At 60.4% G+C, this 110896-nt stretch carries 114 protein-coding genes and 3 pseudogenes (2 of these 117 only partly in view); 57 read left to right on the plus strand and 60 right to left on the minus strand.

Annotated elements, in window-relative coordinates:
- Positions 1–44, minus strand: partial view of an ArsR/SmtB family transcription factor gene (locus tag AC1UK9_RS16575; RefSeq protein ID WP_482578012.1) — the 5' end (the start) only. 715 nt of this gene lie to the left of the window's left edge; the window shows 44 of its 759 coding nt (coding positions 1–44); the start codon lies at positions 42–44; its stop codon lies beyond the left edge, outside the window.
- Between the two features lie 78 nt (positions 45–122).
- Between AC1UK9_RS16575 and AC1UK9_RS16580 the strand changes: the two genes are divergently transcribed.
- Both AC1UK9_RS16580 and AC1UK9_RS16585 read left to right on the plus strand, forming a co-directional pair.
- The gene (locus AC1UK9_RS16580; RefSeq protein ID WP_482578013.1) at positions 123–1226 is read left to right on the plus strand and encodes a cytochrome P450; all 1104 of its coding nucleotides are present in this window, start codon (positions 123–125) and stop codon (positions 1224–1226) included.
- Positions 1227–1557: 331 nt separating this feature from the next.
- The gene (locus AC1UK9_RS16585) at positions 1558–1830 is read left to right on the plus strand and encodes a hypothetical protein (protein ID WP_025111404.1); all 273 of its coding nucleotides are present in this window, start codon (positions 1558–1560) and stop codon (positions 1828–1830) included.
- Between the two features lie 49 nt (positions 1831–1879).
- Here AC1UK9_RS16585 and AC1UK9_RS16590 read toward each other — a convergent pair whose 3' ends face one another.
- The 3 genes from AC1UK9_RS16590 to AC1UK9_RS16600 all read right to left on the minus strand — a co-directional run bounded on the left by AC1UK9_RS16590 (position 1880) and on the right by AC1UK9_RS16600 (position 3098).
- Positions 1880–2023, minus strand: coding sequence for a hypothetical protein (locus AC1UK9_RS16590; RefSeq protein WP_177327347.1), 144 nt, complete (start codon positions 2021–2023; stop codon positions 1880–1882).
- Positions 2024–2088: 65 nt separating this feature from the next.
- Positions 2089–2400: an AzlD domain-containing protein gene (locus AC1UK9_RS16595; RefSeq protein ID WP_177327350.1), complete on the minus strand. Its 312-nt coding sequence runs from the start codon at positions 2398–2400 to the stop codon at positions 2089–2091.
- Positions 2400–3098: an AzlC family ABC transporter permease gene (locus AC1UK9_RS16600; RefSeq protein ID WP_025111402.1), complete on the minus strand. Its 699-nt coding sequence runs from the start codon at positions 3096–3098 to the stop codon at positions 2400–2402. The genes AC1UK9_RS16595 and AC1UK9_RS16600 overlap by 1 nt, the downstream gene beginning before the upstream one ends.
- Positions 3099–3250: 152 nt before the next feature.
- Here AC1UK9_RS16600 and AC1UK9_RS16605 point away from each other — a divergent pair, with 152 nt between their 5' ends.
- Positions 3251–3637 (plus strand): DUF2784 domain-containing protein, encoded by a 387-nt coding sequence (locus tag AC1UK9_RS16605; protein WP_482578015.1) that lies wholly within the window; start codon positions 3251–3253, stop codon positions 3635–3637.
- Here AC1UK9_RS16605 and AC1UK9_RS16610 read toward each other — a convergent pair.
- A complete protein-coding gene (locus AC1UK9_RS16610) occupies positions 3634–4161 on the minus strand; it encodes a DUF3087 domain-containing protein (RefSeq protein WP_025111400.1) in 528 nt (175 codons plus the stop codon). The two genes, AC1UK9_RS16605 and AC1UK9_RS16610, sit on opposite strands and share 4 nt — an antisense overlap.
- A 223-nt stretch (positions 4162–4384) precedes the next feature.
- On the opposite strand from AC1UK9_RS16610, the gene ppnN reads away from it, so the two are divergent.
- Positions 4385–5758: a nucleotide 5'-monophosphate nucleosidase PpnN gene (gene ppnN, locus AC1UK9_RS16615; RefSeq protein WP_025111399.1), complete on the plus strand. Its 1374-nt coding sequence runs from the start codon at positions 4385–4387 to the stop codon at positions 5756–5758.
- A gap of 263 nt (positions 5759–6021) precedes the next feature.
- Complete coding sequence (locus AC1UK9_RS16620; RefSeq protein WP_025111398.1) at positions 6022–6756, plus strand: substrate-binding periplasmic protein; 735 nt, start codon at positions 6022–6024, stop codon at positions 6754–6756.
- Between the two features lie 50 nt (positions 6757–6806).
- Here the strand turns inward: AC1UK9_RS16620 and AC1UK9_RS16625 are convergent, their stop codons facing one another.
- Positions 6807–8201 carry an FAD/NAD(P)-binding protein gene (locus AC1UK9_RS16625; RefSeq protein ID WP_482578016.1) on the minus strand — a complete coding sequence of 465 codons (1395 nt, stop codon included), beginning with the start codon at positions 8199–8201 and terminating at the stop codon, positions 6807–6809.
- Positions 8202–8765: a helix-turn-helix domain-containing protein gene (locus AC1UK9_RS16630; RefSeq protein ID WP_083368790.1), complete on the minus strand. Its 564-nt coding sequence runs from the start codon at positions 8763–8765 to the stop codon at positions 8202–8204.
- A gap of 85 nt (positions 8766–8850) precedes the next feature.
- Here AC1UK9_RS16630 and AC1UK9_RS16635 point away from each other — a divergent pair, with 85 nt between their 5' ends.
- From AC1UK9_RS16635 to AC1UK9_RS16665, 7 genes are all read left to right on the plus strand, one after another.
- Positions 8851–9786, plus strand: coding sequence for a DMT family transporter (locus tag AC1UK9_RS16635; RefSeq protein WP_025111395.1), 936 nt, complete (start codon positions 8851–8853; stop codon positions 9784–9786).
- Positions 9787–10033: 247 nt separating this feature from the next.
- Positions 10034–12952 (plus strand): monovalent cation/H+ antiporter subunit A, encoded by a 2919-nt coding sequence (locus tag AC1UK9_RS16640; RefSeq protein WP_482578018.1) that lies wholly within the window; start codon positions 10034–10036, stop codon positions 12950–12952.
- Entirely contained in the window at positions 12952–13296 is a 345-nt protein-coding gene (locus tag AC1UK9_RS16645) for a Na+/H+ antiporter subunit C (RefSeq protein ID WP_025111393.1), read from the plus strand. Before AC1UK9_RS16640 ends, AC1UK9_RS16645 begins: the two co-directional genes overlap by 1 nt.
- Positions 13293–14972: a monovalent cation/H+ antiporter subunit D gene (locus AC1UK9_RS16650; RefSeq protein WP_482578019.1), complete on the plus strand. Its 1680-nt coding sequence runs from the start codon at positions 13293–13295 to the stop codon at positions 14970–14972. The genes AC1UK9_RS16645 and AC1UK9_RS16650 overlap by 4 nt, the downstream gene beginning before the upstream one ends.
- Complete coding sequence (locus AC1UK9_RS16655; protein ID WP_025111391.1) at positions 14969–15457, plus strand: Na+/H+ antiporter subunit E; 489 nt, start codon at positions 14969–14971, stop codon at positions 15455–15457. Before AC1UK9_RS16650 ends, AC1UK9_RS16655 begins: the two co-directional genes overlap by 4 nt.
- Complete coding sequence (locus AC1UK9_RS16660) at positions 15454–15732, plus strand: K+/H+ antiporter subunit F (RefSeq protein WP_007910754.1); 279 nt, start codon at positions 15454–15456, stop codon at positions 15730–15732. The genes AC1UK9_RS16655 and AC1UK9_RS16660 overlap by 4 nt, the downstream gene beginning before the upstream one ends.
- The gene (locus tag AC1UK9_RS16665; protein ID WP_085711416.1) at positions 15729–16091 is read left to right on the plus strand and encodes a Na+/H+ antiporter subunit G; all 363 of its coding nucleotides are present in this window, start codon (positions 15729–15731) and stop codon (positions 16089–16091) included. Before AC1UK9_RS16660 ends, AC1UK9_RS16665 begins: the two co-directional genes overlap by 4 nt.
- Before the next feature lie 125 nt (positions 16092–16216).
- On the opposite strand, the gene AC1UK9_RS16670 is transcribed toward AC1UK9_RS16665, so the two are convergent.
- Positions 16217–16657, minus strand: coding sequence for a DUF3995 domain-containing protein (locus tag AC1UK9_RS16670; protein ID WP_473012855.1), 441 nt, complete (start codon positions 16655–16657; stop codon positions 16217–16219).
- A 93-nt stretch (positions 16658–16750) separates the two neighbouring features.
- Here AC1UK9_RS16670 and AC1UK9_RS16675 point away from each other — a divergent pair, with 93 nt between their 5' ends.
- Together AC1UK9_RS16675 and AC1UK9_RS16680 are read left to right on the plus strand one after the other, a co-directional pair.
- Positions 16751–17140, plus strand: a complete 390-nt coding sequence (locus AC1UK9_RS16675) for a DUF2946 domain-containing protein (protein ID WP_482578020.1) — start codon at positions 16751–16753, stop codon at positions 17138–17140.
- 92 nt (positions 17141–17232) lie between these two features.
- Complete coding sequence (locus AC1UK9_RS16680; protein ID WP_482578021.1) at positions 17233–19365, plus strand: TonB-dependent receptor; 2133 nt, start codon at positions 17233–17235, stop codon at positions 19363–19365.
- Between the two features lie 94 nt (positions 19366–19459).
- Here AC1UK9_RS16680 and AC1UK9_RS16685 read toward each other — a convergent pair whose 3' ends face one another.
- The 3 genes from AC1UK9_RS16685 to AC1UK9_RS16695 form a co-directional block, all read right to left on the minus strand.
- Positions 19460–20476 (minus strand): ABC transporter substrate-binding protein, encoded by a 1017-nt coding sequence (locus AC1UK9_RS16685; RefSeq protein WP_482578022.1) that lies wholly within the window; start codon positions 20474–20476, stop codon positions 19460–19462.
- A 129-nt stretch (positions 20477–20605) separates the two neighbouring features.
- Entirely contained in the window at positions 20606–20803 is a 198-nt protein-coding gene (locus tag AC1UK9_RS16690; RefSeq protein WP_025111385.1) for a hypothetical protein, read from the minus strand.
- An 8-nt stretch (positions 20804–20811) separates the two neighbouring features.
- Positions 20812–21282 (minus strand): hypothetical protein, encoded by a 471-nt coding sequence (locus AC1UK9_RS16695; protein WP_025111384.1) that lies wholly within the window; start codon positions 21280–21282, stop codon positions 20812–20814.
- Between the two features lie 403 nt (positions 21283–21685).
- Between AC1UK9_RS16695 and AC1UK9_RS16700 the strand changes: the two genes are divergently transcribed.
- Together AC1UK9_RS16700 and AC1UK9_RS16705 are read left to right on the plus strand one after the other, a co-directional pair.
- Positions 21686–21961, plus strand: a complete 276-nt coding sequence (locus AC1UK9_RS16700; RefSeq protein WP_081794893.1) for a hypothetical protein — start codon at positions 21686–21688, stop codon at positions 21959–21961.
- 46 nt (positions 21962–22007) lie between these two features.
- Positions 22008–22244 (plus strand): DUF2789 family protein, encoded by a 237-nt coding sequence (locus AC1UK9_RS16705; RefSeq protein ID WP_482578023.1) that lies wholly within the window; start codon positions 22008–22010, stop codon positions 22242–22244.
- A gap of 6 nt (positions 22245–22250) precedes the next feature.
- On the opposite strand, the gene AC1UK9_RS16710 is transcribed toward AC1UK9_RS16705, so the two are convergent.
- From AC1UK9_RS16710 to AC1UK9_RS16725, 4 genes and pseudogenes are all read right to left on the minus strand, one after another.
- Entirely contained in the window at positions 22251–22454 is a 204-nt protein-coding gene (locus tag AC1UK9_RS16710; protein ID WP_025111382.1) for a hypothetical protein, read from the minus strand.
- 112 nt (positions 22455–22566) lie between these two features.
- Positions 22567–23583, minus strand: a pseudogene (locus AC1UK9_RS16715) (methyl-accepting chemotaxis protein); the annotation flags it as partial.
- Positions 23528–24142 carry a hypothetical protein gene (locus AC1UK9_RS16720; RefSeq protein WP_482578025.1) on the minus strand — a complete coding sequence of 205 codons (615 nt, stop codon included), beginning with the start codon at positions 24140–24142 and terminating at the stop codon, positions 23528–23530. The gene AC1UK9_RS16720 and the pseudogene AC1UK9_RS16715, both read right to left, overlap by 56 nt.
- A 255-nt stretch (positions 24143–24397) precedes the next feature.
- Positions 24398–24802 carry a TraR/DksA family transcriptional regulator gene (locus AC1UK9_RS16725; RefSeq protein ID WP_003225981.1) on the minus strand — a complete coding sequence of 135 codons (405 nt, stop codon included), beginning with the start codon at positions 24800–24802 and terminating at the stop codon, positions 24398–24400.
- 439 nt (positions 24803–25241) lie between these two features.
- Here AC1UK9_RS16725 and AC1UK9_RS16730 point away from each other — a divergent pair, with 439 nt between their 5' ends.
- From AC1UK9_RS16730 to AC1UK9_RS16745, 4 genes are all read left to right on the plus strand, one after another.
- Positions 25242–26150, plus strand: coding sequence for a MurR/RpiR family transcriptional regulator (locus AC1UK9_RS16730; protein WP_482578027.1), 909 nt, complete (start codon positions 25242–25244; stop codon positions 26148–26150).
- A 61-nt stretch (positions 26151–26211) separates the two neighbouring features.
- On the plus strand, positions 26212–26817 hold the full coding sequence (locus AC1UK9_RS16735) for a glutathione S-transferase (RefSeq protein ID WP_482578029.1): 606 nt from the start codon (positions 26212–26214) through the stop codon (positions 26815–26817).
- Positions 26818–26819: 2 nt separating this feature from the next.
- Positions 26820–27926 (plus strand): DNA alkylation repair protein, encoded by a 1107-nt coding sequence (locus AC1UK9_RS16740; protein ID WP_482578030.1) that lies wholly within the window; start codon positions 26820–26822, stop codon positions 27924–27926.
- 244 nt (positions 27927–28170) lie between these two features.
- Positions 28171–28755, plus strand: coding sequence for a hypothetical protein (locus AC1UK9_RS16745; RefSeq protein ID WP_482578031.1), 585 nt, complete (start codon positions 28171–28173; stop codon positions 28753–28755).
- Positions 28756–28974: 219 nt separating this feature from the next.
- On the opposite strand, the gene AC1UK9_RS16750 is transcribed toward AC1UK9_RS16745, so the two are convergent.
- From AC1UK9_RS16750 to AC1UK9_RS16785, 8 genes and pseudogenes are all read right to left on the minus strand, one after another.
- Positions 28975–29367 (minus strand): hypothetical protein, encoded by a 393-nt coding sequence (locus AC1UK9_RS16750; RefSeq protein ID WP_482578032.1) that lies wholly within the window; start codon positions 29365–29367, stop codon positions 28975–28977.
- A gap of 176 nt (positions 29368–29543) precedes the next feature.
- Positions 29544–29828, minus strand: coding sequence for a hypothetical protein (locus tag AC1UK9_RS16755; protein WP_482578034.1), 285 nt, complete (start codon positions 29826–29828; stop codon positions 29544–29546).
- A gap of 245 nt (positions 29829–30073) precedes the next feature.
- A complete protein-coding gene (locus AC1UK9_RS16760) occupies positions 30074–30733 on the minus strand; it encodes a DUF2931 family protein (protein ID WP_482578035.1) in 660 nt (219 codons plus the stop codon).
- Between the two features lie 11 nt (positions 30734–30744).
- A pseudogene (locus AC1UK9_RS16765) lies at positions 30745–31400 on the minus strand (DUF2931 family protein).
- Positions 31401–31410: 10 nt separating this feature from the next.
- A complete protein-coding gene (locus tag AC1UK9_RS16770; RefSeq protein WP_482578036.1) occupies positions 31411–32067 on the minus strand; it encodes a DUF2931 family protein in 657 nt (218 codons plus the stop codon).
- Positions 32067–33608 (minus strand): DUF2235 domain-containing protein, encoded by a 1542-nt coding sequence (locus AC1UK9_RS16775; protein ID WP_482578037.1) that lies wholly within the window; start codon positions 33606–33608, stop codon positions 32067–32069. The genes AC1UK9_RS16770 and AC1UK9_RS16775 overlap by 1 nt, the downstream gene beginning before the upstream one ends.
- A gap of 139 nt (positions 33609–33747) precedes the next feature.
- Positions 33748–34109: pseudogene (locus AC1UK9_RS16780) on the minus strand (DUF6124 family protein).
- A gap of 561 nt (positions 34110–34670) precedes the next feature.
- Positions 34671–35192, minus strand: a complete 522-nt coding sequence (locus tag AC1UK9_RS16785) for a GNAT family N-acetyltransferase (protein ID WP_482578038.1) — start codon at positions 35190–35192, stop codon at positions 34671–34673.
- Between the two features lie 229 nt (positions 35193–35421).
- Between AC1UK9_RS16785 and AC1UK9_RS16790 the strand changes: the two genes are divergently transcribed.
- Positions 35422–35817: a carbohydrate-binding module family 20 domain-containing protein gene (locus AC1UK9_RS16790; RefSeq protein ID WP_473012869.1), complete on the plus strand. Its 396-nt coding sequence runs from the start codon at positions 35422–35424 to the stop codon at positions 35815–35817.
- Between the two features lie 22 nt (positions 35818–35839).
- On the opposite strand, the gene AC1UK9_RS16795 is transcribed toward AC1UK9_RS16790, so the two are convergent.
- From AC1UK9_RS16795 to AC1UK9_RS16830, 8 genes are all read right to left on the minus strand, one after another.
- Complete coding sequence (locus AC1UK9_RS16795) at positions 35840–36334, minus strand: GNAT family N-acetyltransferase (RefSeq protein ID WP_482578040.1); 495 nt, start codon at positions 36332–36334, stop codon at positions 35840–35842.
- 13 nt (positions 36335–36347) lie between these two features.
- The gene (locus tag AC1UK9_RS16800; protein WP_482578041.1) at positions 36348–36563 is read right to left on the minus strand and encodes a DUF4287 domain-containing protein; all 216 of its coding nucleotides are present in this window, start codon (positions 36561–36563) and stop codon (positions 36348–36350) included.
- A gap of 244 nt (positions 36564–36807) precedes the next feature.
- Positions 36808–37386, minus strand: a complete 579-nt coding sequence (locus tag AC1UK9_RS16805) for a LysE family translocator (RefSeq protein WP_482578043.1) — start codon at positions 37384–37386, stop codon at positions 36808–36810.
- A gap of 68 nt (positions 37387–37454) precedes the next feature.
- Positions 37455–38294 carry an AraC family transcriptional regulator gene (locus AC1UK9_RS16810; protein ID WP_025111367.1) on the minus strand — a complete coding sequence of 280 codons (840 nt, stop codon included), beginning with the start codon at positions 38292–38294 and terminating at the stop codon, positions 37455–37457.
- A 102-nt stretch (positions 38295–38396) separates the two neighbouring features.
- Entirely contained in the window at positions 38397–39092 is a 696-nt protein-coding gene (gene arsH, locus AC1UK9_RS16815) for an arsenical resistance protein ArsH (RefSeq protein WP_473012875.1), read from the minus strand.
- A 9-nt stretch (positions 39093–39101) separates the two neighbouring features.
- A complete protein-coding gene (locus AC1UK9_RS16820) occupies positions 39102–39572 on the minus strand; it encodes an arsenate reductase ArsC (RefSeq protein WP_482578044.1) in 471 nt (156 codons plus the stop codon).
- Positions 39573–39598: 26 nt separating this feature from the next.
- Complete coding sequence (locus AC1UK9_RS16825; protein ID WP_482578046.1) at positions 39599–39946, minus strand: metalloregulator ArsR/SmtB family transcription factor; 348 nt, start codon at positions 39944–39946, stop codon at positions 39599–39601.
- A gap of 196 nt (positions 39947–40142) precedes the next feature.
- Positions 40143–41027: a LysR family transcriptional regulator gene (locus AC1UK9_RS16830; RefSeq protein ID WP_473012878.1), complete on the minus strand. Its 885-nt coding sequence runs from the start codon at positions 41025–41027 to the stop codon at positions 40143–40145.
- A gap of 133 nt (positions 41028–41160) precedes the next feature.
- Between AC1UK9_RS16830 and AC1UK9_RS16835 the strand changes: the two genes are divergently transcribed.
- The 3 genes from AC1UK9_RS16835 to AC1UK9_RS16845 all read left to right on the plus strand — a co-directional run bounded on the left by AC1UK9_RS16835 (position 41161) and on the right by AC1UK9_RS16845 (position 45322).
- A complete protein-coding gene (locus AC1UK9_RS16835) occupies positions 41161–42810 on the plus strand; it encodes a GMC family oxidoreductase (protein ID WP_482578048.1) in 1650 nt (549 codons plus the stop codon).
- 146 nt (positions 42811–42956) lie between these two features.
- Positions 42957–44579, plus strand: coding sequence for an MFS transporter (locus AC1UK9_RS16840; RefSeq protein ID WP_482578050.1), 1623 nt, complete (start codon positions 42957–42959; stop codon positions 44577–44579).
- A gap of 134 nt (positions 44580–44713) precedes the next feature.
- On the plus strand, positions 44714–45322 hold the full coding sequence (locus tag AC1UK9_RS16845; RefSeq protein WP_473012881.1) for a hypothetical protein: 609 nt from the start codon (positions 44714–44716) through the stop codon (positions 45320–45322).
- A gap of 86 nt (positions 45323–45408) precedes the next feature.
- On the opposite strand, the gene AC1UK9_RS16850 is transcribed toward AC1UK9_RS16845, so the two are convergent.
- Together AC1UK9_RS16850 and AC1UK9_RS16855 are read right to left on the minus strand one after the other, a co-directional pair.
- A complete protein-coding gene (locus AC1UK9_RS16850) occupies positions 45409–45777 on the minus strand; it encodes a DUF427 domain-containing protein (protein WP_025111360.1) in 369 nt (122 codons plus the stop codon).
- Between the two features lie 125 nt (positions 45778–45902).
- Entirely contained in the window at positions 45903–47309 is a 1407-nt protein-coding gene (locus tag AC1UK9_RS16855; RefSeq protein ID WP_482578052.1) for a serralysin family metalloprotease, read from the minus strand.
- A gap of 280 nt (positions 47310–47589) precedes the next feature.
- Here AC1UK9_RS16855 and AC1UK9_RS16860 point away from each other — a divergent pair, with 280 nt between their 5' ends.
- The 3 genes from AC1UK9_RS16860 (at position 47590) to AC1UK9_RS16870 (ending at position 50928) form a co-directional block, all read left to right on the plus strand.
- The gene (locus AC1UK9_RS16860; protein WP_482578053.1) at positions 47590–49536 is read left to right on the plus strand and encodes a DNA topoisomerase III; all 1947 of its coding nucleotides are present in this window, start codon (positions 47590–47592) and stop codon (positions 49534–49536) included.
- Positions 49537–49583: 47 nt separating this feature from the next.
- Entirely contained in the window at positions 49584–50087 is a 504-nt protein-coding gene (locus tag AC1UK9_RS16865) for a GNAT family N-acetyltransferase (RefSeq protein ID WP_473012883.1), read from the plus strand.
- A gap of 511 nt (positions 50088–50598) precedes the next feature.
- Complete coding sequence (locus AC1UK9_RS16870; RefSeq protein ID WP_482578054.1) at positions 50599–50928, plus strand: hypothetical protein; 330 nt, start codon at positions 50599–50601, stop codon at positions 50926–50928.
- Positions 50929–51212: 284 nt separating this feature from the next.
- Here the strand turns inward: AC1UK9_RS16870 and cynR are convergent, their stop codons facing one another.
- On the minus strand, positions 51213–52103 hold the full coding sequence (gene cynR / locus AC1UK9_RS16875; RefSeq protein ID WP_482578056.1) for a transcriptional regulator CynR: 891 nt from the start codon (positions 52101–52103) through the stop codon (positions 51213–51215).
- A 120-nt stretch (positions 52104–52223) separates the two neighbouring features.
- Here cynR and cynS point away from each other — a divergent pair, with 120 nt between their 5' ends.
- The 3 genes from cynS to AC1UK9_RS16890 all read left to right on the plus strand — a co-directional run bounded on the left by cynS (position 52224) and on the right by AC1UK9_RS16890 (position 53681).
- Entirely contained in the window at positions 52224–52691 is a 468-nt protein-coding gene (gene cynS, locus AC1UK9_RS16880; protein WP_025111354.1) for a cyanase, read from the plus strand.
- Between the two features lie 81 nt (positions 52692–52772).
- Positions 52773–53009 carry a DUF2790 domain-containing protein gene (locus AC1UK9_RS16885; protein WP_025111353.1) on the plus strand — a complete coding sequence of 79 codons (237 nt, stop codon included), beginning with the start codon at positions 52773–52775 and terminating at the stop codon, positions 53007–53009.
- 12 nt (positions 53010–53021) lie between these two features.
- Positions 53022–53681, plus strand: a complete 660-nt coding sequence (locus tag AC1UK9_RS16890; protein WP_025111352.1) for a carbonic anhydrase — start codon at positions 53022–53024, stop codon at positions 53679–53681.
- 63 nt (positions 53682–53744) lie between these two features.
- On the opposite strand, the gene AC1UK9_RS16895 is transcribed toward AC1UK9_RS16890, so the two are convergent.
- From AC1UK9_RS16895 to AC1UK9_RS16905, 3 genes are all read right to left on the minus strand, one after another.
- Positions 53745–55247: an aldehyde dehydrogenase family protein gene (locus tag AC1UK9_RS16895; RefSeq protein WP_482578058.1), complete on the minus strand. Its 1503-nt coding sequence runs from the start codon at positions 55245–55247 to the stop codon at positions 53745–53747.
- Between the two features lie 201 nt (positions 55248–55448).
- Positions 55449–56357 carry a glutaminase B gene (gene glsB, locus AC1UK9_RS16900; protein WP_102357949.1) on the minus strand — a complete coding sequence of 303 codons (909 nt, stop codon included), beginning with the start codon at positions 56355–56357 and terminating at the stop codon, positions 55449–55451.
- 1250 nt (positions 56358–57607) lie between these two features.
- Positions 57608–59224: a L,D-transpeptidase family protein gene (locus tag AC1UK9_RS16905; protein WP_482578060.1), complete on the minus strand. Its 1617-nt coding sequence runs from the start codon at positions 59222–59224 to the stop codon at positions 57608–57610.
- 149 nt (positions 59225–59373) lie between these two features.
- On the opposite strand from AC1UK9_RS16905, the gene AC1UK9_RS16910 reads away from it, so the two are divergent.
- Positions 59374–60087: a murein L,D-transpeptidase catalytic domain family protein gene (locus tag AC1UK9_RS16910; RefSeq protein ID WP_025111348.1), complete on the plus strand. Its 714-nt coding sequence runs from the start codon at positions 59374–59376 to the stop codon at positions 60085–60087.
- A 52-nt stretch (positions 60088–60139) separates the two neighbouring features.
- Here the strand turns inward: AC1UK9_RS16910 and AC1UK9_RS16915 are convergent, their stop codons facing one another.
- Positions 60140–61552, minus strand: a complete 1413-nt coding sequence (locus tag AC1UK9_RS16915; RefSeq protein WP_482578062.1) for an MFS transporter — start codon at positions 61550–61552, stop codon at positions 60140–60142.
- Positions 61553–61655: 103 nt separating this feature from the next.
- Here AC1UK9_RS16915 and AC1UK9_RS16920 point away from each other — a divergent pair, with 103 nt between their 5' ends.
- A complete protein-coding gene (locus AC1UK9_RS16920) occupies positions 61656–62543 on the plus strand; it encodes a LysR family transcriptional regulator (RefSeq protein WP_482578063.1) in 888 nt (295 codons plus the stop codon).
- On the opposite strand, the gene AC1UK9_RS16925 is transcribed toward AC1UK9_RS16920, so the two are convergent.
- Complete coding sequence (locus tag AC1UK9_RS16925) at positions 62540–63160, minus strand: cell wall hydrolase (protein ID WP_025111345.1); 621 nt, start codon at positions 63158–63160, stop codon at positions 62540–62542. The genes AC1UK9_RS16920 and AC1UK9_RS16925 overlap by 4 nt on opposite strands.
- A gap of 199 nt (positions 63161–63359) precedes the next feature.
- Between AC1UK9_RS16925 and AC1UK9_RS16930 the strand changes: the two genes are divergently transcribed.
- Entirely contained in the window at positions 63360–64211 is an 852-nt protein-coding gene (locus AC1UK9_RS16930; RefSeq protein ID WP_482578064.1) for a CAP domain-containing protein, read from the plus strand.
- A gap of 484 nt (positions 64212–64695) precedes the next feature.
- On the opposite strand, the gene AC1UK9_RS16935 is transcribed toward AC1UK9_RS16930, so the two are convergent.
- The 5 genes from AC1UK9_RS16935 to AC1UK9_RS16955 all read right to left on the minus strand — a co-directional run bounded on the left by AC1UK9_RS16935 (position 64696) and on the right by AC1UK9_RS16955 (position 70463).
- Complete coding sequence (locus AC1UK9_RS16935) at positions 64696–65154, minus strand: REP-associated tyrosine transposase (RefSeq protein WP_482578065.1); 459 nt, start codon at positions 65152–65154, stop codon at positions 64696–64698.
- A gap of 312 nt (positions 65155–65466) precedes the next feature.
- On the minus strand, positions 65467–65622 hold the full coding sequence (locus AC1UK9_RS16940; protein ID WP_482578066.1) for a DUF2474 domain-containing protein: 156 nt from the start codon (positions 65620–65622) through the stop codon (positions 65467–65469).
- On the minus strand, positions 65609–66625 hold the full coding sequence (gene cydB, locus AC1UK9_RS16945; protein ID WP_482578067.1) for a cytochrome d ubiquinol oxidase subunit II: 1017 nt from the start codon (positions 66623–66625) through the stop codon (positions 65609–65611). Before cydB ends, AC1UK9_RS16940 begins: the two co-directional genes overlap by 14 nt.
- Before the next feature lie 3 nt (positions 66626–66628).
- Positions 66629–68032 (minus strand): cytochrome ubiquinol oxidase subunit I, encoded by a 1404-nt coding sequence (locus AC1UK9_RS16950; protein WP_482580483.1) that lies wholly within the window; start codon positions 68030–68032, stop codon positions 66629–66631.
- 106 nt (positions 68033–68138) lie between these two features.
- Complete coding sequence (locus tag AC1UK9_RS16955; RefSeq protein ID WP_482578068.1) at positions 68139–70463, minus strand: FdhF/YdeP family oxidoreductase; 2325 nt, start codon at positions 70461–70463, stop codon at positions 68139–68141.
- Between the two features lie 357 nt (positions 70464–70820).
- On the opposite strand from AC1UK9_RS16955, the gene moaA reads away from it, so the two are divergent.
- Positions 70821–71819 carry a GTP 3',8-cyclase MoaA gene (moaA, locus tag AC1UK9_RS16960; protein WP_025111338.1) on the plus strand — a complete coding sequence of 333 codons (999 nt, stop codon included), beginning with the start codon at positions 70821–70823 and terminating at the stop codon, positions 71817–71819.
- A gap of 36 nt (positions 71820–71855) precedes the next feature.
- Positions 71856–72755, plus strand: coding sequence for a bestrophin family protein (locus AC1UK9_RS16965; RefSeq protein WP_473012896.1), 900 nt, complete (start codon positions 71856–71858; stop codon positions 72753–72755).
- 343 nt (positions 72756–73098) lie between these two features.
- Here AC1UK9_RS16965 and AC1UK9_RS16970 read toward each other — a convergent pair whose 3' ends face one another.
- Together AC1UK9_RS16970 and moaB are read right to left on the minus strand one after the other, a co-directional pair.
- Positions 73099–74304, minus strand: a complete 1206-nt coding sequence (locus tag AC1UK9_RS16970) for a molybdopterin molybdotransferase MoeA (protein WP_025111336.1) — start codon at positions 74302–74304, stop codon at positions 73099–73101.
- The gene (gene moaB, locus AC1UK9_RS16975; protein WP_473012897.1) at positions 74301–74840 is read right to left on the minus strand and encodes a molybdenum cofactor biosynthesis protein B; all 540 of its coding nucleotides are present in this window, start codon (positions 74838–74840) and stop codon (positions 74301–74303) included. The genes AC1UK9_RS16970 and moaB overlap by 4 nt, the downstream gene beginning before the upstream one ends.
- Positions 74841–75125: 285 nt before the next feature.
- Here moaB and AC1UK9_RS16980 point away from each other — a divergent pair, with 285 nt between their 5' ends.
- From AC1UK9_RS16980 to AC1UK9_RS17015, 8 genes are all read left to right on the plus strand, one after another.
- Entirely contained in the window at positions 75126–76025 is a 900-nt protein-coding gene (locus AC1UK9_RS16980; protein WP_025111334.1) for a LysR family transcriptional regulator, read from the plus strand.
- A 244-nt stretch (positions 76026–76269) separates the two neighbouring features.
- Positions 76270–77112, plus strand: a complete 843-nt coding sequence (gene fdhD / locus AC1UK9_RS16985; RefSeq protein WP_482578069.1) for a formate dehydrogenase accessory sulfurtransferase FdhD — start codon at positions 76270–76272, stop codon at positions 77110–77112.
- Positions 77109–77594 carry a cyclic pyranopterin monophosphate synthase MoaC gene (moaC, locus tag AC1UK9_RS16990; RefSeq protein ID WP_025111332.1) on the plus strand — a complete coding sequence of 162 codons (486 nt, stop codon included), beginning with the start codon at positions 77109–77111 and terminating at the stop codon, positions 77592–77594. Before fdhD ends, moaC begins: the two co-directional genes overlap by 4 nt.
- Positions 77591–77842, plus strand: a complete 252-nt coding sequence (locus AC1UK9_RS16995; protein WP_025111331.1) for a MoaD/ThiS family protein — start codon at positions 77591–77593, stop codon at positions 77840–77842. Before moaC ends, AC1UK9_RS16995 begins: the two co-directional genes overlap by 4 nt.
- Before the next feature lie 2 nt (positions 77843–77844).
- Positions 77845–78306, plus strand: coding sequence for a molybdopterin synthase catalytic subunit MoaE (gene moaE, locus AC1UK9_RS17000; RefSeq protein WP_482578070.1), 462 nt, complete (start codon positions 77845–77847; stop codon positions 78304–78306).
- A gap of 238 nt (positions 78307–78544) precedes the next feature.
- Positions 78545–79888, plus strand: coding sequence for a chromate efflux transporter (chrA, locus tag AC1UK9_RS17005; protein WP_482578071.1), 1344 nt, complete (start codon positions 78545–78547; stop codon positions 79886–79888).
- Between the two features lie 420 nt (positions 79889–80308).
- The gene (locus AC1UK9_RS17010; protein ID WP_025111328.1) at positions 80309–81673 is read left to right on the plus strand and encodes a glutamine synthetase family protein; all 1365 of its coding nucleotides are present in this window, start codon (positions 80309–80311) and stop codon (positions 81671–81673) included.
- 150 nt (positions 81674–81823) lie between these two features.
- Positions 81824–83119, plus strand: coding sequence for an NAD(P)/FAD-dependent oxidoreductase (locus AC1UK9_RS17015; protein WP_482578072.1), 1296 nt, complete (start codon positions 81824–81826; stop codon positions 83117–83119).
- Positions 83120–83490: 371 nt separating this feature from the next.
- Here the strand turns inward: AC1UK9_RS17015 and AC1UK9_RS17020 are convergent, their stop codons facing one another.
- Positions 83491–84276, minus strand: a complete 786-nt coding sequence (locus AC1UK9_RS17020) for a DeoR/GlpR family DNA-binding transcription regulator (protein WP_482578073.1) — start codon at positions 84274–84276, stop codon at positions 83491–83493.
- A gap of 252 nt (positions 84277–84528) precedes the next feature.
- Positions 84529–85422 (minus strand): LysR family transcriptional regulator, encoded by an 894-nt coding sequence (locus tag AC1UK9_RS17025; RefSeq protein ID WP_482578074.1) that lies wholly within the window; start codon positions 85420–85422, stop codon positions 84529–84531.
- 84 nt (positions 85423–85506) lie between these two features.
- Between AC1UK9_RS17025 and AC1UK9_RS17030 the strand changes: the two genes are divergently transcribed.
- Positions 85507–86283 (plus strand): NAD(P)H-dependent oxidoreductase, encoded by a 777-nt coding sequence (locus AC1UK9_RS17030; protein ID WP_482578075.1) that lies wholly within the window; start codon positions 85507–85509, stop codon positions 86281–86283.
- A gap of 47 nt (positions 86284–86330) precedes the next feature.
- Here AC1UK9_RS17030 and AC1UK9_RS17035 read toward each other — a convergent pair whose 3' ends face one another.
- From AC1UK9_RS17035 to AC1UK9_RS17045, 3 genes are read right to left on the minus strand one after another with little or no spacing between them, the layout of a single operon-like run.
- Positions 86331–87350 carry an AbrB family transcriptional regulator gene (locus AC1UK9_RS17035; RefSeq protein WP_482578076.1) on the minus strand — a complete coding sequence of 340 codons (1020 nt, stop codon included), beginning with the start codon at positions 87348–87350 and terminating at the stop codon, positions 86331–86333.
- 27 nt (positions 87351–87377) lie between these two features.
- Positions 87378–87800, minus strand: coding sequence for an HD domain-containing protein (locus AC1UK9_RS17040; RefSeq protein ID WP_482578077.1), 423 nt, complete (start codon positions 87798–87800; stop codon positions 87378–87380).
- Between the two features lie 15 nt (positions 87801–87815).
- Positions 87816–88223, minus strand: coding sequence for a hypothetical protein (locus tag AC1UK9_RS17045; RefSeq protein ID WP_482578078.1), 408 nt, complete (start codon positions 88221–88223; stop codon positions 87816–87818).
- 466 nt (positions 88224–88689) lie between these two features.
- On the opposite strand from AC1UK9_RS17045, the gene AC1UK9_RS17050 reads away from it, so the two are divergent.
- Both AC1UK9_RS17050 and AC1UK9_RS17055 read left to right on the plus strand, forming a co-directional pair.
- A complete protein-coding gene (locus AC1UK9_RS17050) occupies positions 88690–89190 on the plus strand; it encodes an Hcp family type VI secretion system effector (RefSeq protein ID WP_025111320.1) in 501 nt (166 codons plus the stop codon).
- Complete coding sequence (locus tag AC1UK9_RS17055; protein WP_482578079.1) at positions 89183–89866, plus strand: DUF4225 domain-containing protein; 684 nt, start codon at positions 89183–89185, stop codon at positions 89864–89866. Before AC1UK9_RS17050 ends, AC1UK9_RS17055 begins: the two co-directional genes overlap by 8 nt.
- 16 nt (positions 89867–89882) lie before the next feature.
- On the opposite strand, the gene AC1UK9_RS17060 is transcribed toward AC1UK9_RS17055, so the two are convergent.
- From AC1UK9_RS17060 to AC1UK9_RS17080, 5 genes are all read right to left on the minus strand, one after another.
- The gene (locus AC1UK9_RS17060; RefSeq protein WP_482578080.1) at positions 89883–90245 is read right to left on the minus strand and encodes a hypothetical protein; all 363 of its coding nucleotides are present in this window, start codon (positions 90243–90245) and stop codon (positions 89883–89885) included.
- Positions 90246–90579: 334 nt separating this feature from the next.
- Positions 90580–91128, minus strand: coding sequence for a cupin domain-containing protein (locus AC1UK9_RS17065; protein WP_482578081.1), 549 nt, complete (start codon positions 91126–91128; stop codon positions 90580–90582).
- A 418-nt stretch (positions 91129–91546) separates the two neighbouring features.
- Positions 91547–92830, minus strand: a complete 1284-nt coding sequence (locus AC1UK9_RS17070) for an NAD(P)/FAD-dependent oxidoreductase (RefSeq protein WP_482578082.1) — start codon at positions 92828–92830, stop codon at positions 91547–91549.
- A 52-nt stretch (positions 92831–92882) separates the two neighbouring features.
- The gene (locus tag AC1UK9_RS17075) at positions 92883–94373 is read right to left on the minus strand and encodes an aldehyde dehydrogenase (RefSeq protein ID WP_482578083.1); all 1491 of its coding nucleotides are present in this window, start codon (positions 94371–94373) and stop codon (positions 92883–92885) included.
- A 183-nt stretch (positions 94374–94556) separates the two neighbouring features.
- Positions 94557–95933: a glutamine synthetase family protein gene (locus tag AC1UK9_RS17080; RefSeq protein WP_025111315.1), complete on the minus strand. Its 1377-nt coding sequence runs from the start codon at positions 95931–95933 to the stop codon at positions 94557–94559.
- 282 nt (positions 95934–96215) lie between these two features.
- Between AC1UK9_RS17080 and AC1UK9_RS17085 the strand changes: the two genes are divergently transcribed.
- From AC1UK9_RS17085 to AC1UK9_RS17105, 5 genes are all read left to right on the plus strand, one after another.
- Positions 96216–96977: a gamma-glutamyl-gamma-aminobutyrate hydrolase family protein gene (locus AC1UK9_RS17085; RefSeq protein WP_482578084.1), complete on the plus strand. Its 762-nt coding sequence runs from the start codon at positions 96216–96218 to the stop codon at positions 96975–96977.
- Positions 96978–97348: 371 nt separating this feature from the next.
- A complete protein-coding gene (locus AC1UK9_RS17090) occupies positions 97349–98491 on the plus strand; it encodes an ABC transporter ATP-binding protein (protein ID WP_025111313.1) in 1143 nt (380 codons plus the stop codon).
- A 29-nt stretch (positions 98492–98520) separates the two neighbouring features.
- The gene (locus AC1UK9_RS17095; RefSeq protein ID WP_177327349.1) at positions 98521–99402 is read left to right on the plus strand and encodes an ABC transporter permease subunit; all 882 of its coding nucleotides are present in this window, start codon (positions 98521–98523) and stop codon (positions 99400–99402) included.
- A complete protein-coding gene (locus AC1UK9_RS17100; protein ID WP_025111311.1) occupies positions 99399–100280 on the plus strand; it encodes an ABC transporter permease subunit in 882 nt (293 codons plus the stop codon). Before AC1UK9_RS17095 ends, AC1UK9_RS17100 begins: the two co-directional genes overlap by 4 nt.
- Positions 100281–100420: 140 nt before the next feature.
- Complete coding sequence (locus AC1UK9_RS17105) at positions 100421–101518, plus strand: polyamine ABC transporter substrate-binding protein (protein WP_473012912.1); 1098 nt, start codon at positions 100421–100423, stop codon at positions 101516–101518.
- 243 nt (positions 101519–101761) lie between these two features.
- Here AC1UK9_RS17105 and thpR read toward each other — a convergent pair whose 3' ends face one another.
- A complete protein-coding gene (thpR, locus tag AC1UK9_RS17110) occupies positions 101762–102301 on the minus strand; it encodes an RNA 2',3'-cyclic phosphodiesterase (protein WP_482578085.1) in 540 nt (179 codons plus the stop codon).
- A 105-nt stretch (positions 102302–102406) separates the two neighbouring features.
- Here thpR and AC1UK9_RS17115 point away from each other — a divergent pair, with 105 nt between their 5' ends.
- On the plus strand, positions 102407–102601 hold the full coding sequence (locus tag AC1UK9_RS17115; protein WP_025111308.1) for a hypothetical protein: 195 nt from the start codon (positions 102407–102409) through the stop codon (positions 102599–102601).
- 214 nt (positions 102602–102815) lie between these two features.
- Here the strand turns inward: AC1UK9_RS17115 and AC1UK9_RS17120 are convergent, their stop codons facing one another.
- Complete coding sequence (locus AC1UK9_RS17120) at positions 102816–103169, minus strand: DUF1428 domain-containing protein (RefSeq protein WP_482578086.1); 354 nt, start codon at positions 103167–103169, stop codon at positions 102816–102818.
- A gap of 2 nt (positions 103170–103171) precedes the next feature.
- Positions 103172–104251: a hypothetical protein gene (locus tag AC1UK9_RS17125; RefSeq protein WP_482578087.1), complete on the minus strand. Its 1080-nt coding sequence runs from the start codon at positions 104249–104251 to the stop codon at positions 103172–103174.
- A 248-nt stretch (positions 104252–104499) separates the two neighbouring features.
- Between AC1UK9_RS17125 and AC1UK9_RS17130 the strand changes: the two genes are divergently transcribed.
- The gene (locus tag AC1UK9_RS17130) at positions 104500–104772 is read left to right on the plus strand and encodes a hypothetical protein (RefSeq protein ID WP_473012916.1); all 273 of its coding nucleotides are present in this window, start codon (positions 104500–104502) and stop codon (positions 104770–104772) included.
- Between the two features lie 45 nt (positions 104773–104817).
- Here the strand turns inward: AC1UK9_RS17130 and AC1UK9_RS17135 are convergent, their stop codons facing one another.
- Positions 104818–105024: a hypothetical protein gene (locus AC1UK9_RS17135; protein ID WP_473012917.1), complete on the minus strand. Its 207-nt coding sequence runs from the start codon at positions 105022–105024 to the stop codon at positions 104818–104820.
- A gap of 242 nt (positions 105025–105266) precedes the next feature.
- Here AC1UK9_RS17135 and AC1UK9_RS17140 point away from each other — a divergent pair, with 242 nt between their 5' ends.
- From AC1UK9_RS17140 to paoC, 4 genes are all read left to right on the plus strand, one after another.
- On the plus strand, positions 105267–107021 hold the full coding sequence (locus tag AC1UK9_RS17140; protein ID WP_482578088.1) for an L-lactate permease: 1755 nt from the start codon (positions 105267–105269) through the stop codon (positions 107019–107021).
- A gap of 437 nt (positions 107022–107458) precedes the next feature.
- Positions 107459–108082 carry an aldehyde dehydrogenase iron-sulfur subunit PaoA gene (gene paoA, locus AC1UK9_RS17145; protein ID WP_482578089.1) on the plus strand — a complete coding sequence of 208 codons (624 nt, stop codon included), beginning with the start codon at positions 107459–107461 and terminating at the stop codon, positions 108080–108082.
- A complete protein-coding gene (locus AC1UK9_RS17150; RefSeq protein WP_482578090.1) occupies positions 108079–109035 on the plus strand; it encodes an FAD binding domain-containing protein in 957 nt (318 codons plus the stop codon). Before paoA ends, AC1UK9_RS17150 begins: the two co-directional genes overlap by 4 nt.
- Positions 109032–110896: the 5' portion of an aldehyde oxidoreductase molybdenum-binding subunit PaoC gene (gene paoC / locus AC1UK9_RS17155; RefSeq protein ID WP_482578091.1), read on the plus strand. Its footprint extends 334 nt past the window's final position; the window shows 1865 of its 2199 coding nt (coding positions 1–1865); its start codon is at positions 109032–109034; its stop codon lies beyond the right edge, outside the window. The genes AC1UK9_RS17150 and paoC overlap by 4 nt, the downstream gene beginning before the upstream one ends.

Consider the following 110896-nt stretch of genomic DNA (forward strand, 5'->3'; position numbering starts at 1 on the left):
GCGGCCACTTGCGAGACGCCGATGTCTTGATGTTCTGCGTGCATATTTCGCTCCCCGACGAATCGTCGTCGTTGCGAACTGAAGATACTCGCATCACTTTCCTGACGACAAGGCTGTGAACCGTGGACCCGATCATCGCTGCGACGCATGCCGATCCTTATCCCTACTACGCCGAATTGCGCGCTCAGGGCGGACTGACCTTTCATCACGAACTCAAACTATGGGTCGCCAGCAGCGCCCGCGCGGTGTGTGCGGTGTTGGCGCATGCCGATTGCCGGGTGCGACCGATGCAGGAGCCGGTGCCCAAGGCGATTGCCTCAGGCATGGCTGGCAAGGTGTTCGGTCAGTTGATGCGGATGAACGATGGCGAGCGCCAGCGCTGTCCACGCTCTGCGGTCGAACCTGCGCTGCAGTTGATCGATGACTATCAGGTGCGCACGCTGGTCGCGGCACGATTGATGACAGCCGATGCCGACGGCTTATATAAGGCGATGTTTTGTGGCCCGGTGTCCGTGGTTTCAACGCTGCTGGGCTTGAGCCCGACGCAAGGTCGAGCGATCAGTGAACTCACGGCCGATTTCGTCGCCTGCCTTTCGCCACTGAGCAATGATCTGCAACTGGCGGCGGCCCATATCGCCGCTGAGCAGTTACGCGGTTATTTCATCGAACTGCTGGCAGAACCGCACAGCGACTTGCTCAAGGCCATCGGCCAGCGCTTTGAGGGCGATGAAGATACGCTGATCGCCAACCTGATCGGCCTCTGTTCGCAGACGTTTGAAGCGACGGCCGGGCTGATCGGCAATGCCTTGATCGCACTGCGGCGTCAGCCTGGCTTGCGCGAAGCCTCGCTGGATGCGCTGCTGGCCGAGGTTCAGCGCTTTGATCCGCCGGTGCAGAACACCCGGCGATTTGTCGCGCAGTCGTGTGAGATTGATGGCGTGCGGGTCGAGGCCGGCGAGGTGATTCTGGTGCTGCTGGCTTCAGCCAACCGCGATCCCCTGTTGAATGAACAGCCTGACCAATTCCTGCTCGATCGCCCGAGTCGGCGCAGCTTCAGTTTCGGCAACGGCCGGCATCAGTGTCCGGGGCAAGCGCTGGCGCTGAGCATTGCCGCTGCGACGGTCAGAGAAATCCTTGATCAGGGTGTGAATCTGCAGCAACTGGCCTGGCATTACCGCCCATCGCTCAATGGACGGATTGCGCTGTTCAGCGCGGTACGGCTTTAAGCGCTGTGCAGCTCGATAGGGTTGTTGGCGAAGCCGGGCAAACGCGTAGGCCGAGAGGCCTAAAGATCCGCTCCTCTGAAGCGTTAACAGAGTACGCGCTGCAAAGTGATTCCCGGGCGTTACACCGGGTGTTTCAACGGCGATACAGACATCGACAAAACAGTCGTTTGAGCGAACTAACCGCCTGTCTGACATTTCAACCGTCATACATACATTTAGATGCACTACGGATAGCATGCGCGCCGCATTTCCAATTGGCATATCAGTTGACCAAAGAGTCAACAAAACCAGGAATCCCCTACAACTTTAACAAGCCTTGCAGAGAACTAAGTTGCGCGACGATTTTGCAATCAAACAGGCCAACGGCCTGGAGTGTATCTATCTGTCGATGACAGAACGCTTTCAACTCGACTGTTTTATCGGCCACTACATCAAGACCCGAAACCTGCGTTCAGTGCCGGACATCGAACGCATCCTGCGCACCACCCTCGAAAGCTACCCCGGCCACCCGCCGGTGATGGTCAACGAACTCAACGCGTGGATCGACAGGACCTTGGGCTATCGGGCGTCACACCCGGACTTCCCGTCGCTGGAAGACCTCTGATACAACGAAAAAGCCCCGCAATTGCGGGGCTTTTTTTTGCAAAATGGCTTCAGAACTTCACGTCGGGCCCCGTGAGTTCCTTGTCATCATCGTGCTTCCAGGTCTGTTCCTTGCGCTTCTCGCGCTCGATCTCTTCTTCCGTCGGCTCATCGACATCTTCGTCTTCATCCGCTCGCTCTTGCTCGGTTGTCATGTGCACCTCGCCTGAATAAAAAGAACCTGAATCCTTAAAGCGTAGAACAATTTTACCAGTGCAACTTACAACCACCAGCGCAACAAAAAGAAAAACGCCATGCTCAATAACATGCTGAGCAAAGTATTGCGCGTGTACAGCACCAGCCCGATCGCCACCAGCGAACTAAGCAGATACGGGTTATCCCACTGCAAATTCAGCTGTTTATCAGGCATGAACACGATCGGCCCGCAGATCGCCGTCAACATTCCCGGCACGGCAAAACCGAGAAACTGCCGTGCATTGCTGCTCAAACGCACCGGCAGGCGCGGTTCGAGAAACACGTAACGGTTGAGAAACACCAGGATCCCCATGCCGAAAATCACTGCCCAGATGATCATGTGCGCTCCCTGTACAACTTGTTGCAGACAAACCCTGCGGTCATCCCGGCCAGCCCCGACAGCACCAGCGCCGAGCCCCACTGCCAATAACTGAACAGCACCGAGCAGAACAACGACACTGCCACGCAAACCACGGTCGGCACATTGCGCACCACCGGCGTGATCAGCGCGATAAACGTCGCAGCAATCGAGAAGTCCAGGCCCAGATGCTCCAGCCCCGGAATGCTGCTGCCCAGCACGATGCCGGCGAGGGTAAAGAGGTTCCAGGCAACGTAGAACGTCAGGCCGACGCCCAACGCATACCAGCGATTGAACTGTTGGCGGTCATGCTGGCTGGTCAGGGCGAAGAGTTCATCGGTGAGCAAAAAACCCAGACCGATGCGCCAGCGTCCGGGCAGCGGCGAAATCACCGAGCGCATGCTCATGCCATACAACAAGTGCTGCGAGGTCAGCAGCAACGTGGTCAGCAGAATCGAGAAAATCCCGGCACCGCCCTTGAGCATGCCGATCGCTACCAGTTGCGCGGCGCCCGCGAACACGATGCTCGACAAGCCCTGCCCCTGCAATGGTGTGAGATTGGCTTCGATCGCCATGGAGCCGGCCAGCAGCCCCCACGGCGCTGTCGCCAGGGATAACGGCATGATTGCCGCCGCACCGCGAAGAAACGCACTGCGCGGCATAAGTGAGTCAGACATAACGCTCTTCAACCGAGGAAACGGTCGCAGACTCTGCCAGCAAATGCCCCTTCACGGCTTGAACAATCTTGCGCACTTGCACTAAATCGCAGCGCCCGAGCGCCGCTGTCGGCGTACCATGGAGGCCTTCACAATCGCGTCAGGGAGACGACATGCTGTACCGAATCGCAGCCGACGGGCTGGTGCTGTTTCATCTGTCATTCATTCTGTTCGTGCTGTTCGGCGGGCTGCTGGTGCTCAAGTGGCCACGCTTGATGTGGCTGCATCTGCCGGCAGCTGCGTGGGGTGTGGCGGTCGAGGTGTTGCACCTGACCTGTCCGCTGACCTATTGGGAAAACCTGATGCGCCACGCCGCCGGGCAAACCGAATACGCCGGCGGCTTCATCGAGCACTACGTCTGGCCAATCATCTACCCCGCCGGGCTGACGCCGCAGATCCAGCTGGTACTGGGCAGCCTGGTGCTGGTGATCAATCTGCTGGTCTATGGGCGTTTGATCCGCTCGTGGAAGCTGCGCCGCGCCAGCCGCATTCCGTTCTAACGCGCAGCCGGTTTCAAGGCCGCCAGCCAGGCCGGATCCAGGCGCTTCTGGTCAAGATCCAGACCCAGCGCCTGCATCCGCTCCCGGTGAGCTTCGACTTCCCGGTGCAATTGCGCGTGATCGCTGGAGTTGCCATCCAGTTCGTGCATCTGGGTCAGCCCCAGATGGTAGAAACGCAACACCTTCATCGCGGTTGGGTCGTTCTGTTCAACAGCCGCCGTCACCTGATGCATGACGTTGGTCACGCTCATCAGGCTGCGCTTGAGCCGCCAACTGTAGACCGCCGGCGCCATCCACGCCTGCTGCCAGAACTGCCCGCGCATCAGCGCTGCCGTCAGCAGAAACGCGACGAACACCCCGCCGACATTGAAGCGCAGATTATCCCCGCCGGGCTCGCCGAACAGCGCCACTGCCGCCGTGGAAAACCCCATCGCCAGCACCAGGAACAGCACGGCAATGATCAGCGTGCTGCGACGGGTCTGCTGGCGAAACGTTGCTGCGTCCATCGGCTGAATCTCGAACATCGGTGATGACTTCCTTGAGCGATAAAAAGGGCAACGGAAAAAACTCGCTGCGCATTATCGCCTCTCTCTGCGATTTAGCTATGCTGGGGGCCCTTTTCATCTTTTCAGCGTCCAACGGGGACATGGCGGTACAGCGCAGATCGTGCCATCTTCATTCATGGATACACACTATTCGGATGCCATCCGCCTGGTTTTGGGATGACATCGTTTTAAGGATCATTGCATGACCCAACGACACGTAATCAACGCCTCGGTCAGCCCAAAAGGCAGCCTGGAAACCCTTTCTCAACGTGAAGTCCAGCAACTGAGCGAAGCCGGATCCGGCAGCACCTACACCCTCTTCCGCCAGTGCGCCCTGGCCATCCTCAATACCGGCGCCCATGTCGATAACGCCAAGACCATTCTGGAAGCCTACAAGGACTTCGAAATCCGCATTCACCAGCAGGATCGCGGTGTGCGCCTCGAACTGCTGAACGCTCCGGCCGACGCCTTCGTCGACGGTGAAATGATCGCCAGCACCCGCGAGATGCTGTTCAGCGCCCTGCGCGACATCGTCTACACCGAAAACGAACTCGACAGCCAGCGCATCGACCTGAGCACCTCGCAAGGCATCAGCGACTACGTCTTCCACCTGCTGCGCAACGCCCGCACCCTGCGTCCGGGCGTCGAGCCGAAAATCGTCGTGTGCTGGGGCGGTCACTCGATCAACACCGAAGAGTACAAATACACCAAGAAAGTCGGCCACGAACTGGGCCTGCGCAGCCTCGACATCTGCACCGGCTGCGGTCCCGGCGTAATGAAAGGCCCGATGAAGGGCGCGACCATCGCCCACGCCAAGCAGCGTATTCACGGTGGACGCTACCTCGGCCTGACCGAGCCGGGCATCATTGCCGCCGAAGCGCCGAACCCGATCGTCAATGAACTGGTGATCCTGCCGGACATCGAGAAACGTCTGGAAGCGTTCGTCCGTGTCGGCCACGGCATCATCATCTTCCCGGGCGGCGCCGGCACCGCCGAAGAGTTTCTGTACCTGCTGGGCATCCTGATGCACCCGGACAACGAAGGACTGCCGTTCCCGGTGATCCTGACCGGGCCGAAACATGCCGCGCCGTATCTGGAACAACTCGATGCATTCGTTACCGCCACCCTCGGCGATGCGGCGAAGCAGCACTATCAGATCATCATCGACAACCCGGCCGAAGTCGCCCGGCAGATGACCGCCGGCCTCAAAGCGGTGAAGCAGTTCCGCCGCGAGCGCAACGATGCGTTCCACTTCAACTGGCTGCTGAAAATTGACGAAAGCTTCCAGCGTCCGTTCGATCCGACCCACGAAAACATGGCCAACCTCAAGTTGCACCGCGACCAGCCGGCCCACGAACTGGCGGCCAACCTGCGCCGCGCGTTCTCCGGGATCGTGGCCGGCAACGTCAAGGACAAGGGCATCCGCCTGATCGAAGAGCACGGGCCGTACCAGATCCGCGGTGACGCGGCGATCATGCAACCGCTCGATGCGCTGCTCAAAGCCTTCGTTGCCCAGCACCGGATGAAACTGCCGGGCGGCGCAGCGTACGTGCCGTGCTACCGCGTGGTGGCGTAACCAGCCACCACATGCCCCCTGTGGGAGGGGGCTTGCTCCGGGCGGCGATCCGACGAAGGCGGTGTGTCAGTCAGCCGATCTGTTGCCTGACACACCACCTTCGTCGAGTCGCCGCCCGGAGCAAGCCCCCTCCCACAATTGTTTTGGGTGAACCCGGCGCTGCCAATCAGCCTTTGTTTCTGACACAAAAGCCCCGTACATTCCTCACGACAGCCACCCTCGGCCCGTACTAAGCTTCGCGATCTATTTTTCAGGGACGATTCATGAAACGGATTGCCGCGTGTCTGCTGTCACTTCTCGCCCTGGCGGCCAATGCGGCGGATCTGCAACTGCTCACTGACAACCATCCGCCCCTGCATTTTCAGCAAGGCGATCAACTGGTGGGTTACGGCGTGGATGTGGTGCGCGCGCTGGCCGAACAGGCCGGCGACCGGATCAGCCTGCAACAAGTGCCATTACTGCGTGCGCTGCGCACTGCCAGCGAAACCCCGAACACCGGCGTGTTTACCGTCCTGCGCACCGACGAGCGTGATGAACGCTACCAATGGGTCGGGCCGCTGATTGAAGTCGAAACCGCCCTCTACGGCCACGCCTACAACCAGCCACCGGTACGCTCACTGCAGGAGGCGGATCAGGCAGGACGCATCAGCGTGCCGCGCAAATGGCTGATCTATAGCTACCTGCAACAGCAAAACCTGAAGAACCTCGACGGCGTCGAAACCCCGGAGCAGATGATGCGGCTGTTCAGCCTGGGCCGGACGGATTTCGTGGTGTCCGACACCCTGTCCACCGCTGCGCTGGCCCGCACCCAGGGCATGGAACCGCAGCGATTGCAGTATCAGATCCCGCTGACACATCAGGACACCTACATTGCCTTCTCGCTGCAGACCGATCCGCAGCAGGTTGCACGCTGGCAAAAGGCACTCGAAACCTTGCGCGCCGATGGTCGCCTTGAACAGATCCGCAAGCGCTGGCTGATGAATTCACTGCCGCGCTGACTGACCTGCCCCGCTCACTCCTGCAAGGATCTTTGCAAGGCGGCCTGCCTTCAACCCACCAGCCGCGCCGCCAGCGCCTTCGCCTGCAACGCCACATCCGTCACCGCGGTGCTCTCCCACCACATCCCGCGCAGCGGTGGCCCCACCGCGAACAGTCGGCTGCCGGCCTGCCCTTCAGCGTCCAGCACGGCACCGTCCACCGCCGCCGCAATTCCCAGCGCCAACGGCCCCGGCCGCACCAGTCCACGCGCGAGCAACTGCTGGGGCAACGCTCGCGCCACGCGGCGCCAGTCGTACTCGATGCCGCTGGAATTGATCAGCGCTGCGCCATGCACCACACCGGTAGCGGCTTCACCACGGCGACGAATTCGAATGCTCACGCCAGCGCCCGAGTGAGGCTCAAGCCCCTTGAACGACGCCGCCTGAATCCGCAAACGACCCTCGCTGTGCAAGCGTTCAACCAACGCCGCACTCAAGGGCGGAGAGCGGTGATGATGACTCTCCCACCACGGCCGCACATGCCGGACGAACTGTCGACGCTGCACATCGGAGGCCTGGCTCCACAACCGTGCGATATGTGCTCGAACCGTGTCCAGCGGCGCCTGCCAGTCAATGCCCTGGGCGATGGCGTCACGACACTGCCTGCGTAATTCACGCAGCAATTGGCGCGGCGTGCGGATACTGTGATCTTCAGCGAGAAAATCCGGCCACGCCGGTGGTTGCCGCCGCACATGGGGCAACAGTCCGTGACGGGAGAACACTTCAATCGGCCCGCGATGCCCGGCCTGTTCCAGTGAAACCACCGCATCGACCATGGTCAGACCGGAACCGATGATCAGCACGGTTGACTGCGGATCAAGCTGACGCATGGCCGCGACATCCCACGGATCGAGCGCAGCGGCATTGAGGCCACTGGACTCTTTCTGCGGCGTGCGGGCGGCGGGAAACATGCCCGTGGCGAGCACGGCGTAGGTGCTGCGTAACCGTCGCCCATCGTTCAAGCTCACTTGCACCGAATCGGCATCGCTTTGCAGATCGACGACTTCGGCGCAGATGTGCTCAACCGTCGAACCCTGCTGCGCGCCGGCCACCCGCGCCTCGGCCAGACGCTGCTGCACATATACGCCAAACAGCCCGCGCGGTGGGAACAGCTCGCTGATCGGCACAGCCTGCTCGGCCGACTCAGGCCAGCCACCGCCGGCAATGTGCGTGGTCAGCCATTGGGTCAGGTCATCGGGGTTGTCCGGATCGACACTCATCCGCGCCGCATTGCCGTTGAGCGTGTGGCCCAGTTCGACGGCGCTGTAGGCTTCGCCACGGCCGAGTTCGGCGCGTGGTTCGATGACGATAATCCTGCGCTGGCCGGGCAGCCGCAACAATTGCACCGCCAGCATCGTGCCGCTGAGGCCACCGCCGATAATCAGAATGTCTGCGCTCTCACTCATTCAAATCACCACATTACGCACAAACCGTGTCGCCACATCGCCGTCGTTGCGATAACTGTGCGGCTGGTTGCTGGCAAACATGAAAAATTCACCGGTCGCGATCTGCTGCCGCTGCTCACCGAGCATCAGCGTCAGGCAGCCTTCGAACACGTAGATCTGCTCGCTCCAGCCATCGGCGTCCGGTTGTGACGGGTAGACCTCCCCCGGTTGCAGACACCATTCCCACTGCTCGACCTCACGGGTGGCGGTGGCCTTGGACAGCAGCACCGCTTTGCTCCCGGGGATGGCGCCGGCCCAAGCCACTTCGTTGATGCGGCTCGGGTCGCGGGCGTCCGGGGCCTGGATCAGGTCGCTGAAGGCTACGTCGAGGGCTTCGGCGACACGGTCAAGGGTGGTCAGGCTGACGTTCTTTTCCCCGGCCTCGATCGCCACCAGCATGCGCCGACTGACGCCGGACTTTTCGGCCAGCGCGGTCTGGCTCATGTCGGCGGCGTGGCGCAGGCGCCGAACGTTCAGGCTGACGTGTTGCAGGACGGACGCCCGCTGGCTGGAATCTTTGTGCACTATATTGCTCACTTGGTGGAGTTGGGCAGTATACTGCGCAACGTTGGGCGCATTGTGCGTCCTGCCTTTTATAGTGCGCAAGGTCATGACGTCAGCAAACGGTTCCTCCACGCCTCTCCGCTTCTCCCGCTTCAGCAAGGCCGAGTGCGTGCTGGTGCTGATCACCATGGTCTGGGGCGGCACGTTCCTGCTGGTGCAACACGCCATGACCGTCAGCGGCCCGATGTTCTTCGTCGGCCTGCGCTTCGCCGCTGCGGCGAGCATCGTCGCGCTGTTCTCCTGGCGCCATCTGCGCGAACTCACCCTGTTCGAACTCAAGGCCGGCGCCTTTATCGGCGTGGCGATCATGCTCGGTTACGGCTTGCAGACGGTGGGCCTGCAAACGATCCCGAGCAGCCAGTCGGCGTTCATCACCGCGCTATACGTGCCTTTCGTGCCGTTGCTGCAATGGCTGGTGCTGGGCCGTCGACCCGGGTTGATGCCGAGCATCGGCATCATGCTGGCCTTTACCGGCTTGATGCTGCTGTCCGGGCCGTCTGGCGCGTCGCTGAATTTCAGCCCCGGTGAAATTGCCACGCTGATCAGTGCGATCGCGATTGCCGCCGAGATCATTCTGATCAGCACCTATGCCGGCCAGGTCGATGTGCGGCGGGTGACCGTGGTGCAACTGGCCACGACGTCGGTGTTGTCGTTCCTGCTGGTCGTGCCGACGGGCGAGACGATTCCAGACTTTTCCTCGACGCTGCTGGTGACCGCACTGGGCCTGGGCGCGGCGAGTGCGGCGATTCAGGTGGCAATGAACTGGGCGCAGAAAAGCGTTTCGCCGACTCGGGCGACCTTGATCTATGCCGGTGAACCGGTGTGGGCCGGGATCGTCGGGCGGATCGCCGGGGAGCGCTTGCCGGCGATTGCCCTGGTCGGCGCAGGATTGATCGTGGCGGCGGTGATTGTCAGCGAGTTGAAGACCAAGGGTAAGGCTGTCGAAGTCGACGCTGAACTGGAGCGGGAAACCCAAGGTTAATCCGCCATATCTTGAGTGCCTGAACCATAGCGATCGCGAGCAGGCGCACGCCTGTAATTGAAATGCGTTCCCCCTGTAGGAGTGCGCCTGCTCGCGATGAGGCCATCCCAAGTAACATCCATCCACCTGAAACAATGCCAAACAGAAAATTCCAGACTACTTTGTAGGATTCTGAGACATCCTGGCGTTTGGTAATCAGGGAGCTGGCACGTATGATGCTTCACAAACTTCCGCAGATTAGAAGCCTATGTCCCTGATAGTTCTACTGCTTCTGCCATTCATTGGCAGCTGTCTGGCAGCGGTGCTGCCACACAACGCGCGTAATACCGAATCCCTGCTGGCAGGTCTGGTCGCTCTGATCGGTACCGTGCAGGTCGCGCTGTTGTACCCGCAAATCGCCCACGGCGGCGTGATCCGCGAAGAATTCATGTGGCTGCCCAGCCTCGGCTTGAACTTCGTCCTGCGCATGGACGGTTTCGCCTGGCTGTTCTCGATGCTGGTGTTGGGCATTGGCACCCTGGTCTCTTTATACGCCCGCTACTACATGTCGCCGGACGACCCGGTGCCGCGTTTCTTCGCCTTCTTCCTGGCGTTCATGGGCGCCATGCTAGGCTTGGTGATCTCCGGCAACCTGATCCAGATCGTGTTCTTCTGGGAGCTGACCAGCCTCTTCTCGTTTCTGCTGATCGGCTACTGGCACCACCGCGCCGACGCGCGGCGTGGCGCCTACATGGCGCTGATGGTCACCGGCGCCGGGGGACTATGCCTGCTGGCGGGGGTCATGATCCTCGGCCATGTCGTCGGCAGCTATGACCTGGACAAGGTCCTGGCCGCCGGCGATCTGATTCGCGCACATGCCCTCTACCCTATCCTGCTTCCTCTCATCCTCATCGGCGCCCTCAGCAAAAGCGCCCAGTTCCCCTTTCATTTCTGGCTCCCGCACGCCATGGCGGCGCCCACCCCGGTTTCGGCTTACCTGCACTCGGCGACCATGGTCAAGGCGGGAGTGTTCCTGCTCGCACGCCTGTGGCCGTCGCTGTCCGGCAGTGAAGAATGGTTTTACATCGTCAGCGGCGCCGGCGCGTGTACGCTGCTGCTCGGCGCGTATTGCGCGATGTTCCAGAATGACCTCAAGGGCCTGCTGGCCTACTCGACCATCAGCCATCTGGGCCTGATCACTCTGCTGCTGGGCCTGAACAGCCCACTGGCGGCAGTCGCAGCGGTGTTCCACATCCTCAACCACGCCACCTTCAAGGCGTCGCTGTTCATGGCCGCCGGCATCATCGACCACGAAAGCGGCACCCGCGATATCCGCAAGCTCAGCGGCCTGATCAAGCTGATTCCGTTCACCGCGACACTGGCGATGGTGGCCAGTGCGTCGATGGCCGGGGTGCCGCTGCTCAACGGATTCCTCTCAAAAGAGATGTTCTTCGCCGAAACCGTGTTCATCAACGCGACCGCGTGGGTCGAAGCGGCGCTGCCGATTGTCGCGACCATCGCGGGTACGTTCAGCGTCGCTTACTCGCTGCGCTTCACCGTCGATGTGTTCTTTGGCCCGCCGGCCACCGACCTGCCGCACACCCCGCACGAGCCGCCGCGCTGGATGCGCGCGCCGGTTGAGCTGCTGGTGTTCACCTGCCTGGTCGTCGGGATCTTTCCGGCGCAAGTGGTCGGCCCGCTGCTCGCAGCCGCCGCGTTGCCGGTGGTGGGCGGCACCCTGCCGGAGTACAGCCTGGCGATCTGGCACGGCCTCAACGCCCCGATGATCATGAGCCTGATCGCCATGTCCGGCGGCATCGTGGTCTATCTGCTGCTGCGCAACCAGCTCAAGCGTGGACGCTTCAAATACCCGCCGCTGGTGGGCCGCTTCAATGGCAAGCGGCTGTTCGAACGCAGTCTGGTGGTGATGATGCGCATGGCTCGCCGGGTAGAACGCCGACTCGGCACCCGTCGCCTGCAGATGCAACTGTTCCTGATGGTCTTGGCGGCAGTGCTCGCCGGCCTGATCCCGATGCTGCACAGCAGCCTGAGCTGGGGCGACCGGCCGAAAATTCCGGGTTCCATCGTGTTCGTCACCCTGTGGCTGCTGGCAATTGCCTGCGCTCTCGGTGCGGCGTGGCAGGCCAAGTATCACCGTCTCGCCGCCCTGACCATGGTCAGCGTCTGCGGCCTGATGACCTGTGTGACCTTCGTCTGGTTCTCGGCGCCGGACCTGGCGCTGACGCAGTTGGCGGTCGAAGTCGTCACCACGGTACTGATCCTGCTGGGCCTGCGCTGGTTGCCACGGCGGATCGAAGAAGTCTCGCCATTGCCGAGCAGCCTGCGCAAGGCGCGCATCCGCCGTCTGCGCGACTTGCTGCTGTCGATTGCCGTCGGCGCCGGCATGGCGCTGCTGTCTTACGCGATGCTGACGCGGCAGACGCCCAACGACATCTCGTCGTTCTACCTCAGTCGCGCCATGCCCGAGGGCGGTGGCAGCAACGTGGTCAACGTGATGCTGGTGGACTTCCGCGGTTTCGACACCCTCGGTGAAATCACCGTACTGGTGGCCGTGGCCCTGACCGTGTTCGCCCTGCTGCGACGCTTCCGCCCGCCGAAAGAAAGCCTGCAACTGCCGGCCCAGCAACGCCTGCTCGCGCCGGACGTGGTCACCGATCTGGTCAATCCGCGTACCGCCAGCGACACCGCGCTCGGCTTCATGATGGTGCCGGCAGTGCTGGTGCGCCTGCTGCTGCCGATTGCGCTGGTGGTGTCGTTCTACCTGTTCATGCGTGGGCACAATCAGCCGGGCGGCGGTTTTGTCGCCGGGCTGGTGATGTCGGTGGCGTTCATCCTGCAATACATGGTCGCCGGGACGCAGTGGGTCGAGGCGCAAATGAGCCTGCGACCACTGCGCTGGATGGGCACCGGTCTGCTGTTCGCCACCGCTACCGGCCTCGGTGCGATGGCGGCCGGTTATCCGTTCCTGACCACTCACACCTGGCATTTCGAATTGCCGCTGCTGGGCGACATCCACATTGCCAGTGCGCTGTTCTTTGATATCGGCGTGTACGCCGTGGTGGTCGGCTCGACGCTGCTGATCCTCACCGCCCTCGCCCACCAATCGGTGCGTGGTCACAAGACCGCGTCCCTACCCAAGTCCGTCGCCAGCAAAGGAGCCGTCTGATGGAAGAAGTCATCGCAATCGCCATCGGCGTACTCGCTGCGTCCGGCGTCTGGCTGGTACTGCGACCACGGACGTTCCAGGTGGTCATGGGCCTGTGCCTGCTGTCCTACGCGGTCAACCTGTTCATCTTCAGCATGGGCAGTCTGTTCATCGGCAAGGAGCCGGTGATCAAGGACGGCGTGGTCCAGGATCTGCTGCATTACACCGACCCGCTGCCGCAGGCCCTGGTGCTGACCGCTATCGTCATCAGCTTCGCCATGACCGCGCTGTTCCTGGTGGTGCTGCTCGCATCGCGGGGCCTGACCGGTACCGACCACGTCGACGGCCGGGAGCCCAAGGAATGATGGCGATGACTCACCTGATCGCCGCACCGATCCTGCTGCCGCTGCTGACCGCCGCCATCATGTTGATGCTCGGCGAGAAGCACCGACCGCTGAAGGCGAAAATCAACCTGTTCTCCAGCCTCGTCGGGCTGTTCATTTCGGTGATGCTGCTACAGTGGACGCAAACCACTGGTGTTCCCGGTTCCATCGGCGTGTACCTGCCGGGCAACTGGCAAGCGCCGTTCGGCATCGTGCTGGTGGTCGATCGCCTGTCGGCACTGATGCTGGTGCTGACCGGCATCATTGGCGTCAGCGCCCTGCTCTTCGCCATGGCACGCTGGGATGGCGCAGGTTCGAGCTTCCACGCGCTGTTCCAGATTCAACTGATGGGCCTCTACGGTGCGTTCCTCACCGCCGACCTGTTCAACCTGTTCGTGTTCTTCGAAGTACTGCTCGCCGCCTCTTACGGTCTTTTGCTGCACGGCTCGGGTCGGGCGCGGGTCTCGTCGGGGCTGCATTATATTTCGATCAACCTGCTGGCCTCGTCGCTGTTCCTGATTGGCGCGGCACTGATCTACGGCGTCACCGGCACACTGAACATGGCCGATCTGGCGCTGAAGATTCCGCTGGTACCGGAAGCCGACCGTGGCTTGCTGCACGCCGGCGCAGGGATTCTCGCGGTGGCATTCCTGGCCAAGGCCGGCATGTGGCCGCTGAACTTCTGGCTGGTGCCGGCCTATTCCTCCGCCAGCGCGCCGGTCGCGGCAATGTTCGCGATCATGACCAAGGTCGGCGTCTACACCCTGCTGCGCCTGTGGACGCTGTTGTTCTCCGGGCAGGCCGGGGCTTCAGCCTTCTTCGGTGGCGACTGGCTGATCTACGGCGGTATGGCGACCATGGCCTGTGCGGCGCTGGCGATTCTTGCCGCACAGCGTCTGGAACGCATGGCCAGCCTGAGCATTCTGGTGTCGGCGGGGATCCTGCTGTCGGCCGTCGGTTTCGCCCAGCCGAACCTGATCGGCGCCGCACTATTCTATCTGGTCAGCTCGACCCTGGCGTTGAGCGCGCTGTTCTTGCTGGCCGAGTTGATCGAGCGTTCGCGCTCGGCCAACGAAATTCCGCTGGAAGACGAAAGCGAGTTGCTGCCGCGCCCACAAGAATCCCTGCAACCGCCCAAGGGCATCAACCTCGACGACGAACAGAAAGCCGTGGTCGGTCAGGTCATTCCGTGGACCATGGCGTTTCTCGGCCTCAGCTTCATCGCCTGTGCGTTGCTGATCATCGGCATGCCGCCGCTGTCCGGTTTCATCGGCAAGCTCAGCCTGATCGGCGCCTTGCTCAATCCTTTGGGACTGGGCACCGACGCGCCGATCTCCTACGCGGCCTGGGCCTTGCTGGCGCTGCTGATCCTGTCGGGGCTGGCCTCGCTGATGGCGTTTTCGCGACTGGGCATCCAACGCTTCTGGACGCCAGAAGAGCGGCCTTCGCCACTGTTGCGCAAACTCGAATGCGCGCCGATTTTCCTGCTGCTGGGGTTGAGCATCGCCCTGACCTTCAAGGCCGAGCCGCTGCTGCGCTATACCCAGGCGACCGCTGAGACCCTGAACAACCCGCAGCAATATGTCATGGCGGTGCTCGGCACCCGCGCCGTGCCAAGCCCTGAAGCCAAGGCAGCGATGCTGGAGGTGCAGCCATGAAGCGTGTCTTTCCTGCGCCATGGTTGTCGCTGGCACTGTGGGCTTTGTGGCTGACGCTGAACCTGTCGATCAGCCCGGGCAATCTGCTGCTCGGCGCGATACTGGGTTTCGCTGCCCCCTTGATGATGCGCAAGTTGCGCCCGAAACATGCACGCATTCGCCGGCCGGGGACGATTATCAAATTGTTCTTGCTCGTCGGGCGTGACGTAGTGATGTCCAATCTGATCGTTGCCTGGGGCGTGCTCAACGCCGGCCGCCGGCCTCCGCGCTCGCGCTTCGTCAAAGTACCGCTCGATCTGCGCGATGCGCATGGTCTGGCGACACTGGCAATGATCTGCACGGTGGTGCCGGGCACGGTATGGTCGGAGCTGGCGCTGGATCGCAGCATCCTGCTGCTGCACGTTTGGGATCTGGATGACGAAGCGCAATTCATCCACCACTTCAAGACTGCCTACGAGCGGCCGTTGATGGAGATTTTCGAATGAGCCCGTTGCTCTCGAACGCGATTCTGCTGACGCTGTTCCTGTTCTCGCTGGCGATGGTTCTGACCCTGGTTCGCCTGTTCAAGGGCCCATCGGCGCAGGATCGGGTACTCGCCCTGGATTATCTGTACATCGTCGCCATGCTGATGATGCTGACCCTGGGCATTCGTTATTCCAGTGACACTTATTTCGAGGCGGCGCTGCTGATCGCGCTGTTCGGCTTCGTCGGCTCGTTTGCCCTGGCGAAATTCCTGCTGCGTGGCGAGGTGATCGAATGAATGCTGAATTGTCGCTGTGGGTCGAGATTCCGGTGGCGATCCTGCTGGTGCTCAGCGGCGTATTCGCCCTGATCGGCGCGACCGGATTGCTGCGCATGAAGGACTACTTTCAGCGCATGCACCCACCGGCACTCGCCTCGACACTGGGCGCGTGGTGCGTGGCGCTGGCGTCGATCATTTGTTTTTCGGCATTGAAATCGGGGCCGGTGCTGCATGCCTGGCTGATCCCGATCCTGCTGGCGATTACCGTGCCGGTGACCACCCTGCTGCTGGCGCGGGCGGCGTTGTTCCGCAAGCGCATGGCGGGGGATGATGTGCCGGCTGAAGTGAGTAGCCGACGGACCGAAAGCGGTAGCTAGCTAGTTCCACAGCTATGGTGTCTGGACTGGCCCTTCCGCGAGCAGGCTCGCTCACACAGGGGAAATGCATTCCAAATGTGGGAGCGAGCCTGCTCGCGAAAGCGACCTCAAATTCACCTCAAAGCTCAAACCCAAGCCACCGCCAACAACCCCGCCCCCAACACCAGACACAACGGCGAATACACCCAGGTATCCAGCCGCGCAAACCGCGAGCCCTTCACTTCCTTGAAAAACCCCACCAGATTCGAATCGCCGATCGCCCGGGCAAACATCAACAACGCAATCGCACTGATCACCCATTGCAACGCCGGATGATGCACAGCCGGCATTCCCCAGCCGACCCGCATGCACACCAGAGCTGCAATCAGCAACAACGCTGCCGCCACCAGCAAAGTGATCCAGCCTGACGGTTTGAACGCCGGGCGCACCGTCGCCACCAAGCCTTGCACCGGCACTTGTGGCACTGCCGCGACCGCCGCCCATTGTCCACCCAACGCCCAATACACATGCACCAGGGCGATCATTGCAAAAATCGTCACCAGCCATTGAGCCATCACAAAGGTCATGGTTGAAATCCTTTCAAGGGATTTGAACAAATCATCCTAGTTGGCATTTTTTGAAGTGCACGACCGATCAGCGGTACGGTAAAGTGCCGCCCCATGAAATTCTCCCGTTCCGATCGTTCACTGCTGGCCTGGATGCTTTATTGCTGCGTCCTGTTCAACGTGTTCGCCTGCAGCATCGGTCACGGGCAAATGGTCGGGATGCAACTCAACGGCATCGGCGGCCAGTTCTGTACGGTCGACCCGGCCACTCAAGCGCCACTGACCAGCAATCCCGTCGAAGAAAAACTGCCGACCCTGTCCAAGGCGTTCGGCTGTCCGCTGTGTTCGGTCGGCGGCGGCATGGGGCCGGCGTTCAACTCCAGCCTGACCCTCGCGGTTCTGCCGGAACAACACAGCCCGCCGCTGGCGCCCATCGTCAGCGCCGATCTCCCTGCCCGCTTCACCTGGCCTTCGGCCAATCCTCGCGCCCCGCCGCTCGCCTGAGTGTCTTTGCCTTTTTGATTTTTCAGCCCACTGCGCCAACGCGCGGCGTTCGCCTGTGCGCTGATTCCTAGACAAGCATTCAGGATTCAACGATGAAACATATTCCTCTGCTGGCGAGCCTGTGCGGCTGCCTGTCCCTTAACGCCTGGGCGCAATCCACCGTGGATCTGGCGCCGATCACCATCGACGGCGAATCCACAACCGAGCCGGGGCTGAGCCTCGACCGATCCAGCGGCATGGCCTCGCGCCTCGGCCTCAGCGTGCGTGATACGCCTGCCTCGGTGGCCATCGCCGACCGCAATGACATAGAGCGCCACGGCGCGCAGAACTTCCAGGACGCCGCCAACACCCTGCCCGGGGTGAACGCCAGCGCACCGCCAGGCTTTGGCGGATTCGTCTCCTATCGCGGTTTCACCAGCAGCCAGATCACCCAGATGTTCAACGGCATCAATGTCTCCGGCGGACTCGCCCGGCCGGTGGACGCGTGGATCTATGATCGCGTCGAACTGGTTGGCGGCCCGTCGTCGCTGATCAACGGCGTAGGCTCGGTGGGCGGCTCGCTGAACTACGTGACCAAACTGGCGACCCGCGAAGAGCAAGCCGTCGAAGGTCGCGTCAGCTACGGCACCTACGACACAACCGAAACCGCGTTCGGCCTCAACCACGCCCTCACCGACCCGAGCGCCGACGTGCAGCACTACGCGCGCCTGGACGTCAGCCACAACACCAGCAATGGCTACATCGACCGCCAGGAGCGCGATGCCTGGAGCGTGGCGTTCTCGCTGCTCAGCGACCTCACGCCGGATCTGTCACACACCCTGGCCGTGGAATATCAGGACGAACACGAAGACAGCCCGTACTGGGGCACCCCGGTGCTCAATCCCAAGGCTGGCGAGTTGAAGATCGACAAACACAACCGCTTCAACAACTACAACGTCGAGGATGGACGCTACGAACAGCGCACGATCTGGCTGCGCTCGATCATCGACTACCGGATCAACGACAGCACCACCTTGCGCAACACGCTGTATCACCTCGACAGTCAGCGCGACTACCGCAACCTCGAGACCTATCAGTACAACGCCGACAACAGCGCGGTGAACCGCTCCACGGCCTATCAGGTGCGGCATCAAGGGGAGCAGAACGGCAACCAGTTCGAACTGCGCCACGACAACACCCTGTTCGGCCTCGACACCACCTGGTCCGGCGGCTTCGAATACAAGGTCAACCAGACCACCAATTCGCCACTCAATGTCAAAGGCGCGAGTACGGTCGATCCGAACAACTACCGGCCGGGGCATTTCTACGACATTCCCGGCACCAACCCGGCGCTGATCAGCGACAAGACCAACGAGGTCACGACCAAGGCACTGTTCATGGAAAACCGGCTGGCACTGACCGACAAACTGGCGCTGCTGACCGGACTGCGTTACGACGACATCGACCTCGACGTGACTAACCATCGCACGGTAACCGCCGCCAATCCCAAGCACCTCAAGCGCAGTTGGGAGCCCGTCACCGGGCGTGTCGGCCTGACTTACCAGTTCATCCCGTCGGCCAACGTCTACGTGCAATACAGCACCGCCGCCGAGCAACCGAACGGCACTCAGGACTTCGACGTTTCGACTGGCAAGCAATGGGAAATCGGCAGCAAGTTCGACTACCTGAACGGCCGTGGCTCGGCGACAGTTGCCGCCTACACCATCGAACGCAAGGATTTTGCCGTAACTGATCCGCTGGACCCGACCAGCAGCATTCCGGTGGGCCAGCAAACCTCCAAAGGCATCGAGATCGCCAGCTCCTTGCGCATCACTGACAAGCTGTTGGCCGAAGGCAACTTCGCCTGGGTCGATGCGCAATACGACGATTTCACCGAGAAGAATGCCGCCGGCGTGGTGGTGTCACGCAAGGGCAATACGCCAACCAACGTCCCGGATCGGGTGGGCAACCTGTGGCTGACTTATGACTTTTCACCGCAATGGCAAGGCGGCGTCGATGCGCGGTACGTGGCATCGGTGTATGCGGATACGGCGAACACCATGACCGTACCGTCGTACACGCTGTTCGGCAGCTTCCTCAGCTACAAGGTCGACTCGCACACCACCGTCACCGGCCGGGTGCGTAACCTGACCAATGAGGTGTATGCCGAGTTTGCGCATGTTTCGCCGGCTTACTATCTGGGTACGCCGCGCACTTTTGAATTGGCGGTACAAACCAGATTCTAAAACCTGAAAGCTTCGCGAGCAGGCTCGCTCCCACATAGGATGCATTCCCCTGTGGGAGCGAGCCTGCTCGCGAAGAGGCCAGCCGACTCACCGCCTACTTCAGATCAGCCGCCACCTTCTGCGCCACATCCTTCGGCACCCACGCCTGCCACACCTCCGGGTGCGCCTTCATGAACGCCTCCGCCGCCTCCCGTGGCGCGGTGTGCTTCTCACTCATCTCGGCCAGAGCCTTGTTCAGCGGTGCAATCGGAAAATCCACTTTGCTGAAGAACTCGGCAATCTGCGGGTACTGCTTCTGGAACGGCGCAGACACGCCAATCGACAGCTTCGAGGCCAGTGAGCGGGTCGGTTTCGGATCAGGATTGTCAGCATCAGTCAGCGTCTTCCACGCCTCGGCGTCAAATGGCGGTTCTTCCAGCTGCACCAGTTTGAATTTGCCCAGCAGCGGTGTCGGCGACCAGTAATAGAACAGCACCGGTTTGCCCCGGCGGATCGAAGAGCTGATCTCGGCATCCAGCGCTGCGCCGGAACCACTGCGGAAGTTGGTGTAGTCGTCCTGCAGGCCGTAGGCAGTCAGCTTCTGTTTGTTCACCACCTCCGAAGTCCAGCCGATCGGGCTGTTGAGGAACCGGCCCTTGCTCGGGTTTTCCGGGTCCTTGAACACATCCTTGTATTGCTTCAGGTCACTGACGCTGCGCAGATCCGGCGCCAGCGGCTTGATGCCCTTGGCCGGATCGCCCTTGATCACGTATTCCGGCACCCACCAGCCTTCAGTGGCGCCCTTGACCGTATCGCCGAGACTGGCGACCTTGCCTTCCGCTTCAGCCTTGACCCACACCGGACTGCGCCCGGCCCACTCCTCGCCAATGACCTGAATGTCATTGTTGGCCAGCGCGGTCTCAAGCGTAATGGTGGTGCCTGGCAACGTATCAGTCGGCAACCCGTAGCCCTTCTCGACGATGATCCGCAGGACATCAGTGATCAGGCTGCCGCTTTCCCAGTTCAGGTCGGCAAAATGGATCGGCGCCTGTGCCGCCGCTGCCGGTTGCGCGGACGTCAGTACACCGAGCGTGACTACGCTGGCGGCCAGTAACCGTCGAAATCCTTTCATGCTTTTGCACCTCGTGCTGTTCACAGCAATAGCAGGATGGCCTGGCAGAAGACCGCAAGCCTCTGAATACTCAGTCAACTGACTGTAGCCGAGGTTCCTGCTTTTTCAGGGAGTCCATCCCCGACGAGGTTATGTTTCAGACTTTTCCTGCAAGCTTTGCAGCTCGCGTCTGACCATGCTGGCGTATTCGGCAGGCCGCAAGGCATAGATCTGCGCCGCTACCCAGTTCAACCAGGCGCCTTGCAACCCGGCCTTGGCGTTGAACAGCCGCAAGGCCTCTTCACGCGCGCGGTCGGAGTTCTGCGAATGGAAGTCGGCGCGACTCAAGCCACCAATCACTCGCTGGCCTTGAATGTGACCAGTTCGCCCTTGCGCCACTTCGCCGCTTTGCCGGTGACGGCTTTCAGGGTCTTGGTCAGACCTTCCTGCAATTGCTGATGCGCGGCAAACACCGTCACCACGCTGTGGCCTTCCTTGAACAGGATCGCGTGACCATCGGCGGTCTCGACAAAGGCGTAATCACCCAGGCCATACACCGTCAGTTTGATCTCGCGAAAGCGGATGTCCATCTTGCCGCCTTCACGACTGGGCAGGACCGAGGCGCTGAAATGATCGCCGACCTTGAGCTTGAGCCCCGGTTTGTCATCGACCACCAACGCGCTTTCGGTGTCGATCTCGGCCACGTAAATGCCTTCGGCGTTCTGTTCGGTGATGTAAACAAAACGCGATTGAAACTGCTTGACCAGCTTTGCACGCAAATCACCCAGCACGAACAAAGCATGCATATCGAGATTACTGACTGCCAAAGAAACATCCCCACATCTGAAAAAATACCCTGCGCCAAAACGCGCACGGCAAAAAAAACGGCCAGGCCGATGCTGTTACCAGATGACTCCAGTCAACCTGAATCAAACAGAACGCTCATTCATCACGAGTTCGCAAGACTACTGGAAAGTCACGCGGGAAACTTGCTTCGACGTTCGCCAGGCCTTGAAGGAAAAGTCTTCATTGAAGCGCAACGAAGACGGACTACAAACTTTAGGGAAAAAGCTGACGAAAAAAAGCCCTTTTCCGACATATCGCCCGTAAAAAATTGCTTTAGATAGGCACCTGTCGCCAACAGGCACTGGCGATTCTAGAGCAGCGATGCTCCTTACGACTACCCGAACCGACCAGTAAACGTCGGCCAACTCATGAAAAGGACTTCATATGTGCACTCTGACTCACTTTGCCCGCCCCTCCAACGCCAGCATCGACGCCCCTTTCGTGTTGCACGGCAGCGCTATAGCAGAACTTGCGCAATACGCACAAAGCACCAGCGCCCCGCGTTTCCAGGTAGTTCCGGCGGGCAATGCGTTTTTTCATATCAAGGAATCATCTACCGGTCGTGTAAGAGGTTTCCGCGAAGATCACAACGCAGCGTGCGCCCTTGCCCGCTCGCTTGAATCAAGAATCGAACTCTTGCCCAACGGCTGCCTCAGATAAAGAGCGAGCGACAGCGCCATTCCGGCACACGCAAAAGGAGTACACGATGGAACTGCCTGCCTATGATCTGAAAACCCTGTTCGATCAACTTGGACTGCCATCGGAGGGCAGTGCAATCGACGACTTCATCGAAGCGCATCCGCTGGATGCCAGTACCAAACTGATCGATGCCGACTTCTGGACGCCGCAACAGGCGCAACTCTTGAAGGAATGGCTGCGCGCCGACGGTGAAGAAGCAGTAATGGTCGACGAGTTGAACGTACGTCTGCACGACGGCCGTTAATAAATGTCAGTGCAGGCTGTCGCCCGGCTCGGCTTGCAGCTGTGCGAGCCAGGCAGCCTTGCACTCCTCAGCCTCATCGCGACTGGCAAACGCGGTGCCGCGGCGCTCACCATTGAGCAACACCACCCAGCACACGCTCTGGCCCATCGCGCGCAATCCGGCGGGCACACCACTGCCAATCATCACCGCGACATCGACTCTGCTCTGCATGTTGACCTCCAGAACTCATTAGCTACCTAACTAGTAGGAATGTTAATGATTTATTCGTAGAGGAAACAGCAACGCCGGTGCACATATTCATTGCACCAGCGGTAATAATCGATCAGCGCGCAGCCTCGGGTTTATAGCCCAGCCGCAACCCGCCCCAGTGCCGGCCCTTGACCATGATCGGCACCGACAAGTCATGCATCAGCTCCCCAGTGTCGCGGGTGTAGGTCTGCAACAACACCGCCTGTTGATGACTGCCACAGCGAATGCCGGTGCGGTCAGCGAACTTGCGTTTGGTGCGGTTGCCCACGGCGTCGACCCGCTCGTCACCGGTCAACGGCTGGCTGAACGCCAGATTGTGCGTCGGCACATAGCCCTGCTGCGTGCAGGCGATGGCGAACACCAACCCTTCGTGGCGCGGCAGCAACGGCTCCTGAATCGCCGGCAGTACCTGATCGGTATAGCGGTCGAAACGGGTTTGAAACTTCGCCGGTTGCGTCCCGGGAATCGGCTGATATTGGCGATCGAACAAATCCTCAAGGCTGATCCGCCCCTGCTCGACATCGGCTTCGAACCGCGCCGCAATCTGGCCCGCGCCCTCTCGCGCCAGGTCATAGACCCGCTGGTGATAGTCATCCAGACCGACTTCGGCCAGCCGCTCGCTGATGGTTTCCGCCTGACCTTCCATCTGCACCGCAGCCTCGGCCAGGCGTCGAGTCTGTTGATCGCTGATCGCCAGATCGCTGCGCATTTGCTCGATGGCCTTGAACAGGCTGTCGAGTTGCTCACGATTGGTGTCCGCACCACGGGCAATTTCGCCGACCTGAGTTTCGACCCCGGCGGCCAACCGGGCGATGTTTTCCAGGTGCTGCCCGGTGTTTTCCACCTGTTCGACACCGGTCTGCAGATCGCTGGACAGCTCGCGGATCTGCTCCACCACTTGCGCCGTGCGCTGTTGAATGTCGGCGACCATCTCCCCGACCTCGCCAGTCGCCGACGCCGTGCGCGCCGCCAGACCGCGCACCTCATCCGCCACCACCGCAAAACCACGACCATGCTCGCCAGCCCGCGCCGCCTCAATCGCCGCGTTCAGAGCCAGCAGATTGGTCTGGCTGGCAATGGACTGAATCACCCAGCGTAACGCGCTGAATGTCATCGCTGCGCAGGCTCAGGGCTTCGATCAGCTCACGGCTCGCATTCGCGCGCTGACTGAGTTGGTGCATGCGCGCAATCGAGTCCACCAGCTCGGTGCGCCCTACCGCGCTGCTGTGATGCGCTTCACTGGCGGCGTCCAGCGCTTCGCGGCTGAGCTGCGAGGTGGCGTGTTCGGTGGCGATCATCACTTCGGCGTTGCTGACAATCTGCGCCGCCGCGTCGAGCTGCGATTCAAGTTTGCTCGCCAGTTGCTTGACGGAAAACGCCACGCCCGCGGCTGACAGCGCGTTATGACTGGTGGTGTAGGAAAGGTCGCGCGTGAGTTCGGACATGGCGCTGTCGGTATCGACAGGCGCGGCATCGGCGACGGCACGCGAGCGCAGACGTGGCAGCCAGACAATCAGCACCGCCAGCGGCAGGCCGATGTACAACGACCACTCACCCAGCGTCATGCCGACGAGCAACAGCATCAGGGCGATGCTTTGCAGGGTCGGAGCGATCCAGCGGTTTTTCGGCAACAGCACTGGTGCGGGCAAGGCCCCAACCAGAGATCCATCTCTCGTCATATCAACACCCCACGCTTGTTCTCATTGTTGTATCCGCATTAAACGCCACTACATGGCCATTATCCATGGTCCATTAGTCGTGGGCTTGCAGCAGGTCAATGGAACGGCGCGCGCAATATCGCAGACGAACAAATGCAAAGATCGCAGCCCCGTCAGCTCGTGTAGGAGCTGGCGAAGGCTGCGATCTTTTCGGGGCAACCCACATTCATGGGTTACCGCACAGAATCAGGCCTGACGCTGGTGCTTGTCGATCTGCTCGTGACGCTCTTGAGCTTCGATGCAGTACTTGGTGGTCGGGCTGATCAGCAGACGCTTCAGGCCGATGGCCTCGCCGCTGTCGTCGCACCAGCCAAAGCTGTCTTCCTTGATGCGCTCAAGGGCTTGTTCCAGTTGCGGCAGCATGCGCTGGTCGCGATCGATCGCGTTGACCAGCCAGGTGCGCTCTTCTTCAACCGAAGCCGCGTCCGCCGGGTCGGCCGGGGTGTCCAGGCTTTCGATGGCGATACGGTTTTGCTCAATGCGCTCGTGGGTTTCGACTTTCATGTTCTGCAGCAGCTCAGTGAAGAAAGCGTGCTGCTCGGCATTCATGTAGTCATCTGCCGGCATGGCCAGCAACTTGTCCTTTGTCATTGATATCTCTATAAAAAAACGTGCATTAAGGCGAATTAGGGAGCGTTCCGGCGAACCGTGTCCGGTCGACGAAAAGGCATCGTTTATTGCAAACGCCACCCGGCACTCAATTTACGAAGGGGCGGCAGTCTAAGGCCCGTTTGAGGCCTCAGCAACTGTAAATACTGGGAATTTGTCCGACAACACCCGTAAACAGCTCTGACACAGGCGTCATGGCGGTCATCGGAGTGCGTTTATAGCAAGAAATTCAGTCGAACGGCTGTATATAGAAGACAAACGGCTAACCCAGCGGCAGTTGGTCGCATTTTTTTCAGCCCAGTGGCCCGCGCAGTGCATCGTTTCAGCTGCGCAGACGCCGTAAATCTCGCCCGCAAACCCTCGCAGGCCCACCTATTATCAGCCCACCCACTGAGTGATCGTTCAGCCAAAAGGACTCCCCATGCCCCGCCCCGATCTGCCGGCCAACGACGAGCGCCCCCTCGCCAGCCCCCCGATCAATGCCGAGCGTCTGCTGCAACTGATCACCGACGAATACGACACCCTGCCGCGCCAACTCAAGCGCATCGCCAGTTACATGAGCCAGCAAAGCGACCGGATCATGGTCGATCGCATCAGCGACATCGCCCGGGAATGCGAGGTGCACCCCTCCGCCATCGTGCGCTTCTCGCAGCGCTTCGGTTTCAGCGGCTTCAGCGAAATGCAGGCGCTGTTCCGCGCCGCCTACACCCACAAAGCCTCACCGGTGCAGAACTACCAGCAACGCATCCGCAGCATGATCGCCAACCAGTCGCAACACGCCAGCGACGGCGACCTCGCCCGCGAATGCATCGACGCCACCCGCTCCGGCATCGAACGCCTGGGCCGCGAACTCGACGACGTCGCGTTCGAAAAAGCCGTCGACCTGATCGTCAACGCCGACAACATCTATGTGGTCGGCGTGCGCCGCTCCTTCGCCGTCGCCGATTACCTCGTTTACAACTTGCAACACACTCACAAGCGCATTCATTTGGTTTCAGGGTTGGGTGGCAGTTATCGCGAGCAGATGCGCAGCGTGCGTAGCGGTGATTTGGTGGTCGCCATCAGCTTCACTCCCTACGCCAAGGAAACCCAACACTGCCTGCGCTACGCCCGCCAGCAACAGACCAACACCCTGATCCTCACCGACAGCCACCTCTCGCCACTGGCGAGGAATGCCAACAGCCTGTTGCTGGTGAATGAGGGGAGCGCGCTGGCATTTCGTTCGTTGAGTGCAACGTTGTGTTTGTGTCAGGCGTTATTTGTGGCGGTGGCGTATCGGCTGGAATTGAATGTGGATGAGATTCACGAGCAAGCGGGGTTTGAGGACTGACATTTGCCGCTGGCTCGGCTAGGTTATGCCTTCCCACCGGTTCGACTTGAAGGAACGCGTCATGAAACTGATCGGCATGCTGGACTCCCCTTACGTGCGCCGCGTGGCGATCTCCGCCAAACGCTTGGGGATCGACCTCGAACACGAGTCGGTCTCGGTATTCCGCCACTTCGAGCAATTCCAGCAGATCAACCCTGTAGTCAAGGCGCCCACGCTGATCCTCGACGACGGCGTAGTCCTAATGGACTCCACCCTCATCCTCGACTACCTCGAAACCAGCGCCGGCCAAAGCCTGCTGCCCGCCGACCTCAAACAACGCGCCCACGCCCTGCGCCTGATCGGCCTCAGCCTCGCCGCCTGCGAAAAAGCCGTTCAGCTCTACTACGAACGCAACCTGCGCCCGGCCGACATTCAATACCAACCGTGGGTCGAGCGCGTCGAAGGCCAACTCGCCGCCGCCTTCAATGCCCTCGAACAGGAACTGGAAAAAACCGGCCTGCCCACCGACGGCACCCTCACGCAGGCCGGCATCAGCCTCGCCGTCGCCTGGAGCTTCACCGACCTCGTCGTCCCCGACCAGATCGACACCCGCCGCTATCCGCACATCGCCCAATACACCGCCTACGCCGAAACCCTCGAAGCGTTCGTCAGCACCCCGATGACCTGACCATGAGCACCACCGACACCGCCGCCCCGGCGCTAAAGGAAATCTTCAACGCCGAGCGCCTGCAACACATCGCCACCGAAATGAGCGCCGTGTACCCGGCGTTCAAGGTCAAGGCGTTTCTCAAACATGCCAGCAACGGGCTTGTCGAACTGTCGGTGATGCAACGCATGGCCCGCGTCAGCGAAAGCCTGCACGCCGTGCTGCCACTGGACTACGAAGATTCCCTCGATGTACTGCGCGAACTCGCCCCCCGCCTCAACAGCGGATTCGTCAGCATGTGCCTGCCGCACTACGTCGCCAGCTACGGCGGCCACGCGTTCGATACCTCGATGGCAGCCCTGAAATACTTCACCACCTTCGGCTCCTCCGAATTCGCCATCCGCCACTTCCTGCGCAGCGACCTCGAACGCTCGCTGGAACTCATGCACGACTGGACCCAAGACGAAAACCACCACGTCCGCCGCCTGGCCAGCGAAGGCACCCGCCCTCGCCTGCCGTGGTCTTTTCGTTTGGAAGCGGTGCAGGCCAATCCGCAACTGGCCGCCGGCATCCTCGACCGATTGAAAGCCGACGAGAGTTTGTACGTGCGCAAATCCGTGGCGAATCATCTGAATGACGTGACCAAGGAGCATCCGGAGTGGGTGCTGGACACGATTGAAGGGTGGGCGCTGGAGAACAAACACACAGCGTGGATTGCCAAGCATGCGTTGCGCAGCTTGATCAAACAGGGAGATCTGCGCGCGCTGACGGTGATTGGCGCGGGGGCGAAGGCTGAGGTTGAGTTGTTGGATGTGCGGGTTGAGCCGGCGGTGGTCAGGTTGGGCGAGACGATTACGTTATCGTTTACGGTGAAGTCGACGGTGGCGCATGAACAGCGGTTGGTGATTGATTATGCGATTGACTATGTGAAGGCAAATGGCGGGGTTTCGGGGAAGGTTTTCAAGTTGAAGACGGTGGTGTTGGCGGGATTTGGGGAGTTGATTTTGGGGAGGCGGCAGGTGATCAAGGACTTTACGACGCGGAAGCATTTTGTGGGGCGGCATGGGGTGAGGGTGATGGTTAATGGGGAGGTTTTGGGGAGTGCTGCGTTCGATATTGTTGTTGGATGAGGCTAAGGATGGATTTTTGATGGTCTGGCCGTTCTTGAACGGATGTGGAATTTCGGGATACGGCTGCTTTCGGCCATGAGCGGACATTCGACTAGGGGTGGCTTCTTCTAAGGAATGGGCAGTGAAATCGATAGTTAAATCATTCAGAACTTTCGGATTGGCTGATGACTCGTTCTCTTTCAGTCTCGACTACGCTTTCGTCTGAAGGTGTTCGCACCTCCTCAATGGTTTGCAAGGAGGGGTCATGACAGAAGTACGCATAGCTGGAATCTCAAAAGTTTGGGAAGAACATGTATCAAAGCGAATATTTGAAGCTAAACAACTAGGTCTGCTGGAAGCTGATGATAACGTTGATATGGGCCTGGCAATCGTTGTTTTCCCTGAGAACGTAGATGACTCGTCTATATCAGTGGCAACCCCTAGTACATCGGTCAACGATCTTTTAGCTGTTCAGAAAAATCACAATGGCAGGTGGCTCGAGCGCATCGATTGTCTAGATGTATCTGCCGAACTCATTCAAAAACTAAGTTTGGGGCTGAACGGCGTATTTATGTTCAGTGAAGCAGGCTTTAGAAGAAAAGGTGATAAATCCCTTAGCCGATTTAAATATCTCTTGATAGACGATGCTCCTATATTTTATTTAGAAGTACTTGAAAGTACTTCAATCGATATTGCTAGTGCCCTAAGGGCCGGGCGCTCGCTGAGAATGTTGGGCGTCGTGAAAAGTGAAGTTTTTAAAGCAGTGGAGTTTCGTGGAAATATTATGCTTTTTCTGTGTGACGCTTTGGATGGGGACTCATTAATTCTCTGCCCGGTATCACGAGCCTAGCTTGTTTACGAATGACTGCTGTTGGCTGAAAAGCGGACTTTGAGTAGTGAAGGGACTGATAGGCTTGCCCTGATCTTGCCAACAGTGAGATTTTCTACCACGGATGGCCACTATCAGCCCATTTTGAACTCGATCGTTTCGAATATGCCGATCCCCCGCGTCAAGCCAGCCTGTTCCGATTGGCAGAGTCACATCTTATAAATGGCGAAGCTAGAATCGTTAGGGGTTAATATTCATCTCAATAACAATAGGGAAGCCATTTAGCGGTACGACAACTGGAGGCGCTGGCACTGGTGCCTTAGATATTTTTTCAGCGAAACACTCTGCCACTTCAGTATGAGGTCGAATATCTATGTTCTTCAACGAATCTTTTGAAAACACGTCGGCTACTAAAACAAAATGTTGCACCGTAAGCTTTGAGCTTTTAGAAGTACATTTAACCATAGCCTTTTGCATATATTCACCAATAGCTTCGGAAAAAACCCTCTCATAAGCCAAGCCCTGCTCTGTGCTTTCGGTCGCCTTCGCACTTTCAACCCTCTGTTCAAATGACTCGGTCGCCGAAGCATTTACGAAGGCCAGCACAAGGCCTATACCATAAATTGATCTCATGTCGCGTCTCTCTGTTCGAGATAAAGTAATAGTCTCACTAAATTTTGGCTGCTATAGCGTAGGTATCACGTTTGATGATGGTCGACCTCGCCTAGGGTGGCAAGCCACTCGGATTGGCGGGGGCAGCGTCGCCCTGGTGGGGTTCTTATCCGAAGTGGTTTAGCGTTCTGATGAAATCAACAGGTAGGAACTCTTATCCTTAAGGGGGGTTGGCCAAACGGCGTCAAACCACTAAGCATGAACTCACGTGCGCAGAGGCCGACCAGGTAAAACTTGTCGAGAACGATACCCGCGCCAGGAACACTATAGGTGCCGGCCACACCTGGTGCACCCTCATATATGGCCTCCACATCATGCCCTTCCAAGGTCGCGACAGCGGTTAGTACCTCGCGAAAAGTATCTTTCATACTGTTACTGACCCAGAGGTCATAGCTGTTGCCGATAATGATGGGCGCGCCCATGAGTCTTACTCTGATTTCAATGTTGGAATGCTATGAAGAAGAGACGGATTCAGCCATCTAGCCAATTTTCAGACCGTCTCCACTCAGATCATTATCGTTTTGGACTGGAAAAGGACATGCGTGGACGGCAGCTTTTGGCCGAAAGCGGACCTTCGTTGAACCCAACATTGACCCGGTAACTGTCAAAGATGATTACTTAAAAGGACGCCACTGAAAGACAGGCAAGAGAAGTTTCTGCTACCTGTCTACTGCCAACTCCCATAAGGTATGCCGAATTTCTCAATATACCGCTTGGTCTTTTCACTGACAGGATACGCATAGCGCCCTTGGTTCTTACCTTGACTCGGCCCTAACGGTTCAACCTCTGCCTGTGTTCTAGCAACTTTCACTGGACGGTGGCACGAGTCCCGAACAAAGACTTGTACAACGCCCCCTGGAGCCAACCCCAGATAAATAGATGCGCTATAGCTGGCCTGTTCCTCCGGTGTTTCCGGGCAGCGCTGACTGACCGACTGCACCATCAGATGCCTCGCCTCTTCAGGCACATCCACCCAGACCTTATACGTCTGCGGCTCGACGATGGATTGCCAGCGCACGTAAATGCGTTTGGGCAAGCCAGCGCCAAACACTGGTTTCGCAGCCGCGCCTACCGCATGCCAACCGCGCGCGGACTCTTTGCCATTTTCTGGTTCCCCGCCAGCAGCCGTCCCTCCTCCCGTGCGCGTGAATAGCTTGCCGTTTATGTCTTCGACGGCACTGTCCTCAACCCAAACCTTCATGTAATAGGGTTCGGTGAACGCAAGCTCCCACGAATCGGATTTCGGGTCGTTTTTCCCGGATAGAGGATAGGCAGACTGGCAGCCGCTCAGGAACAACACGCATACCGCCACAATGCATTGCTTCATTGGTTTACCGTTTACCAACTCCCATAAGGGATACCGAATTTTTCGATATACCGCTTGGCCTTTTCACTGACGGGATAAGCGTACCTCCCTTGGGTTTTCCCCTGACTCGGCCCTAACGGTTCGATTTCAGCTTGAGCTTTGGCCACTTTGATTGGATGGTGGCAGGAGTCTCTAACCCACACTTGTACGACACCACCGGGAGCCAGGCCCAAATAGACCGAAGATATATAGGTGCCTTTTTGGTCTGGGGGTTTCGCACAGCGCTGGTTGACCGAGGTCAGCATCAATTGTCTGGCTTCTTCGGGTATGTCCACCCATGCGCGATAGGCCTGAGGCTCCACGATGGACTACCAGCGAACGTAAATTCGTTTTGGGAGGTCAGCGCCTACTACTGCTTTAGCGGAGCTCTCCACACCGTGCCAACCTCGAGCAGATTCTGTTCCGTCTTCCGGTTGGCCACCTGACGCCGATCCTTTACCGGTGCGCAGGAACGTTTTCCCTTTAATGTCTTCGACCGAAGTGTCCTCAACCCAGACTTTCATGTAGTTGGGCTCAGTGAAGCTAGTTCCCACCAAGGAGATTTGGGGTCGTTTTTGTCTGATAGCGGATCACTTGGCTGACAGCCGCTAATCAACAGAGCACAAAGCATCGTTGGAAATATTTTCATCAGGCGACGATTACCAACTCCCATACGGAATACCGTATTTGTCGATATAGCGCTTGGCCTTTTCACTCACAGGGTAGGCATAACGACCACCGTTTTTCCCCCGCTCCGGACCTAGCGGTTCGATTTCGCCTTGCGCTCTAGCAACCTTGATTGGTCGGTGGCATGAATCCCTCACCCACACCTGAACAACACCACCCGGAGCGAGCCCCAAGTAAACTGAAGCCATGTAACGCGCCGTTCTTTCCGGCCTTTCCGGGCAACGTTGATTTGTGGAGGTCACCATTATTTGTCTGGCCTTCTCCGGGATATCCACCCAGGCTTGCCAGGTTTTCTGCTCGACGATTGATTGCCATCGGACATAGATGCGAATGGGTAGGTCAGCACCCACCACTCTTTTTCCGCTGCCTCCCACTCCTGTCCAGCCGCGGGCAGACTCAGTACCGTCTTCAGGTTCTCCGCCAGCAGCAGTCCCTCCGCCGGTTCTGAAGAAGACTCTGCCGGTAATATCCTGAACCGAACTGTCCTCCACCCAAACCTTCATGTAATCAGGTTCAGTGAAAGCCAGTTCCCACCATTCGGATTTAGGATCATTTTTGGCCGAGAGCGGATCAGGAGACTGGCAACCGGTCATGAACAAAGTAAGAAGTAAGGTTACGATTAGTTTCATTACCAGAGAGTCCAGTCAGGTACATGGGGATGTTGCACACGAATCTTGTCTTCGGTGGGTGCGTTGATGTAGACAGCTCGGATACCACTGCCATCCCTTCTTCCAAGTGGATGATTCCAGTTAGCGGACATATGAATGTATTTCAACTTCAGCAATTTCTCCTCTTCCTGAGTCGTGCTGTAGTCACCCGCCACAAATCGATCACAAAGTGCCTGCAGTTCTGAGGGCACCGCCAGAGCGGATGTTCCAGGAATCTCGTTGAATCGAACGCCCTTTTCCTTTGCGAGGCTATACATCACTCGCAGGTACACCCTCGACAACAGGCCGCTCACACGACGTTTGAGTTGTACGGCGGCATAAACACGCTTCCTGCGAGGGCTGAGCCGATCTTGTTGATCTACAGATAGGAGAAGCGCCTCAGGAGTAACAATCTCCAGCATGTCTTCAGACCAGCCTTTGGAGACCCACTGATTTTTCAGAGCCACAGCATCCCGGTAGATGGACGTGGTAGATACATCGGTAAACTGCGAGACCTCAAGCGTTTGCATCGGACTGACGAGTACACACTCCTCAACCTCATCGCGGTAGCCACCACCAATATCGGAATGCACACCTGGAAGAGTGATTTCCAGGTGATCTGCTTTGACGCGACTCAATGCAAAGTTGGCCCGATACTCATCACGCGCGGACAACTGAACGACATCAGTAAAAAAACGACGGTCCAGGTAGAGTTTGATGCCCGTGGCGACTGGACTCTTTACATTCCCCAGATTGGACCAGCCAGCAATCGAAGGCACGGTGTCGAACAGACCAATGAATCCCATATTGATACTGCTTTTGTACTGGTCAATGAAGGTTCGACTGAAGTCACTCGCATTGCTGCGGAATATATTCCCTAAGGGGCCCTGCTTTCCGCGAACGACTTCATTTGCAAAGTGCCGTGCGGCCGCTGCGCCTCGACTGAAGCCGAACGTATCGAAAGTCAGAGACGTGATTTCACTGTTTGGATTGTTATCCAAAACATCTTCAATACGCGATTTGATCTCTTCAAAAGAGTGCTGGACACGTCCCGCGACACCCGTATCACCTCGACCTGTGCCAGCGCCGAATTTACTGTCCTCTTCGCCTGACCGGGTACCGATCCCCTCGACGTAAATCATGCGGAATGCTTGCTTGTGCGAACTATCCCCCTCCGCCTTCTGAGGTGCGAAATAGAGCTCACTCAGTTTTTGCACATTGCTGATGTCGTTGGCGTAGCTGCTATCCGGATCACTCATGTACGGCTTGCAACTGGCATCGATATCCTGCGGCGCAATCGGATGCTGCGCACCGCACAGCAACCCTGCTGCCGTGTTGTTCGCATTGTTGCCAGTACCATCAAAGAACACTCCAATCCTCAACGCAATGCCGATTTTCTCAGGCTCGCGCGCAGGTTCTTTCCCGTGTTTTTCGTACTCAGCCCAACGCCGGGCGTGAATGTCGACGGGTTTGGCTTCTTCGTAGCGGTGGTTTTTCGGGGGGGTGGGAACGTAGCCGCTCAATCCTTGATTTCCTTGTTCTGATCCTTGAAGAACGGGCCGAAGGGTGACAGCCGAGGCCTGGAGGCGCAAGGCGTTGCTCTGTGCCAGTGCGGTTGAAATTGCCGGGGGCGACGAGGGTTTGGTCTCGTCGCACGGGTGGTCAGTGGGAGATTTCGACGTTGTCGAGTGCCTGGTTTACCGCGAGTTCGCCGAGCATCACGACTTGGGCGATGCCCAGTGCGGTTTTGCGGTGGGAGGTGTCGAGCATGGCGGCGAAGTTGTTGAGCATTTCGCTGGCAGAGCCGAGGGTTTCGCTGGCGTTGGCGAGCAGGGATTCGGTATCGCACTTGGGGTTGGCGAGGTACATGGGTTCGGGTTGTGGGTGCTGTCCATGATTTGGCTGGCCGGGGTGAGGTAGTGGTCGAGGGCGCGTTCTGCGGCTTCGTGGAGTTTTTTGGAATCGAGGGATTCGTAGGGGGATGCGAGGTCGGTTTCTGGGGGGTTGGGTGTTGGTTTGATCATGGTAAAACTCCTGATTGTTCATTAGGAGCTACCAGCATCACTTGCAGATGATGGGTGGCAGCTGTGCGCGGGTCTGCAAGACCGGGAAACCAGGAACCCGGCAGACCCGAAAGTCTCCCGCACAAAGCTGCCATTGAGTGGGCGCGAACGAGCGTCCATTTGGCTTGGCTATGCGACTGGTTTCGGCGGGCTTGCAGACCCGATCACTGATGAGCAGTGACGGGAATCAAGTTACGGATGGCGTACCAGACGCACAAGCCGGCGGATTCTGGCTTAGTCGTAGCCGATGGCGCAAGGCGTTGCAGGGCGTAGGTGGTTACTGGAGGTTTCGTTTAAACAGTGGTGGTTTTACTGTTTATTTCGGTCTGGGGTTGATGGGGTGACTGGGTGGGCGTTTTCGCGAGCAAGCCCGCTCCCACAGGGGATTGTGGCTGGTTTGAGGTTTGTGCTGGTTTGGCTGGCGTCTTCGCTAGCAGGCTAGCTCCCACAGGGGATTGTGGCGGGTTTGGGCTGGCGTTATCGCGAGCAGGCTCACTCCTACAAGGGAAGGATGTGGTCGGATTAGCGGGCCTCTTGTTGGATTTTGAATACCAGGCTGGGGGCTTTGTTCGGGACGTCGTCCAGCAGGTCGAAACGACGCATGCCGATTTTCTCCAGGATGCGGATGGATGCGACATGATCGGGTCTGACCAGGCCGTATACCTCGAGCAATCCCAGGTGGTCGAAGGCATGGGTCAGCGCGGCTTGCGCGGCCTCTGTGGCGTAGCCCTGGCCCCATGCTTCAACGGCGAAGCGATAGCCGAGGTTGGTCACCGGTTTTCCCAGGTAGTCATGGGCGGCGATGCCGGCGAATCCGAGGATGTGTTCAGGATCTTGTGCGCTGCTGATCGCCCACCATCCGTAGCCGTGGGTCGCCCAGTGTTGCAGCCAGCGGTCCAGCAATGCTTCGGCCTGGGCGATGTCGGTCATGGGGCCGGCGGGGTTGAACAGGTTGGTTTGCGGGTCGCCGAAGATTGCGAAAACGGTGGGCAGGTCTGCAGGCTGTGGACGTCTGTAGGTCAGGCGTGAGGGTGTGTCCGACATGTTCAATACCTTGGATTTTTGGGTGACTCAGCCAGTAATGGGCTGGCGGGACTGACGTCTTCGAGCAAGCCTGCTCCCACAGAAATTGTGCATGGCTTGGGCGCCTGTGGGAATAAGGCGCAACTGACGGTATCGCAAAGGAGTCTGATGGACTGTCAGTTCTTACAGGTCTCTTTGGGTTTGCGCACGGCTAAGCTGGCTTGGCTGAAGCTGAACCAAGGAATTGATCATGAGCCGCATTCGTTACTTGTTGCCACTGAGTGCCCTGCTGCTGGCCTTGCCGCCTATATACGGTTATGCCGGCGCCACCTGGACGTACATTTCGCTCGAGGCGAATTTTCGTTGTGATAACGGCGTGACGACGCAGGGCTATAGCGTTTATGCAGTGGGCGATCGACCGGAATTAGGGAACTGGGACGCGGCAAAAGCGGTTCGCCTCACTGCTTCCTCCCCCTCTTGGTCCGGCTTGATAAAGTTCAGCAACGCGAAACCCGGTGATGTCGTGGAGTGGAAATGCATCGTCCGCAATGACAGCAACCCCAGCGACGCGACCTGGCAAACAGCCCCCAACAATCGCGTTACGCTGGCTTTCAGCCCAACGCCTCTGACGACTGGAAGCTTCTGATGCGACTGCATGAGCACCGCGGTTACAAGCGCGAACTCTTGCTTTGATGGCGCGTCATGTTGATCAGTGCCACACGCCTGCCACCCGGCGCCGGGCGCTCTTCAATGGAGAACGGCACGAAGCCCAGTTTCGGGTAGAGCAGCAACCCGGCGGTGTTTTCGTTGAAGCAGGAAAGCTGCACTTCCCTGGCCTGATACTTTTCGAAGCCGACGGCGGTCATGGTTTCGACAATGTATCGAGCGACACCCTGGCCACGGGCGTAAGGCGCAACGATGACGTTGCCGATGCAGCAGACGCCGTTGTTTTCAGCACGGTAGAAGTTGGCGAAACCGACGAACTCGCCGTTGGCCAGAAACGCCGTGGAGTCGAAGCGCTGGCTGATCGCGCTGTGCATCTGTTCTTCCGTCAGCGGGTACTGGGCTTTCGGGAACATGAAGTACAGCTCTTGAACGCCCTGCGGAAAGCCGCACAAGGTTTTGACATCGTCGGCCGTCACCGGCCGGTGGGAGAAATTCATCGCTGCTCCGCCCTCACTGTTTGCCATTGGCCAGGTGATGCGCGACCAGCGCGTTGGCATGGCCATGGCCCATGCCGTGTTCTTCCTTGAGCCACGCCACCAGTGCCATGTGTTTCTTGTCGGTGAGGCCGGCGAGCAGGTTCAGCCAGTGATCGATGGGCTGGCCGTACTTCTTTTCAATGGACGGGAAGTACGACGCCGGGCCTTTTACCTTGTTGTCTTCGCTCATGCTGCAAGCTCCCTTGGGTCACGACGGAGGGTCGGCGGACGCTCCTTGTCGGCATGCCATAGAGTGGACGCGAAGTGCGGTTCCGGCAACTGCCACCGTTCTGCCAGAAAACACAAAACCCTGTGGGAGCGGGCTTGCTCGCGAAGACGGTGTGTCAGTCAACATTTGTGTGAATGACACACCACCTTCGCGAGCAAGCCCGCTCCCACAAGGGGGCGTGTCTGGACTGGAAGTTTGCGCCCGCTCAGCGGTGCAGCAACGCAGCCGCCGATGAAATCACCAGCAGCACCGCCAGAATCCGGTTCAACCACTGCAACTGCGCCGGGTTACTCAGCCAGCGCGCCGCGCCTCGGCCGAGCAGCGCCCAGAGCGCCAGACACGGCAACGACACCAGAAAAAACGCCAGGCACAACGCATTCAACCCCTGCCCTTGCGCGGTAAACACACTGATCACGGCAATTGCCATCATCCACGACTTGGGATTGACCCACTGCAACAACGCAGCACCGACCAGCCCCAGTTCTGGTTTTTGCTCGTCGGCGGCGGGATCGATGGCCGTGGCCGGCGCGGTGAAGATCTGCCACGCCAGCCACAGCATCCAGCACATTCCAAGCGCACTGATCACCGGGCGCACGCCGGGCAGCATCAGCGTGCTGGCACCCGCACCGGCAACCCACACCAATGACGCCGCCCCCGCCCCCGCGCCGAGAATGATCGGCAGGCATGGCCGCCATCCACGTCGGGCACTGGTGCTGAGTACGATCAGGTTGGTCGGCCCCGGGGTGATCGAGGCAACGAAAGCAAAGAGGATGAATGCAAGCATGGCACGGCCCTGTAGAAAGTCAGGGCCTACTGTGGCGGTAGTGCAGGGTGGCGGTCTTGAACGTTTGTTCAGCGTCGACAGGTGCCGATGGCACGCTGTTGATAGGCACCCGGCGTGATGCCGTAGGCGCGCACGAACCAACGACCCAAGTGACTCTGATCGGCGAAACCGAGCCTGCTCGCCACTTCCACCGGTTGCACCCCTGCGGCGAGCAACTGCCGGCCACGGATCAGCCGCAACTGGATCAGCCACGCATGCGGCGCCAGGCCATAAGCCGCCTTGAAGGCGCGAGTCAGGCGAAAGCGATCGGTGCCGCAGACTTCGGCCAGGGTGTGCAGGCTGATGTCCTGCTCGTGATAGGCCATCAGGTAGTCCCGCGCCTGCCGGGCAATCAGCGGCGCACGCAGCGTGGCGGCTGGCTGCGGGCGTCGATAGAGGTGCAGCGCCAGACGTTCGAGCAGCGCATCCAGCGCCACTTCGCGGACCATGCGCACGTCCTGTTTATGCAGGGCGTTGAAGGCAAACAAGGTGGCTCGGGCCAACTCGGGATCATCGTTGAGCACCGTGCCAATGCCCGGCAAGCCGCCCGCGCAGCCGTCCAGTTGCAGGCCGTCCAGCGCCTGTTCCAGCCACGCCGGTTGCAGGTACAACATGCGATAGGTGAAGCCGTCCGGACTCGGCGCATCGCCGTCATGAATGTCCCCGGGTTCGAGCATGAAGACTTTGCCCGGGGTACTGTCATGCCGTGCCCGGCGGCTGTTGAAGCGCTGCACGCCTTGTTCGGTGAAGCCGATCAGGTAGGTCTCATGCCAGTGTGGATCGTAGGCGTGCGCGTGCCCGGCGAAATGCGCGTGCAGGGTTTCGATGCCGGTTTCCCGGTCGTGGGCAAGGTCGATCCAGTTGCTCATGGCTTGAATACGGTAATGGGCTGGCGCCAGTAATCCATAAATGCCGGTGAACGGCTAGAACGTTTGTGCACGGCCCGACCGACGAATGCGTGTCGCGGCGCTTCAGATCGAGCGCTGATTGACCCGGGCCATCAGTTGCTCGGCGCTCTCTTTGCGTTCGGAATAGCGGTCCACCAGAAAGTCCTGGCGGTCGCGCAGCAGCACGGTGAACTTGACCAGTTCTTCCATCACATCGACCACGCGATCATAGAACGGCGACGGTTTCATCCGTCCCGCCTCGTCGAATTCCATGTAAGCCTTGGGCACCGAAGACTGATTGGGGATGGTGAACATACGCATCCAGCGCCCCAACACGCGCAATTGGTTGACCACGTTGAATGATTGCGAACCGCCGCAGACCTGCATTACTGCGAGGGTTTTGCCCTGGGTCGGGCGGACCGCGCCGAGCTCCAGCGGAACCCAGTCGATCTGCGCCTTGAACACCGCCGACATCGCGCCGTGGCGTTCCGGCGAGCACCAGACCTGGCCTTCCGACCACAACACCAGATCACGCAGCTCCTGAACCTTGGGATGATCGACCGGTGCATCGTCCGGCAACGGCAAACCGGACGGATTGAACACCCGGATTTCAGCGCCGAAGTGCTCCAGCAAGCGCGCGGCCTCTTCCACCAGCAGACGACTGAAGGATCGTTCGCGGGTCGAGCCGTAGAGCAACAGGATGCGCGGTTTGTGCTGATCCGGCGCGGCTGTTCGACCTTCGAACAGGCTCAGGTCGAGGTTGGGCAGATGCTCTGACATAAATCCTCCTTACAGCGCGCCGATGCCATCAAGCGCGGCTTTCAATTGGTCGCGGCTGAGGCGATTGAATGGCAGGTCGAGGAAGGCTTTGCAGCGTCGCTCGATATGCGCCAGCGTGGCGCGGAACGCCGCGTCTATCGCCGCTTCGTCACCCTGCACATCGGATGGGTCCGCCAACCCCCAATGGGTTTTCAGCGCCGGGCCGAAGTACACCGGACAGCTCTCACCGGCCGCCTTGTCGCACACGGTGATGACGATGTCCGGCGGGCAACTTTCGAAGGCGTCGTTGCCTTTGCTGTACAAGCCGTCAATCGAAATCCCGGCCTGCTGCAAGGTGCTCAGGCTGCGTGGCAACACCTGGCCCCTGGGGAAACTGCCGGAGCTCAGCGCCTCGAAACCGGGCGGCGCGAGGTGATTGAACAGGGCTTCGGAAAGAATGCTGCGGCAACTGTTGGCCGAGCACATGAACAGGACTCGCATGGATGGCTCCGGAAAATGTCAGGGGTTCAGCAGCAGGCGGCTTCGCGGGCAGGCCGGCCATCCATGTTGTGCAGGCGGCAGGCGTTGTCCTTGAGCCAGTCGGCGTTGGCCTTTGCGGTGACTTGCAGGATCTGCTGCACCCAACCCGGCAGCTGCGGATTGAGCCGGTAATACACCCACTGACCCTGACGGCGATCAAGCAACAAACCGTTGCTGCGCAGTTGCGCCAGATGGCGGCTGATTTTCGGCTGGCTGTCGTCGAGCGCAAACATCAGCTCGCACACACACAGCTCACCCTGTTCAGCAATCAACAGAGTGGCGCGGACACGGGTTTCATCGGCCAGGCTTTTGAACAGTTCGGTGGGCGTGAGCATGGGGCGGACTCGAACATATGGAAGACCGAATATATGGATATCCACATATAAATCAATCCCGAATTTGACCGACACCGCAGAACCCTGTGGGAGCGGGCTTGCTCGCGAAGGCGTAGTGTCAGTCGATACCGATGTCACAGACATACCGCCTTCGCGAGCAAGCCCCCTCCCACAGGGGCATCTGTGCGGGGCCGGACTATCCGCGCAACAACCCCTGCTCCGCCTCGCACAACCCGACCACATAATCCCAGACCACCCGCAGCCGCACCGACTTGTGCAACTCGCGCCGGGTGCTGATCCAGTAACTGCGCTCGATGCTTTCATCCGGCAGCAATGGCACCAGATCCGGGTCGGACGCAGCCATGTAACAAGGCAACACTGCGATGCCCAATCCCGAACGCGCCGCCTCCTGCTGCGCAATCACGCTGGTGCTGTGGAACACAACGCGCGGGCTGCGGCAGAAGCTGTTGAGGAACATCAGCTCCTGGCTGAACAGCAGATCATCGACATAGCCAATCCACGCGTGCCGCCCGAGGTCTTCGCGGCTGCGCAAGGGTGGCGCGGTGTCGAGGTAGCGTTGGCTGGCATAGAGCGCGAGGCGGTAGTCGGTGAGTTTGCGGGTGACCAGCATGTCGGCGGCCGGGCGTTCGAGGTGGATGCTGATTTCCGCCTCGCGATTAAGGATGCTGACGAAGCGCGGCACGGCGACCAGTTCCACTTCCAGCCCCGGGTAGCGCTCGAACAGGCCGATCATGCGGCTGGCGAGAAATTTTATGCCCAGACCTTCGGTGACGCCGACACGGATCTTGCCCAGCGGCGCGGTGGACTGGGTGATTTCTTCCTGCGCCAGCAGCGCGACGTTTTCCATGGCCTCGGCGTGCTTGAGCAGTGCCTCCCCCGCCGGGGTCATTTCGTAGCCTTGGGCGTGCTGGACGAACAGCGCCGTGCCGAGGCTTTTTTCGATGGCCTCGATGTGCCGGGCGACGGTGGCGTGGGTAGTGTTCAGGCGCCGGGCGGCGGTGAGCAGGCGGCCGCTGCGTTGCAGTTCGAGAAAAAACCGCAGGTCGTTCCAGTCGAACATGGCGAGTCCTTGTCAGCTATGGTCAGTTGAGGCTGTTTGAAAACGCACAGCGGCTGCGCAAAAACTAACATTCTTTTGACGAAAGCTAACAACTAGAGTGTCCGACAATAAAAACAAAAAGCGAGGTCAGGGAATGCAGACTTCCCTTGAGGAATACGACTACATCGTGGTCGGCGCCGGTCCCGCCGGGTGCTTGCTGGCCAATCGACTGTCGGCGGATAAGCAACAGCGGGTGCTGCTGCTCGAAGCCGGTGGACGCGACAACTATGCGTGGATTCACATCCCCGTCGGTTACCTGTTCTGCATCGGCAACCCGCGCACCGACTGGTGCTTCAAGACCGAAGCGCAACCCGGCCTGCAGGGCCGCAGCCTGAGCTACCCGCGCGGCAAAGTGCTGGGTGGCTGCTCTTCCATCAACGGCATGATCTACATGCGCGGCCAGGCCGGCGACTATGACGGCTGGGCGGCCGAAGGCAATCCGGGCTGGGCCTGGAACGACGTGCTGCCCTTGTTCAAACAAAGCGAAAACCACTTTGCCGGCGCTGCCGAATTTCACGGTGCCCAAGGCGAATGGCGCGTCGAACAGCAGCGCCTGTCGTGGCCGATTCTTGATGCCTTCCGCAGCGCCGCCGAGCAGAGCGGCATCGCCAGCATCGACGACTTCAATCAGGGCGACAACGAGGGTTGCGGCTACTTCCAGGTCAACCAGAAGGCCGGGGTGCGCTGGAACGCAGCCAAGGCCTTTCTCAAACCGATTCGTGACCGGGCCAATCTGACAGTGCTGACCGGGGTGGAGGTGGATCGGGTGCTGCTGGAAAACGGCCGTGCGTCGAAGGTCAGTGCGCGTCATGACGGCCAGGTGCAAAGCTTCAAGGCGCGCAAGGAGATCATCCTCTGCGCCGGTGCTGTGGGGTCGCCGAGCATTCTGCAGCGCTCCGGAATCGGCCCGCGTCCATTGCTGGAGCGCCTCGGCATCGGCGTGATTCATGAGTTGCCGGGCGTCGGCGGCAACCTGCAGGATCACCTGCAACTGCGCCTGATCTACAAACTGCAAAACGCCCGCACGCTGAACCAGATCGCTGGCAGCGTGTGGGGCAAGATGGGCATGGGTCTGCGTTATCTGTATGACCGCAGCGGGCCGCTGTCGATGGCGCCGAGTCAACTCGGCGCGTTCGCCCGATCCGGGCCGGAGCAGACCTCGGCCAACCTCGAATACCACGTGCAGCCGCTGTCGCTGGAGCGCTTTGGTGAGCCGTTGCACAGTTTCCCGGCGTTCACCGCGTCGGTGTGCGATCTGCGCCCGCAGAGCCGTGGGCGGATCGAAATCCGCTCGACAGATCCGCAAGCCGCACCGCTGATCCAGCCCAATTACCTCAGCCATCCCGAAGATTTGCGCGTGGCTGCCGACGCGATCCGCCTGACCCGGCGCATCGTCAGCGCCCCGGCTCTGCAAGCGTTCAAACCGGTGGAGTACCTGCCCGGCGACAGCCTGCAAAGCGAAGCGCAACTGCACGAAGCCGCGGCGCGAATCGGCACGACGATTTTCCATCCGGTGGGCACCTGTCGCATGGGCAATGACGCTGAAGCGGTGGTCGATGCACAACTGCGCGTGCATGGCGTACCCGGCCTGCGCATTGCCGACGCATCGATCATGCCGCGCATCACCTCGGGCAACACCTGTTCGCCTACGCTGATGATTGCCGAGAAGGCCGCACAGCTGATCCTTGCTCCACCTGTAAACAGCGCCTCTGTGGGAGCGAGCATGCTCGCGATGACTGAATAACATTCAACATCTGCATTGGCGGATACACCGCTATCGCGAGCAGGCTCGCCACCACAAGGGGACCGCGTTCATTCAAGGCATCGCGCTTCATCCGGACACGCAACACCAGTGGAACAACAAAAACAATCACTGTGAGGGATATCGATATGTCGGAACACGCTCAGCCGCTGGACACCACGAGCGGTGCCAGCACCAGCAATGCCACGCAGAACGTCATCTTCGCCTCGTCCCTGGGGACGGTGTTCGAGTGGTATGACTTCTTCCTTTACGGCGCCCTCGCGGCGGTGATCAGCAAACAGTTCTTCGCCGGGGTCAACGACACCACAGCGTTCATCTTCGCGCTGATGGCGTTCGCCGCCGGGTTTATCGTGCGGCCGTTCGGGGCGTTGGTGTTCGGTCGGTTGGGGGACATGATCGGGCGCAAATACACCTTCCTCGCGACCATCATCCTGATGGGCATCGCGACCTTCTGCGTCGGCCTGCTGCCGACCTACGCCAGCATCGGCATCGCCGCTCCGATCATTCTGGTGGTGCTGCGCATGCTGCAGGGCCTGGCCTTGGGCGGTGAATATGGCGGCGCCGCGACCTACGTCGCCGAGCATGCGCCGATTGGCAAGCGCGGTTTCCACACCAGCTGGATTCAGTCCACTGCGACCCTCGGCCTGCTGCTGTCGCTGCTGGTGGTGCTCGGCTGCCGCTACTTCACCGGCGATCAGTTTGAAGTCTGGGGCTGGCGCATACCGTTCCTGCTGTCGATTGTGCTGCTGGGCATTTCCACCTGGATCCGCCTGAGCCTGCATGAATCGCCGGCCTACCTGAAGATGAAAGAGGAAGGCAAAGCGTCCAAGGCACCGATCCGTGAATCCTTCGGTAAATGGGAAAACCTCAAGGTCGTGCTGATCGCCCTGTTCAGCATCAACGCCGGGCAAGCGGTGACCTTTTACGCGGCGCAATTCTACGTGCTGTTCTTCCTCACCCAGTTCCTGAAAATGGACCCGGCAGTCGCCAACAGTCTGCTGATCATCAGCGTGGTGATCGGCGCACCGTTCTTCATCATTTTCGGCTGGCTGTCGGACAAGGTCGGGCGTAAACCGGTGCTGATGCTCGGCCTGCTGCTGGCCACGGCGCTGTACTTCCCGATTTTCAAATCCCTGGCCCACTACGCCAACCCGGCAATCGACCAGGCCAGCCGTCAGGCACCGATCACCGTGCTGGCGGACCCGGCAACCTGCACCTTCCAGTTCGACCCGGTGGGCAAAGCCAAATTCGACAGCCCGTGCGACAAGGTCAAAACCTTCCTGGTCAAACAGGGCCTGCCCTACTCCAGCGCCACCGCCCCGACCGGCAGCGGGGTGCAGGTGAGCATCGGCGACATGAAGATCGACGGCTACGACGAAGCCGCCCTGCGCGGCGCAGTCACCCTCGCCGGCTACCCGCAACAGGCGGATCTGCAGCAGATCAACAAACCGATGATCGTGGCCCTGATCGTCGCGCTGATCATCATCTCGGCCATGTGCTACGGCCCGCTGGCCGCGCTGATGGTCGAGTTGTTCCCGACGCGTATCCGCTACACCTCGATGTCCCTGCCGTACCACATCGGCAACGGCTGGTTTGGCGGATTTCTGCCGACGGTGTCGTTCGCGCTGGTGGTGTACACCGGGGATATTTTCTATGGGCTGTGGTACCCGGTGCTGATTACCGGGGTGAGCCTGATGATGGGAATGATCTGTCTGCGCGAGACCAAAAATATCGATCTGGACAAGAACTGAGTGCTGCATCCAATCCGCTTCAGGGCAATCTCTGAAGCGGATTTCTTGTGTCGTCAGCCGGCGTCGACAGAGTGATGGCTTTTAAATATCATTCGTGCCCGTTCAACGCCGTCAGATGACAAGGATCAGTCTCAATGAACGATCAATACGTGCGCATTTCCTGCCCTACTCTGCTGCCCCTGCAACCGGTCATGCAGAGCTGGATAGCCTGCACCGAACGCTATATCCGCGTCTGGGACGCCGATGACCTGCCCTACTGGTACAACGAACAGGCCAACGTCAGCATTTTGGCCGGCGCCGCGTGGAAAGCCGACTGGACCGCCATCGAGGAATACCAGATCAGCAAGATCGCGACCGAGGCCAGTGAAAAAACCACCTCGATCGGCCGCAACGACTTGTACATCGCCAACGATGAATGGGGTTACTGCATTGAGGCCAAGGTCAGCTATGTCGCCATCGATGACGTGCTGAATGCGCAAAAGCGCATTCTGGAAAAATGCGCGTTGGCCAGCGACGATGCCCGCAGGCTCGACTATCACGAACCCCGTTTGGGAGCAGTGTTTATTGCCCCGCATTCGTTGGGCGTTCAGGCAAGCAGTGAGCAGATCCAGGCCTTCAAGGAAATGCTGCACGCCTTGCCCAGTGACGCGCTAGCCTGGGTTACCCCGGACAATGCGCAGAAAACCCGCAGCCATGACAACAAGTTTTACCCGCTGGTGGCTCTGCTGTTGCTGAGGGCCTGAGCAGGCAACACATGGCCTGGCCGGTAAAAACGACAAGAGCAAAAGGGCACGGGCTTGTCGCTCAGGACGAGCCTGCGCCGATGACCTCAGATCTCCGGTTTGATCACCTCAAACTTCACCTGATCCGGATAAAACGCCACATAGTCCTTGATCTGCTGGACCGAGATTTTCGGCTTCTCGTACGTCCACACCGCGTTCGCCCCCTCATGCCCCGGCACTTGCAGGCTGAAATAATTGGCATCGCCCTTGTACGGGCAGTAACTGGTGTGGTCGGTGCGGGCGAAGTATTTCTCGTCGATGTCTTCGCGGGGGACGTAGTACACCGGCGGGTAATTGGCCTCGTTGAGGATCAGCACGTGGGAGGACGCAGCGACCTGAATGCCGTGGAATTTCACCAGCAGGCAACCGGGGAGTTCTTCGAGATTGATGACAGGGTTGAGGCCGGAGCTTTTCATTGGGGGTTCTCCTGAATACGGCGAAGAGACCGGTTCAGGTATAGCCCATAGGTTCAGGCCAGGGTGGTTTTGCAGCCGAACGGCCAACAGCCCTCTCCCCCGGGGAGAGGGCTGCTCTTCAGGCATCAGGCAACAATATCAGTCGCCACCGCCTGCCCTACCACACCCACGGCAAAATCAACCTGCCCCTGCCCTGTCAGATCGATCAGCAGCCCGGTCTGACCGTTTTGCGCGTAGTACGTCAGGATCGCATCGCCCGCATGGCCGGTGAAATTGCTGACGAAGTTCAGTGAAGCTGCGCCCGTGGCAAAAGCGGCGATGCCCGAGAGGTCAATCTTGTCCAGGCCGCTCTTGAAATCCATGATCCAGTCCGTCTGGTTGTCGGTCGAGTCGCTGGCCGCGCCGAACACGAAGGTGTCTGCACCCTCGCCGCCCCACAGCACATCCGCGCCACCGCCGCCGTAAAGGATGTCGTTGCCGGCACCACCGAACAGGTGGTTGATCGCCGAATTACCGATCAGCAAATCATTGCCCGAACCGCCAATGGCGTTTTCCACGGTCACGCCGTAAGCGATCGACACGTTGCCAACCAGCCCGCCCACGTCAGAGAACGACCCCTCATTGAGGTTGATCTTCTGGTTCTGGGTGAAACCGGAGAAGTTCAGGGTGTCATCGCCGCCACCGTCCCACACCGAGAACACCAGTTTGGACGACGCTGACGTCGCGCTGTAGTAATCACGGCCGGCGTTGGAGCCGAAACCGTAGGTGGTGTTATCGGCACGGGTCTCGTAGTTGGCGCCGTAGAGTTTCTGCACCGCAACGATATCGTCCAGCAGTGGCGCCGAGGCGTAGGCGCCGCTGCCGTCCTTGCTGAAGTTCTGGTCGGTGTTGGCTTCGCTCCAGTAGCTCATCAGGCTATAGCCGCGGGTGTCTTCGGCGTACTTGGCGTCGTTGTAGGTCGGGTTGCCGTTACCGGCGTTGTAGGCGCCCGGGTGCGACAGGCCGAGGGTATGGCCGATCTCGTGAGTCAGCGTCTGGCGCCCGTAGTTGTTGGTGTCCGGGGTCTTGTTGACCTGATACTGGTTGTTGATCAGGTACCACGACTGGCCGTCATAACTGCCGCCGCTCGGCAGGTAGGCGAACGCCGCACCGCCCGTGCTGACGTCGTAGTTGCCGAAGGTCATGTGGCCGTCGCCGCCCTTGCCCTCGGTGAAAGTCACCTTGGCCACGTCGGCCCAGGATTGCATGGAGAGCACGGCCTGGGCCTTCTGCTGCGCGCTGAACTGGCTGAAGTTGCCAAGGTTGGGGTTGTAGTTGGCCGGTTTTTCGGTCAGGAAGGTGTAGCTGAGGGAGATTTTGCCGTCGCCGTTCTTGTCGTGCCACGACAGGTTTTTGCGCAGGATTTCGTCCGCTGCCTGGTCGGCGGTGAACGACGGTTTGCCATTGACCAGACCGACACCGCGATCATACAAGTGGCTGAAGGCATTCACTTCGTCATAGGCGCTGCTGGTTTTTGCTTTGGCTTGAGCCATGGTGGGACTTCCTTGTTTCAGAGTGGTCAGTGCGTTCGGACCCTGGCGATCTTCTGGCGAGATCGTCCTGTCACTCGCGTTTCTTGAAAGGCCCGATGAACCTGCCATGCCTGGCAAGCGCCGCACCATTCGATTTCTCGATAGTGGTGCGCGGCGTCCCGGTAATACCGGTCATCCCCGGCAACGTTTTTATCTGTATATCCATACAGATAAAAGTTGCCCCTAACGCCAACTGCGGCCATTCTGTGCACCTCCAGTGAACTGATCGACGACGGTGGTTATGCGGCTTTACCTCTGTGAAAAACCTTCCCAGGCCAAAGACATTGCGGCCGTGCTCGGCGCAAAGCGTCGGGGCGACGGCTGCTGGCTGGGAACGGACGTCACGGTGACCTGGTGCATCGGCCACTTGCTGGAGACCGCTCCGCCGGATGCGTACGACGCCCGCTACAAGCGCTGGGTGCTGGCGGATCTGCCGATCATCCCGGCCACGTGGAAGATGACCGTCAAGCCGCGCACGGCCAGCCAGTACAAAGCGGTCAAGCGCCTGCTCGGCGAGGCCAGCGAACTGATCATCGCCACCGACGCCGACCGCGAGGGCGAGATGATTGCCCGGGAACTGGTCGAGCACTGCCGCTATCGCGGGCCGATCCGCCGCTTGTGGCTGTCGGCGCTGGACGAGGCCTCGATCCGCAAGGCCCTCGCCGCACTGAAGCCGGGGGCGGAAACCTTCAGCCTGTATCACTCGGCGCTGGGGCGCTCGCGGGCCGACTGGCTGATCGGCATGAACATGAGCCGCCTGTTCACCTTACTTGGCCGCCAGTCCGGCTATCAGGGCGTGCTGCCGGTCGGTCGGGTGCAGACACCGACGTTGCGACTGGTGGTCGACCGCGACCGTAGCATCGCCGATTTCGTGCCGGTGCCGTATTGGGCGATTGATGTGCAACTGCTGCACAACGGCACGCCATTCACCGCGCAATGGCGTGCGCCCAGCGACGTTTGCGACGATCAGGATCGCTGCCTGAACCAGACGCTGGCCCAACAGGCCGCCGCCGCCATCAACGGCGCCGCCAGTGCGCGGGTGGTCAAGCTGCGCACCGAACGCATGCGCGAAGTGGCGCCGCTGCCCTTCGACCTCGGCACCCTGCAGGAAGTCTGCTCGAAGAAACTCGGCCTCGGCGCCCAGGAAACCCTCGACATCGCCCAGGCGCTCTACGAAACCTACAAGGTCGTCACCTACCCGCGCAGCGACTGCGGCTTCCTGCCGCTGAGCCAGCACAGCGAGGCGCCGGGGATACTCGCGGCACTGCGTCAGGCCGATCCAGGCCTTGAAGCATTGAACGGCCACCTTGACCCTCAGCGCCGCTCTCGGGCATGGAACGACGCCAAGGTCAGCGCTCACCACGGCATCATTCCCACCGCTGCAGCGAAAAACCTTGAGCGCCTGAGCGGCAAACACCGGGCGGTGTACACCCTGATTCGCGCCCGCTACCTGGCGCAGTTTCTGCCCAACCATGAATACGATCGCACCCAGGCCGATTTCGATTGCGCCGGTGAAGCACTGCGCGCGGTTGGCAAGCAGATCATCGAACCAGGCTGGAAACGCGCCTTGCCCGAAGCCCTGGCGCCGGCCAAGGGCCGTGAAGCACCGGCACCGCAAACCCTGCCGACGCTAAGCCAGGGTGTCGATTGCGCCGTGGCGGGCGTGAACCTCAAGGACCTCTGGACCCAACCGCCCAAGCCCTACACCGAGGGCGATCTGATCAAGGCGATGAAGAACGTCGCCAGACTGGTGGAAGATCCGCTGCTCAAACAGAAACTCAAGGACACCACCGGCATCGGCACCGAAGCGACTCGCGCCTCGATCATTCAAGGCCTGCTGGACCGCGGTTATCTGGTAAAGAACGGGAAGGCACTGGCCGCGACACCGGCCGCCTTCAGCCTGATCGACGCTGTGCCCCGGGCGATTGCCGACCCCGGCACCACCGCCATCTGGGAACAGGCGCTGGACATGGTGCAAAGCGGTGAAATGAGCCTGGAAGAGTTCGTCACCAAACAAGCGGCGTGGATGAGCAAGCAGGTCACACGCTGTTCTGCGCTGAGCCTGACCATCAGCGGCCCGCCACCTGCGGGCAAAGCAGCGGCACCGTGGAAGAAGAAACGTAAATCGACGCGTAGTAAAACCGCCGGCCCAGCCAAACGCACGGCGAAACCTGCGGCCAAAAAATAAAACCCGCTAAGGTTCCTGAAAGGTGCCCCCTTTCAGGAACCCTGTGCATGCCCACCCTCGAACTGCTTGCTGCCCACCGTGACGAACTGCAGACCATCGAAAACCTGATGCAGTTCTACATGCATGACTTCAGTGAATGGCTGCCGCTGAAATTCGCCGAGCATGGCTTCTACAGCATCCACCTCAAAGAAGACTACTGGCGTAACCCTGCCACCCAGCCGTTCCTGATTCGTGTCGACGGTGAACTGGCCGGGTTCGTGATCGTCGACAACGACACCCTCATCGACGGTGCCGAATACAACATCAGCTACTTCTTCCTCGCCCGACGCTTCCGTGGCCAAGGCGTCGCGCAGTTTGTCGTCTCTGCCCTCTTGAGTCGGTTGCCTGGTCAATGGCAGATTTTCCACATCGACGCCAACCTGCCTGCGCAGCGCTTCTGGGCCAGGTTGATCCCCGAATTGACTGCGGGCCGATTCACCCGCCAACAGCGCCACGTGGACGGTTATCCCTGCACCTTCTACGTCCTGCGCGCGCCCGTGCCCGTTGCCTGAACGGAACTTTTCTCATTCCAAAACAGCTTTGTCCGACAATATGTAGTGAGAAAAAATAATCACTACAAAACCGTTGACGGCGTCGTTTTGCTTTTGCATGATGAAGACGTTCCCCGATCGGGAACATCGGTAACACGCTTGAGCAAACTCGTCTGACCGCCGAGTTGTTTTTTCCGGATACACGCTGCCCACAAGGCAGATTGAAGAAGCTGACCTGGCCTGAACGTCCAGTACAAGGACGAGAAGCGCTGGCGAAAATTCTCAAGACGCTTGTGGTCGACCCTGAGAACGTCGTCAAGGAGCCTCCCGGTTTTCGCTGCTTCTCCTCGTTGTGACGCTATTGCGTAGCAGTTATTCAACACGACTACATGCAACAGACGCATGACCCCGTACTTCTCACGGGCGACCGCTGACGTCCTGGTTTCGGTGCCAGGGATCAACTAACCGATGGGCTACCTGTATTAGCGAATCAACTTTGAAAGATCACCAGACTGGTCAAGGGGCAAACATCATGAATCTGAACAATCAACCTACTATCGAAGAACTGGCTCGTATGTTCGCTGCGCAAAAAGACAGCCACGACAGCCACATTCTCTGGATCAGCAAGTCGGGTCAGGTGCATATCGACTGCCTGTCGCCCCATGCTGGTGAAGAAGAATTCGACCGCAACAACCAGAACCTGCTGGCCCGCCTGAAGATGTACCGCCGCGGCCACGGTTATGTCGGCAAAAAAGCCGCGGCCGACAAAGACTTCATCGGCAATGTACTGCAGACGCTGAAACACGCGTGGGACTCGATGCAGAACAACAATGAAGTTCGGGTGATTGACCGCTTCTACTGATTTACAACTTCAATAATAAAAAGGGCCTGCTCTCTGCTGCTTAACAAGTAGCAAGAGCAGGCCCTTTTTTATATTCAGCATTGCGGTAGGTCATTCAATACTGATGTGTCTGAACCAACGCGGTCGCGAGCAGGCTCACTCCTACAGGGTCCAGTGGTGCGAACAAGATTTGCAGTCAACCCACAACCGTGTGGGAGCGGGCTTGCTCGCGAATGGGCCGTGTCAGTCACCATCACATCAACTGACACTCCGCTTTCGCGAGCAAGCCCGCTCCCACAGGGGGACTATGTCGTTGGTGCAGTTTTCGTTTGCAGCACCAACTCCACAAAGGCCAGCGCCGCTGCACTGTGATAATTGTTCCTGCGCCGCAACAACGCCGCCCCGCGCTGCGGTGCTTCGTTCGAGATTGGCAGCCGACGCAGCGCCCGGTCCTCGGTGGCAATCGCCTCCGGCAACATCGTCGCCATTGGCGAATGGCGCACCACTTCCAATAACGTACTCACCGAGTTCACCTCGATCCGCACCTGCGGGGTAATCCCCTGCTGACGGAAATACTCATCGATCGATAACCGCGTGATGAAGTCCGGCGCGAGCAAAGCGAAATCCAGTTGCGCAAGATCACTCGCAGTCAGCACCGAGGTACTGTCGTACAGCGGATGTTCGCGCCCGACCATGATCCCCAGAGTTTCGGTAAACGCCGGGATGCACTCGATGTCCGGGTTGCGCACCGGTGTAAAGGCAATGGCGATGTCCAGCGAGTCGTCCGCCAGCCCCGCTTCGATGTCGTCCATCGACAGCTCGAAAATCTGCAGATGAATCCCGGGAAACCGTGCCGCGTAATCACGCACCAAAGGCCCGACCAGATAGGCCATGAACGTCGGGGTCATGGCCAGGCGCACGTTGCCGCGCGACAAATCCCGCACGTCATGCAACGCCCGCTTGCCCGCCTCCAGCTCCACCAGCACCCGCCGCGCACATTCGATGTAGGCCTCGCCAGCATCGGTGGGCTTGACCGTGCGCGAAGTGCGGTCGAACAGGTTCACCCCCAGGGTTTCCTCCAGTTGGCGGATCTGTTGCGACAGGGTCGGCTGCGACACATGCAAGGCCTCCGCCGCCCGGGTGAAACCGCCGTGATCGGCCACGGCCAGCAGATAACGCAAATGTCGCAGCAACATGGAGCTCACCATCTATAGGCAGGACTTATGCGAAGCATTGTATATCGGTCTTGGACGCTATGGATAAATCGGCAGAAGATTACTCCCACACAGCAAGCCAACCTTGAAAGGAGTGACACCATGCAACAGTCCCACGCCTACAACGATGCCAGCCTGGCCCTGACCACCCGCATTCTTGACATCAAGGCACGCAAAGGCCTGTCGTGGCAGGATCTGGCCGACGACACCGGTCTGAGCCTGGCCTACGTCACCGCTGCCCTGCTCGGCCAGCACCCGTTGCCGCAAGACGCCGCGCAAGTGGTCGGCGATAAACTTGAACTGGACGCCGACGCCATCGCCGCCCTGCAGATCATCCCGCTGCGCGGCAGCCTCGCCGGCGTGCCAACCGACCCGACCATCTACCGCTTCCACGAGATGATCCAGATCTACGGCACCACCCTCAAAGCCCTGGTGCACGAGCAGTTCGGCGACGGCATCATCAGCGCCATCAACTTCAAGCTCGACATCAAGAAAGTCGAAGACCCGGAAGGTGGCTCCCGCGCCGTGGTCACCCTCGACGGCAAGTTCCTGCCGCTGCGTCCCTTCTGATCCATCCCGGCCCGCACCCTCGGTGCGGGCCACCCCACACTTTCATTGCAACCCTTCCCCAATTCGTCTGGAGGCTGCCCCATGCAAAAAATTCTGCTGGCCCTTGCTCTGCTTGCCGGCCTGTCCGCTCAGGCCCACGCCGATGAAGACGCCGTCGCCTACCGCTACGGCATGCAACTGGACATCGCCCAAGTACTGAGCATCACCCCGGTTGCCGACGTCTGTGGCGTGGTGCCGGTGGAGATGACGTATCTGGACAGCAACGGCGGCAAGCACATTCTTCAATACAGCGAATTCGGCAACGGTTGCTCCAACTAAGAGGACTGCACCATGAAAAGCCTGATCGACGGTTTCCTGAAGTTCCAGAACGAAGCCTTCCCGCAACGCACTGAACTGTTCAAACACTTGGCGACCACCCAACAACCCGGAACCTTGTTCATCACCTGCTCCGACAGCCGTGTGGTACCGGAACTGCTGACTCAGCAAGAACCCGGCGAGCTGTTCGTGATCCGCAACGCAGGCAATATCGTGCCGTCCTACAGCCCGCATCCGGGCGGGGTTTCGGCAACGGTGGAATACGCAGTGGCGGTGCTGGGTGTGACTGACATCGTGATCTGCGGCCACTCCGACTGCGGCGCGATGACCGCGATTGCCAAGTGCAAATGCATGGATCACCTGCCAGCGGTCAGCGGCTGGCTGCAACACGCCGAGTCGGCGAAAGTGGTGAACGAGGCGCGCCCGCATGCCAATGACGCGGCCAAATTAAGTTCGATGGTGCGCGAGAATGTGATCGCGCAACTGGCGAACATCCAGACCCACCCGAGTGTGCGCCTGGCACAGGAGAAAGGCCTGTTGAACCTGCATGGCTGGGTGTATGACATCGAGACAGGCTCGATCGATGCACTGTCGGCAGACCGCCGCACATTCGTACCGCTGGCTGAGCAGCCAGCGACTTGCGCGGTGCAGGCAAACACCACCGCAGCGGCGTGAAGGCGAACACTGCAACTCTGTGGCGAGGGAGCTTGCTCCTTCGCCACAGCCATGGTGTTCACATCAGCGTTTTACGCTCAGATCAACTTGAGTCATGCGGCTGCGAACCGTGAACACCCCATCCCCCGACAGAATCGCACTGCGCGCAAACAAGCGCCCGCTCTCCCAGTTCGAAAGCCCCAGTTCCGGCTTGTTCAGCGCGTATTGACCGTCCACCCAACGGGTAATCCCGTTACCCACAAACGGCGCATTCACCGCGTTGTAAAAACGCTCCTGAACAGCAGCCTCCTCGCTGATCAGCGACACCGTGAATTGCGGGCTGTAACGGTTGAACAGAGCAGTTGCCTGCTCCAGATCATCGACAATCATCAGGCTGACTTCCGGGGTTTCTTCCCATTCCCACTCGCGGCCCAGCTCGGACTCCGCCAGCGCTTCGGCCAGGGCTTCGGTCTGATAACCCTCGGCGCGATAGACCTCCACCGTCGCGTTCTGCCAGTCAGCCGGCAGATAACTTTCACTGCCGTCGACGATGTGCAATTTGCAGCCCTGCCCGCGCGCGGCACCGGCCTGTTGCAGGGCGTCGAGGAACAGCGGCAGCAGTTCGGCGGCACGATCACGTTGGATCAGGCAGACATTCAGCGTATTGCAGACTTTGCGATCCAGCGAGTTGCGCACCACGGCGGCGAAGCGGCTGGCGTCGGCGTCACGATCAGCAATCAGCCACGCGCCACCGGTGCCGTGCAGACTGACCGCCGTGCCCGCCTGCTGGGCGATGCTGCCCAACTGACTGACTGCACGGCCTGACCCCCGGGCCACCGCCAGCGACAAACGCCGGTCAGCGAACATCGCCCAACCGGCGGCGTGATTGACGCTTTCCACCAACGACACCGCACCGGCGGGCAAGCCAGCCTCTGCCAGCGCAGGGTTCAAAGCGTGAGTGACGATCGCTTGCGCCGTGCCCAACGCATCGCTGCCGATGCGCAACACCGCGGTATTGCCAGTGCGCAAGACTCCGGCGGCGTCGGCGAAGACGTTCGGCCGCCCTTCAAACACGAAGGCCACAATGCCCAGCGGCGACACCACTTGCTCGACCTTCCAGCCGTCGTGTTCGACGCTGCTGATGACCTTGCCGCGCGTGGCCGGCGCATCCCGCCAGGCACGCAGGCCGGCGATCATGTCGCGGCGCATGCGCTCGTCGGCGAGCAGTCGGGTGGTGGAGCGGCCACGGGCCTTGGCGCGCTCGATGTCGGCCAGGTTAGCCGCTTCGATCAAGGCCCAGCACGCCGGGGTTTGCAGGCGTTGCGCAAACAGATCGAAGAAGCGGCTGATGGCCTCGTCGGACACCGCTGACAATGCAGTGAAGGCCGCTTCTGCACGTTCGATCGCCACCGCAGCGGCCTGTTGATCGATGACCGGAATCAGCAACAGTTCGCCACTGACCTGCTCGACCAGCAGGTGGTCACCAGGCTGAAACCGCGCCGCCAGTTCGGGGCTGACCACGGTCACGCGGTTACCAGCGAAAGGGATCGGCGTGCCAGCGACTAGACGTTCGAGCGCAAGAGACATGAAGCGGATTCACCATAGGAGGGGCGGCCGGAAAATGTAGCGGATTCTTCGCTGAAACACACCTACCGGAAACACCACAAGACCTAATGGGAGCGGGCTTGCTCGCGAAGAGGCTGGTACATTCAATATTCATGTTGATTGTGCCGACGCCTTCGCGAGCAAGCCCGCTCCCACAGGGGTTTGTGGTATTTGGCGAATCGGTCAGAACACCGACCAGCCAATCCGCGAACTGAGCATCTCCAGCGCCGCCATCCCCGCCAGCGAATTGCCGGCGGCGTTAAGCTCCGGCGACCACACGCACACCGTGAACTGCCCCGGCACCACCGCGACAATCCCGCCGCCAACCCCGCTCTTGCCCGGCAGACCGACGCGGTAAGCAAAGTTGCCCGCCTCGTCGTACAAACCACTGGTGGCCATGATCGAGTTGACTTGCTGGGTCTGGCGCCGGGTGAGGATCTGTTCGCCGCTGTGTTTGCAGAAACCGTCGTTGGCGAGGAAGCAGAACGCCCGCGCCAGGTCGATGCAGTTCATGCGCAACGCGCAGTGGCTGAAGTAACTGCGCAGCACCGCTTCGACGTCGTTGTGAAAGTTGCCGAACGATTGCATCAGGTACGCCATTGCTGCGTTGCGGGCGCGATGCTGATACTCGGACTCGGCAACCTTGCCGTCGACGATCACCTGCGGATTGCCCGACAGGCGCCGCACGAAGTCACGCATCGACAAGGCCGGCGCGGCGAAGCGCGATTGGTTGATGTCGCAGATCACCAGTGCCCCGGCGTTGATGAACGGGTTGCGCGGGCGTCCGCGCTCGAACTCCAGTTGCACCAGCGAGTTGAACGGCTGGCCGGACGGCTCGTGACCCAGACGGTCCCAGATGGCCTCGCCGGAGTGCTCGATGGCCTGCACCAGGCTGAACACTTTGGAAATACTCTGCACCGAGAACGGCGTCTCGGCGTCGCCGGCGCAATACATTTCGCCGTCGTTGCCATACACCGCAATGCCCAGTTGATTGGCCGGCACAGTGCCGAGGGCAGGAATGTAATCAGCCACTTTGCCCTGCCCGATCAGGGGCCGGACTGCGTCAAGAATCTCGTTCAACAGCGCTTGCATGCCGGGTTCCGAAGTCTCGCCCCATGGGATTGCGGGGACACTGGGGCTAGACGCTGCGCAACTGCAACGAATCACACTGGCTGACACACTGAAAATCCAAATGCGCGAGTGATGGTGAAAGAAGGATTTGCGGCTGGACGAGATCAAGGGTGGGAGTGGGCTTGCTCACGAAGGGGCCGGCACAGCCAGCATCAATCTCGACTGACCTGACGCCTTCGCGAGCAAGCCCTCTCCCACAGGGAATTGTGGGTGGATGTAGGATTTGCGGCTGGCCGAGATCAAGAGTGGGAGTGGGCTTGCTCACGAAAGCGCCGGCACAGCCAGCATCGATGTCGCCTGACCTGACGCCTTCGCGAGCAAGCCCGCTCCCACAGGGGATTGTGGGTGGATGAAGGTTTTGCGGCTGGCCGAGATCGAAGGTGGGAGTGGGCTTGCTCACGAAAGCGCCGGCACAGCCAGCATCGATGTCGCCTGATCTGACGCCTTCGCGAGCAAGCCCTCTCCCACAGGGGATTGTGGGTGGATGAAGGTTTTGCGGCTGGCCGAGATCAAAGGTGGGAGTGGGCTTGCTCACGAAAGCGCCGGCACAGCCAGCATCGATGTCGCCTGACCTGACGCCTTCGCGAGCAAGCCCGCTCCCACAGGGGATTGGTGGTGGATGAAGGATTTGCGGCTGACCGAGATCAAGGGTGGGAGTGGGCTTGCTCACGAAGGGGACGGCACATTCGACATTGATGTCGCCTGATCTGACGCCTTCGCGAGCAAGCCCTCTCCCACAGGGGATTGTGGGTGGATGAAGGTTTTGCGGCTGGCCGAGATCAAAGGTGGGAGTGGGCTTGCTCACGAATGCGCCGGCACAGCCAGCATCGATGTCGCCTGATCTGACGCCTTCGCGAGCAAGCCCGCTCCCACAGGGGATTGTGGGTGGATGAAGGATTTGCGGCTGGCCGAGATCGAAGGTGGGAGTGGGCTTGCTCACGAAAGCGCCGGCACAGCCAGCATCGATGTCGCCTGACCTGACGCCTTCGCGAGCAAGCCCGCTCCCACAGGGGATTGTGGGTGGATGAAGGATTTGCGGCTGGCCGAGATCAAAGGTGGGAGTGGGCTTGCTCACGAAGGGGCCGGCATATTCGGCATTGATGTCGACTGATCTGACGCCTTCGCGAGCAAGCCCTCTCCCACAGGGGATTTTGGGTGGATGAAGGTTTTGCGGCTGGCCGCTCCCACGGGGTTTCGCGCGTTAGCTGAACTCAGTGTGCCCCGTCCAGCCCCGCCAGAAGCGCGCTGTCTCGGCTGTAGATGTCCGGCGCATAGCGCACCTGCCCGTCACTGCCGACCTGCGCCGTCCAGTAGGTCATCAGGATCGGGACGGGGGCCGACAGGCGGAATTCGTGGGTGCTGCCGGTCGCGAGCAAGGTGTCGGTACGAGTCCGTTCCGCCGGGGTCAGCAACAGGTCACGCAGTTGCATCGGGTGTTCGACCCGCACACACCCGGAGCTGAACGCGCGCGGGCCTTTGTCGAACAGAGCCTTGCTCGGCGTGTCATGCAGGTACACCGCAAACGGGTTGGGGAAGCGAATGACCATCTGCCCTAGCGGGTTACGCGGTCCGGCGTCCTGGCGCAGCATGATGTTGCCGGGGTTGTCCCAGTCGATGTCCGCCGCAGCCAACGGCTGGCCGTGGGCGTCGAGCACTTGCAGGTTCTGGCGACTGAGGAAGGTCTGGTCCTTGCGGATTGCCGGCAGCTTGTCTTCTTTCCAGATGGTCGGCGGCACGGTCCAGGTCGGGTTCAGGGTCAGGCGCGTGACCCGGGATTTGAGCAATGGGGTCTGCCGTTCGGCGCGACCGACCTGAGTGCGGGTCTGCCAGACCGGCCGACCACCCTGATACAGGGTCAGCTCGGCAGCGGCGACGTTGACCAGCAAGCCATTGGGCTCCATGTCCTGGGCCAGCCAGCGGAAGCGTTCGAGGTTGACCCGCAACTGTTCGCGGCGCGTCAGCGGACTGATGTTGAGCTCGGCGATCGTCCCCGGCCCGACTACCCCGTCGGCCTGCAACGAATGGTTGGCCTGGAAGCTTTTCACCGCCTCCACCAGCACACCGTCATAGGCATTGCCGGGGGTGCCGATGGCGTGGGTCAGGTAGCCTTCGTTGAACAGCCGCTGGGCCAGTTCCGGCACGCGCTTGTCTTCCATCGCCGGGCGCAGCAATGGGCCGTTGCCTACCGACTGCCAGTGCGGCAAGGCTTGTTGCCGCTGACTGGCGTAGAGATGACGCAGGCTTTGGTATTGCGCCAGACGCGGACGCGCCTGATCGAACGCGGCCTTGATGTCCTGCAGGCCAGGCACGGCGATGGCGAGCAGCTCGGCCTGACGATCGCGCGGGGTATCGTCGGCATGCCACAGCGGCTCGAAATGCGACTGCAGCAGACGACCGTAATGCAGGTCCTGCAAGGCTTGGAGGTAATAGCGGCTGATGTCGATATCGGCGCACAGCTCGCCGTCCTGCGGCGGATTCACCGCCACCGGGTAGCGTTTCGGATTGAGTCCATCATCGGCCAACAACTGCAATTGTCCGCGCAAGGCCGGCAAACGCCCTGACTCGCTGGCCCATACCGGCAGCCAGTCCTGTTGCTGGTAGAACGCCTGCAGTTGCGCCAGCGCCGGGCCGCTCAGGTGCGCGGCAATCGCCGGGCACGCCTGCGGTAAACCGATCAATACCGCTTGCAGCGGACTTTGCGGTTCGACCGGCATTTGCGCCGGTGGCGTCGGCAGCGTCTGCAACGGCAGCAGCGCCTCGTCGGCACAAGCGACAAACGGCGCAGCGAGCAAACAAATGCTCAAGTAGCATGCGTACTTTTTGAACAACTGCTTTACTCCAATCCGTGGCCGTCTTAATGACGGCAACCTTACATCAGGTGCGCTGAACAGTCAGGCCCGAAACCGGGGTCTGTTGGGTATGACTGGGAGTCAGGAGCCAAAGTGCCAAATAAGTAGCAAGTGAGGACACTTTATAAATGTTGACGTTTTTGCGCCGACTTCTGCTGACCACCGCGACCCTCGTCGTGGTGAGCAGCCCAGCTTTCGCCGCCGGCAAGCCATCGCCGGTTCTCTTTACCAGCCTCGCGCACGCCGCGCCGGAACTCAATCCCCAGGCGCTGAAAGGTGCCTTGAACGCCATGCAATGCGCGGTCAACAACGGTGCGAAACCGTCCCGTCACCTGGCGATCATCGATTATTCGCAGCCTTCCACCGCGCGCCGGCTGTGGATTTTCGATTTGAGCAGACAGAAACTGGTGCTGCGCGACCTGGTCGCCCACGGCTCCAACTCCGGGGAAAACTTCGCCACCCAGTTCTCCAACCGCGAAGGCAGTTACCAGTCCAGCCTTGGCCTGTTCCGCACGCAGGAAAGCTACAAGGGAACCCACGGTTATTCGCTGCGCATGGACGGTCTGGAGCCGGGTTTCAATGACATGGCCCGCGACCGGGCCATCGTGATCCACGCCGCCGATTATGTGAATCCGTTATGGAGCAAGCGTCAGGGCCGGATCGGTCGCAGCCAGGGTTGCCCGGCGGTGCGTCCGCAAGTGGCACGGCAGGTGATCGATAAACTCAAGGACGGCCAGTTCATGTTTTCCTGGTACCCGGACCAGCGCTGGCTGAAATCCTCGCCGTACCTCAACTGCCAGCCGCAACAGGTGGCAAGCATCTTGAGTACCCACGCCAGCTGACAAACACGCCTCATCCAATTGTGGGAGCGAGCCTGCTCGCGAAGAGGTCCTGTCAGTCGACCTTTGTGTTGACTGACACGGCACTTTCGCGAGCAGGCTCGCTCCCACAGCTGATCCGGGTTCGGCTGACGATCAGGGCCATGACCATCAGCGCCGCCGCTACACCGAACGTACTGTGCAAGCCGCTGCCGATGACCTCGGCCGGGGCTTGCGTCGGGTCTCCGGTAGCGAATGCGAACACCGCCCCCATGACCGCCGCGCCGGTGATCAAGCCCAGATTGCGCGCCAGCCCGAGCAGGGCCGAGACCACGCCGCGCTGAGCCTGACTGACCGTACTCATCAACCCGGTATTGTTCGCCGCCTGGAACATTGCGTAACTGCTGGCAATTACTGCCATCGGCAATAGATAAGCCGCCAGGCCGAAACGCGTCGGCAACGCCGCCAACAAACTGCAACCGCCAGCCAACCCGAGCAACGCGCCGGGCACCACCCGCCGCGCACCAAAGCGATCCACCAGACGCCCGGCCGGCACACCGCCGCACGCTGCCAGCAGCGGCCCGACCGACAACGCCAGGCCAACCACGGTGCTGCCCAGTCCCAAGCCCCGGCTCAGGTAAAACGGCCCGACCACCAGCGTGGTCATCATCACCGTCGTCACCAGGAACGTCAGCGCCAGGCTGCTGCTCAGTCGCGGATCGGCGAACAGTGACAATCGAATCAGCGGTGCCTTGGCTTTCATCTCGACCCCGACAAACACCCCGGCGCCGCACAGGCTGATCAGCAGCAACATCAGCGTGTAGCCGTCGAGCGTCATCGCCAGCGCATAGGCCGCCAACGTCAACACCAGCACCACGGTGCCGAGGCAGTCAAACGCGACAGCCGATTTCGCCGGCCGATCAGCCGGCAGATAGCGATAAACCAGCCACGCATTGAGCAGACCCAAGGGCACGTTGAGGACAAAGATCGACGGCCAGCCGACATTAGCAATCAGCAGCCCACCCAGCGATGGCCCGAGGCTGGTGCCGGTGGCCGACATGGTCGCCAGCAGGCCCATCGCACTACCCGCACGCGCCTTGGGCACCGCATCCGCTACCAGCGCGATCGTCAACGCAAACATGATCGCCGCGCCAAGGCCCTGCACCGCCCGGGCGCCGATCAACCAGCCCAGTCCCGGGGCCAGCGCGCAGCACAACGAAGCGCTGGTAAAAATACCGATCCCGATCAACAGCAGTCGCCGTCGACCGATCCCGTCCCCGAGCCGCCCGACGCTGACAATCAACGTAGTGACCGCCAGCAGGTACGCCAGCACGATCCACTGCACCTGTTGAAACGTCGCATCGAACGCTGCGGCCAGGGTCGGCAAGCCGGCATTGGCGATGCTGGTGTCCAGCGACGGCATCAACATCGACAACGCCAGACTGGTCAGCGCCCAGCGGGCTTGAGGGGGCAAGGCAGATTCGGACATCGGGCGCTCCTGATGCAAAGGTCAGACGGCATAGCCTGAGTCTCGACAACGCAAGGCGCAAGACGCATGCTTTGCACTTGATACCTGCATGGAACGCCACGTCATGAGCACACCGGATCTGAACCTGTTGATCACCCTCGACGTGTTGTTGCGCGAAGGCAGCGTCGCACGCGCCGCGCAAATTCTGCGGCTGAGCCCATCGGCCATGAGCCGCGCCCTCGCCCGCCTGCGCGAAACTACCGGTGATCCGTTGCTGGTCAGGGCTGGTCGTGGCCTGGTGCCGACCCCGCGTGCGTTGGAGTTGCGCGAGCGGGTCAGTGGCCTGGTGCAGGAAGCCGAGGCGGCTTTGCGCCCCGCCGAGATACTCGATCCCGGCCAGTTGCAGCGCACCTTCACCCTGCGCAACACCGACGGCTTTGTTGAAACGTTCGCCGCCGCCCTGCTCGCCCGCATCGCAGACGAAGCGCCCGGCGTGCGCCTGCGGTTCGTGCAGAAAGCCGACAAGGACAGCACGCTGCTGCGTGAAGGCCGGGTGGACCTGGAGACCGGTGTGGTCGACGACAGCACCGACCCGGCGCTGCACAGTCGCATCCTGTTTCAGGATCACTGGATCGGCGTGGTCCGTGAAGGTCATCCGTTGAGTGCGGGCAAGATCAGCAGCAAACGCTTTGCCGGCGGCCAGCACATTCTCATTTCACGCCGCGGACGCAGCAGTGGCCCGGTAGACGAAGCGTTGCTCGCCTCGGGACTGACGCGGGACATCGTCACCTCATTCGGCGGCTTCTCTGCAGCGCTCACGTTGGTCCGCGAATCGGACCTGATCGCCACCGTTCCCGAGCGTCACACCAGCAAACTGCGCACCGGCCTGCACAGTTTTTCCCTGCCCTTCAAAATGCCGCCGATCTGCGTGTCGATGCTCTGGCACCCGCGCGTGGACGCCGACCCGGCGCATCGCTGGTTGCGCAACTGTGTACGCGAAGTCTGCGTCTAGCGCGCATCACCGCCGACCGGTTTGTAGAACAGGAATTTGCCGACCTCGGCGGTCTTTTTGTATTCCTTGGCCCAGCTCGGATGCACGTTGCGATCATGAAAGTACAGCGCGCCATGCGTGCGATCCGGCAACTGGCGGTTGAGTGCCTTGCCGGCGATATCCTTGGCCAACGTATATTCGGTGTCTTCCTTGACCTGATCCGCCTTGCCATCGCACCACCAGGAAAACTGGCAACTCTTGGTTTCCGAACCCTGTTTGACCACTTCGCACACCGTACCGGGGAAGCCGTCGTGGCCCAGGCGGTTCATCACCACATTGGCCACTGCTTCCATTTCCGGCGTGTCGCGGCCCTTGGCTTCCCAGTAGATACTGCGCGCCAGGCAGGTGATCGGATCGTCCAGCGGCGCGGTGCCTGCCGGGTCTACGGCTTGCACTTCAGTCGGGGTGATCGCCTCGGATTTGGGTGCCGGCGCCGCGCTGACCTTGTCGGCGGCCTTCTCTTCCAGCACCTGAGCCTTCTCTTCGGCCTTCGCCTTGATGGGGGCCTGCTCGGTGGCGCCCACAACGCCGGTCAGCAGGATGAATGCAAAACAACCAGCCAACCCTTTCAATCGCATGGCAGTTCTTCCGGTAGCGCCCGATGCGGGCAAGGTGTTTCGTCGGTGAGACGCCCGGTTTCCGGGGGCCTCGGCTGAGTGTAGACGGCAAATACCTGCACGATGTTCCGCAGAAAAACCGCTCGATGAAGAAAAAGACATTGCACTGACCGGGGGCCTTTCGCGCATCATGAGCGCATTGCGCTCAAGGGAGATTTCCATGCGTTTCATGCCATCCGTCTTGCGTTTTGCCGCACTGTCCGTGGGCCTGGCCGTCGCCGCCTCAGCCATGGCCGCCGACGAGTCGCAACTGATCGAGTCAATCAATGCCTACCGCAGCCAACCGCAGCGTTGCGGCAGTCAGGCGTCCAACGAACTGCCACCGCTGTCGGCCGACCCACGACTGAGACTGCCGGCCACCGGTGCGGTCGATCTGCAACAAGCGATGGCCAGCGCCAGTTACCCGATGGTCAACGTACAGGCGATCACCCTCAACGGTCCGCGTGATGCGACGTCGGCGATGAAGGCGATTCAGGAGAGTTTCTGTCAGGTGGTGCTGGATCCGCAGTTCGTCGATGTCGGCGTCAGCCGCGCCGATCGCGACTGGCGCATTGTGCTGGCGCGACCGTTGCTGTCGGCGAAACTGGGCGATGCGCAGAGCGAAGGCCAGAAGTTGCTCGAACAGCTCAATGTTGCGCGCGCCCAGCCGCGTCAATGCGGTGGCCAGGCCTTTGCCGCCGCCGCACCGTTGGCCTGGAACACAAGCCTGGGCAGCATCTCTCAGGATCACAGCCGGGACATGGCCAACAACAATTACTTCGACCACAAGGACCGCGACGGCCGCACCCCGGGCGACCGCGCGGAACTGGCCGGCTACAGCGGCCAACTGGTCGGCGAAAACATCGCCGCCGGGCAAGACACCGTGCGCAAAGTCGTCGACGGCTGGCTCGCCAGCCCCGGCCATTGCGCCAACCTGATGAACCCGCAATACAGAGAACTCGGCGCCGCCTACGCAACCGATCCGAAAAGCAGTGCCGGGATCTACTGGACCGCGATGTTTGGTGCGCAATAACTCCCCCTCATAAAACACTGAAAACCCAATGTGGGATTGGTGGTGGATGGAGGATGCGGGGCTGGCCGAGATCCAAGGTGGGAGTGGGCTTGCTCACGAAAGCGCCGGCACATTCAGCATCAATATCGACTGACCTGACGCCTTCGCGAGCAAGCCCGCTCCCACTGGGGATTGGTGGTGGATGACGGATTTGCGGTTGGCCGAGATCAAAAGTGGGAGTGGGCTTGCTCACGAAAGCGCCGGCACAGCCAGCATCAATGTCGACTGACCTGACGCCTTCGCGAGCAAGCCCGCTCCCACTGGGGATTGTGGGTGGATGAAAGATTTGCGGCTGACCGAGATCAAAAGTGGGAGTGGGCTTGCTCACGAAAGCGCCGGCACAGCCAGCATCAATATCGACTGACCTGACGCCTTCGCGAGCAAGCCCGCTCCCACAGGGAATTGCATTTATTCTGTGGTAATCCGCTGGATGTGCATCCAGAGTTCAAACCCAGATTGCGTCCCATAATGGATAGTCACCGAGTTTTTTCACCAGTCCGGCCCGCAGTGGATTAGCGACTACATAGCGCGCCAGTTTCACCAGGTCCTCCTCTCGACGTAAAGCATGGTCATGAAAACTTTGCTGCCAGAGGCTTCCCGTTCTACCGGCCGCCTCGTTGATTGAACGAGCACTCAAGGATTTGACCTGGCACATCAATTGACCGAGTGTTCCTTTTTGCAACTGAATCAGCCAATGAAAATGATCCGGCATGACCACCCATGCCAATGTGTCGGCAAACCCTTCCTCCTGCGCAAGTCTGAACTGGTTCACGACCAACCGGCCTAGTCTGTAATCCGTGAACACAGGCTCGCGTCCCAGGGTATTGGCGGTTAGAAGGTAGATTCGATTTTCTTCGCAATGACGACCAGTTCGCAGGCGATGTGATGAGTAATGTTCGGGCATTCCTTTGCCTTGTTGATGGTTGAATTCAGAAAGACTAGATCAGCCAGCACCATGCGCCGCGCATGCTTATTGACGGGATGTGTCTGCGACCGAGATCAAGGGTGGGAGTGGGCTTGCTCACGAATGCGCCGGCACAGCCAGCATCAATATCGACTGACCTGACGCCTTCGCGAGCAAGCCCGCTCCCACTGGGGATTGGTGGTGGATGAAGGATTCGGGGGCTGACCGTGATCAAGGGTGGGAGTGGGCATCGGTGATGTTCAGTATTGCGGCCACAAAAAAACCGGAGCCAATGGCTCCGGTTTTTTATTGTCAGTGGGTTCTCATTCCCGCTGCATACATCGCCAGTTTCAGCAGGCTCGCGACCACCGCCAGCGATACCACGCTGCCCATCCAGATCAACAACAACCAGCCAAAGCGCTTGTACCAGCGGCTGGGTCCTGCCTCACGCGAATCAATGGTAGCCATCGCCAATCCTCACTTTGCCGCGGAATACGTAGTAGCTCCAGAAGGTGTACATCAGGATAACCGGCAAGATGAACAGTGCGCCGATCAGGGCGAACAACTGGCTCGATGGCGGTGACGCCGCGGCCCACAGGCTCACCGACGGCGGGATGATGTTCGGCCAGATGCTCAGCGCCAGGCCTATGTAACCCAGCAGCATCAACACCAAGGTGAACACGAACGGCCAGTGCGTGTGACGCTGACGCAAGGTGCGCAGCAGCCCGAACAACGCCAGCAGCGCCAGCACCACCAGCCCGGCGAACACCATCAAATGCCCATGGCTCGACCAGCGCATGGCCAGTTCCGGGTGCAGTTGCAGGGTCCACACGCCGATCACCACCACCATCGCCAGCAGCAACCACGCCAGTGGACGGGTAAACAGACGCATCCGCGATTCAAGCATGCCTTCGGTCTTGACCAGCAACCAGGTGCTGCCCAACAGCGCATAGGCCACCACCAGACCGACACCGCACACCAGCGGGAACGGCGCCAGCCAGTCGAGGCCACCACCGGCAAACTGCCGATCCACCACGGGAATGCCCGACACGTACGCGCCAATCACCACGCCTTGGGCGAACGTCGCCAGCAGCGAACCGCCGATGAACGCCTTGTCCCACCAATGGCGCTTCTGCGGCGAAGACTTGAAGCGAAACTCGAACGCCACGCCACGGAAAATCAGCCCGCAGAGCATCAGGATCAGCGGCAGGTACAGCGCCTCCAGAATCACCCCGTAGGCCAGCGGAAACGCGCCATACAACGCCGCGCCGCCGAGGATCAGCCAGGTTTCGTTGCCGTCCCACACCGGGGCGACGGTGTTCATCATCACGTCGCGCTCCTGCTCATCCGGGATCAGCGGAAACAGGATCCCCAGGCCCAGATCGAAGCCGTCCATGATCACGTACATCATCACCCCGAAGGCAATGATCACCCCCCAGATCAACGAGAGATCGATACCTTGAATACCCATGACTCAATGCTCCTTCATCGGGACGGTGGCCGCCGACAGTGGCCGGCGCGGGGTCTGCAACTCATCGCCCTGCGGTGGATGTTCGTGATGCGGCTGCGGCCCCTTGCGCACCAGTTTCATCATGTAGCCGATGCCCACGGTGAATACCGTGCAGTAGATCACCACGAACAGCAGCAGCGAGGTGCTCATCTGCGCCACCGAGTGGTGGGAGGCGGCGTCATGAGTGCGCATCAAACCGTAAACCACCCACGGCTGACGCCCGACTTCGGTAGTGATCCAGCCGGCCAGCAGCGCAATCAACCCACTCGGCCCCATCAGCATTACCAGGCGCTGAAAGCCGCGATGCTGATAGAGCTTGCCGCCACGGCGCAGCGCCAGCCCCAGCACACCGACAAGGATCATCAACATGCCCAGCCCGGCCATCACCCGAAAGCTCCAGAAGATAATGGACGAGTTCGGTCGGTCCTCTTTCGGGAAGCTCTTGAGCGCCGGGATCTGCTTGTCGAGGCTGTGGGTCAGGATCAGACTGCCCAGGTACGGGATTTCCAGCGCGTACTTGGTCTTCTCAGCCGCCATGTCCGGGATGCCGAACAGCACCAGCGGCGTCGGACCGTTGTCGGCGTTTTCCCAGTGGCCCTCGATGGCAGCGATTTTTGCCGGTTGATGCTCCAGGGTGTTCAAGCCATGGGCGTCACCGACCACCGCCTGAATCGGCGCAACAATCAGCGCCATCCACAACGCCATGGAAAACATCTTGCGCACCGGCGCCGTGTTGTTACCGCGCAGCAAATGCCAGGCCGCCGACGCGCCGACGAAGAACGACGTCGCGACAAACGCGGCAATCGCCATGTGCGCCAGACGGAACGGGAACGAGGGGTTGAACACGATCGCCAGCCAGTCCAGCGGCATCACCCGACCGTCGACGATTTCGAAGCCCTGCGGGGTCTGCATCCAGCTGTTGGAGGCGAGAATCCAGAAGGTCGAAATCAACGTGCCGATGGCGACCATCACCGTGGCGAAGAAGTGCAGGCCACGGCCGACGCGGTCCCAGCCGAACAGCATGACCCCGAGGAAGCCGGCCTCCAGGAAGAACGCCGTCAGCACTTCATAGGTCAGCAACGGCCCGGTGATGCTCCCGGCGAAGTCGGAAAACCCGCTCCAGTTGGTACCAAACTGATACGCCATGACCAGCCCCGAGACCACGCCCATGCCGAAGTTGACGGCAAAGATCTTCGACCAGAAGTGGTAGAGATCGCGGTAAGTGTCGTTACGGGTTTTCAGCCACAAGCCCTCGAGTACCGCAAGGAAACTCGCCAGGCCGATGGTGATCGCCGGGAAGATAATGTGGAACGAAACCGTGAACGCGAATTGAATTCGCGCCAGGTCCAGTGCCTCCATGTTGAGCATGATGATGTCCTCATCCAGGCTGAAAAGCGGCAGCACGTCGCCGGGCCACCGCCAGGCGCTAACGCCTGCAGCCAGTCAAATTGCCAGTGTTTTTATCAGTAGCGGGTCAGGCCACCGACGACGGGATCAGGTTGCTGACCTTGGCCGCTTCGAGACGAATCGCGACGAATTTCGAGGTCGGCGTGTAGGTCCGGTCGCCGTAGCTTTCCAGTGGTACCAGCGGATTGGTTTCCGGGTAGTACGCCGCCGCCTGGCCGGGCGGAATGTCGTAGGCGATCAGGGTAAAACCGCTGACCCGACGCTCGCGCTCGTCATCCCACAGCGCCACCAGATCGACCTTCTGCCCCGGTTCGAAACCGAGCCGCTGGATGTCCTGCTCGTTGGCAAAGATCACGTCGCGCATGCCGTAGACCCCGCGATAACGGTCGTCGAGGCCGTACAGCGTGGTGTTGTACTGATCGTGCGAACGCATGGTCTGCAGGATCAGGTGCGGCTTGACCGGCAGGTTGCGCACACCTTCGCTGATCAGGTGTTCCGGCAGCACGCACGGGGTGAACTGGGCTTTGCCGGACTCGGTGTTCCAGACCCGGTCCGAGGCGTCGTTGCCAAGGTGGAAGCCACCCGGGATCAACAGTTTCTCGTTGAAGTTCTCGAAGCCCGGAATCACGTCGGCGATCAGGTTGCGGATGCGCCCGTAATCGCCCACGGCCCACTCCCAGTCGATTGGATGTTTGCCCAACGTGGCGGCGGCAATCCCGGCAATGATCGCCGGCTCGGACTTCAAGTGCGCCGACTTCGGTTTCAGTTGACCGAACGACAGATGCACCATGCTGAAGGTGTCTTCCACGGTCACGCCTTGCGGACCTTCGGCCTGGATATCGATGTCGGTACGGCCCAGGCACGGCAAGATCAACGCGTCGCGACCGGTGACCAGATGGCTGCGGTTGAGCTTGGTCGAGATGTGCACGGTCAGGTCGAGTTTGCGCATCGCTTCGTGGGTGCGCGGGGTGTCCGGTGTAGCTTGGGCAAAGTTGCCGCCCAGACCGATGAACACCTTGGCTTCGCCACGCTCCATGGCACCGATCGCCATCACTGTGTTGTGGCCGTGCATGCGCGGCACTTTGAAGTTGAAGCGGTTTTCCAGCGCGTCCATCAACTCCTTGGGCGCCAGTTCGTTGATGCCCATGGTGCGGTCGCCCTGCACGTTGCTGTGACCGCGCACCGGCGACAGACCGGCACCCGGGCGACCAACGTTGCCGCGCAACAGTTGCAGGTTGATGACTTCCTGCAGGGTCGGCACCGAGTGCACGTGTTGGGTCAGGCCCATGGCCCAGCACATGATCACGCTCTTGGCGCGGCCATACATGCGCGCCGCCAGTTCGATGTCGTGCAACGGCACACCGGACTGCTCGACGATGTGCTCCCAGCTCGTGGCGTCGACTTCGGCCAGATAGCTGTCCAGACCTGAGGTGTGCTCAGCAATGAACGCGTGGTCGAACACCGGTTCGCCGCCGCTGGCCTGAGCCTCGCGCTCCCACTGCAGGAGGAATTTGGCCATGCCGCGAATCATCGCCATGTCGCCACCCAGCGCCGGCCGGAAGTACGCGGTGTTGGTCGCTTCCCAGCCGTTGCTGAGCATCTCGATCGGGTTCTGCGGGTTCTGGAAACGCTCCAGGCCACGCTCCTTCAACGGGTTGATGCACACCACTTGCGCGCCGCGCTTCACCGCTTCACGCAGCGGTTCGAGCATGCGCGGGTGGTTGGTGCCGGGGTTCTGGCCGATGACGAAAATCGCGTCGGCGTGGTGCAAATCCTCGTAGACCACGGTGCCTTTACCGACGCCGAGGGTCTCGCCCATGCTCACCGCACTGGCTTCGTGGCACATGTTCGAACAGTCGGGGAAGTTGTTGGTGCCAAAGGCGCGGACGAACAACTGGTAGAGAAACGCGGCTTCATTGCTGGCCCGGCCCGAGGTGTAGAACTCAGCCTCGTGCGGCGATTTCAGGCCCTTGAGGTGTTCGGCAATCAGCGCGAACGCGTCTTCCCAGGTGGTTTCCACATAGCGGTCAACCCGCGCGTCGTAGCGCATCGGATGAGTCAGGCGGCCCTGATACTCCAGCCAATAATCGCTCTGTTCAGCCAGGCTCGACACCGTGTACTTGTTGAAGAACGCCGGGTCGACCAGGCGGCCCGTGGCTTCCCAGTTCACCGCTTTGGCGCCGTTCTCGCAGAATTTGAGCATGCTCGCGCCGGGGGCTTCACCCCACGCACAGCCCGGGCAGTCGAAGCCGCCGTTCTGGTTGGTCTTGAGCATGGCGCGGATGTTTTTCAGGGCGTTTTCACTGCCCAGCCAGCTTTTGGTCAGGCTGATGACAGCCCCCCAACCGGCAGCGGCACCCTTGTAAGGTTTGTAACGGTCGACTTGTGACATGGGACATCTCCATGACGATGCACGCAGGCATGAACCTGATCTTGGTTAAACAGCGACGGCCGACTTTGCACAGCAATAAAGCGGTCGTTTCAGTTGCCGGAGCAAGGATATGAACCGATACAAAATATTGTCTAATCGCTATTTATGACCACACTATCGAAAGCGTCTATCACGGCTAAAAACCCTTTATTTACGGGGCCTTGCGAAACTAAAGCGACAACTTTAAATGAGAAATAATTCATCATCGATGCAATCAATCAGCCGTTCATTAACAGTGATTGGACGCCCTCTGAAGTTGCCCATAACCTGCGCCAACTTGTTCCGTTAATGCGGACTTCTCACTCCTGCGAGGCTGTCATGTCAGAGCGTGTCTTGATCGATGGTTACAACCGCCGCGTCGACTATCTGCGCATGTCGGTCACCGACCGCTGCGACTTCCGCTGCGTCTATTGCATGGCCGAAGACATGCAGTTTCTGCCGCGCCAGCAGGTACTGACGCTGGAAGAGATCTATCAGCTGGCGCAGAGCTTCGTGGCACTGGGCACCCGCAAAATTCGCCTGACTGGCGGCGAGCCGTTGATTCGCCCGGGCGTGGTCAAGCTGTGCGAGCAGATCGCCGCCCTGCCCGGCCTGCGTGAGCTGTGCATGACCACCAATGGCTCGCAACTGGGCAAACTCGCGGCGCCGCTGTTCGACGCCGGGGTCAAGCGCCTGAATATCAGCCTCGACAGCCTAGACCCCGAGCGCTTCAGGCAAATGACCCGCACCGGTGATCTGGCGCAGGTGATCAGCGGCATCGATGCCGCGCGCAAGGCCGGTTTCACCCGAACTAAACTCAACGTCGTGGTGATGCAGGGGCGCAACGACCAGGAGATCAACGATCTGGTGAGCTTCGCCATCGACCGCCAGCTCGACATCTCCTTCATCGAGGAAATGCCGTTGGGGATCATCAGCGAACACAGCCGGGCGGAGTCGTTTTACTCCAGTGCCCAGGTGCGCGAGAAAATCGCCGAACGCTACACCCTGATCGACTCCGCCGAGTCGACCCAAGGCCCGTCGCGCTACTGGCGCGTGGCCGAGGCGCCGGACATTCGCCTGGGCTTTATCTCGCCGCACAGCCACAATTTCTGCGGCACCTGCAACCGGGTGCGGCTGACGGTGGAGGGGCGCCTGCTACTGTGTCTGGGTAACGAGCATTCGGTGGACCTCAAAGCTGTGCTGCGCGCTCATCCGGGGCAACCGCAACGGCTGGAAAAGGCCATTATCGAGGCGATGAAACTCAAGCCGTACCGCCACAATTTCGAAGTGAACGACGACGTCCAGGTCGTGCGCTTCATGAACATGACCGGCGGTTGAAACCGCCCTCACCCTGCGTAACCGGGATCGCCCAGCATGATCATCAGACCCAAGGTCAACCAATTCGCCATCCTCTTCACCCTCAAGGGTTCGATCGCCAAGCGCATCGCCCTGCGCACCCTGATGGTCACCTTGCTGGCCTCGGCCATCGTGCTGATTGAAATCCTCCACCCGAGCAACTTCACCAAGGTCAATGCCACGCCGTTCACCTTGCTCGGGCTGTCGCTGTCGATCTTCATGAATTTTCGCAACAACGCCTGCTACGACCGCTGGTACGAAGCGCGCAAGGCCTGGGGGGATGTGCTGGTGCACATTCGCTCGGTGATCCGCGAAACCCATGTCATCCGCGAATCGGTACAGCGCAAGCCGTTGCTGCTCAATCTCTGCGGGTTTGCCCATGCGCTGAATGCGCGGTTGCGCCGGGAAAGCGAAGCGGCGGCCAGCCGTGCGTGGATCACGCCGCAACACGATACGCAGGTGCCGGATTACAGCGGGCGGATTCTGCAGCAGGTCGGCCAGCAGTGTTCCGACCTGCATCAGAGCGGTGAGTTGACCGAGTGGCGCTACATGCTCCTGGCCAATCACCTGACCAGCCTGACCCAGGCGCAAGCGGTGTGTGAACGGATCAAGAACACTCCGCTGCCCTTCCCCTACACCTTGCTGCTGCACCGCACGATCTACCTGTTCTGCATCCTGCTGCCGTTCGCCATGGCCGAGCCGCTGGGCTGGCTGACGCCGTTGTTCACGGCGATTGTCAGCTACACGTTCTTTGGTCTGGATGCGATTGCCGATGAACTGGAAGACCCATTCGGCCGCGACGAAAACGACCTGGCGACAGACTCGCTGGTGCGCACTATCGAGCGCGATATTCTCTCTGAGCTGGGTGTGGCAGATCTGCCGCCGATGCTGATGCCGGTCGACTACGTCCTGAGCTGAGCCTGCATCTGCGTTGACAGGACAACCGCGATCGCGAGCAGGCTCACTCCTACAGGTCTGAGGTACACCCGCAAAATGGTCGAACCCCCTAAATCAAAATGTGGGAGCGAGCCTGCTCGCGAAAGCAGTCATCCAGTCAACATTGATGTCGAATGTGCAAACGCTTTCGCGAGCAAGCCCGCTCCCACATGGGCCGGCGCTGCACCAGTGGCCCAGACACCACCCGATTAAAACGGTGGGAGCGGGCTTGCTCGCGAAGAGGCCATGTCAGCCACCGCACATGCTGACTAACACACCGCTTTCGCGAGCAGGCTCGCTCCCACAGGTTTGATTGGTGTCGGGGTCAGAACAGTTCGCTGAAGGGAATGAAGCGCAGCGGGTCGCCAATGCTGTGAGTGCTGTTTTCCGGCACTTCCACCAGACCATCGGCCCAGGTTGCACCGAGCAGGACGCCAGAGCTTTGATTCGGATACAGCACCGCATTCCCCGCCTCCAGCCGTACACGCAGGTATTCACGACGACTGCCTGGTTTGTGCCAGTCGAAACCGGCATTCACCGAAAAGCTCAGCGGCATGACGTCTTCCACGCCTTGGATACGCAGCAGATACGGCCGCGCCAGCAGCCCGAAGGTCACCAGTGCCGAGGTCGGATTGCCCGGCAGGCCGATCACCGGCACCGTGCCGAAATGCCCCACGGTCAACGGTTTGCCTGGCTTGATCGCCAGTTTCCACAGCAGCGGTTTGCCATCCTCGCGCAGCACCTGCCCGAGGCAATCGGCATCGCCGGCAGACACGCCGCCCGTGGTCAGGATCAGGTCGGCCGCCACTTGCAGTTGCTCAAGCTTGAGCCGCGTCTGGGCCGGGCGATCCGGGAGTATTCCGGCGTCGATCACTTCGCAGCCCAGCTCACGCAACCAGTGACCGAGCAACACACGATTGCTGTTGTAGATGCTGCCGGGGCGCAGTGGCTGGCCCGGTTCGACCAGTTCGTCACCGGTCGACAACAGTGCCACGCGCGGGCGACGCACCACGTGCAGTTGCGCCAGCCCTTGCCCGGCGGCGACCGCCAGTTCGAATGGCCCAAGGCGTTTGCCGGCACGCAGCAGGATGTCACCCACGCGATTTTCCTGACCTTGCGCGCGGATGTTCTGCCCCGCCTTCAGCGGCTGCAAGAAACGCACGCGGCCGTCCTCCAGCACCTCGACGTTCTCCTGCATCTCGACGCAGGTGGCGCCGGGCGGCAGCGGTGCACCGGTAAAAATCCGCGCGCAGGTGCCAGGCAACAGGGCGTCCGGCGCCAGCCCCGCGTAAACCTTTTGCGACACTTTCAGCGGCTGGCGATGCAGGTCGGCGAGATTGAGCGCGTAACCGTCCATGGCACTGTTCGGCCACGGTGGCAGATCGAGTGTCGCTACCAGATCACTGGCCAGTACCCGTGCGCGAGCAGCATCGAGCGACAACAACTCGCTGTCGGCCAGACGTTGCTCATCGGCCATGCCCAGCAACTGGTCGAGGGCGTCCTCGACCGGCATCAAGGGTGCCTTGCTCATCCGCGCGGCCCGCAGGCTTGCACTGCCTTGAGGTGTGGCACGAAGTTGCACGGGCGATGACGGTTATCCAGTTGCTCGGCGAGAATACCCTCCCATGCGGTACGACAGGCGCCGGTCGAGCCCGGCAGGCAGCACACCAGCGTGCCGTTGGACAGTCCGGCCAGCGCTCGGCTTTGCACGGTAGACGTGCCGATGTCGAGAATCGAAATCGCGCGGAACAACTCACCGAAACCATCAATCTGTTTGTCGAGCAAGCAGGCCACTGCTTCCGGTGTGCTGTCGCGACCGGTGAACCCGGTGCCGCCGGTGATCAGCACCACCTGAATATTGTCGTCGGCAATCCACTGAGCAACCTGGGCGCGAATCTTGTACAGATCATCCTTGAGCAGATTGCGCTCACTCAGGGTATGGCCGGCCTCCAACAGACGACTGACCAGCAACTGGCCGGAGGTATCGCTGGCGTAATCGCGGGTATCGCTGACCGTCAGCACGGCAATGTTCAGGGGGACAAACAGGGCATCCGCTTTCGCGCTCATGGGACTCTCCGGCAGTAGTTGATCACATTGCCCAGCAGCCTAAGTGCCACTTATGAGTACTGTCTAATCACTCTAACCAAACACATTATCGACCCGCTCTATCGGTCCCGTTGACCTCGACCAACGCCTTTGAAATCATGCGCGATAGAGCTGATCGATAAGCTTTTCAATTCTTCCGATTGGACGCCAACACAGTCAGGTGAGATCGTCTCGCCTCGCGTTTTCCGTGCGCTGCGCGCATCTGCGTCAATACTCATTCCAATTTCACAACGAGCAGGTGCCATCGTGGACATCAAACAACTCAAGTTCCTGATCGCACTGGACGAAACCCGCCACTTCGGCCAGGCCGCCGCCCGCTGCCACATCACCCAGCCGACCCTGTCGATGCGCCTGCGTAATCTGGAAGATGAACTGGATCTGGTGCTGGTCAATCGCGGTCAGCGCTTTGAAGGTTTCACTCAGGCCGGCGAACGAGTGCTGGCCTGGGCGCGCACGCTGCTGGCAGCCCACGACGGCCTGTTCGCCGAAGCGGCGGCGTGCCGCGGGCAACTGGTCGGTAGCCTGCGTCTGGGGCTGGTGCCGCTGAGCAGCTTCAATCCGGTCAATTACATTCAGGGCTTGTCCGCGACCTACCCCGAGCTGAAATTCAGTCTGTCTTCGCTCAGTTCCAACGAGATCATCGAGGGGCTGGGCAACAACCAGCTCGATCTGGGCGTGTGCTATCTGGACCACGTCAACCCGAACTACTTCGAGTTTTTCGAGATCGGCGAAACCCGTGTCGGGCTGCTTTACGACAATCGTCACTACCATTTCGAAGGCTCGGAAATGAGCTGGGAAGACGCCGCCGAACTGCCGCTGGGGATGATCACTACCGGCATGCATTACCGCAAATCCATCGACCTGAGTTTCCGCAGCCGCGGGCTCAATCCGCAGCCGATCCTGGAAAGTGATTCGACCTATCAGCTGTTGCAGGCGATTCACCAGGGCTTCTGCTGCTCGATCATGCCGCTGGACAGCGGGCTGGAAGAGCCGATCGAACATTTGTCGTTCATGCAGTTGCCGGACGCCAGCGTGCTGGCGCCGCTGGGGCTGGTGATGCGCAAGACCGAACCGCGGTCGGCGATTGCCGAGAAGTGTTTTGCCGAGGCACGCAAGCTGTTCGGGGTTGAAGCACCGGTTGTTTGAGTGGCCTGTCCAGACATTGATGTTGGATGTCAGGCCGTCTTCGCGAGCAAGCCCGCTCCCACAGCTGGAATGCATTTCAACTGTGGGAGCGGGCTTGCTCGCGAAGAGGCCAGCACAGCCACTACAAATTCCGGATAGGACCGTGGTGATCGACCAACCCAATCACCAGATCGGAACAAGCGATTGGACGCATTTTTAACACCCCCGTAGCCTGATCCCACTTCAGCGCTTCGGGACTTTCAAGATGCTGTGCCAAGTTGATCCAACTGCCGAACCGGGCGATGCCAACGCCCCCGCGCCGCAACCGTCACAGGTCGCGTTTCGCGAATACCTCACGGACGCCTCGCTCTCGCACGCCGCCCTGGCCTCGGAAATCGCCCTGTCGATCACCTTCAATGGCCTGAGCCAGGCGGTGATGATGGTCTCGCCCGGCAACCTCGAAGATTTCATCCGCGGCTTCAGCCTGAGCAACGCGATCATCGACAGCGTCGACGAGATCTACGACATCCGCCTGAGCCATTTCGATCAGGCCTGTCAGGCTGATGTGCAGATCAGCAGCCGTGCCTTCTGGGCACTGAAAGATCATCGTCGGCAGATGGCCGGCACCAGCGGTTGCGGCCTGTGTGGCGTCGAAGCGCTGGAGCAGGCACTGCCTCGACTGGACATCCTGCAACCCTGCGCACTGCCACCGGCCGCGCATTTCGACGGCATCCGCCAACGCATCGAGCAGGCCCAACAACTGGCTCGCAGCAGTGGCGCCCTGCACGCGGCGCTGTACTTCGATGCCAGCGGTGAAGCGCTGCTGTGCCGTGAAGACATCGGCCGGCACAACGCCCTCGACAAACTGATCGGCGCGATGCACCTCGCCGAAGTCGATGCGCGCCAGAGCTTCGTGGTGGTCACCAGCCGGTGCAGCCTGGAACTGATCCACAAAGCAGTGCGCGCCCGCCTCGGCACCCTCGTCAGCCTGTCCGCCCCCACGGCGTTGACCGTGCGCTGGGCGCTCAAGCACCGGCTCAATCTGATCCACGTCCCGCACCGCAACGCCCCCAGAATCTACAGCCCGATCCAGGAGCTTTCGCCATGAGCAACACCCTCACCCACCTCGACGATCAGGGTCGCGCCAACATGGTCGACGTCAGCGACAAGGCGCCGACCCGCCGCGAAGCCACCGCACAAGCCTGGGTGCAGATGCGCCCGGAAACGCTGCAGATGATCCAGGCCAACGGCCACCCCAAGGGCGACGTCTTCGCCGTGGCGCGGATCGCCGCAATTCAAGCTGCCAAACGTACCCACGAGCTGATTCCGCTGTGCCACGCACTGCTGCTCAGCTCGATTCACGTCGAGCTCAAGGCCTGCGAACCCGACCGCGTGCAGATCACCAGCACTTGTCGCCTCACCGGCCAGACCGGGGTCGAACTCGAAGCCCTGACCGCCGCCAGCGTCGCAGCATTGACTATCTACGACATGTGCAAGGCTGTGGACCGGGCGATGGTCATCGGCGACATCCGCCTGCTCAGCAAACAGGGCGGGCGCTCCGGGCACTTTCAATGGGAGAACGCGCAATGATCCTGATCAACTACTTCGCCAGCTACCGTGATCGCCTCAATCTGGGCGGCGAGAAAATCCCGCTGACCGACAATCTGCGCAGCATCGAGGACGTGCGGCAGATGCTCATGGCCCGTGGTGAGGAATGGCGCGAAGTGCTCGGTGCCGGCAACCTGATGTGTGCGTTGAATCAGGAGCTGTGCCAACCGAGCGCAGCCATCGAAGACTTCGACGAGATCGCGTTTTTTCCACCGGTCACCGGGGGCTGAACATGACGGTACGGGTACAGTACAAAAGTTTCGATGTCGGCCAGTTGACCGCCGACCTGCATGCACGCAATCCACGGGTGGGCGCGGTGGTGAATTTCATCGGGTATGTGCGTGATCTGCACATCGGCCAGAGCGTGAGCGAGTTGTTCCTCGAACACTATCCGGGCATGACCGAAAAGGCCCTCGAACAGATCGCCGAGGAAGCACGCGAGCGCTGGCCGCTACAGGGCGTGGAGATTGTGCATCGGGTCGGCGCACTGGCGATCAGCGAGCCGATCGTGTTCGTCGGCGTCAGCAGCAAACACCGGCACATGGCGTTCGAGGCCTGCGCGTTCATCATGGATGTGCTCAAGACTCGTGCGCCGTTATGGAAGCGCGAGAGCACGGCACAGGGTTCGCATTGGGTCGAGGCGCGGGAGAGCGACCAGAATGCGGCGCTGCGCTGGAGCCTGGCGCATGCCTGAAGATCAAGAGCCCCTCACCCTAACCCTCTCCCGGAGGGAGAGGGACTGATTGGGGGATATTGAAGAAATTCACCGAATCGAAAGATCGGCTCTGAATCCATAATCGACTCAATCTTCAGGTCGATGGATAACGCCAGACACCTCGGTCGGCCCCCTCTCCCTCAGGGAGAGGGCTGGGGTGAGGGTTGAAAGTCTGATTAGATAGCAACTCCGCCAGGATCAAACTCCGGAGTCTCGTTTGAGCACAGCGCCCAACAACCTGCCCCGCCCAGATCCCGTCACGCTGCGCCAGGCCTGGCGCTTCTGGCTCAAGCTCGGCTGCATCAGTTTCGGCGGCCCGGCCGGGCAGATCGCGATCATGCATCAGGAACTGGTCGAACGCCGGCGCTGGATCTCCGAGCGGCGGTTCCTGCATGCGCTCAACTACTGCATGTTGCTGCCCGGCCCCGAGGCCCAGCAACTGGCGACGTACATTGGCTGGTTGTTGCATCGCACCTGGGGCGGGGTGATCGCCGGGGCGCTGTTCGTATTGCCGTCGTTGTTCATCCTGATTGCACTGTCGTGGGTGTACATCGCGTTCGGCGACGTGCCGGTGGTGGCCGGGATCTTCTACGGGATCAAACCGGCGGTGACCGCCATTGTGTTGCACGCGGCGCATCGTATCGGCTCGCGAGCACTCAAAAACAGTTGGCTGTGGGCCATCGCCGGGGCGTCGTTCGTGGCGATTTTTGCCTTCAATCTGCCGTTCCCGCTGATCGTGCTCGGTGCGGCGCTGATCGGTTACGTCGGCGGGCGACTGGCGCCGCAACGCTTCGACAATGGCGGCCAACGCAGCAGTGGAAAATCCTTCGGCCCGGCGTTGATCGATGACGACACGCCGACACCCGAACATGCGCGATTCAGCCTGCCGAAGCTGTGGCGCTTGCTGTTGGTCGGCGCGGCGCTGTGGTGCTTGCCGATGTGGCTGCTGACCGCGCTGTTCGGCTGGGACGGCACGTTCACGCAAATGGGCTGGTTTTTCACCAAGGCCGCGTTGCTGACGTTTGGCGGCGCTTACGCGGTGTTGCCGTATGTCTATCAGGGCGCCGTCGGGCATTATGGCTGGCTGACGCCGACACAGATGATCGATGGCCTCGCGCTTGGCGAAACCACGCCCGGGCCGCTGATCATGGTGGTGGCGTTTGTCGGTTTCATCGGCGCTTACGTGCAACCGGCGTTTGGCGCGGAACACGCGTTCGCCGCGGGTGCACTGGCGGCGACGCTGGTGACCTGGTTCACCTTCCTGCCCTCGTTTCTGTTCATCCTCGCCGGCGGGCCGCTGGTGGAGTCGACCCACAACGCACTCAAGTTCACTGCACCGTTGACCGCCATCACCGCTGCGGTGGTCGGGGTGATTCTCAACCTGGCGTGTTTCTTCGCTTATCACGTGTTCTGGCCGACCGGTTTTGCCGGGCAAGCGGACGTGTTTTCGATTGTGCTGGCGTTGCTGGCCGCGTTGGCGCTGTTCATTTTCAAGCGCGGCGTGATTGCAGTGTTGATCGTTTGCGCCCTCGCCGGGCTGGGCTTGCACTTGCTGCGCTGAACGTTGGCCAACGGTACAAGGGCGCAATCACCGGTTTACACGCCCGCAGATTGCCCCTTACTATCCGGGCACACCGGTCGGCGGGTCTGCCCCGCCACCGACGTTTTCCGCCAACGGAAACACGCGTTATGAGTACGTCACCACAACAACCAGAAAGGTTGAACGTCTCCGCTGTGTGCGCCCTCTGTCACAGGGGCCGCGCATGAATCGCATCGTCAATCTCCCCATGGCCCTGCGCCGTTCCAAGCTGCGTCACTCCGCACGCCCGCCGGATATCGCCCTGCCTGTCTGATCGCGCCCGTTATAAACCGCGACAGCCCTCTATTACCTGATATCCCTGCCAGGACGCCCGCGCCTATTGCCGAACTGCGTCCGGCCCGAATCTGCGCGCCCGTGCGGCGCCATCGTGAGTGATTGACCATGAAATTCGCAGCCATCGAAGACGCACGCCTGTTCCTTGAACAGAACCCCGACATCGACATGATCGAGCTGTTCATCCTCGACGCCAACGGCGTGCCACGCGGCAAGCTGTTGCACCGCGAAGAACTGCTGGCGGTGTATGAAAGTGGTCGCCCGTTACCCAGCACCATCCTCGGGCTGACCGTGCAGGGCGAGGACGTGGAAAACTCAGGTCTGGTGTGGGACGTCGGCGACATCGACTGCCGCGCCTACCCGCTCGAAGGCAGTCTGGTGCGCCTGCCATGGCGGCAGATTCCGACCGCTGCGGTGCAGGTCAGCATGCACCCGACCGAAGGCATGCCAGCGAGCATCGCCGACCCGCGTCACTTGCTGATCAAGGTGATCGACGCCCTCAAGGCCGAGGGTTATCACCCGGTCATGGCCTGCGAGCTGGAGTTCTACCTGCTCGATGCCAAACGCGATCACAACGGGCGTCCGCAACCGGCGCTGGATGCCGACGGTGGCCGACCGCGACACACCCAGGTCTACGGTTTGCGCGAACTGGAACAGATCGAACCGTTCCTCGCCGACCTCTACAGCGCCTGCAAACTGCACGGTATTCCGGCGCGCACGGCGATCTCGGAATACGCCCCGGGCCAAGTGGAAATCACCCTTGAGCACGGCGATGCGCTGCAGGCGATGGATCAGGCAGTGCGCTACAAACGTCTGGTCAAAGCCGTGGCGCACAAGCACGGCATGCAGGCGACGTTCATGGCCAAGCCGTTCGATGATCTGGCCGGCACCGGCATGCACATGCACGTCAGCCTCGCCGATGGCGCGGGGCACAACCTGTTCGCCTCACAAGATCCGGCCGGCACTCCGCTGCTGCGTACCGCGATTGGCGGCATGCTCGCCTCGCTGCTCGATTCGCTGCTGCTGTTCTGCCCCAATGCCAACTCGTACCGCCGTTTCCAGGCCAACAGCTACGCGCCGTTGGCACCGACCTGGGGCGTCGACAACCGCACCGTCAGCCTGCGAGTCCCCGGCGGCCCGGCCAACACCCGGCACATCGAACACCGCATCTGCGGCGCCGACGCCAACCCGTATCTGGCGGCGGCAGCGATCCTCGCCGGCATCCATCGCGGCATTCGCGAAAACCTTGATCCGGGCGCGCCGGTCGAGGGCAATGGCTACGCGCAAGCCAAGGAATTGCTGCCAACCGACTGGCTGACTTCGCTGCAGGCGCTGGAGAATTCCGCATGGGCGCGGGATGCCTTGGGGCAGGAATTTCTCGGGGTGTATCTGGCGGTGAAACGGGCGGAGTACCGGCAGTTCATGGCCGAGGTGGGTGAGCAGGACTGGCGCTGGTACCTGACCGAAGCCTGAAGCCTCACACCATCCGCCCTGTGGGAGCGGGCTTGCTCGCGAAGGCGTCGTCACATTCAATATTTCAGTGACTGACCCACCGCATTCGCGAGCAAGCCCGCTCCCACAGGGGATTGCACTCCGACTTCCGAATTCTGTGTGGACACTGACATGACCGAACGCTGCAATTCCTACTACACCGCCACCCTCAACCAGGACACCGACTACCCGACCCTGCAAGGCCGGCATCAGGTTGATGTGGTGATCATCGGCGGTGGTTTCACCGGCGTTGCCACCGCTGTGGAACTCGCCGAAAAGGGCCTGAAAGTCGCTATCGTCGAGAGCCACAAGATCGGCTGGGGCGCCACCGGGCGCAATGGCGGACAAGTCACCGGCAGCCTTTCCGGCGACGGTGCGATGCGCAAACAGATGCGCCCGAAACTCGGCGATGAGGTCGACGATTTCATCTGGCACCTGCGCTGGCGTGGACACCAAATCATCCAGCAGCGGGTCGAAAAATATGGCATTCAGTGCGACCTCAAGCATGGCCATCTGCACGCCGCCTACAAGCCCAGCCACATGGACGGTTTGCGCCAGGACTACGACGAAGCCGTACGCCGCGGAATGGCCGACGAGGTCAGCCTGCTCGACCGCAGTCAGGTGCGTGATCTGCTGCAAAGCGACCTCTATCACGGCGCAATCAAGAACACCCGCAACATGCACCTGCACCCGCTCAACCTGTGCATTGGCGAGGCGCGGGCGGCGGAAAGTCTGGGGGCACTGATCTTTGAAAACAGTGAAGTGCTGGAGATCATTCACGGCACGGCTCCTCACAAAAGCCCGGGCGTGCGCACTGCTCACGGCCAGATCGATGCCAGGCAGGTGATGCTCGCCGGTGACGTCTATCACAAACTTGAGCCGGGCCAGCTCAAGGGCAAGATATTCCCGGCCATGGGCGGTATCGTCACCACCGCGCCGCTGGGTGATCTGGCGCGGCAGATCAACCCCGAAGACCTGGCGGTGTACGACTGCCGCTTCGTCCTCGATTACTACCGCCTTACCGCCGATGGCCGTCTGCTGTTCGGCGGCGGCGCCAACTACAGCGGCAAGGATTCGCGGGACATCGCCGCCGAGCTGCGCCCGTGCATCGAGCAGACCTTCCCGGCGCTCAAAGGGGTGCAGATCGACTACCAGTGGAGCTGCGCGATGGGCATCGTGATCAACCGTATCCCGCAACTGGGCAAGCTCTCGGACAATGTCTGGTATTGCCAGGGCTACTCGGGACACGGCATCGCCACCACCCACATCATGGGCGAAATCATGAGCCGGGCGATCACCGGGCAGATGGAGCAGTTCGACACGTTTGCTGCATGCCAACACATTCGCGTGCCGATGGGGGATTTGCTGGGCAACCCGTTGCTGGCGGCGGGGATGTGGTATTACCAGATGCTCGAAAAACTGCGCTGACTGGACTGCCCCCTTCGCGAGCAAGCCCGCTCCCACATTCGAATCCATTCCAAACGTGGGAGCGAGCCTGCTCGCGAAGACGCCAGCAGCCCCAATACAAACCTCAACCCGACAACTGCTCCCACATTCGAATGCATTCCAAATGTGGGAGCGGGCTTGCTCGCGAAGACGCCAGCAGCCCCAATACAAACCTCAACCCGACAACTGCTCCCACATTCGAATCCATTCCAAACGTGGGAGCGGGCTTGCTCGCGAAGACGCCAGCAGCCGCAATACACATCTCAACCAGACAACTGCTCCCACATTCGAATCCATTCCAAATGTGGGAGCGAGCCTGCTCGCGAAGACGCCATAAGCCTCAGTACAAAAGCTCAGTCCGGCAACTGCTCCACCACAATCCCCAACCGCCGATAATCCTCGACACTGCCCGACGCTACATGCCGCTCGGTAATCAGCGTATGCAGCCGCGTACACGATGCCACCACAAACGGCTCCACCGCCCCCAGCTTGTCCGCCGTGGTCACCGCTATCACCCGTGCGGCACTGTCGAGCAGCGCCTGTTTGACCGGCACTTCATCGAAGTGCAGCGAGGTAATGCCCACCTCCGGGTGAATCGCGCAGACCCCGGTAAGCGCCAGATCCGCCTTGATCGCGGCCAGCATCCGCACCGCCTCATGCCCGCCGGCCGACATTGTGCGGGGGTTCAGTTGCCCGCCGGCCAGAATCACCTTCACGCCCCTGTATTCGGACAAGGCAACCGCCGTCATCGGCGCCGCCGTTACCGCCGTGATCTGGATATCCGCACGCAACGAGCGCGCCACCTGCAACGTGGTCGAGCCGGAATCAAACAACACAATCTGCCCGTCCTCGACCTCTTGCGCCGCTCGCTGCGCCAGGCGCACCTTCACCTCGTCGCTTTCCTCCAGCCGGGTGAAGTAATCCTTGCCGGTGTCCTTGGGTCGCGGCAGCGCCCCGCCGTGTACGCGTTGCACCAAGCCGGCGTGATCCAGTTCGGCAAGGTCGCGGCGGATGGTGTCTTCGGACACGGCGAAGTGCTGGCTCAACTCCGAAGCCATGACCTTGCCGTCACGTTCGAGGATCAGGAGAATTTTCTGCCGGCGCAGGGACGGCAGTTCGGTGATCGAATGATCGCGCATGGTTGTGCCTGTTTATGCTTGTAGTTGCAGGTTTTGCCGAGACTAGCGAAAGCCTCGGGCAAACACAAACCGGCCGGTATCAATTGTTTCGATCATTGGAATCAACAAGCCGAATTTTTTCTTTGCCTGACGCCTGTTCAGAATGGCCTCACTTTAAAAAGGCTCAGGATGAATAGCTGATGAATCTCAATTTTGCGTTTGCGTGCATGATCGTCGTGTCTTTTGCGATAGCCCTGGGCCACGCCTGACGCGCTATACCGACGCCGCCAGATGTTCACGCAACCATTTGTGCGCCGGGTCGCGGTGCGAGCGTTCGCCCCAGAACATCGCCATTTCGTAGCCCGGCACCTGCAGCGGCGCGTCGACCACCTGCAACGCCGGGTTACCGCGCACCAGCCGTGACGGCAGCATCGCCACCAGATCGGTGCTGGTCAGCACCGACATCACCATCAGAAAGTGCGGCACCGACAGCACCACGTTGCGCGCCAGACCGACCTCGGCCAGCGCCTTGTCGGTCACCCCGAAAAAGCCCCCGCCCTCCCGTGACACCATCACGTGTTCCAGTGCGCAGAACTGTTCGCGGTTCGGCTTGCGCTTCAGGCGCGGATGGCCGACGCGACCGGCCAATACGTAGTGCTCGGTGAACAGCACCCGCTGATGCAGATCCAGCGGCGCGTCTTCGGTGATGTGCAACGCCAGGTCAATCATCCCCTGCTCCGCCTGCTTCACCAACTGCGCCGGCATCAGATCGAGCACCGCCAGACGCGTACCCGGCGCCTGAGTGCGCAAACCGCTGAGGGCCGGCAGCACCACCGTCGATTCACCGTAATCGGTCGCCGCGACTTTCCAGGTCTGGCTGGCCTGCGCCGGATCAAAGGCGCTGGCCGGCGCCACTGCCCGTTCCAGTGCTTGCAGCGCCTCGCGCAACGGCTCGCGCAATTCATCGGCCCGCGCGGTGGGGCGCATGCCCCGTGGTCCGGGCAGCAACAGCGGATCGGCAAAGATGTCGCGCAGCTTGGCCAGGTGCACGCTCACCGACGGCTGCGACAGGTTCAACCGCTCTGCGGCGCGGGTTACGTTGTGTTCTGCCAATAACACGTCTAGGGTCAACAGCAAGTTTATGTCCAGACGTCGTAAATTATTCATGGCTATACCTGACATATCAGACATTCATTTCCAATATACCGATCAAGGATTGATCCTGCCTGCATTCAACCAAGGAGCTGCAACATGAATGTGCTACTGGTCTACGCCCACCCTGAACCCACCTCACTCAACGGCTCGCTCAAGGACTTCACCGTCCAGCGCCTGCAAGCCGCCGGTCACACCGTGCAGGTCTCCGACCTCTATGCGATGAACTGGAAGACCACCCTCGACGCCGACGACGCCCCGGAACGCGACACCAGCCGCCCCTTCAACACCTCACGGGACTCGAAACTCGCCTACGCCCAAGGCACTCAGGCCGCCGATATCGCCGCCGAGCAAGCAAAACTGCTCTGGGCCGACGCACTGATCCTGCAATTTCCGCTGTGGTGGTTTTCCATGCCGGCAATCCTCAAGGGCTGGGTCGAGCGCGTGTACGCCTGCGGTTTTGCCTACGGCGTTGGCGAACACTCCGATTCGCGTTGGGGCGAGCGCTACGGCGAAGGCAAGATGAAAGGCAAACGGGCGATGCTGATGGTCACCACCGGCGGCTGGGACTCGCACTACAGCCCGCGCGGGATCAACGGCCCGATTGATGACGTGCTGTTTCCGATCAATCACGGCGTCCTCTACTACCCCGGTTTCGAGGTGGTACCGCCGTTCGTGGCCTATCGCGTCGGTCGAATGGACGAGGCGACATTTGCCGCGACTTGCAAAGAACTGGGCACGCGACTGGATGAATTGTGGAGCACGCGGCCGATTGCTTATCGGCAGCAGAATGGCGGGGATTACGAGATTCCGGCGTTGACGCTGAAGGATGGGATCGCACCGGGGATGGAAGGGTTCGACGCGCATATCCGCTGATCCAACCCTGTGCTGAGGGGATGAACCCCCTCAGCACAAAGGTACTTTCAGCTTTCTTCCCGCGCCCGTCGCACCTGCACCAGCAACGCCGGCGCGAAGTGCAGCAGCACCATCCGCGCCAGGTGGTGAGTGAGGATGAACACCACATTCAAGCCACCGGCAAACGCGACAATCGCAATCGTCTCGATCGCCCCCGGCATGTACGCCAGCCACAACGACAGCGGATCACTGCCCAGCCAGCGCGCCGCGACTTCGGCGAATGCCGCCGCGACCACGATCATCAAACCGACCGACACCAGCGCCGTCCGCCCATGCCGCCCCAACTCCGCGACGCCCAGCCCCTGAAAGCGTGAACCGATCCGCGCGCCGAGAATCAGCGCCGCCAGGTTCAGGCTCCAGTCCGGCATGTGGAAGCCGTGCAACCATCCCGATTTCACAAACACCGCAGTGAGCAGAATCGCCGTCAGCATGAACGGCGCCGGCACGCCGATCACCAGCAGCAATCGCCCGATGACGATGCTCAAGCCGATCAGCGCCAGCACCGTCAACGCCATGCCCGTGCTCAACGGATCGCTTTCAACCACCGCCACCGAAGCCTGCCCGGGAATCAAAAAACTCACCAACACCGTGATCAACAGCAGCCGCATCAGGTGCACGATGATGACCTTGCTCGAGGCCTTTTCCGACTCCAGCAAATCGAACACTGCCGCCAGTGCGCCGGGGTACACCGCCAGCAGCGCGTCGGTGCGATTCCACCCCGCGCCGCGGGTCAGCCACCATCCAGCGAGCGCGATCTGTACGGTCAGGCATATCAGCAGGACGCCGAGGCTGGGCAACATGGCCGAAGCCGTTGCACCGTCCCACGCCTCGAACATCAGCCCGGTGGCGATGCCCAGCGTGACCTGGATGTAGCCCAATCCATAAGGGGTTGCGGGGGCAAAACCGGTTCGCGTGGTGACCAGTGCGGTGACAAGAATCGCCCCCAGCAACAGGCCATGAGGAACACCGCTGACCTGCAACGCAGCGCCAACGGCGGCAGCGATCAAAAAACACAGAATCGATTTCATATTCGCCTTCCTGGCTATTCAACTGAATTAAGTGCGCAACCGTCCGATCGCCCGCCGATACTTCTCGACCCGCTCGAGATCCTCCCAACTGGGCGAGGCAATCCGCGACAGGTCGCTGTTCTCTTCCAGATCCGCCAGTTTCACCACCCGGCCAATCGGGTTCTGCGCCGCGCGCTCGACGAAATCCTCGTAGGACTCGCCCGGCACCTTGGTCACTGAGTCAATCGCCGTCAGCACCTCTTCGCTGAAACCTTCCTTGCGCAAGTCATCGAGGCTGATACCGCAATCCTCGACCACATCGTGCAGCACGGCGACGATGCGTTCTTCCAGCGAACTCATGCGCAACATGACTTTCAGCGGATGCAGAATGTACGGCGCGCCGCCCTTGTCCACTTGCCCGGCGTGCGCGGTGGCAGCGAGGGCGATGGCGCGTTCGAGTGTCTGGGGCATGGAGAATTCCTCGGATTAGATACCGTAACGGCCGCCGACGTGGATATTGCGCTTGAGCCAGGCGCCAATCGCCTGCAAACGGCTGAGGGGTTTGACAGGTTTAGCAGGTTTGGTGGATTCGGAATGTTTTTGCAGAATCAGCGCCACCAGCGTTGCCTGATCTGCACCGTTATTCGCATCGATCAGCTCTGCGACCCACGCACAATCGGCTTTCTGCAGATGCTCACGCCACTCGCCGGGCCAGGCGTCCAATTCATCCAGCGCCAACCACCGCGCACCGCCCTGATTGGCGTGCCCGCCGCCAATCGATTGCTCGAAGCAAAACGGCGTCGCCGGTCGGGACGGGTCGATGCTGAAAATGTAGATGTCTTGAGTGGGGTGCTGCGGCGTGGGGGCGTTGTTGCGGCTGCCGATTTCGATCATGCGCGGTTCCATCCGTGGGTCAGGCGTTACAACTTGTTTCGCAGTCTACGTCGTGGTGTCGTTCGGCGAAACCTTCAGTGATGTACTGCGGGCTGACAAATGAAAAAGCCGACCGCGTGGTCGGACAGGTATTTTCAGCGCCCAGATTTTGGAGTCTGAAAAGCTCTTAGGAAAACACCACTTGGGGTGAGGGGCTGTCGCTAACTAAATTAGCGATAGGAGCAGCTACGTTTGGACACGCTCGCCTCATAACCAACACATTACGAACGTGCCAACGTTGTAGGCGCTCGGTCATCCAACCGACGCTAACGTGGTTGGCACCTCAGAACCTTCACCTCCTGACTTCCGCTGACCCTGTAAGAAGCGTCTGAACGTCATCATCGGTGATTCGGCGCTTCAGCACCCCGGCTTTGTTGGACGGTTACTCTTCAAACGAGAGTTATCCATTCAATAAAGCAGAGCTTCCATGGCAAACCACAGTTACATGAGCATTACCGGAAACCGACAAGGACTGATCTCCGCCGGTTGCTCCGACACAAACTCAATCGGCAACAAATGCCAACTGGGGCACCTCGATGAAATCATGGTCCTGGCCTATTCCCACAACATGACCACCGGCAATAACGGCGGCGTTACCGCAGACCGCGGCCAACACTTGCCGATCATGATCACCAAGAACATCGATAAATCCTCTCCCCTCCTCTGCGCCGCACTTCACGAACGCGAAGTGCTGGACTGCACCCTCTTCTTCTACCGAACCTCCGCCGCGGGTACACAAGAGAAATATTTCAAAATCCACATAGCCGGCGCAAAAATCGCCCACATCAACCTTCAGGTCCCCCACGCCATCCATTTGAATGACGCACAGCCACAGGAGTTGGTCTCATTCACTTACCGCGAAATCAGTTGGACCCATATCCACGCGGGCACAAGCGGCTTCAGCCGTTGGGGAAATGACGATGAATGAGGATCCGTGTGACATCAACGACGTCACACGGGCTGCGTCCGAGCTGGTCGCATTCGGATGCCAGATTGGCGCGACTCAGTTGTATGACAGTTTCAGCCAGCTTCGATTTAGCGAGATCGTTTCTTCTTACGCTAATGAGATTATTCGGGCGGTGGATGAAGGTGTCATTAGTGCCAAGCAAGGATTGCAGGAACTCAGGGAAGAGTATTCAGAGCTTTCTGCCAAATCCATGTTTTATTTTCAGAATGGGGTGAGCATTGCTGCGGGAAGCATACAACTTCAGGCTGGCGCCCTAGCGATTGGAGCCACCCGAGGTAAAGCTGGCGTTACGGGCATTGCCTTAATCGGGCACGGCGTCAACAACATTTATGAGGGTGTGGGAAACATCTACAACGGCCCTGACAAACCAAGTGTTGTGGGTCCTATCAGGATGGGTTATCAGAGAGTTTTCGGCATCAGAAACGGTAATTTTACCTATTACACCGTAGATCTCTATCTGTCTATTCGAGGCATGATACATCTCGTCCGAAAGCCAGATTCAGTGCAACTTTTCAATAGAGACCCTATAAACTACGAACGGGCCCACAAGCAAATGGGAATACCAACCTTAGCATTCGAAGCTTTAACTGACAGCTTCACGCTAAACTCAATTAAAGAATCAAGCCCTGAAAAGTAATCACACAACCAGTCCACTAACGGCGAGAGCGAAACGAACGCTGAAAAAAGCTTAAATAGCAAAAAAAACCAAAAAATAATACGAACAGAAAAAACGCTATCACCCAGTACGAAACACCATTAAAAAAATCGAACCCCATCATAAACGGAACAAAAGCAATGGCCAATATCATAGACAAAAAGACCATTTCGATTAACACCCTTCGTAAATTATAGTGCTTTTCTTCGATCATTTTCCCATCGAGCATATTGCGAAGCGATGGAACAGGAACAGAAAAAGCAAAACCATACAAAGCAAATAGAACAAAAACAACCAAAATCACTACCCAGACCAAGTCTCCCTCAAGCTCTATAAACTGACCAATACAGTTTACGACCATTACACTCCAGAAAAATGAAGAAGCAAGAATTAGACAATAAACACGAAAAAAACACTGAAGACCATTTAATTGCACAGCCCGCCCCCTCACATAGCTATAACACCAAAAATCAAGCTCTACGGACAATCAAAAATGACTTCCGATCAACTACCACGCAATGTACACATACCAGAAGAGCCATAACATCCTTAACCTCGCATCATCACGCACCAACTCAGAGCCTTCCTACAAATAAAAGCCCTACACCCTACAAACATTTCATCCACAAAAAAAAACCGACACCCAATAAAAGATGTCGGATTTATTTACAACGTACGCCTAATCTAAACAGCGATCAGAAGTTAGCCGGCGTATTCGCACTAATAATCTCAGCCTCATCCGCCCCGATATTCCGAAATTTATGCGGCAACGTCGTAGGAAAGTAATACCCATCCCCGGCATTCAACACACTCACCGATCCATCCACGGTCAACTCCACCGTGCCACGCGTCACCAGCCCACACTCCTCGCCTTCCGCATGCACGATCGACTCTTCACCGGAGCTCGCGCCCGGCGCGTATTGCTCGCGCAGCAGGCGCATCTGGCGGCTTGGGACCGAGGCGCCGATGAGCAGCAGGCGCAGGCCGTGGCGGCCGAGGTCGGGTTGTTCGTTGGCGCGGAACACGTATTGGTGTTCGCGCGGGGGTTGGTCGAAGGTGAAGAAGTCGGCCAGGGACATCGGGATGCCTTCGAGCAGCTTTTTCAGGGAGCTGACGGAAGGACTGACGCGATTCTGTTCGATCAGGGAGATGGTGGCATTGGTCACGCCGCTACGCCGGGCCAGCTCGCGCTGGGAGAGTTTGTAGCTTTCGCGTACTAGTTTGAGTCGAGAACCCGTATCCATGACAGCCTTATGTGAGAACGACTTAAGGGCGATGGGGGTGGGTGGCGGGTGACGCGCCGAGGGCGCGGATCACGTTGCTCCCGTGTCCCGGAACCGTGAAAGGCGGCTATTAAATCACGTTTGGTGGTGTTGCTCAGCAGGTTCGATGGACGGTGGGATAAAAGTCCTTCTTGCCTTGGTAATACAGCAACTGTGGGAGCGGGCTTGCTCGCGAAAGCGGTGTGTCAGGCGACGGGGATGTTGGCTGATATGGCCCCTTCGCGAGCAAGCCCGCTCCCACAGTTTGATCTCTGGGTGCCAGCTCCATTGATGATGGTTGACGCGCCGCCACCGCTGGCAGGCCAGCTCGCACATTTGCAGCGTTAGTGTCTCAGGTAAAAAACCGGCGGGGTCTTGGGGCCGCCGCCGGGGAGGTAACTTAGATGCCGAAGCGGTCGCGCAGCGAGTAGTAGACGGCGCCGAGGGCGGTCAACGGGGCGGAGAAGGTGCGGCCGCCGATCATTGGCATGTGCGGTAACGAGGCGAAGGCGTCGAAGCGTTCGGCGTCGCCACGGATCATTTCCGAGATCAGTTTGCCGGCCAGGTGCGAGCAGGTGACGCCGTGGCCGCTGTAGCCTTGCATGTAGTAGGCGTTTTTCTCGATCCGGCCGAATTGCGGCATGCGTGACATGGTCAGCAGGAAGTTGCCGGTCCAGCGGTAGTCGATTTTCACGTCCTTGAGCTGCGGGAAGGTCTTGAGGATCTTCGGCCGGATCAGTTGCTCGATGTCGTCCGGTTCACGCGCGCCGTACACCACGCCGCCGCCGTACAGCAGGCGGTTGTCGGCCGTCAGACGGTAGTAATCGAGCAGATAGTTGCAGTCTTCGACGCAGTAGTTGTTGGTGATCAGGCTGCGCGCCTGCTTTTCGGTCAGCGGTTCAGTGACACAGATCTGCGAGCCGCACGGCATGCTTTTCGCGGTCACGCGGTTGTCCAGGCCTTGCGGCAGATACGCGTTGCCGGCGATCAGCAGGTACTTGGCGCGAACCTGGCCTTTGGCGGTACGCACGACGTTGGGCTCGCCGTATTTGATTTCGACGGCAGCCGATTGCTCGTAGATCTTGCCGCCCAGACGCACGATGGCTGCGGCTTCACCGAGGGCCAGGTTCAATGGGTGAACGTGGCCACCCTGCATGTCCAGCATGCCGCCAACGTAGGCGTCGGAGCCGACTTCGCGACGGATGTCAGCGGCGTCGAGCATCTTCAGGTTTTTGTTGCCGTAACGTTCCCAACTGCGCTTCTGCTCGGCCAGGCCGTTGAGTTGTTTCTTGTTCATCGCTGCGAAAATGCCGCCCGGGCGGTAGTCGCATTTGATGTCGTATTCCTTGATCCGCGAGCGGATGATGTCGGCGCCTTCAAAGATCATGCTGCCGAGGATTTCTGCGGTCCTGTCGCCGTAGCGCTCTTCGATCACATCGACGTCGCGGCTGTAGGAGTTGACCAGTTGACCGCCGTTGCGACCGCTGGCGCCGTAGCCGACTTTCGCCGCTTCGAGCACGGTCACTTTGTACCCGGCTTCAGTCAGGAACAGCGCCGAGGACAGGCCGGTGTAGCCGGCACCGATGATGCAGACATCGCACTCGACCGACTCTTCAAGAATCGGGAAGTCGATGACTTCGTTGCGGGTGGCGGCGTAGTAGCTGTTGACGTGTTGTTGTTTCATTTTATTGTTCTCCGAGGGTCGCCGGTTCAGGGCGACCACCGTTGTATAAAAGTTAGAGCTTGATCCAGGTCGCTTTCAGCTCGGTGTACTTGTCGAACGCATGCAGCGATTTGTCGCGACCGTTGCCCGATTGTTTGAAGCCACCGAACGGCGCGGTCATGTCGCCGCCGTCGTACTGGTTGACCCAGACGCTGCCGGCACGCAGGCCACGGGCGAAGGTGTGCGCCTTGCTCAGGTTGCTGGTCCACACGCCGGCGGCGAGGCCGAAGATGCTGTCGTTGGCGATCTGCAGCGCTTCTTCAACGGTGTCAAAGGTGATCAGCGACAGCACCGGGCCGAAGATTTCTTCGCGGGCGATGGTCATGGCATTGGTCACGCCGTCGAACAACGCCGGTTGCACGTAGAGGCCGCCGGTTTCTTCGAGGGTGCGCTGGCCGCCGGCAATCAGCTCGGCGCCCTGCTCGCGGCCGATGCTGATGTAGCGCAGCACGTTGTCGAGTTGGCGCTGATCGACCACGGCACCGACGGTGGTCGCCGGGTCAAGTGCATGCCCCGGCTTCCACGCTTGCAGCGCTTCGACCAGCAGCGGAATGAATTGCTCGCGGATCGAACGCTCGACCAGCAAGCGTGAACCGGCGGTGCACACTTCGCCCTGGTTGAAGGCAATGGCGCCGGCCGCCGCTTGTGCTGCCGCGCGCAAGTCCGGTGCGTCGGCAAACACCACGTTCGGACTCTTGCCCCCTGCTTCGAGCCAGACGCGTTTCATGTTGCTTTGGCCGGCATAAATCATCAGTTGCTTGGCAATTGCCGTGGAGCCGGTGAAGGCCAGCACGTCGACGTCCATGTGCAGCGCCAACGCCTTGCCGACGGTGTGACCGAAACCCGGCAGAACGTTGAACACGCCTTTCGGAATGCCCGCGTCCAACGCCAGCTGGGCGATGCGGATGGCGGTCAGAGGCGATTTTTCCGAAGGCTTGAGGATGAACGAGTTACCCGCTGCCAGGGCTGGCGCGAACTTCCAGCTGGCCATGATCAGCGGAAAATTCCACGGCACGATGGCCGCCACGACGCCGGATGGCTCGCGGGTGACGAGGCCGAGTTGATCGTGCGGAGTGGCGGCGACTTCGTCGTAGATCTTGTCGATGGCTTCAGCGCTCCAGCGGATCGCGTTAGCGGTCGCCGGGATGTCGATGCTCATCGAGTCGCTGATCGGTTTACCCATGTCGAGGGTTTCCAGCAGCGCCAGCTCTTCCTGGTGTTGCAGGATCAGATCAGCGAAACGAATCAGGATACGTTTACGCTCGGCCGGGGCCTTGTGCGCCCACACGCCGGAGTTGAACGATTGACGTGCGACGTCGACGGCGAGGTTGGCGTCGGCTTCATCGGTGCTGGCCACGGAGGCGAGGAAACGGCCATCGACGGGGCTCAGGCATTCGAAAGTGGCGCCGCTGATCGCCGGGCGATATTCGCCATTGATGAAGGCGCGCGATTCGATGGTCAGGGACTGGAAGCATTGTTCCCAGTCGTTGCGGGTCGTTGTCATTGTTGTGGCTCGACAAGGGGAGTGGATGACGGGCGAACACCCGTCAATCAAATTTGGTAACCGAATCCCCTGTGGGAGCGGGCTTGCTCGCGAAGGCGTCGGTACGTCCAGCATCTTCACTGCGAGACACATCGCTTTCGCGAGCAAGCCCGCTCCCACAGGGGGTCGGTGTTGGTCTGCGAATCAGACCGTATGCAGATACCAGTTGTACTCAAGGTCAGAGATCGAGTTTTCGAACTCGGCCAGCTCGCTTTCCTTGCACGCGACGAACACGTCGATGTACATCGGGTCGATGTAGCGGGCCATGACTTCGCTGTCGTCCAGCTCACGCAGGGCGTCGCGCAGGTTGTTCGGCAGGCTCTGTTCGTTCTGCTCGTAGCTGTTGCCTTCAACCGGCGCGCCCGGCTCGATCTGATTGGTCAGGCCGTGGTGAATACCGGCCAGCACCGAGGCCATCAGCAGGTACGGGTTGGCATCGGCACCCGCCACGCGGTGCTCGATGCGCACAGCGTCGGCCGAACCGGTCGGCACACGTACCGCCACGGTGCGGTTGTCGATGCCCCAGCTCGGCGAGTTCGGCACGTAGAACTGCGCGCCGAAGCGGCGGTACGAGTTGACGTTCGGGCAGAGGAAGGCCATTTGCGCAGGCAGGGTCTCCAGCACACCGCCGATCGCGTGTCGCAGCGCGGCGTTCTGCTCGGGATCCTCGCTGGCGAAGATGTTGTTGCCCTCTTTGTCCAGAATCGAAATGTGCACGTGCAGACCGTTGCCCGCCTGGCCCGGATACGGCTTGGCCATGAAGGTGGTGTCCATCTCGTGGTCGTAGGCGATGTTCTTCACCAGACGCTTGAGCAGGACCGCGTAGTCGCAGGCCTTGATCGGGTCGGAGACGTGATGCAGGTTGACTTCGAACTGCGCCGGGGCGCTTTCCTTGACGATGGCGTCAGCCGGGATGCCCTGCTCTTTCGCGCCTTCGAGGATGTCTTGCAGGCAATCGACGTATTCGTCGAGGTCGTCGATCAGGTACACCTGAGTCGACACCGGGCGCTTGCCGGACACTGGCGAACGTGGCGACTGCGGACGGCCGTTCACGTTGTCCTGATCGATCAGGTAGAACTCGAGTTCGAACGCGGCGCAGATGGTCAGGCCCAGTTCGTCGAACTTGCGCACGACGTTGGCCAGCACTTCACGCGGGTCGGCGAAGAACGGCTCGCCTTCGATCTCGTGCATGGTCATCAACAGTTGCGCGGTAGGACGCTTCTGCCACGGCTCGATGCTCAGGGTGCCCGGGATCGGGTAGCAGATGCGGTCAGCGTCGCCGATGTCCAGACCCAGGCCGGTGCTTTCCACCGTGGAGCCATTGATGTCGAGAGCGAAGAGCGAGGCCGGCAGGTTGATGCCTTTCTCGTAAACCTTGTGAAGACTGGTGCGCTCGATGCGCTTGCCGCGCACCACACCGTTCATGTCTGCAATCAGAAGGTCGACGTACAAAACCTCAGGATGTTTCTTAAGGAATGCGTTTGCTTCGTTGAGTTGAACGGCACGCAGAGGGACCGACATGATGCACCTATTTAGCTGTTAATTATTATGTTCACTGCTCTTTCACGGAGCCAGTCAACCCGAACGGCAAAGTGAAGTCAATAGCGAACAGATGACCGCTCAGGGTTTATTTTTCGGGCTTTTTTTAACACTCACGTGCCAACACTGGCGCCAGATGCCCGAGAACCATGAAGATTTGATGAACGGCGTTTAGAATTTTTTACATGGCAGTTGTTAATTAAAATCAACGAGGCTAAGCTCCGGAAAAGCTCGTTCAAGTGTCAAACTTCGAGGTGAATAAAAATGGCATTCAAGCCATTGATCGGCGTTACTGCGTGCGTCAAACAGATTGGCCTGCACCCCTATCACATCAGCGGCGACAAATACGTTCGCGCTGTCAGCGTTGCGGCGCTGGGGTTGCCGGTGGTCATTCCTTCCCTTGGCAAACTGACTGAAGTCGAAGACCTGCTCGGTCAACTCGACGGTCTGTTGCTGACCGGCTCGCCGTCGAATGTGGAACCCTTCCACTATCAAGGCCCGGCCAGCTCCCCCGGTACGGATCACGATCCGGCGCGGGACGCCACCACCCTTCCTTTATTACGTGCAGCCATCGCGGCGGGCGTTCCGGTGCTCGGCATCTGCCGTGGCTTCCAGGAAATGAACGTAGCCTTCGGCGGCAGCCTGCACCAGAAGGTCCACGAGCTGCCGGGCATGCTCGATCACCGCGAAGCCGACAGCCCGGACGTGGCCGTGCAATACGCACCGGCGCATGCCGTCACGGTGCTGGCCGGTGGGGTGTTCGAAGCGCTGGAGTTGCCGGGCGAGTTTCAGGTCAACTCGATTCACAGTCAGGGCATCGACCGCCTCGCTCCCGGCCTGCGCGCCGAAGCTGTGGCGCCGGATGGCCTGATCGAGGCGATCTCGGTCGAGCACAGCCCGACCTTCGCCCTCGGCGTGCAATGGCACCCTGAATGGCAAGTGCTGGACAACCCGAACTACCTGAAGATTTTCCAGGCGTTCGGCGAGGCTTGCCGGCAACGTGCGGCGCGGCGCAACAAGCGCTGACCCCCCCCAGGATTTCATCACTGTTTACTGCCCCCACGGGGTCGGCGGCTGTGCGTGTGCGCATCCGTCATCCGTGAAAACAACAAACCGTAATAACAACAAGTACGACCCAGGCAGCCAGGACGGCGGCGCCGACCAAGCCGGATCGGTATGAGCAGTGCCCGTCAGGACAACGCAAAACCCTGTGGGAGCGGGCTTGCTCGCGAAAGCGGAGTGTCAGACAACAACGACGTCGACTGACACGGCGCATTCGCGAGCAAGCCCGCTCCCACAGGGGATGTGATCCGACAGGAAATGCGCATATCGCTCTGCAATCCACTTTTAAGCCAGGCCACGTTGGCCCGGCGAACGAAACCTGTTGGGAGTTTCACATGGCAAACGCCTCCAGCACTTACAGGAAGGCACTTGAAGGCCACCAGCAACCGAAAAAGGTTCTGGTGAAAGTCGACCGTGTCACCAAGAAGTTCGACGAAACCACCGCTGTGGACGATGTGTCCCTGGAGATCCATCAGGGCGAGATCTTCGCGCTGCTGGGCGGCTCCGGCTCGGGCAAATCGACCCTGCTGCGCATGCTCGCCGGTTTCGAGCGCCCGACTGAAGGGCGGATTCTGCTCGACGGCGTGGACATCACCGACATGCCGCCGTACGAACGGCCGATCAACATGATGTTCCAGTCGTACGCGCTGTTCCCGCACATGACCGTGGCACAGAACATTGCCTTCGGTTTGAAGCAGGACCGTTTGCCGGCCAGCGAAATCGACGCCCGCGTCGAAGAGATGCTGCGCCTGGTGCACATGACCCAATACGCCAAGCGCAAACCCCATCAGTTGTCCGGCGGTCAGCGTCAACGCGTCGCCCTCGCCCGCTCCCTGGCCAAACGTCCGAAGCTGTTGCTGCTCGACGAACCGATGGGCGCGCTGGATAAAAAGCTGCGCTCGCAAATGCAACTGGAGCTGGTGCAAATCATCGAGCGCGTCGGCGTGACCTGCGTGATGGTGACCCACGACCAGGAAGAGGCCATGACCATGGCCGAGCGCATCGCGATCATGCACCTGGGCTGGATCGCCCAGATCGGCAGCCCGGTCGACATCTATGAAGCACCGGTCAGCCGCATGGTCTGCGAATTCATCGGCAACGTGAACGCCTTCGACGGCACCGTGGTAGAAGACCTTGAAGGTCACGCGATCATCCACAGCCCGGACTTGCAGCAGAAGATCTACGTCGGCCACGGCGTCAGCACCTCGGTGCAGGACAAGTCGATCACCTACGCGATCCGCCCGGAAAAAATGCTCGTCAGCACCCTCAAGCCAGAGACCCGTTACAACTGGTCGGAAGGCAAGGTGCATGACATTGCCTACCTCGGCGGCCACTCGGTGTTCTACGTCGAACTGCCTGGCGGCAAGATCGTCCAGTCGTTCATGGCCAACGCCGAACGCCGTGGCGCGCGTCCGACCTGGGACGACAAGGTCTACGTCTGGTGGGAAGACGACAGCGGCGTGGTACTGCGCTCATGAGAACCTTCAATCAGCAATTCCTGCGCCTGGTGCCCAGCGGGCGAAAATGGGTCATTGGCATACCGTTCATCTGGCTGTTCCTGTTCTTCATGCTGCCGTTCTTCCTGGTGATGAAGATCAGTTTCTCGGAAGCCGCGCTGTCGATCCCGCCATACACGGAGATCTACACCTACGCCGAACAGAAATTCCAGCTGATGCTCAACATCGGCAACTACACCATGCTCGGCGAAGACGAGCTGTACCTGTCGGCCTACCTCGGTTCGCTGAAGGTCGCGGCGCTGAGCACGCTGATGTGCCTGGTAATCGGTTTCCCGATGGCCTACGCAATCACCAAGGCGAGCAAGGAAGCGCAAAACGTCCTGCTGCTGTTGATCATGATGCCGACCTGGACCGCGATCCTGATCCGCGTTTACGCATGGATGGGCATCCTCAGCAACAACGGTCTGCTCAATGCGTTTCTGATGTGGACGGGGCTGACCGATCACCCGATCGAGATCCTCAACACCAACACCGCTGTGTACATCGGTGTGGTCTACGCCTACCTGCCGTTCATGGTGCTGCCGCTGTACGCCAACCTGGTGAAGCACGATGGCAGCCTGCTGGAGGCCGCGTCTGACCTGGGTTCAAGCAACTTCAACAACTTCTGGAAAATCACCGTGCCGCTGGCCAAGAACGGGATAATCGCCGGCTGCATGCTGGTGTTCATTCCGGTGGTGGGTGAGTTCGTGATCCCGGAACTGCTGGGTGGCCCGGAGACGCTGATGATCGGTCGCGTGCTGTGGCAAGAGTTCTTCAATAACCGCGACTGGCCGGTGGCATCTGCACTGGCGGTAGTGATGCTGTTGATCCTGATTGTGCCGATTCTGCTGTTCAACCGCAGTCAGGCCAAAGAGATGGAGGCACGGGGATGAAACGCTTCGGTTTTTCCAAGTTCATGTTGATCTTCGGCCTGATGTTCATTTATCTGCCGATGCTGATCCTGGTGATCTACTCGTTCAACGCCTCGAAACTGGTGACGGTGTGGGGCGGCTGGTCGGTGAAGTGGTACGTCGGCCTGCTCGACAACACGCAACTGATGGGCTCGGTAGTGCGCTCGCTGGAAATCGCCTGCTACACCGCGATTGCTGCCGTTGCGCTGGGCACCCTCGCCGCGTTCGTTCTGACTCGCGTCACACGCTTCAAGGGTCGCACGCTGTTCGGTGGTCTGGTGACCGCGCCGTTGGTGATGCCAGAGGTGATCACCGGTCTGTCGCTGTTGTTGCTGTTCGTGGCCATGGCGCAGTTGATCGGCTGGCCACAGGAACGTGGCATCGTCACCATCTGGATCGCTCACACCACATTTTGTGCCGCTTATGTGGCAGTGGTAGTCTCCGCCCGCCTGCGTGAACTGGATCTGTCGATCGAAGAAGCCGCGATGGATCTGGGGGCCAAACCGTTCAAGGTGTTTTTCCTGATCACCATTCCGATGATCGCGCCGTCGCTGGCTGCGGGCGGCATGATGTCGTTCGCCCTGTCGCTGGATGACCTGGTGCTGGCGAGCTTCGTCTCCGGCCCGGGTTCGACGACGCTGCCGATGGAAGTGTTCTCGGCGGTGCGTCTGGGCGTGAAGCCTGAGATCAACGCCGTGGCCAGCCTGATTCTGCTGGCAGTGTCACTGGTGACCTTCCTGGTCTGGTACTTCGGCCGCAAGGCAGAGGCCAACCGCAAGCGGGCGATTCAGGAAGCGATGGATCAGACGGCGAATGAGTCGTGGCAACAGCCGCAACGCGCCGCCACTGCCGCAGCCTGACAATGTGATGAGGAGCCAGTGTGGTGAGGGGGTTTATCCCCTCGCCACACAAGCTCCCTCGCCACAGGTCAGGTGTGCAGCTGTTTGGGTTTTGTGCTTTTGCTTAAAAGCTTTTGAATAAGAAGAATGGAGTTGTACCGATGAAAATGTTTGGCAGGACTCTGCTGACACTGTCCTTAATGGGCGCAATGGTCATGGGCGCCCAGGCCAACGACAAGGTGCTGCGTGTTTACAACTGGTCCGATTACATCGCGCCGGACACCGTCAAGAAGTTCGAAGACGAGACCGGCATCCGCGTGACCTATGACGTGTTCGACAGCAACGAGACCCTTGAGGCGCGCTTGCTGGCGGGCAAATCCGGTTATGACCTGGTCGTACCGTCGAACAGTTTCCTGGCCAAGCAGATCAAGGCCGGTGTCTATCAGACGCTGGACAAATCGAAGCTGCCGAACTGGAAGAATCTCAACCCGGTGCTGTTGAAAAACGCCGCTGCCAGTGATCCGGACAACGCCCATGCGTTCCCGTACATGTGGGGCTCGATCGGCATCGGTTTCAACCCGGCCAAGGTCAAGGAAGTGCTCGGCGCCAACGCCCCGACCGACTCCTGGGACTTGCTGTTCAACCCGCAAAATGCTGAAAAACTGAAAGCCTGCGGCATCAGCTTCCTCGACTCGCCGACCGAAATGATCCCGGCCGCCCTGCACTACCTGGGCTATCCGGTGAACGACAAGGACACCGCGCACATCAAGGAAGCCGAGGCGCTGTTCATGAAGATCCGCCCGTACGTGGCGTACTTCCATTCTTCGAAGTACATCTCGGACCTGGCCAACGGCAATATTTGCGTGGCGGTCGGGTACTCCGGTGACGTGCTGCAGGCCAAGGCCCGCGCCGTGGAAGCCGGCAACAAGGTGAAGATCGACTACAGCATTCCGAAGGAAGGCGCCGGCAGTTTCTACGACATGGTCGCGATCCCGCGTGATGCCGCCAACGTCGACAACGCCTACCTGTTCATGAACTTCCTGATGCGTCCGGACATCATTGCCGAGATCACCAACAGCAACGGCTACAGCAACGCCAACGCGGCGGCCACGCCACTGGTGGACGAAGCGATCCGCAACGACCCGGGCTCGTACCCGTCGCAGGCGGTGATGGCGACGCTTTATGCGGTGCCGGATCAGCCGATTGCCACACAGCGAATCATGACCCGGGGCTGGACCCGGGTGAAACTCGGCAAGTAAAAACACCAGCGATCAAAAATGTGGGAGCGAGCCTGCTCGCGAAGCAATATTTCAGGTGATGAAGAGGCTGAAGGTGCCGACGCCTTCGCGAGCAGGCTCGCTCCCACAGTGAAGCAATGCAGTGCTGAAAAAGTTCCCGTTCACGCAGCGCCTTACCACCGCTGCACCCTGCATTGAACGGCCTCACCTGGCTCCCTCGGCTCAGGTGAATTCAGGCGCCCTCGGGCGCCTTTTTTTGTGCGCTCAATTCAGCGGCCATTCCTGCAGGATCCGGTAACGCCCCTTGTGCGATTCGAACAGGGCAAAGCGCTCGGCGCGCAGGAAGAAATCCGCCGGCGTGGCGGATTCCGGCTCCGCTGCACGGTAGTCACGGGCCAGGGTCAGGTGCGGGCGAAACTCGCGCGCAGACGCTTCGAAGCCAAACGGCAACATCGCCTGTTCCAGCGCATAGACCAGGCGCAACAATGCCGGTGGTGCCTGCTCGGGCGCCAACGACAGGATCCCGGCCCGATGCCAGACCTGCAGGCGATCCAGCGCAACCCTCAACGTTTCACCTGGCGTGCGCACCTTGCCGGCGGCCTCGCAGACTTCATTGATCTGCGCCAGCGGCACGGCACCGAGGAACAGCAGCGTCAGGTGAAAGTTATCCGCCGGCACCGGTTTGCCGGTGCGCAGCCCAAGATCGCCGCGCCATTGAGCAATGGCCTTGCGTTGTAATGGCGGACAGTCGAGGGCGAAAAACAGTCGCTTGGCGGGAAGATCCATTCGCACTTCATCGATCATGGCCCTGCTCCTTCGCTCGTCGATCAGGCGATTCTACACAGCCTTCTCTGACGACTCGCGACACCCGGCTATAGTTCAAGGATTGCCATCGAACCAGAGGCCGTCATGCGCGAGATTCTCAGCAAAGAGCCGTGGTGGGCCAGACCACCGAACCCCGGGCAGGATGAAGCCGAGCTGGAGTGGGGCTGGCTGGTGCATTACAGCGAAGGTGAACCGCGTTTCGAATTCGTTTGCGAACGGCCTACGGACGAAGAAATCCGCAACCGCAAAAGCTGCCGGATTACCCCCTCCTCTGAATGACCGCAAGCCCATGTGGGAGCGAGCCTCGTCGCGGGCAAGTCGAATCATCGCCGCGCCGCTCCCACAGGGATGTGTGGCGCACGGATAATCGTGGCATTTCAGCAGAACCTGTGGGAGCGGGCTTGCTCGCGAAGCGGTCGGCACAGCCAGCATCTTCAGCGACTGAACCGCCGCCATCGCGAGCAGGCTCACTCCTGCACGGAACAGGTGAATTTCAGGATTCAAGAATGTTCTTGAAACCGCCAAAAATCATGCGCTGACCATCAAACCCCATCGGGTTGACGTCCGGTTGCATGCGCGGGTCCTCCATCATTTTGGCCATGCCGGCGTCGCGGGTGGCTTTGTCCGGCCAGATCAGCCAGCCGGACGAAACCGTCTCGCCGTCCTTGAGTTTTACCGCCATCGGGAATGACGTGACTTTGCCCTCCGGCACGTCATCGCCCCAGCACTGAACGACATCCTTTGCGCCGTATTCCTTGAACAGTTTCGCGGCGATCTCACAGTGTTTTTTGTACTGCTCGCGATTGGCATTCGGTACAGGTGCTACGAAAATATCGATGTAAGCCATGATCACTCTCCTTGCACGTTGGGTTCGATCTGCTGAGTAGTCGATTCCGGCGGCCGCCATTCGACACGATTCACACCCAGCCCGACCGACGGTTGTTCTGCTCCGCCAAGGCTGCCCTCAACCTGACCGGCGATGTGCAACGTACCGGCCATGACCCCGGTGGTCGGGTTTTGCAGCAGTTTCGACCAGGCCTTGTCAAAGGTGCTGCCCAGGCTGCTGCGAATCAGCGCTTCGCTGTCGGGTCGATCACTGGCCTGGATGATCGCGCGAATGCCCGCTACGCCGATCGAAATCACCCCGCCCACCAACTTGCCCGCCGCAGCCGCCACCGCGCTGGCCGCACCGCGCGGGGCCATTTCCGCTTCCATTCGCTGGCTGGCGCGTTTGGCCACGGGCGCCATACCGGCGTCGGTCGAGGCAATCCCCTTGCTGCCGCCCTCGGTGTGGACCTTGTCGATCAGCGCGGCATACGCCGGCAGGGTGTTCAGCGGTTCGGTACTGATGACCTGATACAGCGAAGCATCGCGCGCCGGCGGCGGGCCAAGGGCGATGGCCGGCACTTTCTGCAAGTGCCCGTTGAGCTGGGCCACCGGCACACCGTAACGCTGGGCGATGAGCGGCATCTGCTGGGCCATCAGTTGCGCATAGAACGCCGTGGCCTGACCGAGGATCGCATCCGGATCGATCTCCACCGCGACCGGCGCCAGCACCCTTTCCTGATACTGCTCAAGCAGATAGCTCGCCAGACGCTTGGCCGACGCATCCTGTTCGCCGCCGGCGCTGATCGTGTACCAACTGACCTTCATCGACAGCCATTCCTGGGTCCAATAGCTGCTGAACCACGGAATGAAATTTTCTTCAGTTTGCTCATAGACGCGAATACGCCAATGTTCCATCGAGCCCCGGGCAAATACCTTGACCTGCTCGGCGGACTGCTGCGAGGCGCTGACGATGTCGCGGTCGATCTGCTTCCAGGTCGCGGGCGACACCACCACGGCCGGTGGCGTCACCGGGGCCCGAGCCGAGGAAGCGCAGCCAGCCAGCAGCAACAGTGCGGCGACGAACAGCGCACGCAGGTTCACAGTGGTGGAGTCCTTGAATGGAGGAAAACAGATTTGAGTATAGGTGCGAGGGGTTGGGCCGTTTGTCGGTTGTGGCTGCATTGGCCCCATCGCGAGCAGGCTCGCTCCCACTTTGAAATACGTCCTCCTCTGGGGGGTGGCATCAACCATCAACGCCGTCGATATTCACCATCGCCACGATTGCCTTCCGCCCGCCGCCCGGCAAAGGCACGATTGCCCCATCCGAGACGCAACGAGGAGTACACATCATGATTCGCACCATCGCACTCTCCGTGAGTTTCCCGGTATTCGGCAGCAACTATTACGAGCAGCACGTGGTGTCGCGCAAGGCGCAAGCACTGGTGTTCAACGAAGATTTCGACGATCTGCTGATGCCCGCCGCAAGCAATCACTTCACTAATGAAGTGGTCGGTATCAACGATCAGTTCCGCTTTCTGAGCGACATACTCGCCACCCATTTGCTGGATCTCGAGGCCTCTGCGCCTGCGCATTCCAGCGTCCGGGCGAGCGCTCATTTTTAATCGGTGAGGGCGTTCCCGTTGCGGGAACGCCCTCTTGATATTAAATCAGTCGTCGTCGCGATCACGGTAGTAGCGGTGTCCGTCGCGTCGACCGTCATCACGGTCATCCCAACGCCGGTCATGGTCGTAATAGCGCCCGTGATCTCGGTCGTAATGCCGCCCATGGCGGTAGTCATCATCAAAATCCGCCACACAGCCTGCCAGCAAAACAGCGGCGGCCACGGTCAGCAGCATTGTTGTCGCGTGCTTCATTCAACTCTTCCCTAAAACCAAGGTCTTGACGACGGAACGGCTGTCACTGCCCACGCCTTCAGGACGCAGTGCGCGCAGCCGCTGATACGACCGGACAAACGGACTTTGATTCACTGCCCGACCACGACCGTTGATCGGCGCGCCGCCCGCCCCCGGACAGCGGCGTAATGCCACCTATACTGCTGGTTATCGCCCCCCTCGCAACGGATCTGCGCCTCGATAACAACAAGCAGAGGTGGATCATGGTCTGGCAGCAAATCTACGACCCGTTCGGCAATCCGCTGATCTCTACACTCATGGCCGCCACCCCGGTGGTGGTGATGCTCGCAGCGCTGGCGTTCTTTCACGTCAAGGCGCATCTGGCCGCCCTGCTCGCCCTGGCTTCGGCGCTGCTGATTTCGATCTTCGCCTTCGGCATGCCGGCAAGCATGGCCGGTTCGGCGGCGTTGTTTGGTGCAGCCAATGGTTTGCTGCCGATCGGCTGGATCGTGCTCAACATCATCTTTCTGCACCGCCTGACCACCGAGAACGGCTCATTCAAAGTGCTGCAGGACTCCCTGGCGCGGATCACTGATGACCGCCGTTTGCAGTTGCTGCTGATCGCCTTCTGCTTCGGCGCGTTTTTCGAAGGCGCAGCCGGGTTCGGTACGCCAGTGGCCGTGACCGGGGCGATTCTGACCGGCCTCGGTTTTTCGCCGTTGGCCGCATCCGGGCTGGCGTTGATTGCCAACACCGCACCAGTGGCGTTCGGCGCGCTCGGCACGCCGATCATCACCCTGGCCAAAGTCACCGGGCTGGATGAGATGGAGCTGTCGATGATGGTCGGCCGGCAACTGCCGTTTTTCTCGGTGCTGGTGCCGTTCTGGCTGATCTGGGCGTTTGCCGGGTGGCGCAAGATGCTGGAGATCTGGCCGGCGATTCTGGTGGCCGGGGTCAGTTTCGCGGTGCCGCAGTTCCTGGTATCGAACTACCATGGGCCAATGCTGGTGGACGTGATCGCCGCACTGATCTCCATGGCCTGCCTGACTCTGTTTCTGCGGGTCTGGAAACCGGCGACGGTGTACACCTCCGCCGCCCTGTCCGGGCGAATCGACAACTCCAGGGTCGAGGAAGAAAAAGTTACCGCCAGTGCCACCTTCAGCGATCAGGCACGCCCGGCGGTGATGCGCGCGTGGATGCCATGGATCATCCTCACCGTGTTCGTGTTTGCCTGGGGCACCCAGGGTTTCAAGAATATTTTCGACGTGCGCCCGGCGCTGGACCCGGTAACGCATTCCGTCAAACTCGATCCGCAAGGCAAACCGCTCAGCGAGGCCAACCCGATTTTCTCGCCGGCGCTGACCTTCACCACCCTGCACCTGCAAGTGCAGAAAGTCCCACCGGTGGTGCCGGCGCCGAAAGCCGAAGAGGCGATCTACAAGTTCACCTGGTTCACCGCCACTGGCAGCGGCATTCTGCTGGCGGCGATTGTCGGCGGGCTGCTGATGGGCTACTCGATCCCGCAATTGATCAAGCAGTACCTGCGCACGCTATGGGTGGTGCGGTTTTCGCTGATCACCATTGCGGCGATGCTCGCGCTGGGATTTCTTACGAGGTATTCCGGACTGGACGCGACCATGGGCCTGGCGTTTGCGGCGACCGGGGTGTTTTACCCGATGTTCGGCACCTTGCTCGGCTGGCTCGGCGTGGCGTTGACCGGTTCGGATACCGCCTCGAACGTACTGTTCGGCGGGCTGCAACGGGTGACCTCGGAACAGTTGGGCATCAGCCCCGTCCTGATGGCGGCGGCCAACAGCTCCGGCGGGGTTATGGGCAAGATGGTCGATGCACAATCAATCGTGGTCGCCTCCACCGCCACCCGCTGGTATGGGCATGAGGGCGAAATTCTGCGCTACGTGTTCTTCCACTCGATCGTACTGGCGATGCTGGTCGGTGGGCTGGTGACGCTGCAGGCGTATGTGGCGCCGTTTACGCACATGGTGGTTGGCGGACATTGAGGTCAATTCCGAAGACCTCTTCGCGAGCAGGCTCGCTCCCACAGGGGGCATGCATTCCAATGTGGGAGCGAGCCTACTCGCGAAGAGCTATTTCATTCAACCAAAGACAGCCTGCCCCACCACCTTCGGCAGCAAGCCCCCTCCCACATTTGAAATGCATACCCCCTGTGGGAGCGGGCTTGCTCGCGAAAGCGGTATGCCATTCAACCAAAAACTGCCTGCCCCACCACCTTCGCGAGCAAGCCCCCTCCCACAATATGGCTCTGCGTCGTTTAGCGGATTGATGAGCCATGCGCATAACTCTATAGCGCAAATCCGCAAAAACCTTTTCCCCCTTGCGCAGGTCATTCCAAGAACGAGACCGGCAAGCATGCCGGCGCGCCCGAGCGGGCCTTTTCACCCCTGCCGTCCTGATTCAGCCAGAGAGGGATCGAAGCATGACGATTTCCCGACGTAGATTCCTGATCCTCGGTGCCGTGACCGCCACGGCCTTCGCGATGCCGCCGTTCATCAGCCTCAAGGCCTACGCGGCCAACCTGGAGCAACCGGCCATGAGCAAAGTGACGATTCAAGTCAACGGCAAGCCGCAAGCCCTTGAAGTCGACAACCGCACCACCCTGCTCGACGCCCTGCGCGAGCACCTGCACCTGACCGGCAGCAAAAAAGGCTGCGACCACGGCCAATGTGGCGCCTGTACGGTGATTGCCGATGGCCGGCGGATCAATGCCTGCCTGACCTTGGCGGTGATGCACGAAGGCAGCGAAATCACCACCATCGAAGGCCTCGGCATGCCCGACAATCTACACCCGATGCAGGCCGCGTTCATCAAGCACGACGGCTATCAGTGCGGCTATTGCACGCCGGGGCAGATCTGCTCGGCGGTGGCGGTGCTCAAGGAAATCCGCGACGGCATCCCCAGCCATGCCAGCCCCAGCCTGACCGATGCACCGCAACTGATTGCCGCTGAATTCCAGGAGCGCATGAGCGGCAACATCTGCCGCTGCGGTGCCTACTCGAACATCATCGAAGCGATCACTGAAGTTGCGGAGGTGCCGGCATGAGACCGTTCAACTACAGCCGCGCCGACTCCCCCGCCGCAGCGGCCGCACAAGCGGCACAGGTCGAAGGCGCGAAGTTCATCGCCGGCGGTACCAACCTGCTGGACCTGATGAAACTCGACATCGAAACCCCGCTGCACCTGATCGACATCAACCATCTGGGCCTTGATCAAATTGAAGCCACACCTGAAGGCGGATTGCGCATCGGCGCACTGGTGCGCAACACCGATCTGGCCGCCGACAGCCGCGTGCGCAAGGACTACGCCCTGCTCGCGCGCGCCTTGCTCGCCGGCGCCTCGGGCCAGTTGCGCAACATGGCGAGCACCGCCGGCAACCTGCTGCAACGCACCCGCTGTGCCTACTTCTATGACGTCAATCAGGCCTGCAACAAACGCCAGCCCGGCAGTGGGTGTGCGGCGATTGGCGGGGTCAGTCGGCAACTGGGGCTGATCGGCGTCAGCGACGCCTGCATCGCCACCCACCCCAGCGACATGGCGATTGCCATGCGCGCACTCGACGCGCAGGTTGAAACGGTCAAGCCCGACGGCACGACCCGCCGCATCGCCATTGCCGACTTCCATCAACTCCCGGGCAACACGCCGAACATCGAAACCAGCCTCACGCCCGGCGAGTTCATCACCTCCGTGACCCTGCCCGCTCCGGTCGGCGGCACGCACCTTTATCACAAGGTGCGCGATCGCTCGTCGTACGCCTTTGCCCTGGTGTCGGTCGGGGTGATCCTGCAAAAAGACGGCAGCGGCCGCGTGGCGGTCGGTGGGATAGCGCCCAAACCATGGCGCGTCGAAGACGCCGACGCGTTGCTGCCCAACGGCGCGAAAGCCGTGAGCGAACGCCTGCTCGACGGCGCAACACCGACCCACGACAACCAATTCAAACTGACCTTGGTCGAGCGCACGCTCGGCTCGGTGTTGGCGCAAGCGAGGGACGAAGCATGAAATTCGACACGCCCGCTACCACCAACCCGATCGATCAGTTGAAAGTCATCGGCAAACCCACCGACCGCGTCGAAGGCCCGCTGAAAACCAGCGGCCAGGCGCCATACGCCTACGAGCAACACCACGTGGTGGCGAATCAGGCCTACGGCTTCATGGTCGGCTCGGCCATCGCCAAAGGCCGCATCAACCACATCGATCTCGACGCAGCCGAAGCCGCGCCCGGCGTGCTGGCCATCGTCACCGCTGCCAATGCCGGCAAGCTCGGCAAGGGCAAATACAACTCGGCGCCGCTGCTGGCCGGGCCCGACGTGCAGCACTATCACCAGGCCGTAGCGCTAGTGGTTGCCGAAACCTTCGAGCAGGCTCGCGCCGCTGCACAACTGGTCAAGGTCGACTATGTCACGACCAAGGGCGAGTTCGACCTGGCCAGCGTGCGCGATCAGGGCGTGGAGCCGAAAGACGAATTGCCCGACGTCAGACACGGCGATTTCGCCGGGGCGTTCGCCGCCGCTGCGGTGCAGTTCGACCAGACTTACACCACCCCCGATCAGTCCCACGCGATGATGGAGCCGCACGCAACATTGGCGGCATGGCAAGGCGATCAACTGACCCTGTGGACGTCCAACCAGATGATCGCCTGGAGTGTCGGCGACGTCGCCGCCACCCTTGGCCTGCCCAAGGACAAAGTGCGCCTGATCTCGCCGTACATTGGCGGCGGCTTTGGCGGCAAACTGTTCATCCGCGCCGACGCGATCCTCGCTGCCCTCGGGGCGCGTCTGGCCAACCGCCCGGTAAAAGTCGCCCTCGCCCGGCCGCAGATCGCCAATAACACCACTCACCGCCCCGCGACCATCCAGCGGATTCGCATGGGTGCGACAGCGGACGGCAAGCTCACAGCCATCGCTCATGAAGGCTGGTCGGGCAACCTCAAGGACGGCAAGGTCGAAGTCGCGGCGCAGCCGAGTCAGTTGCTCTATGCCGCAGAAAACCGCCTGGTGAGCATGCGGCTCGCGCCGCTGGATCTGCCCGAAGGCAACGCCATGCGCGCCCCCGGGGAAACCCCGGGGCTGATGGCGCTGGAAATCGCCATGGACGAGATGGCCGAGCAGCTCAAGCTCGACCCCATCCAGTTTCGTATCCTCAACGACACCCAGGTGGATCCGGTGAAAACCGAGCGCCCGTTCTCCCAGCGACGGCTGATCGAATGCCTGCAAACCGGCGCCGAAAAATTCGGCTGGAACCAGCGCAGCGCTACCCCCGGCAGCCGTCGCGAAGGCCGCTGGCTGATCGGCATGGGCGTCGCGGCGGCGATCCGCAATAACCTGCTGCTCAAGTCCGGTGCGCGGGTGCGGCTGGAACGCGACGGCAAGGTCACGGTGGAAACCGACATGACTGACATCGGCACCGGCAGCTACACCATCATCGCCCAGACCGCCGCCGAGATGATGGGCGTCGGCCTTGCAGACGTCACCGTGCATCTGGGGGATTCGAACTTTCCGGTGTCGTCCGGCTCCGGCGGCCAGTTCGGCGCCAACTGCTCGACCGCCGGGGTCTACGCCGCGTGCATGAAACTGCGCGACGCAGTGGCAACCCAGCTGGGCATGACCGGCGCTGACGTCGAGTTCGCCGACGGTCAGGTGCGCTCCGGCGGCAAGACGCTGGCGCTGCGTGATGCCGCAAAAAATGGCGTCGTCGAGGCCGAGGACAGCATCGAATTCGCCGACCTCGCCAAGCAGTATCAGCAGTCGACTTTCGGCGCGCACTTCGTCGAAGTGGCGGTGGACGCGGCGACCGGAGAAGTCCGTGTGCGACGCATGCTTGCGGTGTGCGCAGCGGGGCGGATTCTCAACCCCAAAGCCGC

Source organism: Pseudomonas sp. AK-TSAG1-1, from assembly GCF_056821665.1.

Bases quoted from the DNA above. Each gene is read 5' to 3' on its own strand.
- AC1UK9_RS16590 (WP_177327347.1), bottom strand. From the start codon at position 2,023: ATGACAACCGAGCAAGAGCGAGCGGATGAAGACGAAGATGTCGATGAG.
- AC1UK9_RS16600 (WP_025111402.1), bottom strand. From the start codon at position 3,098: ATGTCTGACTCACTTATGCCGCGCAGTGCGTTTCTTCGCGGTGCGGCG.
- AC1UK9_RS16605 (WP_482578015.1), top strand. From the start codon at position 3,251: ATGCTGTACCGAATCGCAGCCGACGGGCTGGTGCTGTTTCATCTGTCA.
- AC1UK9_RS16610 (WP_025111400.1), bottom strand. From the start codon at position 4,161: ATGTTCGAGATTCAGCCGATGGACGCAGCAACGTTTCGCCAGCAGACC.
- ppnN (WP_025111399.1), top strand. From the start codon at position 4,385: ATGACCCAACGACACGTAATCAACGCCTCGGTCAGCCCAAAAGGCAGC.
- AC1UK9_RS16620 (WP_025111398.1), top strand. From the start codon at position 6,022: ATGAAACGGATTGCCGCGTGTCTGCTGTCACTTCTCGCCCTGGCGGCC.
- AC1UK9_RS16625 (WP_482578016.1), bottom strand. From the start codon at position 8,201: ATGAGTGAGAGCGCAGACATTCTGATTATCGGCGGTGGCCTCAGCGGC.
- AC1UK9_RS16635 (WP_025111395.1), top strand. From the start codon at position 8,851: ATGACGTCAGCAAACGGTTCCTCCACGCCTCTCCGCTTCTCCCGCTTC.
- AC1UK9_RS16640 (WP_482578018.1), top strand. From the start codon at position 10,034: ATGTCCCTGATAGTTCTACTGCTTCTGCCATTCATTGGCAGCTGTCTG.
- AC1UK9_RS16645 (WP_025111393.1), top strand. From the start codon at position 12,952: ATGGAAGAAGTCATCGCAATCGCCATCGGCGTACTCGCTGCGTCCGGC.
- AC1UK9_RS16650 (WP_482578019.1), top strand. From the start codon at position 13,293: ATGATGGCGATGACTCACCTGATCGCCGCACCGATCCTGCTGCCGCTG.
- AC1UK9_RS16655 (WP_025111391.1), top strand. From the start codon at position 14,969: ATGAAGCGTGTCTTTCCTGCGCCATGGTTGTCGCTGGCACTGTGGGCT.
- AC1UK9_RS16660 (WP_007910754.1), top strand. From the start codon at position 15,454: ATGAGCCCGTTGCTCTCGAACGCGATTCTGCTGACGCTGTTCCTGTTC.
- AC1UK9_RS16665 (WP_085711416.1), top strand. From the start codon at position 15,729: ATGAATGCTGAATTGTCGCTGTGGGTCGAGATTCCGGTGGCGATCCTG.
- AC1UK9_RS16670 (WP_473012855.1), bottom strand. From the start codon at position 16,657: ATGACCTTTGTGATGGCTCAATGGCTGGTGACGATTTTTGCAATGATC.
- AC1UK9_RS16675 (WP_482578020.1), top strand. From the start codon at position 16,751: ATGAAATTCTCCCGTTCCGATCGTTCACTGCTGGCCTGGATGCTTTAT.
- AC1UK9_RS16680 (WP_482578021.1), top strand. From the start codon at position 17,233: ATGAAACATATTCCTCTGCTGGCGAGCCTGTGCGGCTGCCTGTCCCTT.
- AC1UK9_RS16685 (WP_482578022.1), bottom strand. From the start codon at position 20,476: ATGAAAGGATTTCGACGGTTACTGGCCGCCAGCGTAGTCACGCTCGGT.
- AC1UK9_RS16700 (WP_081794893.1), top strand. From the start codon at position 21,686: ATGTGCACTCTGACTCACTTTGCCCGCCCCTCCAACGCCAGCATCGAC.
- AC1UK9_RS16705 (WP_482578023.1), top strand. From the start codon at position 22,008: ATGGAACTGCCTGCCTATGATCTGAAAACCCTGTTCGATCAACTTGGA.
- AC1UK9_RS16710 (WP_025111382.1), bottom strand. From the start codon at position 22,454: ATGCAGAGCAGAGTCGATGTCGCGGTGATGATTGGCAGTGGTGTGCCC.
- AC1UK9_RS16725 (WP_003225981.1), bottom strand. From the start codon at position 24,802: ATGACAAAGGACAAGTTGCTGGCCATGCCGGCAGATGACTACATGAAT.
- AC1UK9_RS16730 (WP_482578027.1), top strand. From the start codon at position 25,242: ATGCCCCGCCCCGATCTGCCGGCCAACGACGAGCGCCCCCTCGCCAGC.
- AC1UK9_RS16735 (WP_482578029.1), top strand. From the start codon at position 26,212: ATGAAACTGATCGGCATGCTGGACTCCCCTTACGTGCGCCGCGTGGCG.
- AC1UK9_RS16740 (WP_482578030.1), top strand. From the start codon at position 26,820: ATGAGCACCACCGACACCGCCGCCCCGGCGCTAAAGGAAATCTTCAAC.
- AC1UK9_RS16745 (WP_482578031.1), top strand. From the start codon at position 28,171: ATGACAGAAGTACGCATAGCTGGAATCTCAAAAGTTTGGGAAGAACAT.
- AC1UK9_RS16750 (WP_482578032.1), bottom strand. From the start codon at position 29,367: ATGAGATCAATTTATGGTATAGGCCTTGTGCTGGCCTTCGTAAATGCT.
- AC1UK9_RS16755 (WP_482578034.1), bottom strand. From the start codon at position 29,828: ATGGGCGCGCCCATCATTATCGGCAACAGCTATGACCTCTGGGTCAGT.
- AC1UK9_RS16760 (WP_482578035.1), bottom strand. From the start codon at position 30,733: ATGAAGCAATGCATTGTGGCGGTATGCGTGTTGTTCCTGAGCGGCTGC.
- AC1UK9_RS16770 (WP_482578036.1), bottom strand. From the start codon at position 32,067: ATGAAACTAATCGTAACCTTACTTCTTACTTTGTTCATGACCGGTTGC.
- AC1UK9_RS16785 (WP_482578038.1), bottom strand. From the start codon at position 35,192: ATGTCGGACACACCCTCACGCCTGACCTACAGACGTCCACAGCCTGCA.
- AC1UK9_RS16790 (WP_473012869.1), top strand. From the start codon at position 35,422: ATGAGCCGCATTCGTTACTTGTTGCCACTGAGTGCCCTGCTGCTGGCC.
- AC1UK9_RS16795 (WP_482578040.1), bottom strand. From the start codon at position 36,334: ATGAATTTCTCCCACCGGCCGGTGACGGCCGACGATGTCAAAACCTTG.
- AC1UK9_RS16800 (WP_482578041.1), bottom strand. From the start codon at position 36,563: ATGAGCGAAGACAACAAGGTAAAAGGCCCGGCGTCGTACTTCCCGTCC.
- AC1UK9_RS16805 (WP_482578043.1), bottom strand. From the start codon at position 37,386: ATGCTTGCATTCATCCTCTTTGCTTTCGTTGCCTCGATCACCCCGGGG.
- AC1UK9_RS16810 (WP_025111367.1), bottom strand. From the start codon at position 38,294: ATGAGCAACTGGATCGACCTTGCCCACGACCGGGAAACCGGCATCGAA.
- arsH (WP_473012875.1), bottom strand. From the start codon at position 39,092: ATGTCAGAGCATCTGCCCAACCTCGACCTGAGCCTGTTCGAAGGTCGA.
- AC1UK9_RS16820 (WP_482578044.1), bottom strand. From the start codon at position 39,572: ATGCGAGTCCTGTTCATGTGCTCGGCCAACAGTTGCCGCAGCATTCTT.
- AC1UK9_RS16825 (WP_482578046.1), bottom strand. From the start codon at position 39,946: ATGCTCACGCCCACCGAACTGTTCAAAAGCCTGGCCGATGAAACCCGT.
- AC1UK9_RS16830 (WP_473012878.1), bottom strand. From the start codon at position 41,027: ATGTTCGACTGGAACGACCTGCGGTTTTTTCTCGAACTGCAACGCAGC.
- AC1UK9_RS16835 (WP_482578048.1), top strand. From the start codon at position 41,161: ATGCAGACTTCCCTTGAGGAATACGACTACATCGTGGTCGGCGCCGGT.
- AC1UK9_RS16840 (WP_482578050.1), top strand. From the start codon at position 42,957: ATGTCGGAACACGCTCAGCCGCTGGACACCACGAGCGGTGCCAGCACC.
- AC1UK9_RS16845 (WP_473012881.1), top strand. From the start codon at position 44,714: ATGAACGATCAATACGTGCGCATTTCCTGCCCTACTCTGCTGCCCCTG.
- AC1UK9_RS16850 (WP_025111360.1), bottom strand. From the start codon at position 45,777: ATGAAAAGCTCCGGCCTCAACCCTGTCATCAATCTCGAAGAACTCCCC.
- AC1UK9_RS16855 (WP_482578052.1), bottom strand. From the start codon at position 47,309: ATGGCTCAAGCCAAAGCAAAAACCAGCAGCGCCTATGACGAAGTGAAT.
- AC1UK9_RS16860 (WP_482578053.1), top strand. From the start codon at position 47,590: ATGCGGCTTTACCTCTGTGAAAAACCTTCCCAGGCCAAAGACATTGCG.
- AC1UK9_RS16865 (WP_473012883.1), top strand. From the start codon at position 49,584: ATGCCCACCCTCGAACTGCTTGCTGCCCACCGTGACGAACTGCAGACC.
- AC1UK9_RS16870 (WP_482578054.1), top strand. From the start codon at position 50,599: ATGAATCTGAACAATCAACCTACTATCGAAGAACTGGCTCGTATGTTC.
- cynR (WP_482578056.1), bottom strand. From the start codon at position 52,103: ATGTTGCTGCGACATTTGCGTTATCTGCTGGCCGTGGCCGATCACGGC.
- cynS (WP_025111354.1), top strand. From the start codon at position 52,224: ATGCAACAGTCCCACGCCTACAACGATGCCAGCCTGGCCCTGACCACC.
- AC1UK9_RS16885 (WP_025111353.1), top strand. From the start codon at position 52,773: ATGCAAAAAATTCTGCTGGCCCTTGCTCTGCTTGCCGGCCTGTCCGCT.
- AC1UK9_RS16890 (WP_025111352.1), top strand. From the start codon at position 53,022: ATGAAAAGCCTGATCGACGGTTTCCTGAAGTTCCAGAACGAAGCCTTC.
- AC1UK9_RS16895 (WP_482578058.1), bottom strand. From the start codon at position 55,247: ATGTCTCTTGCGCTCGAACGTCTAGTCGCTGGCACGCCGATCCCTTTC.
- glsB (WP_102357949.1), bottom strand. From the start codon at position 56,357: ATGCAAGCGCTGTTGAACGAGATTCTTGACGCAGTCCGGCCCCTGATC.
- AC1UK9_RS16910 (WP_025111348.1), top strand. From the start codon at position 59,374: ATGTTGACGTTTTTGCGCCGACTTCTGCTGACCACCGCGACCCTCGTC.
- AC1UK9_RS16915 (WP_482578062.1), bottom strand. From the start codon at position 61,552: ATGTCCGAATCTGCCTTGCCCCCTCAAGCCCGCTGGGCGCTGACCAGT.
- AC1UK9_RS16920 (WP_482578063.1), top strand. From the start codon at position 61,656: ATGAGCACACCGGATCTGAACCTGTTGATCACCCTCGACGTGTTGTTG.
- AC1UK9_RS16925 (WP_025111345.1), bottom strand. From the start codon at position 63,160: ATGCGATTGAAAGGGTTGGCTGGTTGTTTTGCATTCATCCTGCTGACC.
- AC1UK9_RS16930 (WP_482578064.1), top strand. From the start codon at position 63,360: ATGCGTTTCATGCCATCCGTCTTGCGTTTTGCCGCACTGTCCGTGGGC.
- AC1UK9_RS16935 (WP_482578065.1), bottom strand. From the start codon at position 65,154: ATGCCCGAACATTACTCATCACATCGCCTGCGAACTGGTCGTCATTGC.
- AC1UK9_RS16940 (WP_482578066.1), bottom strand. From the start codon at position 65,622: ATGGCTACCATTGATTCGCGTGAGGCAGGACCCAGCCGCTGGTACAAG.
- cydB (WP_482578067.1), bottom strand. From the start codon at position 66,625: ATGGGTATTCAAGGTATCGATCTCTCGTTGATCTGGGGGGTGATCATT.
- AC1UK9_RS16950 (WP_482580483.1), bottom strand. From the start codon at position 68,032: ATGCTCAACATGGAGGCACTGGACCTGGCGCGAATTCAATTCGCGTTC.
- AC1UK9_RS16955 (WP_482578068.1), bottom strand. From the start codon at position 70,463: ATGTCACAAGTCGACCGTTACAAACCTTACAAGGGTGCCGCTGCCGGT.
- moaA (WP_025111338.1), top strand. From the start codon at position 70,821: ATGTCAGAGCGTGTCTTGATCGATGGTTACAACCGCCGCGTCGACTAT.
- AC1UK9_RS16965 (WP_473012896.1), top strand. From the start codon at position 71,856: ATGATCATCAGACCCAAGGTCAACCAATTCGCCATCCTCTTCACCCTC.
- AC1UK9_RS16970 (WP_025111336.1), bottom strand. From the start codon at position 74,304: ATGAGCAAGGCACCCTTGATGCCGGTCGAGGACGCCCTCGACCAGTTG.
- moaB (WP_473012897.1), bottom strand. From the start codon at position 74,840: ATGAGCGCGAAAGCGGATGCCCTGTTTGTCCCCCTGAACATTGCCGTG.
- fdhD (WP_482578069.1), top strand. From the start codon at position 76,270: ATGCTGTGCCAAGTTGATCCAACTGCCGAACCGGGCGATGCCAACGCC.
- moaC (WP_025111332.1), top strand. From the start codon at position 77,109: ATGAGCAACACCCTCACCCACCTCGACGATCAGGGTCGCGCCAACATG.
- AC1UK9_RS16995 (WP_025111331.1), top strand. From the start codon at position 77,591: ATGATCCTGATCAACTACTTCGCCAGCTACCGTGATCGCCTCAATCTG.
- moaE (WP_482578070.1), top strand. From the start codon at position 77,845: ATGACGGTACGGGTACAGTACAAAAGTTTCGATGTCGGCCAGTTGACC.
- AC1UK9_RS17010 (WP_025111328.1), top strand. From the start codon at position 80,309: ATGAAATTCGCAGCCATCGAAGACGCACGCCTGTTCCTTGAACAGAAC.
- AC1UK9_RS17015 (WP_482578072.1), top strand. From the start codon at position 81,824: ATGACCGAACGCTGCAATTCCTACTACACCGCCACCCTCAACCAGGAC.
- AC1UK9_RS17020 (WP_482578073.1), bottom strand. From the start codon at position 84,276: ATGCGCGATCATTCGATCACCGAACTGCCGTCCCTGCGCCGGCAGAAA.
- AC1UK9_RS17025 (WP_482578074.1), bottom strand. From the start codon at position 85,422: ATGAATAATTTACGACGTCTGGACATAAACTTGCTGTTGACCCTAGAC.
- AC1UK9_RS17030 (WP_482578075.1), top strand. From the start codon at position 85,507: ATGAATGTGCTACTGGTCTACGCCCACCCTGAACCCACCTCACTCAAC.
- AC1UK9_RS17035 (WP_482578076.1), bottom strand. From the start codon at position 87,350: ATGAAATCGATTCTGTGTTTTTTGATCGCTGCCGCCGTTGGCGCTGCG.
- AC1UK9_RS17040 (WP_482578077.1), bottom strand. From the start codon at position 87,800: ATGCCCCAGACACTCGAACGCGCCATCGCCCTCGCTGCCACCGCGCAC.
- AC1UK9_RS17045 (WP_482578078.1), bottom strand. From the start codon at position 88,223: ATGATCGAAATCGGCAGCCGCAACAACGCCCCCACGCCGCAGCACCCC.
- AC1UK9_RS17050 (WP_025111320.1), top strand. From the start codon at position 88,690: ATGGCAAACCACAGTTACATGAGCATTACCGGAAACCGACAAGGACTG.
- AC1UK9_RS17055 (WP_482578079.1), top strand. From the start codon at position 89,183: ATGAATGAGGATCCGTGTGACATCAACGACGTCACACGGGCTGCGTCC.
- AC1UK9_RS17060 (WP_482578080.1), bottom strand. From the start codon at position 90,245: ATGGTCGTAAACTGTATTGGTCAGTTTATAGAGCTTGAGGGAGACTTG.
- AC1UK9_RS17065 (WP_482578081.1), bottom strand. From the start codon at position 91,128: ATGGATACGGGTTCTCGACTCAAACTAGTACGCGAAAGCTACAAACTC.
- AC1UK9_RS17070 (WP_482578082.1), bottom strand. From the start codon at position 92,830: ATGAAACAACAACACGTCAACAGCTACTACGCCGCCACCCGCAACGAA.
- AC1UK9_RS17075 (WP_482578083.1), bottom strand. From the start codon at position 94,373: ATGACAACGACCCGCAACGACTGGGAACAATGCTTCCAGTCCCTGACC.
- AC1UK9_RS17080 (WP_025111315.1), bottom strand. From the start codon at position 95,933: ATGTCGGTCCCTCTGCGTGCCGTTCAACTCAACGAAGCAAACGCATTC.
- AC1UK9_RS17085 (WP_482578084.1), top strand. From the start codon at position 96,216: ATGGCATTCAAGCCATTGATCGGCGTTACTGCGTGCGTCAAACAGATT.
- AC1UK9_RS17090 (WP_025111313.1), top strand. From the start codon at position 97,349: ATGGCAAACGCCTCCAGCACTTACAGGAAGGCACTTGAAGGCCACCAG.
- AC1UK9_RS17100 (WP_025111311.1), top strand. From the start codon at position 99,399: ATGAAACGCTTCGGTTTTTCCAAGTTCATGTTGATCTTCGGCCTGATG.
- AC1UK9_RS17105 (WP_473012912.1), top strand. From the start codon at position 100,421: ATGAAAATGTTTGGCAGGACTCTGCTGACACTGTCCTTAATGGGCGCA.
- thpR (WP_482578085.1), bottom strand. From the start codon at position 102,301: ATGATCGATGAAGTGCGAATGGATCTTCCCGCCAAGCGACTGTTTTTC.
- AC1UK9_RS17115 (WP_025111308.1), top strand. From the start codon at position 102,407: ATGCGCGAGATTCTCAGCAAAGAGCCGTGGTGGGCCAGACCACCGAAC.
- AC1UK9_RS17120 (WP_482578086.1), bottom strand. From the start codon at position 103,169: ATGGCTTACATCGATATTTTCGTAGCACCTGTACCGAATGCCAATCGC.
- AC1UK9_RS17130 (WP_473012916.1), top strand. From the start codon at position 104,500: ATGATTCGCACCATCGCACTCTCCGTGAGTTTCCCGGTATTCGGCAGC.
- AC1UK9_RS17135 (WP_473012917.1), bottom strand. From the start codon at position 105,024: ATGAAGCACGCGACAACAATGCTGCTGACCGTGGCCGCCGCTGTTTTG.
- AC1UK9_RS17140 (WP_482578088.1), top strand. From the start codon at position 105,267: ATGGTCTGGCAGCAAATCTACGACCCGTTCGGCAATCCGCTGATCTCT.
- paoA (WP_482578089.1), top strand. From the start codon at position 107,459: ATGACGATTTCCCGACGTAGATTCCTGATCCTCGGTGCCGTGACCGCC.
- AC1UK9_RS17150 (WP_482578090.1), top strand. From the start codon at position 108,079: ATGAGACCGTTCAACTACAGCCGCGCCGACTCCCCCGCCGCAGCGGCC.